We start from the raw sequence: 115,343 nt of genomic DNA on the forward strand, positions 1-115,343 counted from the left end.
CGAGCTGTGTTGGCATCGAAAAGTATGCCGGTCTGCTTGCCGGTCTTAAAAGAGAACTTCTGCAGCTGCTTGCCATCGGATGATATCTGAATGTAAGACTCGCCATCAGACAGTGGCTCTACAGAGGCCATAGACTCGCCACGGAACTTTCCGTTGACGACATCTTTTAAATTTAACAAACCGCCAGCCATAACACTTGATGCGGCCAGCAGCAGAAAACTACAACAAAATATTATCTTTTTCATTTGCATAATGCTTATGGTTCAAACAGAATGCAAATATAAGAAATAATTCCGAAAAAAGCGGAATTACGCATTTCTTTTCAGTAATTTTATGATTAACATATCAATTGACCTCGGCCAAAAGGTCATCGATAGTGGTTTGCGGATGTTGCTTCATGTAGGCTTCGGCACGCGCAACATATTCGCCATCAAAAAGGTGTTGGGCCATGATTTGGTTGACAACATACTGAACTCGGCCTAAATAGACACAACGCTGATCATGAGAGACATTGTCAATGTGATCTTTATGATAGAGACTCAACAGGTAGAAACACAGACAGTCGGGCACTATATAACTCTTGGTCATCATCTTGCGCTGCTTGTCGGTATAGCCGAAATGCTTGTAAAGGGGATAGTCTTCGCCAAGATACTTATCAAGAGATATACCCAGCATGCCCTGTCCGACAATAATACTTTCGTCGAGAGAGCTGATCTGTGTATAAACTTGAGGAATCTCTAAATGGGGAATCTGATGACGTAACCGAGAAAAAGACTCGCTTAACTGGCGATTAACATCTTCCATATCTGCATAATTACGCTGAACATCCTTGATTAAGACTTGCAAGATGCTATCCTGGAAGAAAAGAAGAAATTTTGTATTTATATCAAGCGTATCTACTGGACCAAGACTTAAGACGTCTTCTATCAAAGTGCGCGTTTGAATGGGATAACCGGTCTTCATCTGCTGAAGGGCGGCAAAGTCGCCCGTAATGAGATAGGTGGCTTCGAACTTATCGAAACGATCTATCTTTATCAACGGCTCTTCCGAGGGTGTATCCTCGGAACGAAAGTGCCATTGGCAACCTATACAGGTTATCATGACAAGGATTACTATGATATAAAACTTCTTCAAACGAATAACTTATATAAGTTAAAAACGACTGCAAATATATTAAAATATGTTGGATTAACAAAATTTTAACCTAAATAATTTAATAAAAGCAAAACTTTTATAAGCAAATCTGTACTTTTGCAGTTAAAACAAACTAATATGAAACAAATTTTCACCATGTTCTTTTTGTGCTTTTGCCTAACAGTAAATGCACAGTATTCATTCAACGTTGAAGTCTTGAACCCAGCAAATGTTGCTAAATCAGATCAACCTGTAGTTGTTTCGTTAAGCGATTTTGAAGGTGTCAACTCGGCCATTGTCACTTGCAACGGCGAAGAGATACCTTGTCAGCTTGACGATATCGACCTCAATGAAACGTTCGACGAACTATGCTTTTTGGTAGATCTGAAGGGAAAAGAAAAAAGAATCTATCAAGTTACTCTCTCGCAAGAAGGTGAACCCAAAAACTACCCAGCACGGGTATATGCCGAAATGCTGATAAGAAACGATAAGGTGAAGGAGAAAAACAAACACAACAACTTTATTTCAAGCATAACAGCACGCGGAGACTGCGATAACCCATACAACATTCTTCACCATCATGGAGTTGACTTCGAAAGTGAACTGAATGGCATAAGAATCTATTTCGACAAACGTCAGACTCTTGATCTTTACGGGAAATATCATAAACGACTGGAACTGAAAGAAACGCAATTCTATACTTCGCCAGAACAAAAGGCTAAGGAGTTCGGCGACGACATCCTGTGGGTGGGCAACACTTTCGGACTGGGTGCGTTCAGAGGATGGAACGGAGAGGCGTCCACAATGATTGATCCCGTAAAGAACAGGACTCAGCGCATTATCGCATACGGACCACTGAGAACAATAGTAGAAATCATTGACCAGGGATGGGAAGCGCCCATCCTTGAGGAATCTGATCTCGCTTCATCAGGCAATAAGAAACCTAATCTAAATATGACGATACGCTACACCCAATATGCGGGACACAGAGATACTGACGTTGACATCACGTTCAACCGCAATGTAAACAATTATCAATTCTCGACAGGTCTTATCGACATTAAAGGATCGGAAGAGTTTTCTGATAAAGAGGGATTAAGGGGATGTTGGGGCACCGACTTTCCTGCAGGCGACACCATCAACTGGAAACGAGAAACTGTTGGTTTGGGCATCTGTATCCCTAACGAATATATTGTTAAAGAGCTGCCTGCTAATCCAAACAGAGAGGAGCAAGGCAACAACTACACATTCGTGCTAAGAAGCAACAATAACACAATTCACTACAAAGTAGCGTATTGCTCTGATAACGAGACATTTGGTTTGCATAGTAAAACCGAATGGTTTAAGTGGTTGCGTGATTGGAAAAAAGAAATTCTTTCACCTATTACCATTAAGGTAAAGAGCATTCAAAAAAGAGCGTCCTGCAAATAGTTGACGACATTGTACATCGTATAATCACAACCGTCAAAAGAGGCTATTGACTATACTGATAAGGCGATAACAAGACTACGCATCAAAAGTAAAGGTCACATATACTAATTTTTCACGTAGATGGGACCTTCTGTGTTAACAACTTATCTATATGTAAGGTTTTATTATTTATCTAAAAGTAGCGATTACAATGGAAGGTGTCTCCATATAATATTAGGAACCAGACGCCATAATCTTGTAATCACTCTCCAACGCCAGTCAATAACACGTCTATGACGCTGCTTGATGACGGAACGAACAATATCTTCAGCAACAGAATGTTTATCCAAAACCAAGGGGTAACTTTGCCCGTCATCGATTAATGCTGTAGCAACAAAACCCGGACGAATATCAGTAAAATGAATATTTAAATGATTTCTATTCGACAGCTGCTCTAATGCCTGAATATATATTCCTTGAAATGACTTGGAGGCAGAATAAGAGGGTGCGGGACCAAGCCCCTTTGTACCTGCAATACTTGAGATCACAGCGATATGGCCACCTCCATGAGAGGAGAAATAGCGATATGCCGCTCCAACCATTCTGGTAAACCCCAGACAATTAGTCTTCACGGTCTGCACCTCAATTTCTTCTTCTAACTGTCTATTTTGATGACCTATTCCTGAACAATGGAAATACAAGTCCATACCGCCTACACTATCAATGAGATCAAGTAACTTTGATTCTGAATCGTCATCATTGACATCTATTTTCGCATTAAAATCAAATTCGGAAAGCATCTCAATTCTTCTGGCAGCAACTCCTACTGTCCAACCGTTCTCTCTCAATAGTCTGGCAACCTCCATACCTATCCCTGATGAAGCTCCTACTACAATTGCTCTTTTCATAATCTATAATCTTTAGATAAATGTACTATTCCTAAAATAAAAAGGTAATATGATAACTCTTCACTCAATTCCTAAGAATAAAACCGCTCATCCAGGAGTTTAACGATTTCATAAAATGAAATTTCGCAAATATCATGCAAATATAACAAATAGAATTGAAAACATCGTAAAGGAAACAAGAAAATTCCATCATATATAACAAATAGAATTGAGAGTATAGAATTGAGAGAATCATAGAGGAGACAAGAATAATCATCCATCAAATGATAATTAAGCGCATCTCTGATTAAACTAAAGATAAAACCGAAGAGAGAGAGCTATACAATATACATTCGTTTCAGATGATTCATTTCAAGGACAAAGATACAATAAAAATCGGAAAAACATCACATAAAGCCCGAATATCTTTCCAGAAGAGAAGAAAAAGGAACAAGGACTCTGCAACTTCTCCATAGCGCCACCGCATGCAGAATAACAAAAAAGAGCCCTGACTCATTGCTGAATCAGGGCTCTCTGTAAAGATGGCGGCCTCCTACTCTCCCGCATTGCATTGCAGTACCATCGGCGCAAGCGGGCTTAACTTCTCTGTTCGGAATGGGAAGAGGTGGGACCCCGCCGCAATAACCACCTGATATTTCTCTTTTATATAGCAACCATAGTTTCTATTGCTTCTACAGTGTCTATATAAGGTATAAGGTGACACATTTAACACAAGAACTGAAGTCTTTCTGACTCTAAAACCAAAACCATACAGTTGAAAGTAAAAGCGCAGTAAGCGAAAGCTTTCGGGCAATTAGTACAGCTCGGCTTTGACGTCACCGTCTTTACACCTGCTGCCTATCAACGTCGTAGTCTACAACGACCCTCAATGGAGCCCTCATCTTGTGGCCGGCTTCGCACTTAGATGCTTTCAGCGCTTATCCGATCCAGACGCGGATACCCGGCGGTGCACCTGGCGGTACAACCGGTAAACCGGAGGTCTGTCAATCACGGTCCTCTCGTACTAGTGACCGATCCACTCAAGACTCCTACGCCCACGATAGATAGAGACCGAACTGTCTCACGACGTTCTGAACCCAGCTCGCGTGCCACTTTAATGGGCGAACAGCCCAACCCTTGGGACCTTCTCCAGCCCCAGGATGTGACGAGCCGACATCGAGGTGCCAAACCACCCCGTCGATATGAGCTCTTGGGGGGGATCAGCCTGTTATCCCCGGAGTACCTTTTATCCTTTGAGCGATGCAGTTTCCATACACTTGCACCGGATCACTAAGCCCTAGTTTCCTACCTGCTCGGGATGTCTCCCTCCCAGTCAAGCACCCTTATGCCTTTGCACTCTATAAGGCCGGTTACCAATCGGCCCGAGGGTACCTTTGGAAGCCTCCGTTACGCTTTTGGAGGCGACCACCCCAGTCAAACTACCCACCAAACAGTGTCCTCGCAATCGCGAGTTAGACCTCAGGCAGCAGAAGGGCCGTATTTCAAGGATGGCTCCACGAACGCTGGCGCGCCCACTTCATAGCCTCCGGCCTATCCTACACATCCGATGACCAAGGTCAATGCTAAGCTGTAGTAAAGGTTCACGGGGTCTTTTCGTCCCATCGCGGGTAATCGGCATCTTCACCGATACTACAATTTCACTGAGCTCGTGGCCGAGACAGCGTCCGGATCATTACACCATTCGTGCAGGTCGGAACTTACCCGACAAGGAATTTCGCTACCTTAGGACCGTTATAGTTACGGCCGCCGTTTACTGGGGCTTCAATTCAATGCTTCATCTTGCGACTGACATCTCCTCTTAACCTTCCAGCACCGGGCAGGTGTCAGGCTGTATACTTCATCTTTCGAGTTCGCACAGCCCTGTGTTTTTGTTAAACAGTTGCCTGGACCTATTCTCTGCGCCTCTCCGAAGAGAGGACCCTTTATCCCGAAGTTACAGGGTCAGTTTGCCTAGTTCCTTAGCCACGAATCTCTCAACGCCTTAGTATATTCTACATGACTACGTGTGTCCGTTTGCGGTACGGGTACCTCCAGGATTAAGCTTAGCGGTTTTTCTCGGGAGTCTGATTACCTGCACTATCAGATGCCTCCGAAGAGGCTTCCGTACTATCGAGGTTCAGCTCGGAATGTGGATTTGCCTGCATTCCTCATAGCCTACACTCTTCAACGCGCTATTCCGTCAGCGCGCGGCAGTGTCACTGCTCCGTCACCACGTCGCTCCTGAAGGCAGTTACGGAATATTAACCGTATCAGCCATCGCTCTCGCCGTTCGGCTTAAACTTAGGACCCGACTCACCCCGGGCTGATTGACATCGCCCGGGAAACCTTAGTCTTTCGGCGGGGGTGGATCTCACACCCCTTATCGTTACTTATACCTACATTTGCTTTTCCATAAACTCCAGTAACGGTCATCCGTTACCTTCAGCGTCGATGGAATGCTCCCCTACCGATACTTTTATTGTTGCTATCCCGCGCCTTCGGTGGCTGCCTTATACCCGATTATTATCCACGCCCGGCCTCTCGACTAGTGAGCTGTTACGCACTCTTTGAATGAATGGCTGCTTCCAAGCCAACATCCTAGCTGTCATCGAGGCCAGACTTCGTTAGACTAACTCAGGCAGCACTCCGGGACCTTAGACGACGGTCTGGATTCTTCTCCTCTCGGGCACGGACCTTAGCACCCGCACCCTTACTGCACTGCTACAGACCTCATGCATTCGGAGTTCGTCAGGTCTCGATAGGCGGTGAAGCCCTCTTGACCTATCGGTCGCTCTACCTCATGAGGTGAACACAGCACGCGGCACCTAAATGCCTTTCGGGGAGTACGAGCTATCTCCAAGTTTGATTGGCCTTTCACTCCTACACACAACTCATCCAGAAGCTTTTCAACGCTTATTGGTGCGGGCCTCCATCCCGTGTTACCGGGACTTCACCCTGGCCATGTGTAGATCACTTGGTTTCGCGTCTACCCCCACCGACTAAACGCCCTATTCAGGCTCGCTTTCACTGCGGATGCGTATCTAAGATACTTAACCTCGCCGGTGATGGTAACTCGTAGGTTCATTATGCAAAAGGCACGCCGTCACTAGATAAACTAGCTCCGACCGCTTGTAGGCGACTGGTTTCAGGTACTATTTCACTCCCCTCATAGGGGTGCTTTTCACCTTTCCCTCACGGTACTCGTTCGCTATCGGTCTCTCGGGAGTATTTAGCCTTACCGGATGGTCCCGGCGGATTCGCGCAGAATTCCTCGTGCTCCGCGTTACTCAGGATACCACTAGGCCTCGTCTGACTTCGGATACAGGATTGTCACCTTCTGTGATGCAACTTTCCAGATGCTTCTCCTCGTCATTCAAGTACCACAGCGTGGTCCTACTACCCCGGCTATGCGTTGCCACACAACCGGTTTGGGCTCTTCCCCGTTCGCTCGCCACTACTAGGGGAATCATTGTTTATTTTCTCTTCCTGCAGGTACTAAGATGTTTCAGTTCCCTGCGTTTGCCTCTATACCTTTGTATAGATAACAGGCCTTCAGCCTGCTGGGTTGTCCCATTCGGAAATCCTCGGATCAAAGATTATTTGCATCTACCCGAGGCTTATCGCAGCTTATCACGTCCTTCATCGCCTCCGAGAGCCAAGGCATCCACCAGACGCCCTAACTTACTTTCGCCTAACTTCTCTCTCATTGCTGAGAGAGTCGCTCATACTTTTAGCTGTATTGAGATTTAAAATCTACTCAGTTCTGACTTAAAGTCTTTACTTACAGTCTTGTGTCACAATATGTCAAAGATCTCTTTTGAGGAACTTTTACCTCAAATAGTGGAGAATATCGGGGTCGAACCGATGACCTCTTGCATGCCATGCAAGCGCTCTAGCCAACTGAGCTAATCCCCCGTACAGAGAGTGTGTCGTCTCAAAGTAGTCCCAGGCAGACTTGAACTGCCGACCTCCACATTATCAGTGTGGCGCTCTAACCAACTGAGCTATAGGACTGGCTTCAAGCTGTGGGCGCTACATCTGCGCTCAGCTCATCTATTCTCTAGATATAAACAAAGTAAGTAGTAAGAAGCCTAGAGGTTAACACGAACCTAAGACTTTCTTTTGTTCAGACCCCCATCCCCCTAACTTAGGGGGCAAAGGGGAGATAGTCATCTCCAGAAAGGAGGTGTTCCAGCCGCACCTTCCGGTACGGCTACCTTGTTACGACTTAGCCCCAATTACCAGTTTCGCTCTAGGCCGATCCTTGCGGTCACGGACTTCAAGCGCCCCCGGCTTTCATGGCTTGACGGGCGGTGTGTACAAGGCCCGGGAACGTATTCACCGCGCCATGGCTGATGCGCGATTACTAGCGAATCCAGCTTCATGGGGTCGGGTTGCAGACCCCAATCCGAACTGAGGAAGGCTTTAAGGATTTGATGCACCTTGCGGGACACCGTCTCTCTGTACCTCCCATTGTAACACGTGTGTAGCCCCGGACGTAAGGGCCGTGCTGATTTGACGTCATCCCCACCTTCCTCACACCTTACGGTGGCAGTGTCTCCGGAGTGCCCAGCTCTACCTGATGGCAACTGAAGAGAGGGGTTGCGCTCGTTATGGCACTTAAGCCGACACCTCACGGCACGAGCTGACGACAACCATGCAGCACCTCCACAGGCGCCCCGAAGGGCCTCATCATCTCTGAATCGTTCGCCTGCAGTTCAAGCCCGGGTAAGGTTCCTCGCGTATCATCGAATTAAACCACATGTTCCTCCGCTTGTGCGGGCCCCCGTCAATTCCTTTGAGTTTCACCGTTGCCGGCGTACTCCCCAGGTGGGATGCTTAACGCTTTCGCTTGGCCGCTGACTGTATATCGCCAACAGCGGGCATCCATCGTTTACCGTGCGGACTACCAGGGTATCTAATCCTGTTCGATACCCGCACCTTCGAGCTTTAGCGTCAGTTGTAGCCTCGCCAGCTGCCTTCGCAATCGGAGTTCTTCGTGATATCTAAGCATTTCACCGCTACACCACGAATTCCGCTGACGTCGAATACACTCAAGGTAACCAGTTCGCGACGCACTTCCACAGTTGAGCTGCGGCATTTCACGTCACGCTTAATCACCAGCCTGCGCTCCCTTTAAACCCAATAAATCCGGATAACGCCCGGACCTTCCGTATTACCGCGGCTGCTGGCACGGAATTAGCCGGTCCTTATTCTTCAGGTACATGCAATAGGGAACACGTTCCCTCTTTTATCCCCTGACAAAAGCAGTTTACAACCCATAGGGCCGTCGTCCTGCACGCTACTTGGCTGGTTCAGGCTCTCGCCCATTGACCAATATTCCTCACTGCTGCCTCCCGTAGGAGTTTGGTCCGTGTCTCAGTACCAATGTGGGGGACCTTCCTCTCAGAACCCCTACTGATCGTAGGCTTGGTGGGCCGTTACCCCGCCAACAACCTAATCAGACGCATCCCCATCCCTTAGCGATAAATCTTTGCTTTACTTCAGATGCCATCCGTAAAGAACATAGGGTATTAATTCGACTTTCGCCGGGCTATGCCCTACTAAGGGGAAGGTTGGATACGCGTTACTCACCCGTGCGCCGGTCGCCATCTTCAAAAGCAAGCTTTCGAAATGCTGCCCCTCGACTTGCATGTGTTAAGCCTGTAGCTAGCGTTCATCCTGAGCCAGGATCAAACTCTTCATTGTATATGTTTGTATCTTTAGAATGAATCCCAACCAACCTAAGTTGGAAAAGACCCATCTGTTATCTGATTCAGAATGACTATCCAAAAAGTATCAAGTCTATCAACCTATATTTATATATAGCATTGACGGTTCGTTTACTGTTACCCAAGTACCTCTCCATAAGGATTAGTACTCGCTTCTTGTACTACTTCTCTGTCTATGTAAATCTTTCAAAGAACTCTTTCTTGTTTTGCTTGTGAGGAGGTGTTCCTCGTAAGCGGATGCAAAGGTACGGCTTTTTTCGGAACCACCAAAACTTTTCCACTAATTTTCTTAGTTTTTTGAAGAAAAAATTGATTCTGTTTTTAATTCTTTACAACACACCTTATTTATTATATATAGGGACTCAAAATATGCCCAGATTAAAATTATCCATCATTACTATTACATCTTAAAAAAATTGATTATCTTTGCAACCAGAACCAAATAAAAACAAAATGAAAAGAATACTTGCGACCATTATTGCTATTACTGCAATACTATCAAGTTCCCATGCTGTTCTCAAAGAGAAAGACCTGGAGCAGACTTTAAGTGTACTACGTGTAGAATTGACTAACTATCAACGAGAGTTAAGTAATCAAGCTAATAATCGCAAGCAACAGACACGCGATATCGTCACCGAGCTTCAAGAAACGATGAAGCGTAGCAATCAAAACGCACTCATGTTGTACTCTCAGCATCAAGGTTTTGTTTTTGATTTAACCTACGCTTGTCATGAAGCTACAGAACAGTATTTAGAGTTTCAGCGTCAACAATTACCCTTTGAATCATTTCTTAAGAACTCAGAAGCTGAAGTTGCCAAATATGACAGTTTGATTACAAGTCTTAAGACAATGCATGTTGGGTTCCTCAGCCAAAAAGCGAAAACAGATCGTACTGTTTGCTTAACACTGGCGACCAACATCAAAAATACCATGATAGAAAACAGAAACCAAGTTGCAGACTATATTACCTTCTATGAAATGACCGAAAAACGCCTTGGTTACCTGAACGATTATGCCAACAAACGTTATAACGATATTCAGACCAGCATATTCAAGAATGGAGGCGACAGCTACTTCATTGTACTGAAGAACATTGGCAGCAAAATCACTGAAACAAAAGAAGTTGTAACGAGCAAATACCAGAATGAGGATTCTAAATCCGACTGGGGAGGCGCTGTTATCTTGCGTTTATTTGTTGTCATAGCCTTTTACATCATCATTGCAGTTCTTCTTAATCTGGCAGTATTTAAATTCATCATGCCAAAACGTTTCCACACGCAAGAGTTTCTAAAGAAGAAGACCAGCATCATCATGGCAACAACGACTGTTACGTTTGCAGCAATCATGGGATTGCTTCACGCAACACTTGATCAATATTTCTATATCATGGCTAGTAGTTTGCTGATTGAATATGCTTGGCTATTAGGCGTTATTTTGATTTCACTGTTGTTGCGAGTTAATGGCGCTCAAATTAAAAGTGCCTTCTCAATATATGCCCCATTGATTGTTATAGGATTCCTTGTTATCACATTCAGAATCATCTTGATTCCCAACAATCTAGTTAACATTGTATTCCCCCCTATCTTATTACTTTGTACCATCTGGCAATGGTTGGTTATTAAGCGACACAACCAGAACGTACCACGTTCAGACATGTTCTACACCTATCTTTCTCTTAGCATTTTTATCTGCTCCTTGGGATGTGCATGGATGGGCTACACCCTACTTGCAGTACAAATACTAATATGGTGGATCATGCAGCTGACATGTATATTAACCATCACATGTGTCAGCCAATACTTGAAAATCTACGGTATCAAGCATGGACTGGAAGACAAACCTATCAGCAAGACATGGTTCTATAAATTTATATATAAGGTGGTACTACCCATCATGGGTGTCATCTCTGTGATGCTTTCTATTTATTGGGCTGCGGATATTTTTAACCTCAGCGATCTGTGTTGGCAGTTATTCAGAAGGAACTTTATTGATCTAAAAAACTTCAAAATCAGTATTCTCAAACTATGCATGGTGGTTAATCTTTGGTTTGTATTCTCATATGCAACCAGTACCATTCTCTCGTTTATGAGACTTCACTACCAGACCCAAGACCCATCAACAGCAGCTAGTCGCGAGGTAATGGGCCGAAACGTCATTCAAGTATTTGTATGGGGTATTTGGCTAATGATTTCGCTTTCGATATTAAACATCAGCGTAACGTGGCTACTTGCCATTTCTGGAGGTCTGTCTACCGGTATCGGTTTTGCATCTAAGGATATCATTGAGAATATCTACTATGGTGCCTCGCTGATGGCAGGAAGAATCAAAGTTGGTGACCTGATAGAAGTAGATGGAACGATGGGTAAAGTTACGTCTATCAGCTACACCTCTACCATTATAGAGGCCATCTCTGGCGAGGTTATCACATTCCAGAACAGCCAATTGTTTGCGAAAAACTACAAGAACATGACAAGAAATCATGGTTACGTGTTAGCTGTTATCCCATTTGGTGTTGCCTACGGTTCTGACATAAAGAAAGTATCAGAACTGATAGAAGATGCTGCCAACAACCTTAATCTGGAATTCACCGATCCTGCAAGAAAAGCAACGACAGCCATGGTCGGACTTGGAGACTCCAGTGTTGACATGAAACTGATAGTATGGGCAGAAGCTGTCAAGAAAGCCTTTGTGGTCAGTGAGATGACCAAGTGTATCTATAATACCCTTAACGAGAACGGTATTGAAATACCTTTCCCGCAAAGAGATATTACGATACGTAATGCTAAAGAACTAAAAGGTTAACGTTATTCCAATGCCCTGATGCGTCGCATGAGGGCATTGGCTTCTTTTTGTCTCTTAAGAATAAGAAGAACGTCAACCTTCGACATTAGATAATCCATATTCTCGGGCTGACGCAAAATAGCCTCATCCCAGTCAAAAAGAGCCAACTCGTATTGCTTCAGCTCTACTTCATAGCCGGCCCGAGCAGCGTATGCTATAGCTGAATCTGGAAACATTTGAACCAACTGGTTAAATTCATCCATAGCTTCGACCTTTTGTCCCATGTTACGCTTGACAATCGCCAACCCCAACTGCGCCTCAAAATGCCGAGGAACGACAGCCAGGCAAGCCTCATAATCCTGTCTGGCCAATTCATAGCGTCGTTCATGATTATGCACATAAGCACGATAGTATAGCGCAGAGAGATTTTTGGGATCAAGTTCGAGAATCCGGCTATACTCGTCGGTGGCATAGTTCCACTGCCCTAACTCGATGTTAACGGCTGCCTTACGCAATCTCAGATCGACAGACTTCGGTACTTGACGAATCTTCTCGTTAAGCACAGAAAGAGAATCTCGCCACTCTTGCTCAGTCTGAGCAAAGGTGACGAAAGGAACTAACGACAAGGTCAGCGCAAAAGAGCCCGTGACTATGCCTTTCTTATATAATTTACAATCCATTGTCCTACCTCTTTGGTTCCGTACTTTGGTGCTCCTTCCACCTGAATCTCAGGTGTGCGGATATGAGCATCGAGAGAAGCATTCACAGCCTCACGGATCAGTTTTCCTTCTTGCGACAAGCCAAAGTGCTCTAACAACATTGCTGCTGAAAGTATCTGTGCCACAGGATTGGCAAGATTCTGACCTGCAGCCTGTGGCCATGAGCCATGAACAGGTTCAAACAGTGGTGTGTGCTCACCCAATGAAGACGAAGGCTGCAAGCCCATAGATCCAGTAATACATGAGGTCTCATCGGTTAAAATATCGCCAAAAGTGTTTTCTGTTACAATCACATCAAAGAAGCGAGGCTCTGTCAAAACACGCATAGAAGCGTTGTCTATAAACATATAATCAGTTTCGACTTCTGGATACTGGGGGGCTATCTCTTTAGCAATTTGACGCCACAAGCGACTTGAAGCCAACACGTTTGCCTTATCAACAACAGTGAGATGCTTTCTGCGCTGAAGTGCCATCTCGAATGCAAGTTTCAGAATACGTTCTATCTCTGGACGAGTATAAATATCTGTATCATAAGCCTTATCGTTGTCCTGGTATTTCTCGCCGAAATACATTCCACCAGTCAGCTCACGAAGTACGACAAAGTCGGCCCCCTTCAGGAGTTCATCTTTCAGAGGTGACTTATGCAGTAAGCAGTCGAAAGTTGCCACAGGGCGAACATTGGCAAAGAGTCCTAATTTCTTGCGCATGGCAAGAAGACCTGTCTCAGGACGCACCTTTGCCGTTGGATTGTTATCATACTTTAAATCTCCGACGGCAGCAAATAGTACTGCATCAGCTTGCATACAAACCTCGTGTGTAGCTTCGGGGTACGGCTCGCCAACGGCATCAATGGCACAAGCCCCGACAAGAGCTTCTTGATATTCGAACTCATGACCATACTTTTCTGCGATTGCATCAAGCACAGCCACACCTTGCGTCATTATTTCTGGTCCTATGCCATCACCAGGAAGAACAGCTATCTTTAGTTTCATACTCTAATTCTATTGATAAAGTTATTGTTTACTCTCTGAATTATTGCTCTTTACGCATCGTAAAGCTATTGTTTACTCTCCACAATATTCAGCATTTTAATCGTAGCCTTGATAGCAGCCTCCGTCTGGTCTGCATCAAGTCCTCGCGTACGTATCAGCTTACCATCACCCATCTGCCATGTAATAACCGTTTGTACCAACGCATCAGTTCGTCCGCCAGGAGGGATGGTTACGGCATAATTCTCAAGAAGGGGGAATGTACGGTCCAAATACTCCTTGTAGATCTTACGTATTGCTTTCACAAAGGCGTCATATTGACCATCACCGGAAGAGTGTCCCTCGTACTGATTACCATTAATCTCTATCTTTACATTTGCCAAAGGTTTTAAGCCATAAGCCAAAGACACCTGATAGCTGACTAACTTCACGCGCTCTTCAGCCACATCATGTTTCAGCACATCGCTGACAATGAATGGCAGATCCTCTTGTGTGACGACCTCTTTCCTATCTCCCAGTTCAGTAATTCGCTTTGTCACTCGTTGGGTTTGCTCTGCCGTCAGCTCCAGTCCCAACTCTCGGAGATTACGTGTAATGTTTGCTTTGCCACTGGTTTTCCCCATAGCATATTCTCGTTTCCGACCAAATCGCTCGGGCACCAGCTCATTATGATAGAGTCCGCCTTTATTATCACCATCGGCATGAACACCCGCCACCTGAGTAAACACATTGTCTCCGATAATCGGTTGATTAGGTGCAATACTAATGCCACTATAGCTTTCAACCAAACGGCTGATGTCGTTCAGCTTACTTTCGTTGATGCTGGTCTTAGCATTAAACTGGTCTTTCAGAATGACTTGAACACTAGACAATGGAGCATTGCCACATCGTTCGCCAAGACCATTCACTGTGACGTGCAGACCTCGTGCACCACTCAATGCGGCTGCCAATGAGTTGCTGACAGCCAAGTCATAGTCATTATGTGCGTGGAAATCAAAATGCGTATCAGGATAGCGCTTCAGCATCTTTCTGAAATACTCTATCACTTGCAGAGGATTCATTATTCCAAGTGTATCCGGAAGCATAAATCGGCGTATCGGATAGTCCACCAACTCGTCCATCATCTGATAGACATAATCGGGTGAGTCTTTCATACCACTCGACCAATCCTCAAGATATAGATTCACCGCGATGCCATTACGGTCAGCATAATCCAACACAGCTTTAATATCGCTCAGATGTTCTTCTGGCGTCTTCTGCAGTTGTTCTCTACAGTGCTTTAGCGAACCTTTGGCTAAAAGATTAAGCACACATGCACCCGCATCTTTCACCCAGTCAACAGACACCTTGCCATCCACGAAACCAAGTACCTCTACACTGTCCAAGCGCTCTATCTGACGGGCGTAGCGACATATCATCTTGACAGCCTCTTTCTCGCCATCGGAGACTCGTGCCGATGCCACCTCAATACGATCAACATTTAAGTCACGAAGCAACATACGCGCAATCATCAGCTTTTCGTGAGGAAGAAAAGACACTCCACTCGTCTGTTCTCCATCACGAAGCGTGGAATCCATAATTTCTATATATGGACGGAAGTTGTGCATATCCTTCACATGTTCTGCTTTTCCCATATCTCTATTTTTTCTTTGTTCTGCAAGAGATAGTCAATATCATCCAATCCATTCATCAAGCAATGCTTCTTATAACCGTTGATTTCGAAATATTCACTTTTTCCAGTAGCCTTGTTTGTAACTAACTGGTTAGGCAAATCGACCTCAACTTCCATTTTAGGATTCTCATTGATGCTTTGGAAGAGTTCAGCAAGGAATGCTTCCGACACAACTACAGGAAGAACAAAATTGTTCAGTTCGTTGTTCTTATGTATGTCGGCAAAGAAACTACTGATAACCACCCGGAATCCATATCCCGCAATAGCCCATGCTGCATGTTCTCGACTAGAACCAGAACCGAAGTTCTTGCCTGCCACCAAAATGCAACCACTATACGTCGGATCATTTAACACGAAATCCTGAATGGGATTATTATCCTTATCGTAACGCCAGTCACGGAAAAGATTTTCGCCAAATCCAGCCTTGTCTGTAGCTTTCAAGAATCTGGCAGGGATAATCTGATCGGTATCCACATTCTCAAGAGGAAGTGGAACACAAGTAGATGTTATAACGCTGAATTTCTGCTTCATAATAATGTACGTGGATCGGTTATTACTCCAGTAACTGCGGCTGCTGCTGCAACCAATGGTGAACAAAGAATAGTCCTTGCACCTGGGCCTTGGCGACCTTCAAAGTTACGATTACTTGTTGAAAGGCTGTACTTTCCAGCAGGAATCTTATCATCATTCATGGCCAGACAAGCCGAACATCCCGGCTGACGAATATCAAAGCCCGCCTCCGACAGAACTCTATCAAGACCCTCTTCTCGAATCTGTTTGTCCACCGCCCATGAACCGGGAACCAGCCACGCAATAATATGATTACACTTCTTACGTCCTTTTACAATAGAAGCAAATGCTCTGAAATCTTCTATACGTCCGTTGGTGCAGGCTCCAAGAAAGACATAGTCAACCTTTTTACCTAATAATCTTTCACCGGGCCTGAAACCCATATAATCCAAGGCTTTATGAAAGTTCACCTCACCATCAGCAGGTATAGAGGAAGTAATACCTATTCCCATACCCGGATTTGTGCCATAAGTAATGCGTGGTTCTATATCGGCGGCATCAAAAACCAGCTCTTTGTCATAGACGGCATCATCGTCGCTTTTCAACGTCTTCCAATAGGCCACAGCCTCGTCCCAGGCTTTGCCCTTGGGCGCGAACTCCCTACCTTTTATATAATTAAACGTCGTCTCATCTGGAGCAATGAATCCACCTCGTGCACCCATCTCTATAGACAGGTTGCACAGGGTGAGACGTCCCTCCATAGTCATATCCTTGACCACAGGTCCGGCATATTCTACAAAGTAGCCCGTAGCACCACTTGTGCTGATCTCAGACATCAAATAAAGTGCGACGTCCTTCGGCGTTACGCCTTTGCCCAAACGACCATTGATGGTGATACGCATAGACTTCGGCTTCTGCTGCAGAATGCACTGTGAAGCCATCACCATCTCAACCTCAGAAGTGCCTATACCAAAGGCAACGGCTCCCATTGCTCCATGTGTTGAGGTGTGAGAATCTCCACATACGATAGTCATTCCTGGCAAAGAAAGGCCCTTCTCGGGTCCTACCACATGTATAATGCCGTTGTCTTTAGACATCATGCCATAGTGTGTGAGTCCAAACTCCTTGGCATTATGGGCCAGCGTATCTACCTGCTTCCGCGACACAGAATCCTCTATGGGCTTATCCTGATCGTGAGTGGGCGTGTTGTGGTCTGGCATACAATAGATACGCTCGGGCCGAAAGCACTTCAATCCCCTACTCCTCAATCCATCAAAAGCTTGAGGCGAGGTCACCTCATGACAATATAGTCGGTCGATATATAGCTGGGTGGGACCGTCTTCAACTTTCTGAACGACATGCCGATCCCATATTTTGTCAAATAACGTATTCATTCGCTCTTCTTAAATTTATTGATACAGTCAATATATGCCTCAACAGAAGCTGTGACAATATCGGTATTGGCACCAAATCCATAGTACAACTGCCCTTCATACTCCACTTGCATATGTACTTTTCCGACATCATCAGAGCCCTTGGATATGGCTTGAATAGTAAACTCTTTCAGCGTCATCTGCTTCATCACTATACGTTTCAGCGCCTTGATAGCAGCATCCACAGGACCATTACCTGACGAAGCTGCCTCAAACTTCTGACCACTGATGTCTAGGCCAATAGACGCCACACTCTTTACACCCTTGCCGGTAGTGACCTGCAAGAAGTCGAGCTTGACAGCATGCTGATCTGCCGTGTCTGCACCAGCAAGCATCAGCACGTCAGCATCAGTAACCTCCTTCTTTTGATCGGCCAGCTGCAGGAACTTCTCATAGACCTTATCGAGCTTCTCTTCCGAGAGTTCCACTCCGTTCACATGAAGTCTATGCTTCAAAGCAGCTCGTCCAGAACGTGCAGTAAGCACGATGCTGTTATCATCGATTCCTACGTCCTTCGGATCAATAATCTCGTAGGTCTGCACGTTCTTCAAAACGCCGTCCTGGTGGATACCGCTGCTGTGTGCAAAGGCATTGCGTCCTACGATGGCCTTGTTGGGTTGAACAGGCATATTCATAAGACTGGATACCAAACGTGATGTTGGGAATATTTTTTGTGTATTTATGTTGGTGTCAATGTTAATGCCCTTATGGCACTTAAGTATCATGGCGATTTCCTCCAAAGAGGTATTGCCAGCACGCTCGCCAATACCGTTGATAGTGACCTCTACCTGACGCGCACCATTGAGCACACCACTCAGGGTATTGGCCGTAGCCATCCCCAAATCGTTATGACAATGTGTAGAAATGATAGCCTTGTCAATGCCATCCACATGCTCCATCAGGTATTTGATCTTGGCGCCAAACTCTTCAGGCAGGCAATAGCCCGTAGTATCAGGGATATTAACCACTGTAGCCCCTGCCTTAATAACTGCTTCGACAACACGTGCCAAATACTCATTGTCCGTTCTACCAGCATCTTCGGCATAGAACTCTACGTCCTCCACATACCGCTTAGCATATGTAACAGCAGCCACTGCACGCTCTATAATCTCTTCACGCGTGGAGTTGAATTTATATTTAATATGACAGTCACTCGTACCGATGCCCGTATGTATTCGCTTATGTTTGGCAAACTTCAGAGCATCGGCAGCTACATCAATATCTTTTTTTACTGCTCTGGTCAGTGCACAAATAGTAGGCCAGGTGACTGCCTTTGAAATCTCAATGACTGAGTTGAAGTCACCTGGCGAACTAATAGGGAATCCTGCTTCAATTACATCTACTCCTAATTGTTCAAGAGCTTTAGCTACCTGGATTTTCTCAATTGTATTCAACTGACAACCAGGAACTTGCTCTCCATCACGGAGCGTTGTATCGAATATAAACAATCTGTCGCTCATACCTTTTTACCTTAAAATCTTACTCTCGTTATCTCTTTAGAGTTGCAAAATTATAGCTTTTTTACCAAACAAACAAATAATTCGTAAGATTTTTAGGCATTTTAGTAACGATTTAACAGTTTTATTTGTATTCGCTCCAAGCTTTGATACCAATTTTATCTACAGGTACTGTACAGAAAGCAGAGATAAATGCTGCAGCAAGACGAGCATTGGTAATCAGTGGCACATTCAGGTCGATAGCGGTACGACGAATCTTATAGCCATTAGTCAACTCGTGGCTGGTCAGATCTTTCGGAATATTGACCACCATATCTATCTTGTGCTCATGCAGCAGGTCGAGGGCCTGAGGCTGAGCTACATCCGATGGCCAATGTACCAAGGTGTTTGCGATGCCATTGTCCGAAAGGTACTTTGAGGTACCATCTGTGGCATATATTTCATAGCCATTGTTGACAAGCATTCTGGCAGCATCGAGCATCTCAGCCTTTTGCTTAGCACCACCTGTAGAAAGTAGTACGGTCTTCTTAGGTATGCGATGCCCGACAGAGAGCATTGCTTTCAGAAGCGCCGTGTTGGTATTGTCACCGATACATCCGACTTCACCCGTAGAAGCCATATCTACACCGAGTACGGGGTCGGCCTTCTGCAGACGGTTAAACGAGAACTGGCTCGCTTTGATACCAACGTAATCAAGATCAAACAGGTTCTTCGATGGTTTCTCAACAGGCAAGCCGAGCATGACCTTTGTGGCCAATTCGATGAAATTCATCTTTAGAACCTTAGACACAAATGGGAAACTGCGGCTGGCACGCAGGTTACACTCGATGACCAAGATGTCGTTCTCACGTGCCATATACTGAATGTTGAACGGACCATTGATGTGCAGTGCCTTAGCAATCTGACGCGAGATGCGCTTAATGCGACGCACCGTCTCCACATATAGTTTCTGCGGTGGGAACTGAATGGTGGCGTCACCACTATGCACACCGGCAAATTCAATATGTTCACTAATGGCGTAAGCCAGTATCTCACCATCCTTCGCTACTGCATCCATCTCGATTTCTTTGGCATGCTCGATGAACTTTGACACTACCACGGGGTGATCCTCAGACACGTTGGCAGCCAACTGCAAGAAGCGTTCAAGTTCGTCGCGATTTGAACATACGTTCATAGCTGCGCCACTCAACACATACGATGGTCGCACTAACACCGGGAACCCTACCCTGTCCACAAAGCGGTCAATGTCTTCCATAGAAGTCAAAGCGCTCCACTCTGGCTGGTTGACACCCAATTCGTTCAACATCTGCGAGAACTTAGCGCGGTCCTCGGCTCCATCGATGTCCTGTGCCTGCGTACCGAGAATACGTACCCCAGCCTCGTCCAGATATACAGCGAGATTGTTTGGAATCTGACCACCGGTTGATACGATGACGCCATAAGGTTGCTCCATATCTATGATATCAAGCACACGCTCGAACGTGAGCTCATCGAAGTAAAGACGATCGCACATGTCATAGTCAGTAGATACTGTTTCCGGGTTGTAATTGATCATCACCGAACGCCATCCCTCTTTGCGAATGGTGTTCAGTGCCTGAACGCCACACCAGTCGAACTCAACGGAAGAGCCGATGCGATAAGCACCCGAACCGAGCACAATGATGCTCTTTCTATCGTTCTCGTACTGAATATCGCTGGTAACACCTGAGTAGGTCACATAGAGATAGTTGGTCTGTGCAGGATATTCTGCTGCCAACGTGTCGATTTGCTTGACGACAGGCACAATACCCAGTTGCTTACGACGGTTACGAACCACCATCAACGCTTTGTGCATGTTGGGGAACTCCTGTTCCAGTCCCATGGCGCGTGCTATCTGGAAGTCGGTAAAGCCATAGACCTTAGCGCTCCGAAGCAGTTCTTCGTCTATGGTATTAATATTCTGATTCTTCAGTTGTTCGTCAATGTCAATGATATGCTTCAGCTTCTCAAGGAACCACTTATCAATCTTGGTCAGCTCATGAATACGATCGATGGTGTATTCTGGCTGATGCATGGCTTTAGAGATCACGAAGATGCGCTTGTCTGTTGGTTCGCGTAGCGCAGCATCAATATCGCTAATCTTCAGTTCTTTGTTCTCTACGAATCCATGCATGCCCTGACCTATCATGCGAAGTCCTTTCTGGATGGCCTCTTCAAAATTGCGACCGATGGCCATCACCTCGCCTACAGACTTCATGGAAGAGCCGAGTTCCTTGTCCACACCGTGGAACTTAGACAGGTCCCAACGAGGAATCTTGCAGACGACATAGTCGAGCGCAGGCTCGAAGAAAGCCGATGTGGTCTTTGTCACCGAGTTCTTCAACTCAAACAGGCCATAGCCCATACCCAACTTGGCAGCAACGAATGCTAAAGGATAGCCGGTGGCCTTAGATGCCAATGCTGAAGAACGGCTCAGGCGAGCATTAACCTCAATGACACGATAATCCTCTGACTGTGGGTCAAAAGCATACTGCACATTACACTCTCCAACGATACCTATATGGCGTATGATTTTGATGGCAAGCGCACGCAGCTTGTGATACTCAGAGTTGGTAAGCGTTTGAGAGGGAGCGATGACGATAGACTCACCTGTGTGAATGCCCAGAGGGTCAAAGTTCTCCATGTTGCATACCGTGATACAGTTGTCATAACGGTCGCGCACCACCTCATACTCAATCTCCTTCCATCCTTTCAGAGATTTCTCTACCAACACCTGTGGCGAGAAGGCGAAGGCTTTCTCTGCCAGTTTGTCCAATTCCTCCTCGTTATCGCAGAAACCAGAACCAAGTCCGCCAAGAGCATAGGCTGCACGGAGGATAACCGGATAGCCCAGGGCCTTAGCTGCCTGACGAGCGCTTTCAATATCCGAACATGCTTCACTCTTAATGGTCTTCACACCAATCTCATCAAGTTTCTTCACGAAGAGCTCACGGTCCTCGGTATCCATGATGGCCTGCACAGGGGTGCCCAGCACCTTGACATTATATTTCTCCAGGACACCACTTTGATATAGCTCCACACCACAGTTCAGAGCTGTCTGTCCGCCAAAGGCCAACAAAATGCCATCGGGACGTTCTTTCTCTATCACGCGCTCTACGAAATAAGGCTGAACAGGCAGGAAGTACACCTCATCAGCTACGCCTTCAGATGTTTGTACGGTAGCAATATTGGGATTTATCAGCACGGTCTTAATACCTTCTTCACGAAGTGCCTTCAAGGCCTGCGAACCACTGTAATCGAACTCTCCGGCTTCGCCGATTTTCAATGCGCCGCTACCGAGCAGCAGAACTTTCTTTATTTGGTTGTCTTTCATAATGTCTCAATAAAACGATCAAACATAAATTCGGTATCAACAGGACCTGAACAGGCCTCGGGGTGGAACTGTGACGAGAACCAAGGGTTAGTCATATGACGGATTCCCTCGTTGCTGCCATCGTTCATGTTCACAAATAGTTCACGCCAGTCGTTGCCCAGTGTACTGGCATCAACGGCATAGCCATGATTCTGCGATGTGACATAACAACGGTTAGTTCCTACCTCGCGCACGGGTTGATTATGGGAACGATGACCATACTTCAACTTATAGATGGTGGCGCCTCCTGCTTTGGCCAACAATTGATTACCCATGCATATACCACAGATTGGTTTGCGGCTTTCTGACATTTGCTTCTTCAGGACATTGACAGCATCCACACACATGTCTGGATCACCAGGACCATTAGCCAGAAACAAGCCGTCGAACTCCATATTGGTATAGTCGTAGTTCCATGGCACTCGGATGAACTCAACGCCACGATTTATCAAGCAACGGATAATGTTGTGTTTCACGCCGCAGTCCACCAAGACTACTTTCTTGCCAGCACCCTCGTTGTAGCGAATCATGTCTTTACACGACACGCGCTCAACCCAGTTGACTGTGGCATAGTCTTCAGTTTCTACTGCATCGGGCATTCCGTCAAAAACCAGACGTCCCATCATAACACCATGTTCTCGTAGCACCTTGGTAAGTGCACGTGTATCAATGCCGGTGACACCTGGCACCTTCTCACGTTTCAGCCAGTCGCCCAGCGACTCGCAGGCATTCCAATGTGAGTACTGCTCAGAATAGTCACTCACGATGAGTGCAGTGGCATAGATACGATCACTCTCCATAAAAGTGGCCAGACCACTCTTCTCTATGCTGAAACGGGGCACACCATAGTTGCCCACCAGCGGAAAAGTGAGCACCATCATCTGACCGGCATAACTGGGATCTGTCAATGATTCCGGATAACCCATCATTGCAGTGTTAAACACTACCTCACCTGCTACAGGCGATTCGTAACCGAACGACTTTCCTTTAAATTGCGTCCCGTCGTCAAGGACTAGTGTAACGTCTTTCATCCTGATATTCCAAAATAAAGGCGAGTCATTAAAAACGACACGCCTTATAATTATTATTCAACAGTAACTGATTTCGCCAAATTTCTCGGCTGATCAACATTTTTACCTTTACATACGGCAACATGATAGGCCAACAACTGAAGTGGCACCGTAGCTACCAACGGTTCTAAGCATTCCAGCACGTCGGGAAGTTCAATGACTTCATCGGCAATCTTTGAGATTGTATCATCTCCGCTCGACACAAGCGCAATCACACGCCCCTGACGGGCTTTTATCTCCTGAATGTTTGACAACACCTTTTCGTACATTGCATTGTGTGTGGCAATGACAACGACGGGCATATCGGAGTCTATCAGGGCGATTGGCCCATGTTTCATCTCAGCCGCAGGATAGCCTTCGGCATGGATATAAGATATCTCTTTCAGTTTCAAAGCGCCCTCAAGAGCTACAGGGTATGAATAGCCTCGACCTAAATACAGGAAATTATGGGCGTAGGTGAATGTGCGGGCCAAATCGGCTACCTTGTCGTTGGTTTTCAGAACCTCACGTATTTTTTCGGGTATCTCGCTCAGTCCTTTGACTATTTCCAGATATTCCTTACGGCAAATCGTTCCTTTGGCCTCACCCATGGCAAGTGCCATCATGGTGAGCACGGTGACCTGCCCTGTAAAGGCTTTTGTTGAAGCGACACCAATCTCTGGACCTACATGGATATAGGTACCTGTGTCGGTGGCGCGCGGTATCGACGAACCGATGGCATTGCAGACACCATAGATGAAGGCGCCCTTCTCCTTTGCCAACTGTACGGCAGCCAGTGTGTCGGCTGTCTCGCCACTCTGCGAGATGGCTATGACGACATCGTCCTTGCCAACCACAGGATTTCGGTATCTAAACTCAGAAGCATACTCTACTTCTACAGGAATACGGCAAAGGTTTTCGATGATTTGCTTGCCAATGAGGCCTGCATGCCAACTGGTGCCGCAGGCAACAATGACAACGCGTTTTGCACTGAGAAGCTGGCGTCGATAGTCAATCAGTGCAGAAAGTGTCACGTGCGTGCCTTCGACATTAATACGTCCACGCATGCAGTTTGTCAGACAATCGGGTTGCTCAAAGATTTCCTTCAGCATGAAGTGTGGAAAACCGCCCTTCTCAATCTGTCCGAGATCGAGATCGACCTTCTTCACATTCAGTTCTTGCTCTTCACCAAGAATACTGACCACATGCAAGTCTTCGCCACGACGTATAACCGCTATATTACCGTCTTCAAGATAGACAACCTTTTGAGTGTATTCGACAATAGGACTGGCATCTGAGCCCAAGAAGAACTCGTCTTCACCAATACCGACGACTAGCGGACTTTGTTTGCGTGCAGCAATTATCTGATTGGGGGTGTTCTTATCAAGCACAGCAATAGCATATGCACCGATGACCTGGTAGAGTGACACCTGGACAGCAGTGAGCAAATCTAACTTCTTGTGCTCTTTGACATACTCAATCAACTGTACCAGAACCTCGGTGTCAGTATCGGATACAAAGGTGACGCCCTTCGAAATGAGCTTTGCCTTCAGTTCTGCATAGTTCTCGATGATGCCATTGTGAATGATGGCCAGATTGTGGCTCTCGGAATAATGTGGATGGGCATTGACTGAAGAGGGCTCGCCATGCGTAGCCCAACGTGTGTGGGCAATGCCGACTGTGCCACTCACATTTTTATCAACACAATATTCGCAAAGATTATCGACCTTTCCTTTTGACTTATAAACATTAAGTTCGCCATTGTCGGTAATCATTGCCACGCCTGCAGAGTCATAACCACGATACTCTAAGCGACGCAACCCCTTAATAAGTATAGGGTATGCCTCGCGTTTTCCCAGATATCCTACGATTCCACACATAATGTTCCTTCTTTCGTTTTATGTTTGTGTTATGTAAAAAGAGATTGAGAAGTGAATCTCAATCTCTCATTTATTTATTTCTTAAGAATGTTATACAACAACGAAGTCAACGAGATGAGTATAGACGTTGCTGAGAACCAAAGGCTTGTCATGCTACCAACGCTTGAGTTCTGCGCCTTCACCTTGTTAGGAGTCACGTACACCACATCGTTCTGCTGAAGATAGAAGTACGGTGAGTTGATGATGTTGGCATCGGTCAGGTCGAAGGTATGGATAGACTTCTGACCTGTAGAGTCTTCACGTATCAGTTGCACGTTCTTACGCTGACCATAGATAGTCAGGTCGCCAGCCTGTGCAAGAGCTTCCAATATCGTGATTTTTTCGCGCGACACAATGAATGTTCCAGGACGTGCCACTTCACCGAGCACAGAGATTTGATAGCCCGTCATACGTACTGTCACGATTGGATTGACTGATGAATTGACATAGGGCTTAATCTTTTCTGCAATCATACGCTCAGTCTCCGACTTGGTCAGACCGCCTACATGCAATTGACCAACGATAGGAAAATTGATATTTCCTTCATTATCCACCAGATAGGTCTGCAGCATGGCCTGTGAATAGGAAGATCGCTGGCCTACTGTATATGGCGTAGGGATTGTCATATTGAATGCGACGACAGCCTCATCATCTATGGCACTGACAGTGATGCTCAGCTGATCCTTAGGCATGATGCGTGCGTCATACAGATATTGCGAAGAGGATAAATCCACATTCTGAGAATTCTGAAAATAGGGAACATCCTTCTGACTACCACAACCGACAACAAAGAGCGCTGTCATCACAAGGAGAAGAATTTTCTTAGATACTAGCATAACACCATTTTCTATATAATAATTTCAGTCTGCAAAGATAGCAAAAAGTTAGGAGTATAATACTATAAGATTAGGGAATTCTAAAAGTAGTTAACACTTTTTAAGCTTATTCGTATGTTTCCATCAATGAAAGAAAGGGGGATTACTTTTTCTAAAGCATAGGAATACAGACAGTAAAGCATAGGTTTGCTGGGAGTAAAGCACAGGTTTGCCGTAACCAAAGTGGCCGTTTAGTTACGGCAAACCATTAGAGAGGTGCTGGCTACTTAGTAGAACTTGAAGTAGCGACGAGCATTGTTATAGGAGATGTCCTCTACCATGCGTGCCAGTGTTTCGCGATCATCGGGTAGCAGACCGCGTTCTACATCGCTGCCCAACAGGTTGCACAAGATGCGACGGAAGTACTCGTGACGGGGATAGCTGAGGAACGAACGTGAGTCGGTGAGCATGCCCACAAAGCGACTCAACAGACCTAAAACGGAAAGAGCGTTCATCTGGCGCACCATGCCGTCCATTTGGTCGTTGAACCACCAGCCAGAACCGAATTGTATCTTTCCGGGTTCGCCGCCTTGGAAATTGCCAAGCATAGTGGCTATGACCTCATTGGCACAGGGGTTCAATGTATATAATATGGTACGCGTGAGCTTATCCTCCATATTCAACTTGTTCAGGAACTTAGACATCGCACGCGCAGTGTTGAACTCGCCGATAGAATCGAAGCCCGTGTCAGGACCAAGACTGTTATACATCTTCGTATTGTTATCGCGAATGGCGCCATAGTGGAACTGCTGGGTCCAGTCGGCGTCAGCATCCATCTCGGCCATGCGCGTCAGGAAACAATTCTTATACTGACGGACTTCGTACTCGGACAATTGCTGACCACGCAGAGCTTTCTCAAAAATGGTCTCAATCTGTGAGTCGGTGTACTCCTCGTCATAGAACTCCTCTATGCCATGATCGCTCAGTTTGCATCCCTGAGCAGCAAAGAAGTCGTGGCGTTTCTGAAGGGCATCGACCATATCTGCAAATGTTGAGATGTTGACATCGGCCACCTGTCCCAACTGTTCTACATACTTAGCGAACTCGGGCTTTTCGATATTCATAGCCTTATCAGGACGCCATGCCGGTATCATCAAGGGGTCTTTCTCTTTGCGCACCTTGGCATACTCGATGTGGTTATGAAGGTCATCAACAGGGTCGTCTGTCGTGCACACACACTCTACATTGTAGTGGCGCATCAATCCGCGTGCAGTGAAGTTGGGATCGTTTTGGAGTTTGTCGTTGCACTCTTCGAAGATTTCGCGTGCGGTCTTGGGCGACAGCAGTTTCTCGATACCGAAAGCGGTCTTCAGCTCGAGGTGTGTCCAGTGGTAGAGGGGATTGCGAAACGTATAGGGTACGGTCTCGGCCCACTTCTCAAACTTCTCCCAGTCGGTGGTGTCCTTGCCCGTGCAATAGCGTTCATCGACGCCGTTGGTACGCATGGCACGCCACTTATAGTGGTCGCCGCCGAGCCACAATTCGGTGATGCTTTTAAACTTATGGTCCTTAGCCACCATCTCGGGTATCAAATGACAGTGATAGTCAATGATAGGCATCTTGGCAGCGTGGTTGTGATAGAGATCCTGAGCCACCTCATTCTCCAGCACAAAGTCTTTGTCATTGAATTGTTTCATAACGTTAGATAGTTTTTTAGTTTTGCATATTATGTTTGTCTTAATAGGATTCCTTTTCGTTGGGGAAGTCGCCACTCTTCACATCAGTGACATACTGACCAATGGCATCGGTCATCACCTCATGAAGATTGGCATAGCGGCGCAAGAAACGGGGCGAGAAGCCTTGTGTCATTCCCAACATATCGGCTACCACGAGTATCTGGCCATCGCAGCCATTGCCTGCTCCAATACCGATAGTGGGCACGCAGATCTCGTCGGTTACTTGCTTTGCCAGAGCTGCTGGTACCTTTTCGAGTGTCACACCGAAACAGCCCACTTCTGCCAAAGCCTTAGCATCAGAGATGAGTTTTTCGGCCTCGCGTTCTTCCTTAGCACGAACAGCATAGGTGCCAAACTTATTGATACTTTGTGGCGTCAGTCCTAAATGGGCCATCACGGGGATACCAGCATCAAGAATAGCCTTGACGGTGTCGAGAATTTCTACACCACCTTCCATCTTCACAGCATCGCATCCGCTCTCCTTCATGATGCGAATAGCATTGGTAACACCATCGTGTACACCGGTCTGATAGCTACCGAAAGGCATGTCGCAAACCACAAGGGCACGCTTTACAGCATTCACCACCGAACGTGCGTGATAGATCATCTGATCGACCGTCATAGGCAGCGTGGTAGAGTTGCCCACCATCACATTAGAAGCCGAATCGCCAATCAGAATACCGTCAATACCTGCCCTATCTACAATGCCTGCTGTTGTAAAGTCATACGACGTAAGCATCGAAATCTTTTCACCTTTCTGTTTCATTTCGATGAAGCGGTGAGTCGTCACCTTGCGTTCATCTGATACTAAGTATCCTGCCATCTTTCTATAATAATTAAGCGTTAATTAGTTGAATAAGACTATCGTATGACAGTCCTTTATAATTGGCTATCTGTATGTCAGATAGCGATCTGATTGATTCTTTTGAATTGGTCGTTGTCAGACCTACCACATACATCTCTGCTGCACGACCTGACTTGAGCCCGTTGAAGCTATCTTCAAAGACGACACACTCAGAGGGCGTCAGACCGAAACGGGCAGCTCCCTTCAAGTAACAGTCGGGCGAAGGTTTGCTCTCATCGAAATCCTCGCTGGTGAGTATAGCGTCAAAGAGCGACTGAAACTCCGTTCTGGCTCGAAAAACACTTTGCATCTTGGGCTGATTAGAGCTGGTCACCACAGCTGTCTTTACACCATGGGCACGCAAGTCGGTCACGAAACGCTCGAAGTCCTCTACATACTCAAAAGCCATCTGTGCCTCGAAATCGTTGAGGCGCTGAGTGATCACAGCGCGTTCCTGCGCCAGTTCCCCACTCCACCAACGGTCATATATCTGTTCCAGCGTTTGACCTTTTATCTCATGTTCCAATCCAGGATGCTCGGGATGGTACAGACGACACTGAACACCCCAAAACACGGTGTACTGTTTCTCGGTGTCAAAAACGACACCGTCGAGGTCAAACAGAGCTGCTTTCAATGTTTTCATCTTGAATAATAACTTTTATCGCCTGCAAAATTACAAATAATTAGCGAGATAAAAGCCATATTTGGGAAGATTAACTCAACAACACCTTTACGCCGATAGCTATAAGGATGATACCACCTAACAGTTCGGGACGAATATAACGGTTGGCTAAGTTGCCAAAACGCAAGCCCAACAAATGGCCTACCACGCCAAAAAAGAAAGAGCCAAAGCCTATCCATACTAATGGCTCTGCCAATGACGATAGGCTCGTATAGCCCGTTACGGCCAACGAGATGCCTACAGCAAAAGCATCAATACTGGTGGCCACGGCCAGTAGTAACTGGGTGCGAAACTTGCGGGGATTGAACGTCTGATGCTCTTCGGGCAAAAACGATTCACGAACCATCTTTCCTCCAAGGAAGGCCAATAGGCCAAAGGAAAGCCAATGCCCGAAGCTTTCAACGTATTGGGTAAAATGGCCCATCGACAACCAACCGACAAGTGGCATCATGGCTTGGAAGATGCCAAAGAGGAAACTGAGCTGGAGAATCACACGCCACGATTTGACGCGAAGAATAAAGCCGCTTGCGATGGATACCGTAAAGCAGTCCATCGCAAGCGCTATTGAAAGTAATATAATATCTAATAAACTCATCATTACAAAGCTACAGCAGCCTTGTCAATCCACTCGTAGATGCACGAACATACACCAAACAGCAGAATGCCAACCGTGCAGATGGCTAAACTCCAATTGATGGCTGCACCATTCTTAAAGGCAGGCAGTGGCTCGTCGGTCTTTGTGATATACATAGCCTTCACAATCAGCAGGTAGTAGTAGAGCGACACGACCGTATTGATCAGGGCAATAAACACCACGAAGTATGGCCAGAAGGGGGCATTCTCGTGGCCACCGACAGCTGCCATGAAGACAAAGAACTTCGAGAACATACCGGCAAAAGGAGGAATGCCAGCCAATGAGAACAGGGCCAGTGTCATCAGCAGCGACAACTTGGGATTAGTAGCATACAGTCCGTTGTATGCAGCCATATCCGTACGGCCGCCATTGTTCTCCTCTACAGCACTGATAACGGTGAACACAGCCATGTTTGCTGCCACATATACCAACACGTAGAAAGTCAGGGCGGTCAGGCTCTGTGCAGAGTTTCCAATCACTGCCAACATGATATAACCTGCCTGAGAGATAGACGAGAACGCCATGAAGCGCTTCAGCTCGGTCTGACGGATAGCAAACAGGTTACCCACCGTGATGGTCAGCATGATAACGATCCATAGCAGGGGTTCCCAATACTCAACCAAACGTCCAAACACATGCATCAAAATGATAGCAAGCGTCAGCGTGGCAGCACCCTTCGACACGACACTCAGATAGCCCGTGACAGGGGTGGGAGCTCCTTCGTAGGTGTCTGCTGTCCAAAAGTGGAAAGGAACAAGTGAGATCTTGAAGCCCAAGCCACTGAAGAAGAACACCATGCCCATAATAGAAAGTGGTGTCAACTCGATGGCGTTGGCCATGTCGTCGAAATACAAAGTGCCCACCGCACCATAGAGGAACGAGATACCATAAAGCATCACACCGCTCGAGAAGGTAGCTGTGAGGATATACTTTGCTGCTGCCTCGGCTGATTTCTTCTTATAACGGTCGAAGGCAACCAAACATGCCATAGGCACTGAGGCCATCTCCAGACCAAGGAAGAACAGCAGGAAATGGCCTGCAGACATCATCATATACATGCCCAAGAGCGTTGAAAGCACCAACATATAGAACTCTCCTGAGAGTTTTGTGTTGGAAGCCATCCACTTCTGCGACATGACAACCACAATGAAGGTACCCAGCGTCAGGATGGTCTTCATGACATTGACAATAGGAGAAGACACATACATGCCACCGAAAGCCGTAGCAGGCTCTGACAGGAAGCAAGGTACCAGCTGGCATAACAACAACGCACCGGTCAGAACACCAAGTACAAACGTCTTGCGCTCGCTCTTATGCAGTGCAAAGTCGGCAAAGAATACCAGTACCAAGGCCAGCATCAGCGTGGCCTCTGGAATCATATTTAAGAATTGCGAATAGTTCATCTTTACTACAATTTTACATTACACCAATTGAACGAAGAATGTTACCTGCTGCTGGCGAAATCATATCGCTGAAGAAGAATGGGCATACACCTAAACCAGCGACACAGAATATCAGGCAAACAACAGCAAAGCGCTCATCCCATGTTGCATCGGTCAGTTCCAGATAATGTTTGTTCTCGACCTCACCATAAAGGATCTTACCGACTACTCGCAAGATATAAACTGCTGTAACTACAATAGACGTACATGCGATAATCGTTGCAACCATGCGGAACGAGGTATCGGGATCGCCAGCTAAAGGTTTTGCACCAAATGAGCCGACAAAGATGGTCATCTCTGCAATGAAGCCAGAGAAGCCTGGAAGGCCTAAGTTGGCAAGACCGGCAATCACGTAGCCCACTGCCAAGAATGGCATGATCTTCATCAGACCGGCCAGCTCACGAATGTCACGTGTGTGCGTACGACCATATATCATACCAATCAATGCAAAGAAGAGGGCTGTCATCAGACCGTGAGAAAGCATCTGAAGGATAGCACCTGTTACGGCTGTCTGCGACATCATCAGAAGGGCAAAGAGCACGAGTCCACAGTGCGAAACCGAAGAATAGGCATTGATATACTTCAAGTCGGTCTGGACACATGCTGAAAGGGCACCATAGACCACAGAGATGGTCGTCAGGATCAAGAAGATCCAAGACAGATCTTGCGCTGCGTCTGGCAACAGGTACATAGCGATACGGAAACAGCCATAGCCACCCAATTTCATCAAGACACCCGCGTGAAGCATCGACACTGCAGTAGGAGCCGAAGCATGACCGTCAGGCGACCATGTGTGGAATGGGAACAGTGCACCCAGCACACCGAAACCAATGAAGATAAAGGGGAAGAATACATTCTGAATATCGGGATCGATATTGTGCATCGCTGCAATCTCATTGACATTCATCGTTGTATGACCACTGAAATAGTAGATACCAAGAATGCCAAGAATGAGCAATGCAGAACCACCCATCAGCATCAGGGTCAGTTTCATAGCCGAATATTCCTTACGACCACTACCCCATACGCCAATCAACAGATACATTGGTATCAGAGCAACCTCGTAGAACATGAACATGGTGAACATGTCGGTACAGATGAAGAAGCCATAAACACCCGTTGAAAGAAGGGTGAACCAGAGGAAATACTCCTTGGTCATTGGCTTCAATTGCCATGAGGCAAAGGTTCCTGTAAAAACAATGATACTCGACAACAAAAGCATCACGACGGAGATGCCGTCCACGCCCACGCTATAAGCGATGTTTAGAGGCTTGAACCAAGGTGTCGAGGCTACGAGTAACATCTCGTCTGCATTGCCTGCGCTACGCTGGCTTACGAAATAGTAGCAGAGCCATATAGACAGGGCCAGCAGCAACGATGAGCCAGCCACCATCACACCGCGCACCTGATTGACATTGCGGGCTACCCACAATCCCAAAAGCATCAGTGCGGGAATCAGTACAAATAAACTAAGTATATTCATAACTCTTTAGATGCATAAAAGGATTAATGTTAATGCGATAGTGCCGGTAAGGAACCAAACGGCATACTTGCGTACATCGCCGCTCTGCCAAGCACGGAGGCTTTCGCCGCCCTCATTGGCACCCCATGCCAGAAAGTTGAACGTGCCATCTACAACATGACGATCGAACCAGGCAATAGGTGTTGATACACAACGGAAGATAATGCGATGCGTAACAAACTGCCAAATCTCATCCTGATAGAAGCGCTTGTAGGCTGCACGGTGCAACTTGGGGAACGTCTTGTACAGGCGATCGGCGATAGGCTGACTCTCACCTTTATAAATATATGTGGCGAGACAGATGCTCAGAATCGCAATAACAGTAGAGGTTGCTGCAATCTGCGTGTTGAAGTGGATAGTGTAGTCGGTACCAGCTGCCGAAACGAAGCTGCCGAACGAACCGCCCCAGCCAGCAAAACCAGCGATGGTGGTGTAAACACCCACACCTACAGTGATCACGCAGAGCACAATCAGAGGCAATGTCATGGTGAGAGGAGCTTCATGAGGTGTGTGGTGCTCATGAGCCTCCTTATTCTCTGTTCCCCAGAAGATGCCGTAGTACAGGCGGAACATGTAGAAGGCTGTCATAGCAGCGATACCCGTCATGATCCAACCTACCACAGGGCTATATGCCATGCAGGCGGTGATAATCTCATCCTTTGAACTGAATCCCGAGAAGAAGGGAATACCAGCAATCGCCAGACAAGAGATGAGGAAGGTGATGTGAGTGATTGGCATATACTTGCGCAGACCGCCCATCAGTGCCATCTCGTTGCTGTGTACGGCATGAATAATACAGCCGGCACCCAGGAACAGACAGGCCTTGAACATGGCATGAGTAAACAGATGGAACATACCTGCCATGTAACCCAGCTGGGCATGGTTATCAAGCACAGCACCATGATGACCTGGCAGCGAAACGCCAAGTGCCACCATCATAAAAGCTATCTGAGAAATCGTAGAGAAGGCCAGCACGCGCTTGATGTCGCTCTGGGCGCAAGCCACAGCAGCTGCATAGAAAGCGGTGATGACACCCACCCACACCACGATGCTCATGGCCTGAGGGGCATACTCAATCCAAAGTGGGAACATGCGTGCAATCTGGAACACACCGGCCACAACCATGGTAGCAGCGTGAATCAGGGCTGATACAGGCGTAGGACCCTCCATGGCATCGGGCAACCAGATGTGCAGTGGGAACATAGCACTCTTACCGGCTCCACCAATAAACATCAGCACCAGCGCCGTGGGAATGATGAAACCACCTGCGGCCACAGCCTTTGAGATATTAGCCTCGATAAAGGGTGTGGTGCCTTGCCCCATCACGATATCGCCAGCAAACGAGAAGCTGAATGAATCTGTGAAGTAACCAAAAGTCAGAATGCCCACCAGGAAGAACATATCAGCAAAACGAGTCACGATGAATGCCTTCTTACTGGCTGCGATAGCAGGCTTCAAAGGATAGTAGAAGCCAATAAGCAGATAAGAAGAAACACCCACCAGCTCCCAGAACATATACATCTGGAAAATGTTGGTGGCTAACACCAGACCCAGCATTGACATGGTGAACAGGCTCAGAAACGCATAGTAACGCTGGAAGCCTTTCTCGCCATGCATATAGCCAAACGAGTAAATGTGTACCATCAACGACACCGTAGAGATGACTACAAGCATCATCACCGAAATAGGATCCAGAAGGATACCCATATCGAAGTGCAGATTACCCAGTGGCAACCATGTGAAGTTGAATGGAACGATAGTCTGGTAGATACCGTTCACTCGATCGGCCGTAAAATAAGTAAAGGCCGTCCAGTAAGACAGAATCGTAACCAACGACAGCGAACAAGTGCCGATCAGTCCGGCAGTCTTGTGTTGCATCTTCATGCCTGCCAGTCCCAACACGAGGAAGGACAATAGCGGCAGAAGCAGAATCAAATAAGATAATTCGTAGATCATAGCGTTTATCCTTTCATGTTAGTGATACTTTCCACGCTATCGCTCTTGAAGTTGCGATAGACATTGATAATGATGGCAATTGCTACAGCACTTTCTGCCGCACTTACACCGATAGAGAACAGGGTCATAAAGAAGCCCTCAAACTCACCAGGGAAAAGCAGACGGTTGAATGCTGCAAAGTTGATATCAACGGCATTCAGCACCAACTCAATAGAGATGAGCATGGCAATCAGATTGCGACGGGTGACAAAGCCGAAAACACCAATAAAGAACAATAGTGCACTCAGCACGAAATAACATTCTACAGGTACCATAGCTTAATCCTCCTTTTTACGTGAAACAACCAAACCACCGATAATACATGCCAGCAGGAACACTGAGATGAACTCGAAAGGCAGTACATACTGATACTTGTCGCTACCCACCAATGCATGGCCTATCTCTTTCATGGGCACCTCTGCATCGGGCATCATACCGCCCCACAAGATGTACTCGTTCTTGAGGAACACCAAGATGACAGTTGCCAGACCAACCAGCGTGACCAGGCCAGCCCAAAGCATACGCGAACACTTAACGCGCTCAATCAGTCCCTGAAGCGTTCGCTTGCTAACAAGCTGAATAGCAAACACATATATCATGGTTACACCACCAGCGTAAACAGCTATCTGAGCTGCACCAAGATATGTATAATCGAGCAGGAAGTAAAGACCTGCTACGCCAAAGAGCACAAACAACATGAATGTTGCAGCTCGCATGATTCGCTTTGTCATCACACACAGCAGAGCTGAACCAAGGATGACAACAGCAAGAATGCAAAATACTACTAAATTTGCCATAGTCCTTCTTTACTTCTTTTTTGTGTTAAACTTACCTACTTGCCATTCGGCACCACCATCCTGGATGTTGGGTAGTGAACCACCCTGATAGACTTCTTTGTCAAGATGAAGCACCAGCGCATCTCTGTCAAACGTTGCATTCTCAAAGTCGTTCGTAAACCCGATAGCGTCAAAGTTACAAGCGTTGGTACACAACTGGCAGAACATACAGTCGCCAAGATCATACTGATAGTCGTCTAGCACCTTTTTCTTTTTGCCCGTTTCTGGGTCTTCGGCCATGTGAGCCGTTATCTTGATCGTACCATTAGGACACGCTTTCTCACAGAGTGTGCATGCCGTACATCTATAGGCACCATCTTCATTGCGCTTGAAGACCAGACGCCCGCGGTGGCGCTTTGCCACGTGGAGCGTAGTCTTACGGTTCTCGGGATACTGCTCTGTTGACTTATTGGTCCAGTAGTCCTTGAAGTATTCACCGATGGTGACCTTCATACCGGTAGCCAACGTCTTGATGCCGCGTCCCAGTTCTCCGAAATATGATTTATTATTTTCCATTTTGCTACACCTTATTTAATATAAAGACCCAAAGCTACAATGACGGTCATCAACACCAAGTTGACGAGAGCCATTGGCATCAGATACTTCCATTCCAGCTTCAGTATCTGGTCGATACGCAGACGGGGGAATGTCCACTTAATCCACATCAGCAACCATACCAGCAAGAAAGCCTTACCCATGAACCACACAATGCCGGGAATGTACTGCATGACCTCATCGAATGCTTCAACACCAATCTGAATGGGTGCCCATCCGCCAAGGAATACGGTAGCAGCGATACCAGCGATAATAAAGAGGTTTAGGAACTCTGCCAAATAGAAGAAGCCGAAGCCCATACCGCTATACTCTGTATGATGACCAGCGGTCAGCTCACTCTCTGCCTCTGCCATATCGAAGGGACCACGGTTAGCCTCTGCATTGCCGGCAATGAGGAACACGACGAAAGCAATCAGCGCAGGCACATGTCCCTGAACGATGAGCCAGCCCCAAGGTCCGCTCTGGGCTTCTACGATACCGCTCACCTGCATCGTTCCTGTCAGGATGACAGCAGTGATCAGACACAGGCAGAGAGACATCTCGTAGGAGATCATCTGAACAGCCGAACGCATGGCAGAAACCACCGAGTATTTGTTGTTAGAGCTCCAACCTGCCAAGAAGATACCTACCACGCCAATAGACGAGATAGCCGTCAGCAGAAAGACGCCCACGTTGAAGTCCAAGATTTGGGCACCACGGTTCCAAGGCAAGAAGCAGAAGGCACCTACCGAACCGAAGATGACCAGGAAAGGAGCTACGATGTAGAGCAGTTTGTCGGCCTTATCTACAAAGAATATCTCCTTGATGAGCATCTTTAAGACGTCGGCCACGACCTGCAGCAGTCCCCAGGGGCCTACGCGAACCGGGCCTATACGGCACTGGAAGTAAGCGCAGACCTTACGCTCCATGAAAATCAGAATCATTGCAATGACCGAGTAAGCGCCCAAAACGGCTGCGCCCACGAGGACACACTCAATGAGTATGGCCCAAAAGTCGCCCAGTCCGCACGTCAGTGTCAGTAAGTCGTGAAACCAGGTGGTCACTTGTGAAAAATCGAAAATATGTTCCATACTATCTATCAATATCAGGTATAACAATATCGATGGCTGCGCCAGTGGTTACCAGGTCGGCAATCTTCTGTCCGCGCAACATCGGATCGAGTGCGCCCACCAGCGAGAGGCCCATTGGACGCATCTTCATGCGATAAGGGCTCTTGTCGCCTTTTGAGTCGAGATATACGCCAAACTCGCCTGCGGCACCCTCAACCGAGAAGTACCACTGTCCTTCAGGCACCTTGATGATGGGTTTCTGCTTCACGTAGAAGTCGCCCTCTGGAATGTTGTCGATAAGCTGCTCGATGATGTTCAAGCTCTGATACATCTCATTGATATGTACCATATAACGGCCCATAGAGTCGTTGGTGGTCTCAAGACATTGTTCGAAGTCCACCTTGCCATACATATCGTATGGATGGTTCTTACGCACGTCGTTCTTCCAACCCGAAGCTCGTCCTGCAGGACCAGTCACACCATAGTTGATACAATCCTCGAGAGACATCGGACCTACGTTCTCCAATCGGTTGTGTGTGATGACATTATTGCCAAACACATCCATGTATTCCTGAATCATCGGACGCAGATATTTGATCAGGTCCTTCACGTTCTTCACGAAGTTGGGATCGATGTCGTCCTGCAACCCGCCAATGCGATAGTAGTTCTGAATCAGGCGACCGCCAGTGGTCTCCTCCATCACGTTGAGCACGTGCTCGCGGTCACGCATGCCATAGAGGAAAGCGGTGAGTGCGCCCAGGTCTTGTGCACAGCAAGAGGTGAACAGCAGGTGACTGTCCAGTCGCTGCAGCTCGTCCATGATGGTACGGATGTAGTGAATACGGTCTGTCAGTTCCACCTCCATGGCTTCTTCGATCACACCTACCAAGGCATGGCGCTGCATCATGGCACAGAGATAGTTCAGACGGTCTGTCAATGCCAAGGTCTGAGGATAGGTCATTGACTCCCACATCTTCTCTATACCACGGTGGATATAGCCCAGATGAGGATATACGCGCTTGACGGTCTCACCCTCCAGCACGGTCTGCAAGCGGAGCACACCGTGGGTTGAGGGGTGCTGCGGACCAATGTTCACCACGTAGTCGTCGTTGGCAAACAGGCGGTTCTCTTTCACACACAGCTTGCCGTCCCTGTCCAGACTGTACTCCAGTCCGTAGTCGGGTTCCTGGTCGTCATCAAGGGTATATTCGTTGGTTGCCACGAAGTCCTTGCGCAGGGGGAAGCCCTGGAAATCATTGCGCAAGAACAGACGGCGCATGTCGGGATGCCCCAGGAACTTGATTCCCAAGAAGTCGAACACCTCTCGCTCCAGCAGCTCGGCGCCCTTCCACAGGTTCACAACCGTAGGAATGACGCTTTCGCCGTCAACGTTTTTGGCCAGCATCTTGACACTCACGCGCTCGTGCGTGTTCGTATTCTCTAATATATAGACACAGCCCAACCCCTCTTCGCCAAAGTCTTCGCCGACGATGGTCACCAAGAAGTCAAGCCCCTTCTTCTCCTTCAAGTTCTGCATCTCTGCAGCAAACTTCTCAAAGTCGAATGATAAGAACTCTAATTTCATGCTTGTTCCTCCTCTTTCTTTGATTGAACATTCATGGAGAAATCCTCGGGTACATCAGTCACCACGATAGTCTCACGACGGTGGTCACCCAAACGACGTGCCACGAGCTCTTCGTTAGACACGCCCAACGTGCGCTCGTCTTTGTCCTGCTTGTGGTTGGCACCACCGAAGAACTTCTCGACCTTCACCTTACGCTGCAACTGCATCATGCCATATAGAATGGCCTCTGGACGCGGGGGACATCCAGGGATGAACACATCCACCGGGATTATCTCCTCAATGCCTTTCACCACGTGATAACTGCTCTTGAAGGGACCACCGCTGATGGCACAGCCACCGACAGCCACCACATACTTGGGTTCTGCCATCTCGTCGTACAAACGCTTCAGTGCAGGAGCCATCTTGTGGGTTATCGTACCAGCACACATGATCAGGTCGGCCTGACGTGGAGAGTTGCGCGTCACCTCGAAGCCAAAGCGCGAGAAGTCGTAGCGCGAACAACCACATGCCATAAACTCAATACCACAGCAAGACGTAGCAAAGGTCAGCGACCACAGGGAGTTAGAGCGCCCCCAGTTGATCATTTGATCCAGCGTACCTGTCACTACGTTGACGCCACCCTCATGGAGCTCGTCAACCAGCTTCTCCAGCGATGAGTTATCCTTGAACTCGTCATAGGGAAGAGCCTTGATTTTGGGTTTTCTTATTTCCATTCCAGTGCTCCTTTCCGCCATGCGTATGCCAGGCCTAATACCAATACCAACAGGAAAAAGCCGATAGACAGCAGCGCCATCGCACCAAACTCTTTCACTACAACTGCCCATGGATAGAGGAAAATAGTTTCCACATCGAACATGAGAAACAAGATGGCAAACAGATAGTAGCCTACGGTGATGGGAATCCAGCTACTGCCACGCGTAGGAATACCGCATTCAAACGGTTCTCCCTTCACTTTATTGTAAGAGCGTGGACCCAATAGCTTTGCCACTACATAGGCACCTGCCACCAAAGTAATAGCTGTCAAGACGACAGTGATTAACAAAGTGAAATTCATAAAGATATTTTGTTATAACAATATTGTTCTCATTCGTTAGCGGCTGCAAAAGTAACAAATAAAACTCAAACGAGCAACACAATTCCATAAAAAAGTAATAATAAAAGTTATCGCGCACGTATAAGGGAGATAGTCTAAATCATAAAATGAAACTTTTTCAAAAAAATATCCATGGAAAATTTGCATGTTCAGAAAATAATGCTTACCTTTGCACCCGCATTTGAGCGAGAATGCTTTTCGGAGGCCCGCAAGGGAACAAACCGAGGAAGTTTGGGTGAGTGGCTGAAACCAGCAGTTTGCTAAACTGCCGTACGGGTTCCCGTACCGGGGGTTCGAATCCCCCAGCTTCCGCTCCGATTCTGGTCGATTCATCTAATGGTTAGGATACAAGATTCTCAATCTTGGCATAGGGGTTCGATTCCCCTATCGACTACCACTTTTTATTATCATCCTGGTCGATTCATCTAATGGTTAGGATACAAGATTCTCAATCTTGGCATAGGGGTTCGATTCCCCTATCGACTACAAAGAGTCCTCTTTTTCACACGAAAAGGAGGATTTTTTGTTTTATTCCCCTCCCACCCTGCAGCCCGACAACGGCTCAAGCGAAAATTTATAGGAGTAATCCTTTATCTGCGCTTTTTGTTATTTCAATAGAGGCTCAGCGGATTCTTTAGATTGAAATCAATTAAAGTAGAAATCAGATAGAAAAAGAACAGGATTGCCACTTCTCTCGGGAGAGTCGTGGTGGGGTTGTTCTTGGTCGGGATAGGAATGGTTTCGCACTGTCATAGTGCTGCTTTCGTCTTGTTATAGTTTTGCTTTTGCATTGTTATAGCTTTACTTTTGATGTCCGTCCAGCCCCTAGAAGTGGTGTGTCCAGCCCCTGGAACGGGTCGTTTTAGCCCCTGGATGCGGTCCTTCTAAGGGCTGGATGTAGAGCATCCAGGGGCTAGACCAGAAATGATAGCTTCGGTTTTAGACTTTAGAAATGCCTCTTCTATACTTTAGAATACGTGCTTTTAGACTTTAAAATGACCCTCTCTGGATTCTAATCCCTTACTCCACAGTCTATTTTTACTTGGCCGTAGGCGGTTTTCTTGGTTTTTCGATGATGTTGTTGAGGTTTTTGTTATTCAACAAGGTGTTCTGTTCCCTATCCCTATGAATAATCTACAGAGACAACAAAGCCCCAGAAACCGCGTGGGCTTCCAGGGCTATGTCTGACAGGCGCAGGCGCTCAAAGGCGCCGATGCCTCGTTATTTTACAGGTTCAGATCCTTCTTGATGCGCTCTGCCTTCTCGTTGGCAGCCTTAGTGCAACGCTCATAGCAGCCTGCGCACTTGAAGCTGGGATCCTTGATCTCCAGATAGAACTTGATCTTGGGCTCTGTGCCTGAAGGACGCACGCTGACCTTGGTACCGTCCTCGCAGAACCACTGCAGCACGTTAGAGGTGGCTGGCATGTCGAGTTTCTCCACACTGCCGTCAGCCTTCTTAGCCTCCAGCGACTGGTAGTCCTTCCACAGGCACACCTTGCTACCACCCAGTTCCTTGGGAGGATTAGCACGGAAGTCGCTCATCATCTGCTTAATCTCGTCGGCACCAGTCTTACCGGGGCGCACCACGTTGACAGTCACCTCGCGAGAGAATCCATACTCTGCATAGATGTCCATCAGCAGGTCATAGAGCGTCTTGCCATTGTCGCGGGCCCATGCAGCGATCTCACAGATCAGACAGATAGACGCTGGAGAGTCTTTATCGCGAACCTTGTCGAATGGCAGGAAGCCGAACGACTCCTCACCGCCACCGATATACTTCTTCTTACCCTCGTTGATGCGAATCTCGTTGGCAATCCACTTGAAGCCTGTGTAGCAGTCCTTATACTCCACACCGTTCTTCTTGGCAATCTCGGCAATCACCTCGGTGGTCACGATGGTCTTCACCAGGAACTCATTGCCCTTCAGCTGACCCAACTTCTTCTTGTTGGCAATGATATACCAGCAGAACATCATACAGGTCTGGTTACCGTTCAGGATTTCCCACTCGCCCTTGGCATTGCGGCAAACAATGGCCAGACGGTCGGCATCAGGGTCAGAGGCAATCACCAGGTCGGCATTCAGCTTCGTGCCCAGTTTCATGCCCAGAGTCATAGCCTCGGCATTCTCGGGGTTAGGCGACACCACTGTGGGGAAGTTGCCGTCGATGACCATCTGTTCAGGCACCACGTGAATGTTCTGGAAGCCCCATGAACGCAGTGCCATAGGTATAATCACACGACCTGTGCCATGCATAGGCGAATAGACTATGTTCAGGTCTTTCTGACGCAGGATCACGTCTTGATCGACCATAGCCTCCTTGACAGCCTGGATATAGTCCCAATCCATCTCACCGCCAATAGGAATAATCAGGTCCTTGTTACCTTCAAACTTCACGTCTTGTATTTTAACCTTGTTCACCTCGTCGATAATACCCTTGTCGTGGGGAGCCAGCACCTGTGCGCCGTCGTCCCAATAGGCTTTGTATCCGTTGTATTCGCGGGGGTTATGAGAGGCTGTCACGTTAACACCAGCCTGACAGCCCAGCTGACGGATGGCGAACGATATTTCGGGTGTGGGACGCAGGCTCTCAAACAGATACACCTTGATGCCATTGGCCGAGAAGATATCAGCAACGGTCTCGGCAAAGAGGCGACCGTTGTTACGACAATCGTGACCTACCACCACCGCGCTCTGTTTGCCAGGGAAGGCCTTGTTGATATAATTAGCAAAACCCTGTGTGGCCATGCCCACGATATATTTGTTCATACGATTGGTACCAGCACCCATGATGCCACGTAGACCGCCCGTACCGAACTCCAAGTTCTGGTAGAAAGCATCTATCAAGGCAGACTTATCCTCGGCATCGAGCATAGCCTGAACTTCCTTTCGCGTGTCCTCGTCGAAAGCGGGCGACAACCATTCCTTAGCAACTGCCTCACACTGGGCAATAAGCTGAGCATTATTTTCCATATTTACAATTTTTAGTTGTTGTTGTTAGAATTTATTTATCTGACGGCAAAGATACGAAGAATTCTCCTAACAACCAAGTCCTGCCGTCACTTTTTTTGCCCGAAAGGCTCTACGAACTTCATATTACGCCTGATGGCACGCTGGCGTTTCTTCGTGTATCTGCTGGGATTCTGCGAACTATACTTGCGCGGGTTGGGCAGCGTGGCTGCTATCAGCGCACACTGGTTGGCCGTCAGTTCCTTGGCACTGCATCCAAAGTGCTCTCTGGCCACAGCCTCCACACCATAGATACCGTCACCGGTCTCGATGGAGTTCAGATACACCTCCATGATGCGTTCTTTCGACCAACATAGTTCTATGAGCACCGTGAAGTAGGTCTCTAGTCCTTTTCTCACCCACGAGCGCCCAGGCCACAAAAACACATTCTTGGCCGTTTGCTGCGAAATGGTCGATGCGCCCAGTTTGTTCTTTTCGGGATGCTCAAGATTGCGCTTGGCTGCATACTCAATGGCTTTGAAGTCGAAGCCGTGGTGCTTCAAAAAGTTGGCATCTTCACTGCCCATCACAGCCACGGGCATGTGGGGTGACATCTCTTCAAGCGGCACCCAGTGATGACTCAGTTTCAGATGTTCTTGCTGACTGAGTCTCAGAAACATCAATGGCGTATAGTACACCGGCACAAACCTGAATACTATTACAGCAAGAATCGTGGAGGCAAAAAATGCCACCACGATCCTTTTCAATGTGTTTAACAAGAATTTCAAGTCTTCCTATTATTTCAATGTTCCAGCCTCGGCAGCCTTAATCATAGCCTCAGAAGCATACATGTAGATCTCTACACGACGGTTCTGCTGACGACCAGCAGCTGTAGAATTGTCGGCAACGGGGTTGGTAGAACCCTGACCGTCTGTCACGCGGATCTGTGAGTTAGCCACGCCCTGTGAGAGCAAGTAGCTCTTAACAGCATTGGCACGGTTTACAGACAGAGGATTGTTCACAGCGTCAGAACCAGTGCTGTCGGTATGACCATAGATAGCGATATCGCAGTCTGCGTTGTTCTTCAGCAATGTAGCACACTGGTTCAGAGCAGCCTTTGAGCTTGCGTTCAGGGCATACTTGCCAGTAGCGAACAGGATGCCAGAGTCGAAGGTCAGCTTGACAGCCTGCAGACCGTTAGCATCGGTCACCGACTCAACCTGCGCATTCTTCACGGCCTCAGCCTCGGCCTTCACCTTATCCATGTGCTTACCAATGAGGGCGCCAGTGCCTGCACCTACAGCGGTACCTACAGCAGCACCTACAGCGGTGTTACCTGCAATCTTACCTACAACAGCACCCAGCACTGCACCACCGGCAGCACCAATAGCCGTACCCTTAGCCAGATTGTTACAACCTGCCATCACCATTCCTGCGCAAAGAGTCAGGATCACAACTTTCATTTTCTTCATAACTTTAGATTATTTATTATTAATAAAAATGTTAAACGCTTACGATTTCGGTGCAAAGATAGAAAAAATTCCTAATTCACAATAACTTATTCTCAATTATTTTGTACCTTTGCACCAAATTTTTTAATATTTCGATAAAAAAATGGCAAAAGAATTAAAAGAACTAACAAAACGTGCCGACAATTATAGCCAATGGTACAACGACCTTGTGGTCAAGGCAGACCTGGCCGAGCAGTCGGCCGTGCGTGGATGTATGGTCATCAAGCCCTATGGCTATGCCATTTGGGAGAAGATGCAGCATGAGCTGGACCGCATGTTCAAGGAGACGGGCGCCCAAAACGCCTACTTCCCTCTGCTCATCCCGAAGTCATTTCTCAGCCGCGAAGCTGAGCACGTAGAGGGTTTTGCCAAGGAATGTGCCGTGGTGACACACTACCGTCTGAAAGCCACCGAAGACAAGAGTGGCGTGGTTGTTGATCCTGCTGCAAAACTGGAAGAGGAGCTCATCATCCGCCCCACCAGTGAGACCATCATCTGGAATACCTATAAGAATTGGATTCAGTCTTGGCGTGACCTGCCACTGATGTGCAACCAGTGGTGCAACGTGATGCGCTGGGAGATGCGCACACGTCCTTTCCTGCGCACCTCTGAGTTCCTGTGGCAAGAGGGTCACACGGCTCACGCCACCCGCGAGGAGGCCGAAGAGGAAGCCAAGAAGATGCTGCACGTCTATGCCAAGTTTGCCGAGGAATGGATGGCTGTGCCCGTGGTACAGGGTGTCAAGAGCGAGACCGAGCGCTTTGCCGGTGCGCTAGACACCTACACCATCGAGGCTATGATGCAGGATGGTAAGGCTCTGCAGAGCGGTACCTCGCACTTCCTGGGTCAGAACTTCGCCAAGGCTTTCGACGTGACCTATTTAAATAAGGAGAACAAGCCCGAGTACGTATGGGCCACTTCGTGGGGTGTCAGCACCCGTCTGATTGGTGCACTCATCATGACCCACAGTGACGACAACGGATTGGTCCTGCCTCCACGCCTGGCGCCTATTCAGGTGGTCATCATCCCCATTGCCAACAAGCCTGAGCAGATGGAGATTGTCAACAAGGAGGTGCAGCCCATCATCGAAGAGCTGCGCCAGAAGGGTATCAGCGTGAAGTTCGACGATGCCGACAACAAGCGTCCTGGCTTCAAGTTTGCCGACTACGAGCTGAAGGGTGTGCCCGTGCGCCTGGTGCTGGGTGCGCGCGACTTGGAGAATGGCACCATCGAGGTGATGCGCCGCGACACGCTCGAGAAGGAGACCCGCTCTATCGAGGGCATCGCACAGTACGTGGAACAGCTGTTGGAAGACATTCAGAAGAACATCTTTGAGAAGGCCAAGGCCTATCGCGACAGCCGCATCTACGAGTGCGACAACTACGAGGAGTTCAAGGAGAAGGTGAAGGAGGGCGGCTTCTTCCTCTGCCACTGGGATGGCACTGCCGAGACCGAGGCCAAGATCAAGGAGGAGACACAGGCCACCATTCGTTGTGTGCCTTTCGGCATAGAGCAGACACCGGGTGTGGATATGGTCAGCGGCAAGCCTTCAAAGGCGCGTGTGATCATTGCTCGCAGCTATTAATCCACTACACCATAAAAAAAAGAAGACGGGGACTCATCACGAGCCCCGTCTTCTTTTTAGTCTTTAGAGGTCAGCTGCTAAGACACCCTACCCCAACAAAATGCCCAGGCTGACCAGCAAACCGTAGATAAAGATGTTGCGAGCCGTGAGCCCCAACACGGCATTGAGCTCACGCCCCTGCCATATCTCCTTCATCTTCAGATAGGCCAGATAGTGCAGGAACAGATAGACGAACGAGAGGTCGTAGGCTAAGCGGTGGTCGGTGTAGGTATAGACCATACCCAACAAGCAGGCCACCACGCCAACACCCATATAAGTTCTAAGGGCAGCCTTAGCCCCGATGCGCACCACCAACGTGTTCTTGCCTGCCTGACGGTCAGTGTCGCGGTCGCGGAAGTTGTTGACCAGCAACAGGGCATCGATGACCAAGCCACAAGCCACCGAAGCCACGATGACCTCGAGGGTAAAAGTGTGGAGCTGGATGTAATAAGTGATACTGACAGGCACCAAACCGAAGAACACCAGCACAAGCACATCGCCAAAGCCAAGATAGGACAAGTGGGTGGTATAAAGGAAACAGAACACCACGCAGAGCAATCCTACGAGAATCATCTCAAGGCCACCAAACCACACCAACGGCAGCCCCACGAGACAGCCAATAATAGTAGTGGTGGCGATGGCATGACGCATGCGACTGATGCTCACCCACCCCTGAGCGCAGGCTCGCTCAGGTCCCAAGCGGGTTTCACGATCGTCGGTCCCCTTGGCATAGTCAACATAGTCGTTGATGAAGTTAGCGTCTATCTGCATAATGAAAGCAAACAACAGACAGAGCACAGCTGCCGTCCAGCTGAACACGCTGCCGTCATACTGCTGGGCATCACTCCATGCTAGCGAGAGACCAATCATCACAGGCACGGCTGCACCTGTCAACGTCTTCGGACGGGCAGCCAGCAACCACGCTTTTATTGAATCTTTCTGCACTTCCATATTTTTCACTTTTTTCTCAAAACGCTTGCAAAAGTAGATAATTATTCGTACATTTGCAAACATAAACCCTAAAATATTATGCTCAAGAACACAGCAAGCCTCGACTTGGTGGATTTTATAGAGACCCAGATTCTGCCGCAATATGCCCAATTCGACAAGGCGCACAACATGGAGCACGTGACCCGCGTGATACGTCGTTCACTGGAATTGGCACGTGCAACTGGTGCTGACATCAATATGGTTTACACCATTGCTGCCTATCACGACCTGGGACTGAGCGGTCCACGCGCCATACATCACATCACCAGCGGAAAGATACTGGCCAGCGATGCCCGCCTGAAGCGATGGTTCTCTGCCGAGCAGATTAACATCATGCGCGAGGCCGTGGAAGACCACCGTGCCTCGGCATCACGGGCACCACGTAGCATGTATGGCAAAATTGTGGCCGAGGCCGACCGCGACCTGTCGCCCGAGGTGGTGTTCCGTCGCACGGTTCAGTTTGGACTGTCCAACTACCCCGAGCTGGACAAGGAGCACCAATGGCTGCGCTTCTCAGAGCACATGGACAGCAAATATTCGGTAAAGGGCTACATCAAACTCTGGATTCCAGGCTCGCAGAACGAACGAAACCTGAACCAGCTTCGCAACATCATTGCCAACCCCAAACAACTGAGAGAGGAATTTGAGAAATATTTTCGCGAGGAGACTAACGCGTAAGGAAATAGAAAAAGCACAAAGCGACCAGCAGCACGATGAAGACAGAGAGCTTCAACATGCAGCTGGTCACTTTTTTTACAACGAGAACGGCTACCATGATAAAAATCAGAATGGCAGCATAATACACCCAACTATCCATAAACTGAATGCTTAATGATGTTTAAACAAAAGACGGAAGGCTGTGGGCACTGGGGTCTCAAACTCCATTCGCTCGCCGGTGATGGGGTGCGTGAAACAGAGCAGCCATGCGTGCAGACAAAGACGGTGCAGAGGGTCGTCGCCATTGCCATACTTAGGATCGCCACATACGGGATGCCCCATGTCGGCAGCATGCACACGAATCTGATTCTTACGGCCGGTCTCGAGTTTAAACTCAACCAACGAGTGGTCTGTGGTGCGGTCCATCACAAAGAAATGGGTGATGGCCAACTTTCCGCCATTGTCAACCGGCGAAGAATAGGTAACATAAGCCTTGTTGTCCTTCAGCCAGTTCTGAATGGTGCCTTCATCCTGCTCCATCTCGCCACTGAGCACAGCCACATAACGGCGGTCATAGACAATCTGATGCCAGTTGTGCTCTAAGATCTGTTCGGTCTGTATATCCTTGGCATAGACCATCAGTCCGCTGGTGTCGCGGTCCAGACGGTGGACCACATGAGCCGTACAACGCTGATGGGTCTTCTTGAAATAGTCGTCGAGCACGCTCTTCACATTGAGCGACGAATGGCCGGCAGCCATTGAGAGAATGCCAATATTTTTCTCTACCACCACCAACCAGCGGTCTTCATAGACAATCTTGACATAGCGACTCTTGAAACCTCGCTGATTGCGCTTGGTCTTGCTCACAGCCACCTTCATGCCAGGAAGCAACTGATAGTCGAACTGAGTCACCGTTTTTCCATTGACCTTTACCCCCTGCCCCTGAAGCGTTGCCTTCACCTTGCTGCGACTCTGCGACATGCTGGCCAACAAAAACTCGAGCAACGGCTGAGCCTCGCTGACAGTGAAATGGTCGTATAGTCCTTCAGAGTTATTTCCCGTGTTCATTCTCATACGGGGTGCAAAGTTAGTGGAAACCAAGCGAAAAGCAAAACAAAATGCCATTTATTTTCACTTTACCAAGGCAGAACAGGAAATAATTTGGTAGAGTGGAAAATAATTAGTAACTTTGCAGGCAAAATTAAAATAAATAAGGTAAAGAGAAGATGATTACAGTCACCAATCTGGCAATTCAATTTGGAAAGAAGGTTCTCTACAAGGACGTGAACCTGAAGTTTACTAACAACAATATCTACGGCGTGATCGGTGCCAATGGCGCTGGTAAGTCAACACTACTGAGAGCCATCAGCGGCGAACTGGAGCCCAACAAAGGAAGCATCGAGCTGGGCCCCGGAGAGCGCCTCTCCGTATTGGAACAGGACCACTTCAAATATGACAATTTCACGGTCATGGACACCGTCTTAATGGGCCACCAGCCCCTCTGGCAGAACATGAAGGAGCGCGAAGCTCTCTATGCCAAAGAAGAGATGACCGAGGAAGACGGCGTAAAGGCTGCCGAGCTGGAAATGGCCTTTGCCGAGATGAATGGATGGGAAGCCGAGAGTGAGGCTGCACAACTGTTGCAGAATCTGGGCATCAAAGAAGATATCCACTACTCGCAGATGGCAGACATCTCAAACAATGAAAAGGTGCGCGTGATGCTGGCAAAAGCACTGTTTGGCCACCCCGACAACCTGTTGCTCGACGAGCCTACCAACGACCTTGACCTCGACACCGTACAGTGGCTGGAGGAATATCTGTCAGGACTGGAGCAGTGCGTCATGGTGGTCAGTCACGACCGTCACTTCCTGGATGCCGTATCCACGCAAACCGTGGACATCGACTTTGGTAAGGTGACACTGTTCTCTGGTAACTACTCTTTCTGGTACGAGTCGTCACAGTTGGCACTTCGCCAAGCTCAGAACCAGAAGATGAAGGCCGAAGAGAAGAAAAAGCAGTTGGAAGAGTTTATTCGTCGATTCTCGGCTAACGTGGCCAAGAGTAAGCAGACCACCTCGCGTAAGAAGATGCTGGAAAAACTGAACGTAGAACAAATCACGCCTTCAACACGTAAGTATCCAGGCATTATCTTCCAGATGGAGCGTGAGCCGGGAACACAGATACTGGAGGTTGAAGGACTGAAGGCTCTTGACAGCGATGGCTCTGTGCTGTTTGACAATGTCAGCTTCACCATTGAGAAAGGACAGAAGACCGTATTTCTGAGCCACAACCCTAAGGCCATGACTGCCCTTTTTGAAATTATCAACGGCAACCGTGAGGCTGATGCCGGCACATACAAATGGGGCGTCACCATCACAACGGCCTACCTGCCCCTGGACAACACCGAGTTTTTCCAGTCAGAGCTGAACCTGGTGGACTGGCTGAGTCAGTTTGGCAAGGGCAACGAGGTGATGATGAAATCGTTCTTGGGGCGTATGCTCTTCAAGGAAGAGGACGTCTTGAAGCACGTCAACGTGCTCTCGGGTGGTGAGAAGATGCGCTGTATGATAGCACGTATGCAACTCAAGAACGCCAACTGTCTGATTCTTGACACGCCTACCAACCACCTCGATCTGGAATCTATCCAGGCTTTCAACAACAACCTGGTGAGCTTCAAGGGCAACATCCTCTTTGCCTCTCACGACCACGAGTTCATCCAGACCGTTGCCGACCGCATCATCGAACTTACTCCTAAGGGCACCATCGACAAGCTGATGCAATATGATGACTATATTTATGACGAAACCATCAAGGAGCAGAAAGCTAAGATGTATATCTAAGACTCATCATGGCATGCTTTTTGCAGAGACTTGATAGAAACGTTAAACATAAGCAATTATGACAGAAAAAGACATAAACATCGAAGAACAAGAGCAGACGACTGACCAAGTGGCAGTCGAAAAGGACAATAGCGAGAACACAACAGATGCCGAGAGCTCGGAACCTACAGACAACTCGGAAAACGCTGAAAGTGCAGAGACGGACGAGAAGCCCAATGAAGCAGAACAAATCATTGCCGACCTCAAAGACAAGTATCTGCGCACGATGGCAGAGTTTGACAACTTCCGCAAACGCACCATCAAAGAACGTCAGGAACTGATCTTCAATGGTGGCAAGAAAACCATCACTGCACTACTCCCCGTCATTGACGACATGGAGCGCGCCATCGAGAACGGCAAGAAGACCGACGACATTGAAGTGTTGCGCGAAGGCATTCAGCTCATCTACCAGAAACTGATGAAGACCTTGGAAGCACAGGGCGTGACGAAGATAGACACAGAGAATGCAGACTTCGACACCAACCTGCATGAGGCTGTGGCACTGGTGCCCGGCATGGGCGACGACAAGAAAGGCAAGGTCATCGACTGTATGGCCACCGGGTATAAGTTGAACGATGAAGTAATCCGCTACGCAAAGGTAGCTGTAGGACAATAGACCAATGGCACAGAAGCGAGACTACTATGAGGTACTGGGCGTCGAAAAGACGGCCTCAGAGGCAGAGATAAAGAAGGCATACAGAAAAATCGCCATCAAGTATCACCCAGACCGTAACCCCGGTGACAAGGAAGCCGAGGAGAAATTCAAGGAAGCTGCAGAGGCTTACAACGTGTTGCACGACGCTCAAAAGCGCCAACAATACGACCAGTTTGGCTTTGCCGGACTGAACGGTGGTGCCGGCGATGGTTTCGGAGGCTTCGGTGCGGGTGCCTCAATGAACATGGACGACATCTTCTCGATGTTCGGCGACATCTTTGGCGGACACGGTTTCGGCGGCTTCGGTGGCGGTTTTGGTGGCGGAAAAGCCCGTCCTCAGAAACATCGCGGTGGCGATCTGCGCCTGAAGGTCAGACTGACACTGGAGGAAATCAATCAGGGTGTCACTAAAAAATTTAAGGTACGCAAGGATGTTCCCTGTGAGCATTGCCATGGTACAGGAGCCGAGGGCGGAAGCGGCATGGATACATGTCCCACATGTCACGGCTCTGGTATTGTCACACACACCACACAGAGCATCTTCGGCATGATGCAGAGTCAGGGTGTCTGCCCCACCTGCCATGGTCAGGGCCAAGTCATCAAGAACAAGTGTAAACACTGTGGTGGCACTGGCATCACCAAAGGTGAAGAAGTCGTAGAAGTCAACATACCAGCAGGCGTGGCCGAAGGAATGGTTGTCAACATCTCGGGCAAAGGTAACGCTGGCATGAACAACGGTATTCCCGGTGATATTCAAGTGTTTATCGCAGAAGAGCCACACGACACCTTTATCCGCGACGAGAACGATTTGATCTACAATCTGCTGCTTGACTTCCCCACAGCCACACTGGGTGGCGAGGTAGAGATACCCACGATTGAAGGAAAGGTGCTGAAAGTCAAGATTGAACCAGGAACACAACCCGGAAAGACCATGCGCCTGAGGGGCAAAGGACTGCCCGCTGTGAAAGGTTATGGAACAGGCAGAGGCGACCTCGTGGTGAACATCAGCATCTATGTGCCCAAGACACTGTCGCGCGACGAGAAAAAGGCCATCGAGGCCTTCAAGGACAGCGACAACTTCAAAGGCGACAAGGAAACTCGCGAAAGCATCTTCCAGAAATTCAAGAACTATTTCAACTAAAGGGGATTTATGACCTACGAAGACGTAACTGAATACCTGTTCAGCCAGACAGCCAACTATGAGAACCAGGGGGCTATTGGTTATAAAGAAGGGTTAGAGACAACCAAGGCTCTGGACGAACATTTCGGCCATCCGCACCAACATTTCCGCAGCATACACATTGCCGGCACCAACGGCAAGGGATCGGTGTCGCACACCATCGCAGCACTATTGCAGATATGCGGCTACCGTGTAGGACTGTACACCTCCCCCCACTTAGTGGACTTCAGTGAACGTATCCGTGTGAATGGCACCCCCATTCCCCAAGAATATGTTGTCAGCTTTGTAGAGAACGAGAAAGCGTTCTTCGAACCACTTCACCCTTCATTCTTTGAGATCTCGACAGCCATGGCGTTCAAATACTTTAGCGACATGAACGTTGACATCGCCGTCATAGAAGTAGGATTAGGTGGCAGATTGGACTGTACGAACATCATCACCCCCATCATGAGTGTCATCACCAACATCTCGATGGACCACACCAAACTGTTGGGCTCAACACTGGAGCAGATAGCCATGGAGAAAGGCGGTATCATCAAGCCTGGTGTACCCGTCGTCATCGGTGAGGCAACACCTGAGACACGCCATGTCTTCGATGCGTTGGCACAAGAGGTAGGCGCTCCCATCACTTATGCAGAAGACAAACCTGCCATCGTTGACTATAAAGTGCTGCCAGAAGGATTCATACACTACAAGACGAATCGCGGCGTGGAATTCGATGGCGAACTAATGGGATTGTACCAAGTCAAGAACACGAACACAATCATCAAGGTGATTGACGGCCTTATCAAGATGGGCTACCTGTCGTCGTCCGACAACGAAGACAACATGAACAAAGGGCTAAAGGAGATGAACTATGCCTTCACGAACGTCACCAACATTACAGGACTGAAAGGCAGATGGCAGATCGTGAGAGATAAGCCCAAAGTCGTGTGTGACACAGGACACAACGTTGGGGCTTGGCAATATCTGTCAAAGCAACTGGAAGCGTTATCCTGCCACCAACTTCGCATCGTATTTGGCATGGTGGATGACAAAGACATCTATAGCGTGATGAATTTGCTGCCCAAAAACGCCACCTATTATTATACGAAAGGAAGCACGAAGAGAGCTTTCCCGGAAACCTCTCTAAAAGTATTTGGAGATCAATTTGGCCTAAAGGGCGAATGCTACCCTACAGTAGCCAAAGCTTATGAGGCTGCGCTACAAAATGCTACAAGTGAAGACGTTATCTTCATAGGTGGTAGCACCTATGTTGTAGCTGATTTCCTAAAATCTCGAATTTAGGTGTTTTTAACAACATTTTTTTGCCGATATGTTTGCTCATATCGGCTTTTTTTTGTTCCTTTGCAACAAAGTTACAGTAACTAAAAACTTTTGATTATGGCGAACACAACAGAAAACGTGAATCTGTGTGGTCTGAAACGCGAGGACTTTCAGACCACAGTCAACGGTAAGAAAACCGATCTTTACATCCTCCGTAACCGCAAGGGATACGAAGTAGCCATTACCAATTACGGCGGCGCCATTTGTGCCATCATGGTACCAGACAAAGACGGAAACGTTGCTAACGTGATTCAGGGTCACGACAATATCCAATCAGTTATTAATTCTCCAGAACCCTTCCTTTCTACTCTTATCGGCCGATTCGGAAACAGAATCTGCAAGGGACTGTTTACGCTGAATGGCAAGGAATATCAGTTAGCCATCAACAATGGGCCTAACGCACTCCATGGCGGTCCGCGTGGTTTCCACGCTCGCGTATGGGATGCCAAGCAGATGGGTCCCCGTGCGTTGGCTTTGCACCGTGTATCAAGCTACGGTGAAGAGGGATATACTGGCGAAGTTGACATCACTGTAGAAATCACCTTCACCGACCAGAATGAACTGGTGCTGGAGTATTTGGCTACGACCAACAAGAAAACCATCATCAACCTGACACACCACGGCTTCTTCTCGTTGGCAGGTACGGCAGATCCCACTCCCACTATCGACGAACAGATACTGGAACTGAATGCCGACTTCTACGTGCCTATCGACGACACCTCCATTCCTACAGGCGAGATCTTGAAGGTGGCAGGTACACCATTCGACTTCCGCACACCAAAGGCTGTGGGCAAAGACATCGATGCCGACGACATACAGATAAAACATGGTGCAGGCTACGACCACTGCTTCGTATTGAACAAGAAGGAAGAGGGCGAGTTGAGCTTTGCAGCACGTCTGACAGAGCCTAAGAGCGGACGCACAATGGAGGTTTACACCACCGAGCCCGGTGTGCAAGTCTATAGCGACAACTGGGCAGACGGTTATAAAGGCATTCACGGAGCCACCTTCGGCCGTCGATCGGCCATCTGCTTCGAGTGCCAGCACTTCCCCGACAGTCCTAACCGTCCCTACTTCCCATCTGTCGTATTGAATCCCGGTCAGCGCTATAAGCAGAAGACCATCTATAAATTCGGAGTAACTGAATAGTAATCATAAACGAAAACAAAAAAAATGACTTCAACAAACAACACTAAAGTAATTGCCATCATCACGATGTGCTTCATCTTCGCGATGATCTCTTTTGTAACTAACATGGGTGCGCCCTTTGGCAACATTTGGGGCTTCACATATCCATTCGCTAAGGCATGGGGTAACCTGATGAACTTCGCTGCATACTTGTTCATGGGTATTCCTGCTGGTAAGATGCTTATCAAATATGGATATAAGAAGACCGCACTGATTGCATTGGCAGTGGGTCTGATCGGTTTGGCCCTTCAGTATCTGTCGAGTATCGCTGGCGATGCCACCTATGTATTTGCATACCAAGAGATTCCTGTTGCACTGAACCTGATTATCTATCTGCTGGGTGCTTTCGTCTGCGGTTTCTGCGTATGTATGCTGAACACCGTGGTAAACCCCATGCTGAACCTGCTCGGTGGCGGTGGCAACAAGGGTAATCAGCTCATCCAAGTTGGTGGCACACTGAACTCGCTGACCGCTACGCTGACTCCCAGTCTCACGGGTATCTTGGTTGGTACGGTGACCGCAGAAACCAGCATGAGCAACGTGGCTCCACTGCTGTTCATCGGCATGGCAGTCTTCGCTATTTCATTTGTCATCATCAGCCGAGTAACCATTCCCGAGCCAACCCTCGGCAAGGAGCAGCCTCAATATGAGCACAGCCCTCTGGCATTCCGCCACACACTGCTGGGCGTCATTGCCATCTTCTTCTATGTTGGTATCGAGATCGGTATTCCCATGCACTTGCAGTTCTACGTAACCGACCTGGGCTTCGAAGGTTCAGCAGCCATTGGTGGTGTGATAGCAGGTATCTATTGGATTCTGATGATGGTAGGACGTGCCACGTCAAGTGTCATCTCAGGCAAGGTATCTACTTCACTCCAGATGATTGTCGTGTCAAGTGTGGCTATCGCACTGTTGCTGATTGCCATCTTCATGCCTGAAAGCAACACAGTTGTTTACGACGGACACGACATTCCCGTGAAGGCCTTCTTCATTGCAGCCTGCGGTCTCTGCACTTCTATCATGTGGGGTGGCATCTTCAACCTCTCTGTAGAGGGTCTGGGCAAGTACACAGAGGCAGCTTCTGGTATCTTCATGACGATGGTAGTAGGTGGTGGCATCATGCCCCTCATCCAGCAGAGCATTGCAAGTAGCACAGGCAACATCACCAGCTACTGGCTCGTCATCGCCATGCTGGCCTACATTCTGTTCTACGCTACTGTTGGTTGCAAGAACGTGAACAAGGACATCAATGTAGATTAATTACGAATACAAACCTTATAAAACTTAAAACATTATGATTGATATCGAATTTGTAAGACAGCGATTCATCAAGCACTTTGACGGAAAGACTGGTAATGTTTACACATCTCCCGGCCGCATCAACCTGATTGGTGAACACACAGACTATAACGGTGGATTTGTATTCCCCGGAGCAGTGGACAAAGGTGTGACAGCAGAGATGCGTGCCAACGGTACAGAAGATACCGTTATGGCATACGCTATCGACCTGAAAGACCGTGTAGATTTCAAGCTCTCTGACCCCGCAGGTCCCAAGGCATCATGGGCACGCTATATCTATGGCATAGCTCTGGAGATGAAGAAGCTGGGCGTTCCCGTAAAGGGCTTCAACATTGCCTTTGCCGGCGACGTGCCCCTCGGTGCAGGTATGTCATCGTCTGCCGCCATGGAGAGCTGCTTCGCTTGCGGACTGAACGACATCTTCGGCGAGAACAAGGTTAGCCAGTGGGATATGGTACTGGCTGGTCAGGCCACTGAGCACAACTACTGCGGTGTGAACTGTGGTATCATGGACCAGTTTGCTTCTGTATTCGGTAAGGCAGGTTGCCTGATGCGTCTGGACTGCCGTAGCCGTGAGTTCGAATACTTCCCATTCAAGCCCGATGGCTACCGTCTGGTGCTGCTTGACTCTGTGGTTAAACACCAGTTGGCAGGTTCACCCTACAACGACCGTCGCAACAGCTGCGAGAATGTGGTAAAGCATATTCAGGCTAAGCACCCAGAGGGTAAGTTCGAGACCTTGCGCGACTGCACATGGGAGCAGTTGGAAGAGGTCAAGGCCGAAGTAGGCGAAGAAGACTACAAGCGTGCCAAGTTCGTGCTGGGCGAGAAAGACCGTGTATTGGCTGTCTGCGACGCTCTGAACGAAGGCGACTACGAGAAGGTTGGTGAGATGATGTACAAGACCCACGAGGGTCTGTCAAAGGACTACGAGGTGTCTTGCGAGGAGCTCGACTTCCTAAACGACATTGCCAAGGAGAACGGCGTTACTGGTAGCCGTATCATGGGTGGTGGCTTCGGTGGTTGCACCATCAATCTGGTTCGCAACGACCTCTACAAGCAGTTTGTTGAGGATGCCAAGAAGAAGTTCAATGCCAAGTATGGTCATGAGCCAAAGGTTTACGATGTAGTCATCGGCGATGGCTCACGCAAGCTCTGCTAAGCATTTAGTGACCTAAACATATCCTTACGCAGATTACGCAGGTTTCGACCGGTGTAATCTGCGTAATTCAATTAATTAGTTTGAAATCATGAATCGTCTCATTCTACTTATCACTCCCCTACTCATCCTTTGTGGATGCAGCAATCGACAAAAAACGAAACCAACCTATTTTGAGGATATAGACACGACATGTTTTACTGTCAGTGATACCACCATATCAAAACAGCGAAACGAAATGATAGCCAAGGAGCTGGATTACTACTTGGATCGTCATAATGTGCGTGACGAGGGGTTCGACATGGTGATACGCTATGCAGAGGACGGCGATTCAACACAAGCGTTCTATCTGCCTAAAGGGAAAGCAGCGGCACGCAACCTGATGAACTGGCACCACGGTCGGAGACAAGGCAAGGGCGTCACCACCGACCATTTGGGCCGACTCATCGTTGGCATGTTCAATGCCGACACGCTGGTCAGCGGAATACGCATGGACGAGAAAGGCATCTATGCTGGAATGATGAACAGCGCCATGGAGGCTTGCGGACATGGTTCCTACCGCTCGGTAGATGGCTCTTTCTACGAAGGACACTGGCAACATGACCAGCGCGAAGGCTTTGGCTTTAGCATCAGTGCCAACCACCTGAAAGCAGGACAATGGCTCAGAGACACCTTTCGTGGAGAACGAATGCATTACACCAGCGAACGTATTTATGGCATAGACATCTCTCGCTATCAGCACGAAATCGGTCGCAGACGCTATCCCATTGACTGGGCTAACCTGCGTATCACCAACATGGGCAAGCGCATCAGCAGTCAACGTGTAGATGGCGATGCCAACTATCCAGTCAGTTTCGTGTATATTAAGTCAACGCAGGGATCCACCATCACCAATCAATACTACGGCAGCGACTATCAGAATGCACGCAAGCAGAACATCCGCACAGGCGCATACCATTTCTTTACCGTGGGGAAAGATGCTAAAGAGCAGGCACACTTCTTCCTGAAGAACACCCAATTCAAGAAAGGCGACTTGCCTCCAATGTTAGACATTGAACCCACAGATGCCATGATACAAAAAGGAGGCGGAGCAAAGAAGATGTTCAGCGACATACGCACCTGGCTTAACATGGTAGAACGAGCCACACACACACGACCATTATTGTATGTCAATCAGCGATTCATCAACACATACATAGATATGGCTCCCGACCTAAAAGAGAAATATCTGTTCTGGATTGCACGATATGGAGAATACAAACCCGACGTCAGACTGGCCCTGTGGCAACTGAGCGACTGCGGTCGTGTGAGTGGTATCAAGGGCGACGTCGATTTGAATGTATTCAATGGATATCAGATACACTGGGACGATTTCCTAAGCGAGGAGACCATTAAATAGAAAAAAATGCGTATCTTTGCAGCCAAAACATTCTATAAGACATGTATTTCACAGGAATTATCATTGCCTTCTGCACATTTCTCGCCATCGGAATATGGCATCCCATCGTCATTAAGACAGAATATCACTGGGGCACTTGGCCTTGGAAGATATACCTGCTCATCGGCATCGTTTGTCTGATAGCAGCACTGTTCATCGAGAATGCCATCATCTCTGCCAGCATTGGCGTGTTTGGGGCATCGGCACTGTGGGGCATCGGCGAACTTTTTGCTCAGAAAAAGCGCGTACAGAAAGGTTGGTTCCCCATGAACCCCAAACGTAAACACGAATATGAAGACTGAGCTTATTCTGGTAGGAAAGACCGTGAACAAGCACTTTGTGGCTGGCATCAACGACTATGCAGAGCGTATAGCCCACTATATGCCCTTCAACATCACCGTCATACCCGAGCTAAAGAACACCAAGAACCTCTCTGAGGAACAGCAGAAAACGGCCGAAGGTGAACTGATACTGAAACAGATACAACCATCAGACACAGTTGTGTTGCTTGACGAACACGGTAAGGAGTTGCGCAGCATAGAGCTGGCCTCATGGTTAGAACAGAAAAGGAACACCGCACGACGACTGGTTTTCGTCATCGGAGGTCCCTACGGTTTCTCGCCTGCTGTCTATGCTCGCGCCAACGAGAAACTATCACTCTCCAAACTCACTTTCTCACACCAAATGGTAAGACTGGTCTTTACAGAACAGATCTATCGGGCTTGTACCATCATCAAGGGCGAGCCATACCATCACGAGTAAGGGGAAATCCTCAAACCATATCACATTACTGATAAAATGGGGCAGTCCGAAAGGCTGGGAACCGATGCTTTCTACATCGTCATTGACACATTCCATAACCATTACGAAACGATTCTCAATTTCTTCGTCAACAGAGCTACCAATGCAGGAGCTGAGTCCTTCAATGCTAAGGTCAAGGCTTTCAGGGCTCAGTTCAGAGGAGTTTCAGACATTCCTTTCTTCCTTTTCAGACTTATAAAACTATGTGCATGAACACAACTAGCTTTTCGGACTGACCCGTAAAAGCCACTAAATTTCTACTGAGCCGACTTTGAGTGGATGAAAAAGAAAACACCCAACTTTACATTTTTTGTAAAATTGGGTGTTAAGCTTGAAATCACTGATAATCAAGTGACATTGCGGAGAGTGAGGGATTCAAACCCCCGATACCCATAAGGGTATACCGGATTTCGAGTCCAGCGCGATCGATCACTCTGCCAACTCTCCAATTAAGTGAGTGCCATGCAAGTTGACTTGCTAATGGCCGAGCGCAAGAAGAGACAAATCTATTTGAACACTCCTTTGCCTTAAGTGCATGCAAAGGTAATACAATTTTCTGAACCAACCAAATGTTTCAAAAGAAAACTTAATAAGAAAGGCCAGAAACATCGTTCTGGCCTTTCGCTAACTATTTCTGCGGTTGTTCAAGTCTTGCCCCTGTCTGACGAGCTATGCCACGGGCATATTTCTCAGAATAGCCAGGACGAGCCGGTGCAGAACCAAGACCATATTTTGTGCGAGTGAAACGACCGTCTTTCTCGGGCTTGACGGTCATATCATTATACTTGACAATCAGATAGGTAGCCAACTGACACCAGCGCGCCAACATTTGGTCGGCCTTCGCAGCCGTGTAGCCTGTGAGATACTTCACACGAGCCGCCTCGTCGAGCGTCAGAGCCTTGTCCTCGACCTCCTTCTGGGCGCGGAAGTAAGAGTTATCGAGCGAGTCGCGCACCTCTTTCAAACTGGGGAACATCATAGAATAGCGGGGGTACACCATGTTAGACACCCAGTTCTGTACCCAGAAGGCATTGTCCATAGAGAAGTTCAGCTCGTCGGCACCCGGTGTGTTGTAAGGACGGGGAGACTCTGTCGCACAGCAATAGACGGGAGTAAACGGTGCCATGTTGCCATCATCATTGGCAAACCAGAAGCAACCACCAACCTGGCGGGGCAACCATGAGCGCATCTGACTGACAAAAACGAAACCCGCCTGCTGAGTGGAAACAGGACGCTCGTTGAAATACTTCTTGCCATCGACCTCAAAGAAAAGAGGTGTAGGACGATAAGGCATATCCCAGATACCACCACCCATGTCCTGATCAAGAGAGAAAGGTGTGCTCTCATAGTGGTCGCGCATTGCCTCTTCCACATCGTGAACAGTCAGTTTTCTGTTGGGTTTTACCCAAAGCGGCATCACCTCGGCATTGGCATCTTTACCTTCAGCCCAAGGGATATAGCGGTCCATGCCGTCGGCATAACGGTTGAAGAAGGTCCACACGCGGGCATCACAGATACGGCGACCAGAGAAGTCGGGAGCAGCATAAGCTGCGTTGTAACTGAACTCAGCATCCTTACCCGTGAACCATCCCATCTTGCGGGCATAAGAAACCACATTCTTAGAGTAGCGTACATTCTCCTTGTCCTTCATGTTGAAGGTGGTGATACGACTCTGATTAGCGTGTCCGCAAATCATATCGTCGGGAATGCGTACAGCCACCCAAACGGTGCGAGCCTTCTCTACCTTACGGTCGCTTCCAGTACCCATCATCTCCATAATCCAGGCTTCGTCAGGATCACAGATAGTAAACGTCTCACCACTGGAGTAGTAACCATACTTTTCAACAAGAGAGGTCATCACATCAATGGCCTGACGGGCATTCTTAGAACGCTGCAAAGCGATATAAATCAGCGAACCGTAGTCGATAATGCCTGTCGTGTCTATCATCTCTTCACGACCGCCGAAAGTCGTTTCACCAATCGTCACCTGCCATTCATTGATGTTACCTATGACATTATAAGTCTCTTCAGCCTCGGCAATCTCTCCAAGATACTTGTTGGTATCCCACTCATAGACTTTGCGCAGTTCACCCTTGGCATGTTTGCCGGCAGGATAATGAACCAACCCTTGAAACATGCCATAACTATCGGCACTATACGAGCAGATGACCGAACCATCTACAGAAGCCTTCTTGCCAACGATGAAGTTGGTGCAGGCAAAAGAAGCAGTTGCTACAAAAGCAAATAAAGGTAATAATAATCTTTTCATTATACGTTGTGTTGTGTCTTACTTGATAATCAATTTATCACTTCCTGCAGCCTTGAAACTCATGTCCAGCCCCTTCACACTGTGGGTAAGAGCGCCAAAAGAGATGAAGTCAACGCCAGCTTTTGCATAGGGAATCATCGTGTCGTAAGTAATACCTCCAGATGACTCCGTCTCTGCACGTCCGTTGACGATCTTGACAGCCTTTGCTGTATCTTCCGGTGTGAAGTTGTCAAACATGATGCGGTCACAACCTTCTGCCAAAGCCTCATCGAGTTCTTTGAAATTGCGCACTTCGCACTCAATCTTCAAGTCCTTACCGTTATCCTTACAATACTGTTTGGCGCGACTGATAGCATTGTGAACACCACCACAGAAGTCGATATGATTATCTTTCAACAGAATCATATCAAACAAGCCGATACGATGGTTCATGCCGCCACCAATCTTTACTGCCTCTTTCTCCAGCATGCGCATGCCAGGTGTCGTCTTACGGGTATCGAGCACACGTGTCTTTGTGCCAGCATCGATAAGAGCCTGCTGGTAGCGATGTGTCATGGTGGCAATACCGCTCATGCGCTGCAGGATGTTCAGCATCAGACGCTCTGTCTGCAACAGGCTTTGCTCACGTCCTTTCACGCTCATGACGATGTCGCCAGGCTTCACATGAGCTCCATCCTTGATAAACACCTCAACCTGGAGTTCTGGGTCAAAACGACGGAACACCTCCTTTGCAATCTCTACGCCTGCAAAGATACCCTCCTCTTTAATCAACAGTTTAGACTCACCCATGGCGTCTGCCGGAATACAGCATAACGTCGTGTGGTCGCCATCACCTATATCCTCGGCAAAAGCCAAATCTATCAGTTTGTCGTTCAGTTCTTCTACACTTAACATAACGATTGATTTTGAACAAATAGACTATTCAAAGTAAATACCGATTCCGATGCGCACACCAAAGCCACTGTATTCCGTATGGTCTTTCAGACTCAGGTTGTAGTACAACTCAGGCTCCAGTGTCACCGTACGGTTCAAGAAATAAGCATAGCCCAACTGAACAGTAGGCAGGAAGTCGTCGTATTTATGACGATGCATATAGTTGGCGCCTGCACCCAGATAAAGACCGTTCTGCTCAATATAGTAACGAATGCCCGCACCTGCCGACAATGCCTTATCTCCCACTTTGTGCCAGTCATAACCCAGATTAGCCGTAACCATCCAGTTGTCTTCAAACAGATAACCCCCTTTAGCATTAAGCCCCATCTTTAAGCTCTCAGCCTTGGTATAGTCAAGATTGAAATTAGAAAGACTTGCCGACACATAGTACTTGTCCATGCCAAACGGTGGACGGTCTTGTACTTGTGCATGACCAGCCAATGAGAAGACGAGACCACAGAGGGTCATTAAAAAGAATCTTTTCATAAGTAATTTATTTTAGGGTTTTACGATAATTCACTAACCACAGAACAAACCAACAGCTCGACACGACCACAGTGACTGCCGCAATGACCGAAGCATAGACGGAATCCAAATGGAAGGCCTGTTCTGACAGCAGGTATGTCACGCACACCGTGGTCATGAACACAGCAGGTATGAGCGTGATAAAGAAATTCTTTCGTTCGCGCACCAAATAGACTGTGATGGCCCACAATGTGAATACCGACAAAGTCTGATTGCTCCATCCAAACCAGCTCCAGATAACGTCAAAACCTTCTGGATTTTCCATCTGCCATACCAACAAGGCAATAACCGTCAGGAACATGGGAATACAAATATAAAAACGCTTGAGGATAGATTTCTGGTCCATGTGAATAAAGTCGGCAAGAATCAAACGCGCAGAGCGCAAAGCCGTGTCACCACTGGTGATTGGAGCAGCCACGACACCCAAAATGGCCAATACACTTCCAAACACGCCCAACCAATTTTCGCTTACCATGTTGACAATGGCTGGTGCCTTACTGATGATGGCCTCGCCACCCTTCATCTCCTGATAGCCAGCAACTGGTTCGTTATAGAAGAAATACATGGCAACAGTGGCCCATATCAACGCCACGAATCCCTCTGTAATCATGGCACCATAGAAGATAGGGCGAGCCATCTTCTCGTGCTTCAGGCAACGAGCCATCAAAGGACTTTGCGTGGCATGGAAACCACTAATGGCTCCGCAGGCAATCGTAATAAACAAGCATGGGAATATATTCTTGGTGGTCAACGAAGCCTCGCCTACCCCCTCCCACAATTCGGGAATATCAGGCTGCTTCACGAACAGCATCACCAGGAATGCTACTGCCATAAACAACAGTGAGAAGGCAAACAGTGGATATATCTTACCAATAATTTTATCGATTGGCATCATCGTAGCTATCAGATAATAGATAAAAATCACTATGATCCAAAAGACACTATCATTCAAGAATTCCAGATTTGTTCCTTCTGTATGAAACAAGTTTTGAAGCAGCGATGCAGGACTATAGACAAACACCGCCCCAACCATCATGAGAAGGAATACCGAAAATACAAGCATCATCTGCTTGGGAACATTTCCAAGGTAGCGGCCTATGATGTCGGGCAAATTAGCACCGCCATTGCGAATAGAGAGCATGCCGCTCAAATAATCGTGCGTAGCACCTGCAAAGATACATCCCAGCACAATCCATAAATACGCTGAAGGTCCGAACTTCGCTCCCATAATGGCGCCAAAGATAGGCCCTGTCCCTGCAATGTTCAGAAACTGAATCATGAAGATTTTCCAACCTGGCAAAACCACAAAATCAACGCCATCTGCCTTTGCCACTGCAGGCGTTGGACGATCATCCGGACCGAACACGCGTTCTACAAAACGTCCGTAAAAAAAATAGCCAAAAAATAGAGCCAACAGGCTCACAACAAAAGTAATCATTTTGCTTATTTATGTGAATTCACTATGCAAAAGTAATATTTAAATTTGAAATATGAAAAAAAAAGCATAACTTTGCACGAAAATTTAAGAATAATAATGAGATATCGTTTCTTTCTATTCATACTACTTGTTGGTTTGTATGTTATCCAACCAGCGAAGGCTCAGTTTTCTTCATCTCCCAAGCACGAAGTCCGTGCCATGTGGCTGACCACCATTGGTGGCATTGACTGGCCCAGAACATCTGGCCAAAAGGCGCAGAAGCTTGAGTTGATTAACACCCTTGACAAACTGAAAGCAGCAGGCATCAACACCGTTTTGTTTCAGACACGCGTCAGAGGAACCACCATGTATCCATCCAAGATAGAGCCCTGGGAGACATGTCTGACAGGCACACCCGGCAAGAATCCAGGCTACGATCCCTTGAAACTCTGCATCGACCTTTGTCACGAGCGAGGCATGGAGTGCCATGCTTGGGTGGTCACCATCCCTATGGGCAACTGGAACAAGATTGGTTGCAAGACCTTGCGCCAGAAGCATCCCAACTTAGTAAAGCGCATTGGAGACGACGGTTTTATGGACCCCGAAAATCCACAGACAGGCGACTACCTGTTGCAGATATGCCGCGAAATTGTGGACAACTACGACATTGACGGCATACACCTTGACTACATACGCTATCCGGAGACATGGCCCGCCAAGCTGAAGGCCAAGAAAACCATTCAGCAGCGACGCAACCACATCACAGACATCGTCAGAAAGATTAGCCACCAGATTAAGCCCCGCAAGCCATGGATTAAGTTTTCATGCTCGCCGATAGGCAAATACGACAACCTGCGCCGTTATTCTGCAGGTGGATGGAATGCACACACAGCAGTATCGCAAGATGCACAGCTATGGTTGAAGGAAGGCTTGATGGACGAGCTTTTCCCCATGATGTATTTCCGCGATAACAATTTCTTTCCTTTTGCCATCGACTGGAAAGAGAACAGCAATGGACGTCTGGTGGTGCCGGGGCTTGGCATCTATTTCCTGGATCCCAAAGAAGGCAAATGGGAGCTTGACCAAGTAGCACGCCAAATGAATGTCTGCCGACAGATTGGTGTGGGACATTGCTACTTCCGTTCTAAGTTTTTCACTGACAACATCAAGGGCATTTACGATTATGCACGTGCTTTCGATGCAACACCAGCTTTAGTACCACCGATGACATGGGCCACCAACTCAGTGCCAAGCTCTCCCAAGACACTATCGCTCGATGGCACACGTCTGCATTGGGAAGGTGCCCACGATGACAGTGGGGCTCCTTATTTATTATATAATGTCTATGCTTCAGACACCTACCCCGTAGATATCAGCAAGGCAGAAAACCTGGTGGCAGTGAGACAAACCAAAACGTCAATCCACGTGCCTGCCCACAAGTATTACGCCGTCACAGCCATGAACCGCTTTGGCATTGAGAGTAAATCCATACAATTGCGACACAGGATTGACCATCCTGCCCCTCATCGCCCCGCAGGGCCAGACCAATTCTTTTCCGAGGGAAACATATTTGTTCTTCCATCAAAAGAGAACACATTAGACGCTAAGTATATAATTATAGAAACTCTTCAAGGCCAGACGATTACAGTGATTCCTTACACCAAAACTATAGACGTAAGAGAGATACCTAACGGCATCTATCAACTGCGTTCTTTAGGTCGTAACGGACGCAATCATCGCATCGGCTTTCTAACCATAAAAAGACCGTAAGAAAAGGGAACGAAAATTAAATTTCTAATTTTTCGTTCCCTTTTTCTTATAATTCAGAAGAATTAAGTAACTTTGCACACGGAATCGTAAACCCAAAGGATAATATAAAGTAATTATGGCAATTAAAAAACTCAAAAAGGTATTAGTGCTCGGTTCAGGTGCACTAAAGATCGGACAAGCAGGCGAATTCGACTATTCAGGTTCGCAAGCTTTGAAAGCATTGCGTGAGGAAGGAATCAAAAGCGTGCTGGTAAACCCCAACATCGCCACCATCCAAACATCAGAAGGCATTGCTGACAAGGTTTATTTCCAACCAGTCAACACCCATTTCGTCACAGAGATTATCAAGAAGGAGCGCCCAGACGGCATCCTCCTGGCATTTGGTGGACAGACGGCTCTCAACTGCGGTACCGAGCTTTACCAGAATGGCACGCTGAAGGAATACGGTGTTGAAGTGCTTGGCACCAGTGTAGAAGCCATCATGAACACCGAGGACCGTGACCTTTTTGTGAAGAAGCTCGACGAGATTGAATTGAAGACCCCCGTCAGCCATGCTGTAGAGAACATGGACGATGCGCTGAAGGCAGCCCACGAGATTGGCTTCCCCATTATGATCCGTTCAGCCTATGCACTGGGTGGCTTGGGTTCGGGTATTTGTCCTGACGAAGCAGCATTCAAGGAACTGGCAGAGAGTGCATTTACCTTTGCGCCACAGATTTTGGTTGAAGAGTCGTTGAAAGGTTGGAAAGAGATTGAGTTCGAGTGCATCCGCGATGCCAACGATCGCTGTTTCACCGTGGCTTCAATGGAGAACTTCGACCCACTGGGCATCCATACCGGAGAGTCTATTGTGGTGGCTCCCACCTGCTCGCTGACCGAAGATCAGGTCAAGATGCTGCAAGACATCACTATCCGTTGCGTACGCCACCTGAACATCATTGGTGAGTGCAACATTCAGTTTGCCTTCAATGCCCAAACCAACGACTATCGTATCATTGAAATCAATGCACGTCTGTCACGTTCTTCTGCCTTGGCATCAAAGGCTACAGGTTATCCTCTGGCTTTCGTAGCAGCAAAGATTGCATTGGGCTACACCCTCGACCAGATTGGCGAGATGGGCACCACCAGCAGTGCTTATGTAGCTCCATCACTCGACTATATGATATGTAAGATTCCACGCTGGGACCTTACCAAATTTGCCGGTGTCAGCCGTCAGATTGGTTCATCCATGAAGTCTGTAGGCGAAATCATGTCTATCGGACGCAGCTTTGAGGAAATGATTCAGAAGGGTCTGCGCATGATTGGTCAAGGCATGCACGGATTTGTAGGCAACGACCACACCAAGTTCGAAGACCTTGACGATGCGCTTCAGAACCCCACCGACCTGCGTATCTTTGCCATTGCACAGGCACTGGAGGAAGGCTATACCATTGAGCGCATCGAAGAACTGACCAAGATTGACCCATGGTTCCTGGAGCGCTTGAAGCATATTGTAGATCTGAAGCACCAGTTGCAGACTTACAACAAGATGGAAGACCTGCCCGATGCCCTGCTGCTTGAAGTTAAGCAGGCAGGTTTCAGCGACTTCCAGATTGCCCGTTTCGTGCTGAAACCCGAGACTGGCAACATGGAGAAAGAGAACCTGGAGGTGCGAAGCTATCGCCAAAGCCGTGGCATCAAGCCCTCTGTGAAGCGCATTCCGACAGTTGCCTCTGAGCATCCTGAGCTGACCAACTATCTGTATTTCACCTATCTGCCTAACGTACAGCACGACATTCCCTACTATCACAACGAGAAGTCGGTGATTGTATTAGGTTCTGGTGCCTACCGCATCGGTTCGTCTGTAGAGTTTGACTGGTGTTCTGTGAACGCCATCAACACAGCCCGCAAGTTGGGCTACAAGTCAATCATGGTGAACTATAACCCCGAGACCGTATCTACCGACTATGACATGTGCGACCGCCTCTACTTCGACGAGTTGTCACTGGAGCGCGTGCTCGACGTCATTGAACTGGAATCGCCTCGCGGTGTCATCGTCAGCGTGGGCGGACAGATTCCCAACAACCTCGCCATGAAGTTGCATCGTCGCGGCGTTCCCGTGCTGGGAACCTCGCCTGTAGATATCGACCGTGCAGAAAACCGCGACAAGTTCTCGGCCATGCTCGACAAGTTGGGCATCGATCAGCCTGCATGGCGCGCACTGACCTCGTTCGACGACATCAAGGATTTCGTTGAGGAAGTGGGCTATCCCGTACTGGTTCGTCCTTCTTACGTCCTCTCGGGTGCCGCAATGAATGTTTGTTACGACGAGGAGGAGTTGCACCGCTTCCTTAACATGGCTACTGAGGTGTCTAAGGAATTCCCCGTTGTCGTGTCTAAATTCATGACTGAGACCAAGGAGATCGAGTTTGACGCCGTTGCCGACAAGGGCGAGGTCATCGAGTATGCCATCTCCGAACACATAGAATATGCAGGCGTTCACTCGGGCGATGCCACCATGGTATTCCCTGCTCAGCACATCTACTTCTCCACCATTCGTCAGATCAAGAAGATAGCCCGCCGCATTGCCGCCGAGCTGAACATCAGTGGTCCGTTCAACATTCAGTTCCTGGCCAAGAACCGCGAGGTGAAGGTGATTGAGTGTAACCTCCGTGCTTCACGTTCGTTCCCCTTCGTTTCAAAGATTCTGAAGCGCAACTTCATCGAGACCGCCACCAAGATTATGCTGGATGCCCCCTACTCTCGTCCCGACAAATCAGAGTTCGACATCGACCGCATCGGTGTGAAGGCCTCTCAGTTCTCGTTTGCTCGTCTGCAGAATGCCGACCCCGTACTGGGTGTTGACATGTCGTCAACAGGTGAGGTTGGCTGCTTGGGCGACGACCTCCACGAGGCATTGCTCAACGCACTGATTGCCACTGGCTATCGTGTGCCTAAGAAGGGTGGCGCCATCCTCATCTCAAGCGGTGCCGCCAAGGGCAAGGTCAGCCTGTTAGAGCCAGCCAAGCAACTGGTGAAGCAGGGATACGAAGTATATGCCACACCAGGCACAGCCCGTTTCTTCAACGACAACGGCATTGCAGCCAAGGCTGTTGCATGGCCTGACGAAGAAGGCGACAACAACGTGATGAAGATGATTGCCGATCATAAGTTCGATCTGATTGTCAACGTGCCCAAAAACCACTCTAAGCGAGAGCTGACCAATGGTTACCGCATTCGTCGTGGTGCCATCGACCACAACACGCCCTTGATGACCAATGTCCGTTTAGCCAAGGCCTTCATTGAAGCCTTTACAGCCATCGACGAAAACGACATCAAGATTAAGAGTTGGCAAGAATATAACAACTAAACTCTAGACCATCTAAAAGCAAAGCGGATATGTTCAGCGATGAGCATATCCGCTTTTTGTATTTTCCCGCTTTATCTTTTATATTGAAACCACCTGTCTGATATACACTCCCCCCGACAGAACAGTTGGAATATTGGGCCTATTCCGCATCAACACCAACACTTTTGCACATCAATACTGGCGCTTTCAGGTATCAATACCAATGCCTTTAAACACTAAGAGTGGCAGTATGCTGTCGGTTCTAGCCCCTGGAATTCGCAATTCTAGACCCTAGAATCACTCGTTCTAGACCCTAGAATGGAGTATTCTAGACCCTAGAACGTGATCAAAAGTGCCACTATTGCAAGACAATAGCGTAACTATTGGAATAGAACAGTTACGCTTTTCATCAGGAATAGTGCCACTACCCTTAAGGAAAAGTGCTACTATTCTCTTAGAGAAGTGCTGCTATTCTCATAGAAAAGTGCCACTATTCTCGGAGAAAAGTGGCACTAAAATGGGGGTCTTATATGAGGGAATTTAATTCTTACTGAGCACGGGCTTGCCTGCTTCTATCCAGGCATCGGTGCCGCCTTCCATGTTTACGACCTTGTAGCCTTCCTTAGACAGGAACTCTGCAGCAGAGGCACTTCTGATACCGCTGCGACAATAAACAGCGATGGTCTTGTTTTTGGGCAACCGACTGAGGGCTGCAGACTTAAAGGAATCGGCTTTGTAGTCGATGAGCAACGAGCCTTTCAGATAGGCATCCTCATATTCAGAGGCAGTACAGACATCGAGCAGCACCACACTGTCGGAACCCGAAATGAGGCGATGAAAGGCTTCCACATCAACGGTTTTGTAGTCCTTGCAGGGAGTGTTATGACCACGGAGCACCCATGCCACCCCAAGGACAATGGTCAGCAGTAGAACAAGTGTCAACTTATTAGATCGATTCATAGGTTTTAAACATCAAAAGATTACGGTGCAAAAGTAAGCATTTTCGGGCAAAAGCCAAAACATTCTGCGAAAAAAGCGCATTATTAGACCAAAATACGCTATCTTTGCATGTAAAAAACGAAGAAACACGCAATATTAGATATGAAACAAACCAAGATACTCTTTGTCTGCCACGGTAATATCTGCCGCAGTCCTATGGCCGAATTTGTGATGAAGAAAATCGTTGCCGATGCCGGTCTTGAGGAGTCGTTCTACATCGAGTCGGCAGCTACCTCGACCGAGGAGATTGGCAACGAGGTCTATCCACCGGCCAAGCGGAAGCTGGCCGAGCACGGCATCTCGTGCAAGGGAAAGACGGCACGACAGATGACCCGACAGGACTATCTGCGCTTTGACCTGCTGGTGGGCATGGACGACTGGAACATACGCAACATGAAGCGCATCTGTGGCGACGACCCCGACGAGAAGATTCACCGCCTGATGGATTTCACGGTGCGTCCCGGCGAGGTGGCCGACCCATGGTACACCGGCAACTTTGAGGCCACGTGGAATGATGTGCTGGAGGGATGCACCGATCTACTGAGGAGTATCGTTAAAAATTAGCTAAAAGCTAACGCATTATACTATTTTTTTCCTACCTTTGTGGCGGATATGACAGAACTATTAGAATTTACAGCACCCGAACGCGAGCTTGCCCTGCAGCTCTATGCTGAGCTGAAGGACAAAATCATATCGACACTGGAACCTGCCGATGAGGAGAAGTTACGCAGTCACCTGATGGAGCTCATCAGTCAGAACATCGTGCATCGCAACGTATTCGGGCTGAACCCCATCATCACTGCTGTCCAGACAGCCCTGCTTGTGGTCGACGAGATAGGACTGCGCAGGGATGCGGTCATCGCCGTCCTGCTCTATCCCAGCATCGAGGCCGAGTACACCACCATCGACGAGGTGAGCAAGAACTACGGTGAGTCCGTGGGACGCATCCTGCACGGCTTGCTGCGCATACAGGAGCTCTACAAGAAGAACCCCGTCATTGAAAGCGAGAATTTCCGCAATCTGCTGCTCTCGTTTGCCGAGGACATGCGTGTGATTCTGATCATGATTGCCGACCGCGTGAACCTGATGCGACAGATACGCGACTCAGACAACGAAGCCGGCAAGCGCGAGGTCTCGGAAGAGGCAGCCTACCTCTATGCCCCACTGGCCCACAAGCTGGGTCTATACAAGTTGAAGAGCGAACTGGAGGACCTGTCACTGAAGTACCTGGAGCACGACGCCTACTACATGATTCGCGAGAAGCTGAACGCCACCAAGAGTGCGCGCGATGCCTATATCAAGAGTTTCATTGCGCCTATCGAGAAGAAGCTCAACGAGGCAGGACTGAAGTTCCACATGAAAGGACGCACCAAGTCTATTCACTCCATCTGGCAGAAAATGAAAAAGCAGAAGTGTGGCTTCGAAGGCGTCTATGACCTCTTTGCCATACGCATCATCATTGACTGTCCGATAGAAAAAGAGAAACAACAGTGCTGGCAGACGTTCGCACTGATCACCGACATGTACACCTCCAATCCGAAACGCATGCGCGACTGGCTCACCGTGCCAAAGACCAACGGCTACGAGAGTCTGCACATCACCGTGCTGGGGCCCGAGCAGAAATGGGTTGAGGTGCAGATTCGTACCGAGCGCATGGACGACATTGCCGAACGTGGCGTGGCCGCCCACTGGCGCTACAAGGGAGTAAAAGCTGAAGGGGGCATGGACGAATGGCTCAACGGCATCCGACAGATGCTGGAGGAATCGAGCGGCATCGAGGCCATGGACCAGTTTAAGATGGATCTCTACGACGACGAGATCTATGTGTTCACGCCTAAAGGCGACCTTCTGAAATTTCCAAAAGGAGCCACCGTGCTCGACATGGCCTATCACATCCACTCGAAGGTGGGATCGGCCTGCACGGGCGCACGTATAAATAATAAGGTGGTGACATTCCGACAGGAGTTACATTCTGGCGACCAGGTCGAGATTATCACATCTTCTACACAGCATCCTAAACAGGAATGGCTCAACATCGTCAAGACATCAAGAGCCAAAGCCAAGATACGGCTGGCCCTGAAAGAGACGCAACAGAAAGAGGCTCTGCTGGTGAAAGAGATGCTGGAACGCAAGTTCCGTAATCGCAAAATAGAACAGGACGAGAGCCTGATGATGCGCACCATGAAGAAACTCGGCTACAAAGAGGCCAGCGACTTCTATCGCGACATCGCACGAGAGACGCTCGACGTGCAGACGGTGTTCGACAAATACCTTGAACTGCAGCAAGGCGAGAAAGTCGTCACAGGCGACAACATTGCCCGCTCTGCCGAGGAGTTCACCCTCGAAGACTCGAAGTTCTCGGCTCTCAACACGCAAATATCTGACGATGTGCTTGTCATCGGACAAGACCTGAAAGGTGTTGACTACCAACTTGCCCATTGCTGCAACCCCATCTATGGCGACGAAGTGTTTGGTTTCGTCACCGTAAGTGGTGGCATCAAGATTCACCGTTGCGACTGTCCCAACGCACCAGAGATGCGACGCCGCTTCGGCTACCGCATTGTCAGAGCCAAATGGAGCGGTAAAGGCTCGAGCCAATATGCCATCACCCTGCGCATCATCGGCAACGATGACCTGGGCATCGTCAACAATCTCACGTCGATTATATCGAAAGACGAGAGACTGGTGCTGCGCAGCATCAACATAGACTCAAATGATGGGCTTTTCCGAGGCAATCTGGTCATCATGATTAACGACAACACACGTCTGGAAACCCTTATCAAAAAACTGCGCACCGTAAAGGGTGTGAAACAGGTTGAAAGAATATAACCCACACAAATCATGAAAACTAAATTTGTGACTTTCGGAGAATTGCTCCTGCGGTTCTCTAAACAAGATCACCAACGACTGTCGCAAGGCGACTACTTCACCAGCAAATATGGTGGTAGCGAGGCCAACGTGGCGGTTTCGCTGGCTATGCTCGGCAACGATGTGCAATACGTCACGCGACTGCCAGACACACCTGTCGGGCATGCTGGTGTGCAGAACCTGATGCAACTGGGCGTTGACTGCAAGCACGTTCTCTTTGGTGGTCAGCGCATCGGCACATATTATATGGAACCTGCAGCTGGCATGCGCCCGGCCAAGGTTATCTACGACCGCGCCGGCTCGGCCTGCTCAGAACTGAAGCCTGGCATGATTCCATGGCGAGAGGCACTCAAAGATGCTGCCGTGCTCCACATCTCGGGCATCACCGCAGCCATCTCACAAAGTTCTGCCGACGCCACTTTTGAAGCACTAGACATGGCCGATGAGCTTGGAGTGAAAGTTGCCTTCGACATCAACTATCGCAAAAACCTGTGGCAGTATGGCGCAGACCCACGCGAAACGCTGAAGCGCATTCTCAGCCGTTGCGACCTGATGTTTGGCGATGCCATTGAATTCGAATTCATCTGTCAGCGCAAGCAGCCACCTTTTACTGCTACGGACTCCAGTTTCCAAATGCAAATGGATGAGTATCGCGCCTGGTTCGATGACCTCCACAAAGCATTTCCACGCTGTAAGAAATGGTTGATGGGCATGCGCAACATCGTAGCCTCAAACCATCACTTGCTCACAGCCCTTCTATGGACCGATGGCGAACTGCTAAAGGCGCCCATCAACGACATCAATGGCGTCGTTGATGCTTCTGGTGTAGGCGATGCCTTCATGGCTGGCATGCTTCATGCACTCAAGGCCTACCCCAACGACAACCAGATGCAGCTCAACTATTCACTGGCTGCCTCAACACTCAAAAACACGATTCCAGGCGACTTCAACCTGGTCAGCGACGAGGAAATCACTGCGCTGCTATAATTGATAATTATTAACCCTCCTTTATATAAGAAACTATGCTATCAGAAAAAGACTTGAAACAAATTGCTCAACGTGGCATCAGCCAAGAGCAGATTGAAACCCAACTAAAAGAATTTGAAACAGGCTTCCCATTCTTACGCCTGGAAGCTGCCGCTGCCGTTGGGAACGGCATTCTATCACCCACTGCTGACGAGCGCCAGTCGTATGTCAAAGCCTGGGAAGACTATAAGGCAGAAGGACACCGCGTGGTTAAGTTTGTACCCGCCAGCGGTGCTGCAAGCCGCATGTTCAAAAACATGTTTGCCTTTGTGGATGCCGACTACGACGTACCTACCACCGACTTTGAGAAGAAATTTTTCAATGATATCGAGAAGTTCGCTTTCTATGAAGCGCTCAATCAGGTGTGCATACAAAACGAAGGAAAAGACATCAAGACATTGATAGCGGAAGGCAACTACAAAGCCGTGGCTGCCAACATGCTGAAGAAAGAAGGATTGAACTACGGCCAACTGCCAAAAGGCATGTTGCTGTTCCATAAATATTCAGAAGGTGCACGCACACCCATGGAGGAACATCTTGTAGAAGGTGCCCTATATGCAGCTTCTAACGGTGAGGCTCATGTGCACTTCACAGTCAGCCATGACCACCTCGATTTCTTCAAGCAGAAGGTAGCCCAGAAAGCAGATGGCTTTGCAAAGAAATACGGCATTAAGTACGACATCACATTCTCAGAGCAGAAACCTTCTACCGATACCGTTGCAGCTAATCCCGACAACACACCTTTCCGCGAAGCCGACGGCTCTCTGTTGTTCCGCCCAGGCGGCCATGGTGCACTGATTGAGAATCTCAATGAGATTGAGGCTGACGTCATCTTTGTGAAGAACATCGACAATGTCGTTCCCGATCGCCTGAAGCCCGAGACTGTTGAATGGAAGCAAGTCATTGCGGGAGTGTTGGTAACGCTGCAGAAACAAGCTTTCGAGTATCTTCGCCAGTTGGACAACAACCCAACAGAGGCCCAAATTGCAGAGATAGCTCAATTCGTCGAAAAGAACCTTTGCATCAATCCCAAGAACAACAAAGTTGACGCAGCCTACCTGAAAAGCAAGCTCAATCGCCCAATGCGCGTCTGTGGTGTAGTGAAGAACGTAGGTGAACCTGGCGGAGGTCCATTCCTCACATACAACCAGGACGGTACCGTGTCATTGCAAATCCTGGAGAGTTCGCAGATTGACACCAACAATGCAGAATACATGAAAATGTTCACGCAAGGCACCCACTTCAACCCCGTGGACCTAGTTTGCGCAGTCAAAGACTATCAGGGAAAGCCTTTCAACCTGCCCGACTTCGTTGACAAGACGACTGGCTTCATCTCAAGCAAGTCGAAGGGAGGCAAAGAACTGAAAGCGCTCGAACTGCCCGGCCTCTGGAATGGCGCCATGAGCAACTGGTCAACGGTATTCGTTGAGGTTCCCTTGGGCACATTCAATCCCGTAAAAACCGTCAATGATCTGCTGCGCGAACAGCATCAATAACTATTGGCTTTACAGAGTCAGTATATCTTGCGGAGCAGCTACAAACGTAGTTGCTCCATTTTCTTTCAGAAAGTCCTGATCTCTGAACCCCCATAACACACTGATACAGGGCAGTCCTGCATTTCGAGCAGTCTGGATATCAACATCGCTGTCGCCGACATACACGGCATTCTCTTTTCCAACGCCCAGCTGCCGGAGAGCTTCTATCACGGTGTCGGGAGCTGGTTTCTTACGAATACCCTCAGACTCATGCTCGCCGATAGCCACTTCGATGGTGTCTGGAAAGAAATGACGGCATAAAGACTGCGTAGCTGCATAAAACTTATTGCTGACCACGGCCGTACGTTTACCGCTACGTTTCAGTTCTGCCAATAATTCCGGTATGCCTGCATAAGGGCGTGTCGTATCAAGAGAATGTTCCATATAATAAGCACGAAACGTGGCAAAGGCTGCTTCAAACAGAGGGTTCTTCTCTCCAAAAGGGACGGCCCTCACCATCAACATCCTGACACCGTTACCCACAAACCGACGCACTTCCGACAGTGTATGTTCGGGCATACCATGCTTTCTCATCGCATAGTTCACAGCACCTGCCAAATCTTCTAATGTTTCCAGCAAAGTACCATCAAGATCAAAAATGTATGTATCGTAGCTTTTCGACATCAAACAAAATTATTATATTTGAAGTGCAAAGATACAAATAATTGGCATAATATCAAATCAGCCCTGGAATTAATTCGAGAAACCATAAAAAAAGACCCACCATCCATCACGGATGGTGGAAACTAACACAAAAACTAAGATTTCCCATAGTCATCTTCACAGATGAACTTTGGGTGGGAATAATGGTTATATACATCTTTTGATTGGTTAAACTGATAACTCTCTCAAAAGCGATGCGAAGGTACTAAAAAAAAATGAGGTAACAAACATTTCTTACCATAATTCTTCTAAATATGCCCATAATTGTATAATAAGTGAAATAATATAAGATAAGTAACGATCAAAGGGTTTGTATCCTATGATTTACTTGGGGAATTTTTCTGGTACATGTCCTTTTGCCAACGGGATTCTTACTTCAATGCCTTTCTCCTTGCTGTCCCAATACCAGATTACCATATAGTCCAACTCCTTATCGTAATCCAGTTTCTGTGCCTCAGACACATTCTCAATCCTATAAGTCTTTTTGTCGTTATTCAGTCTCATCATATAGCTGAATGGCATGCCTAACCAATATTTATAATAATTCACCCAAATGGCATCTGGCAGTCTGCCTCCTCTGTCTGGAAACATGCCCGTGACATGCTTGACGATATCATCTGGGGTGTCAAGAATCAGTTTCTCTACATCGCAGGTATCGACAGTGGTATCAGCCTCCTCTTCACTTTTAACCTTATATTCCTGTTTGGCGGTAGCCCGGGTAGGGACAGGCGGGTTGCCGTTATTGTAAAATTCGTCTATTATTTTAGCGGCTTCCTCTAATGACACTCCGCTCCCCAGCAGCTTGCTGGCCAATTCAACCTTATCCTGATTTTTCTTTTTGTTCTCAGCCTGCAGCCTTTTGTCTATTTCCATCATTCCTTTATAAACAAGGTCGCTCCAGGCATCACGCCACTCTTGATAGTTTTCTAAGATGTAGTCGACGGCTTGACCCTTTATCTCATCGCCAGCGCTCTCGTGCGACTTGGTGGCTTCAGCCAATGCCTCCAGGCAGTCAATGGGGATGATGGGATTTTTAGTGTTCTTAGCTGCTTTAAGTGCTTCCTCGAAACACATATTGATGGAATAGTTATGCTTTCCAACGAATTGCCATAACCATAACGCAAGACCGTTATCGTATTAGTTTTCGGTGTATAACCTACGACGGTGTGTGGTTGCTGTGCCCATGCCGTCATGTACGACAGCAAAAGCGTGAATAGGACAATACTTTTTTCATAGTTCGTTATTGATAGTTGTTTACTTCCTTTATGGCTTATCGAATCTGAATACCCTGCAGATTGTAGCGTGAGCCACTGGGGGTGATGATGATGAGGTGCCCCTGCTCCATAACCTTGCGGGTAGTAGAGGGTTGTCTGTAGGCTGGGCTCTGTGTAATTCCCGTGACTGTGATGCTGGGGTCGTACTCCCAGAGGGTTGGCCAGTACTGTTCGTTGTTCAGGCTGGTCCAGTTGCGCCAAGAACAATCGTTGTGATTCGTCGCGTAAAGGATGTTGTAGTTGGCTACGTTGTTATGAACATGAAATGTGCCGTTGCTTTGTTTAACGACGCTGTGGCTCTGGGCATTCGCTTTATTACCAACGTTGGTCGTGTAGTTGTAGGAGGAGCCATTGTGATACAGATAGAGGTAGCGTCCATAGGCATCCTTGATGTAGTAATAGCCGTTGCCGTCGTCCTCGAACTTAAAGCCGTTCTTGTCGCTCGTCAGGGTGATGACATTATCGATGGGCGATACATTTGTGACAGAAAGGTATTCGAAAGTTTTCGAGGTACTAACGGGGTTGGAAATCTTCTCGTTGTTGAAGACCATGAGGTACGACTTTCCTGCACTAACGGCTTCGACTTTTCTGTATCCGAATTTAGCCACAGGTTGTGCCTGTAGATTGAGAGTCACCATGTATGGATCGTGATCGCTGTAGGCTGTATTGTAGTTGCCTGTGGAGTGTGGGTTAGCGACGTAGAGCATGTGCGCATCGGTAATTTGGGCGGACATCGTGCTGTTGGCAAAGACGTGGTCAATCAGTGAGCCGGTAGCGTTGTACCAATGAGAGGCGGCACTGCTGCCCTCGTATTTCAGTATCTGCTCTGTAAAGCCTGCATCCATCAGGTTGTTGAGACACTGCTCGCCCATCTCGCTGTTGAGGTCGCCCATGATGAGAATGTCGGGGTCTAGCGCAGCCTGGTCGAGACCTTTCAGAAGTGAGATGCTGTTGCTCTCGCGCTGGTTGATGTCATATGTAACGTCAGAACTGGTGCTGGCCTTGAAGTGGTTCATGCTGATATAGAAGACCTCGTCGTCAGGTTTGGACTTGAAGCCCTGCATGCGCATGGTGGCGGGGTAGATGTGGTTATAGCCGACGGCTGTGGAGAGGTTTTCACCAACGGGCTCGATGGTTGCAGCATTATAGATGAATCCGGACTTAATGACACCGTCGGGCTCGGATGTGAGGTCATAGCTCAGTCCGTCGGTAACGGGCATATAGTTCTTTCCGGTCTTTTCGCTCATGCTCTGTGCCAGCAGTTGCAGGACCTCCGCGCAGCACTCCACCTCGTTGAAGGCATAGATGTCGGCTTCGTATTGGGACAAGGTGCCGACAATGGCGTTGAGCTTAGCAGTGCGACCGGTCTCTGTGTTGTAGTTGCTCAGGGTGATGCTGCCATTGCCTTGTGTCCTGCCGCGGTCAAGCGAGTAGAAAAAGTTCTGCAGGTTCTGGCCTACAACCTTGATGTTGTCTGCCTGGGCTGCTTGAACTGTCAAGGCCATCAGCAGTGTAATGAAAAGTCGATGTTGTTTCATGTTACCTTATATTATTATAGTGTCAGACGTTTTTAATTTGATGGCAAATATAGGAAATATTTTCTTGATTTGGGCATTGAGGTGGCGTGATTCTCGTTCATTCAAACAATTATGTGTTTCATATCGTAAATTTATACGCATTGAAACGCAAAAACGTAATGCTTTTCGTAAAAAAGTCGGAACTTTGTGCGGTAATGGAAAACTGAGTCCGACGCCTGCGGACTCAGAGCAAGATCCCACCCTAAAAACGAGACAAACAGAATATGCAAGCAGGCGTGGGGGCTATCAAGGTGACGCATATCACTTTTAGTAACGATTAAAAAAGGCCCTTATTGGCTCTTCTGACCACAAAATAGCAACTTTATAACCAAAAGATTTGCTCATATTAAAAAAAATATATACCTTTGCACTCGCTTAGAAAAAGGGTGTTTTCCAGAGTGGCCAAATGGGGCAGACTGTAAATCTGCTGTCTTTCGACTTCGGTGGTTCGAATCCATCAGCACCCACATCGCTTTCCCCACTTTTTTTTTAAACTCTTCGTTGAAAGCAAACAATTCTATAATTAATTAGAAAATTTCCCCCAAAAAATTCATAATTACAGAAAAAGCAGTACCTTTGCATTGCAAAACTTTAAAAGGGACACACACGCATGCAAGACAATAAGAAAAAAGCCAAATATTACCTTTGGCCAGTCGTCATTTCAGTACTTTTCATAGGAAGTATTATCTTTTACTATTTCTTTTACACTTTTTCGAAAAGCAACGAAGATGTCATCGTCTATATCGATGCCGATGACACGCCAGACTCCGTATATACTAAGCTTGGAGATATCGCCAACGACTGTCAGCTAACAGGCTTCCGCACGCTGGCCCGACACTACGGATACGAAAAAAGCATACACACAGGACGATACGTCATCACTCCAAACATGAATACCTTTACGGTTTTCCGTCGCATGAAAAACGGACAACAGCAACCCATGATGCTAACCATACCAGAAGCAAGAACCGCTGAACTCCTGGCAGGAAAACTATCACAAAAACTCATGTTGGACAGCACTGAACTCGCACAAGCATTCGCGTCTGAAGAAATCTGTCAAAAATACGGCTACGACACTGCCACGATCACAGCATTGTTCATACCAAACACCTACGAGGTTTATTGGGACATGTCACTGGACAAACTGATGAAGCGCATGCAAAAAGAGCATGATGCATTTTGGAATGACGAACGCCTCAAGAAAGCTCAAAAGCTTGGTTTAAATCCCAACGAGGTTACAACCTTGGCAAGCATTATTGACGAGGAGACAGCAAACACGGCAGAAAAACCAATGATTGCTGGCATGTACTTGAATCGCTTGAAAGCAGGCATGCCTCTACAAGCCGACCCCACCGTAAAGTTTGCGTTAAAGAACTTTAACCTAAAACGCATTTATCACAACCATCTCAGTGTTGAGAGTGCCTATAACACTTACACACACATCGGGCTACCTCCGGGCCCTATCAAAGTGGCAAGCATCAAGGGAATTGATGCAGTGCTTAACCGCAAATGGCATGATTATCTGTACATGTGCGCAAATAGCAACTTTTCCGGCACACATGTTTTTGCCCGCAACTATCAGGAGCATCTGCACAACGCTGCGCTCTACGCAAAAGCTCTCAACGAGAGGGGCATCAAATAAAAACATATAAAAAGCGATATGCCCATCGTTTCGCAACGAAGGGCATATCTCAACTAGGTATTAGTCTTTTTAAGGTAAAAAGATTGTATTCAGGATAACGAGTGCAAAAATAATTGATTTAAGTCAACCGTGCAAACTTTTTGATATGTTTTCCAACATATAGCGTTTTTTTATCGTGTTTTCTTTAAATAAATAAGGTGAAGAAATCTATAATTCTGAATTATTTTGTACCTTTGCATTCTAAATCAAAAAACAATTCACAGAAATGGAAGAAAAGACACTGAACGAGAACGAAGAGAAGAAAAGTCTTAGCTTCGTGGAACAAATGGTTAAAGACGATCTGTCAGCCGGAAAGAATGGTGGACGACTGCAAACCCGCTTTCCACCAGAGCCTAATGGCTACCTACACATCGGCCACGCTAAAGCTATAGCCATCGACTTCGGACTTGCCAAAAAATATGGTGGCACATGCAACCTACGCTTTGACGACACAAACCCGGTTAAGGAAGACACCGAATACATTGAAAGCATTGAGCACGACATCAAATGGATGGGCTTCCAGTGGGCTAATGTTTATTACGCATCAGACTATTTCCAACAGCTATGGGACTTTGCCGTATGGCTTATCAAACAGGGAAGGGCGTATGTTGACGAACAGAGTTCTGAAGCAATAGCACAACAGAAAGGCACCACGACAAGCCCTGGTACTAACTCACCATTCCGCGATCGTCCTGTAGAAGAGAACCTTCGTCTGTTTGACTTCATGAACAGTGGAAAATGTGAACCAGGAAGCATGGTGCTTCGTGCAAAAATTGATATGGCTCATCCCAACATGCTGTTCCGTGATCCTTTGATTTACCGTGTGTTGAACATCCCACACGTAAAGACTGGCAATAAATGGAATGCATATCCCATGTATGACTTCACCCACGGTCAGTGTGACTATTTGGAGGGAGTGACACATTCATGGTGTACGCTGGAGTTTGTAGAGCATCGCCCCCTGTACGATCTGTTTGTGACATGGATGAAAGAATGGAAAGGCGAGACCGACAATATTGAAGACAACCGCCCACGACAGACCGAGTTCAACAAGTTGAACCTGAGCTATACGCTTATGTCTAAGCGCAACTTGCTGGCTTTGGTCAACGAGCATTTGGTCAACGGCTGGGACGATCCACGCATGCCGACTATCTGCGGCTTACGCCGTCGTGGCTACTCGCCCGAAAGTCTTAGAAAGTTCATTGACAAGATTGGATATACCAAATTAGACGGATTGAATGACATTGCCTTATTAGAGAGTGTTGTCCGTGACGACTTGAACAGCAGAGCTCAGCGTGTAAGTGCTGTACTTGATCCCGTAAAGGTTGTTATCACCAACTATCCAGAAGGAAAGACCGAACAACTGACTGCAATCAACAACCCCGAGAACGAGGCCGATGGCACCCATACGGTTGAGTTCAGCCGCGAGCTGTGGATTGAACGCGACGACTTTATGGAAGTTGCAGAAAAGAAATTCATGCGTCTGGCTCCAGGCAAAGAGGTTCGTCTGAAGAATGCTTACATCATTAAGTGCGATGAGGAACACCCCTGCGACAAAGATGCCGAAGGACGAGTAACCACCATCTACTGCACCTATGATGCAGAAACACGTAGTGGTTTGCCTGGTGCCGATCGTAAGATTAAAGGAAAGACACTTCACTGGGTTAGTTGCCATAACGCCATGAAAGCAGAAGTTCGCCTGTATGATCGTCTGTGGAAGGTTGAGAACCCACGTGATGAAATGGCTGCAATTCGCGATGCACAGCAATGCGATGCAGTAACAGCCATGAAGCAGATTATCAACCCCAATTCACTGAGCGTAAACAAAGAATGCTACATTGAACCATTTGCTGCAAACATGCAACCATTAAGCTACTTGCAGTTCCAACGTATAGGATACTTCAATGTAGATCCAGACTCAACGCCAACCCACCCAGTATTTAATAAGACCGTAGGTCTAAGATCTTAAAAAGATGCCAACAAGCAATCATCAACAACATGAAGAGGATAGAAAAAAGTTCGTTCGATTACTAAAAAAATACGAGGCGGCCATTTCATCTGGAGAACCTGTTCTGTTGGATGGCAATGAACTTTCTGAGATTGCCGACTATTACCATATAAGCGGACAGGAGGAGAAGGCTGAGGATGCAATACAATTAGCACTCAGCATTTCTCCTGGTGCTATTGGTCCATTAACCTACAAGATTCATGAATACCTGGAGGTAAATGACATTGAAACTGCCAAGGAATACTATTCCCGAATAACAGAAACAGACGCACCAGAATATATCTATGACTGGACGGAAATTCTATTGGCACAAAAAAAAGACCAAGAAGCAGAATGGTTTCTCAGAAAAGAGCTGGAAAAAGTCCCAGAAGAAGAACTTCAGGACTTTATCATTGACGTAGCACACATCTACGAAGATTGGGGCTTCTACGACCTTGCCATGAAATGGATTTTTGGTGCTCAAGAAGAAGATTCGCAAGACTACAAGGAAATTAAGGCACACACTTTATTAGGACTTGGAAAATTCGATGACAGCGAAAAGTTATTTAACGAATTACTGGACGTTGCCCCCTATTCTACGCAATACTGGAAATCATTGTCGAATGCCCAGCTAATGAAAGGAGACGTCTCCAAGTCTATTGAGAGCAGTGAATATGCATTGGCCATTGATCCCCAAGACACAGAAGCCATGATAGCCAAGGCTAATGGACTGAGCAATCTCGGGAATTACGAAGAGGCTCTGAAATACTACAGACGAGCACTTGATGCCGTTCCCAACGACAGTGCCGCTCTATTGTTCACAGGTATATGCCTGTATAACTTGAATAAGCTACAAGAAGCCACAGAAATGCTGTTGCGAGCTAAGCAACAGGCCCTGAAGTCTGACCAAGCTTTATTACCTGACATTAACCATGAGCTGGCACTGACCTACTGTTCAAATAAAGAGACGGACAAAGCATTGGAATGCATTGATGAATTGGAAAAGCAAGATGAAGACAAGGCGCAAATCCAACTGATAAAAGGACATATACTTTTAAATGCACAAAGAGTAGAGGAAGCTGAGAAAGCCTTCAAACAGGCTGTTGGGCTTGCGACCGACCTTCCTGACATACTACTGCATATTGCCATATCATACTTGGAGAACCAAATGGTTAAGACTTCGCACAAATATCTCGAAAAATATTTTGCAGTAGCTCCTGCCGACACAAAAGACGGTTATGCCTATATGGCAATGTGTTGCTATGATCTTAAAGACACAAAGGGCTTTCTTAAAAACCTTGAAAAGGCATGTAGGCTCAATCCGCAGGAATGCCAGAGTGTGTTCTCAAATCTCATCCCTGAAGAAATTGCCCCAGAAGATTATTATAACTATTTGACAGAAAGAATTGACCTATGAGTTGGATTGCAAGCTTATTAAACAATCTGAATTACAGCACCATATTATTCTTGATGCTATTAGAGAGTACCGTTATTCCCGTACCCTCCGAGCTTGTTGTTGCACCTGCTGCTTATCGAGCAGCCACTGGCGATTTGGACGTGTTATTAGTGATTCTATCTGCGACCATTGGCGCTGATATCGGTGCTTCTATCAATTACTTTGTCGCACTATACGTCGGACGACCAGTTATTTATAAATTTGCCAATAGTAAATGGGGAAAGATGTGTTTGCTCAATCAAAAGAAAGTGGAAAAGAGTGAATCATACTTCGACAATCATGGCATCATAGCTACACTGACAGGTAGGCTTGTGCCAGGCATACGTCATCTCATATCTATTCCAGCGGGATTAGCACGTATGAACTATTGGAAGTTTCTGCTCTACACCTCTATTGGAGCTGGGGCGTGGCACAGCATTCTTGCTGCCATGGGCTGGTATCTGCACACTGTCGTAGGGGACGTCAGCGATGAAGAACTAAAAGGCATCATTGGTCAGTACAATCATTACATCGTTGGATTTATACTTGGTATTGTAGCATTAACAATCTGTTATTTGTTGACAAAAAGCTATCTAAAGAGAAAGAAGAAAAAATCACTGTAATTTGCTTGCGAATATCGTATTAAATACATATCTTTGCAAAATAATTACAAAATCAATAACATTATGCCTCAAGTAAACAATCACCTCGTTATTATGGCAGGCGGTATTGGGAGTCGCTTTTGGCCAATGAGCACGGCTGAACGTCCGAAACAGTTTATCGATGTTCTCGGCGTTGGCAAAACACTCTTGCAACTGACCGTAGAACGATTTGGCAAGTTGGTCAATCCTCAAAACATTTGGGTTGTTACTAACCAAAAATATGTGGATATAGTTCGTGAGCAGTTGCCTGACATACCGCAAGGGAACATTCTATGCGAACCTTGCCGGAGGAATACGGCACCATGCATAGCATATGTATCATGGCGCATCAAGGCACAAGACCCGAAAGCTAATATTGTCGTGACTCCTAGTGATCATATCGTCATGAACGTTCAAGAGTTCCAGCGTGTTATCAAAGAATGTATGGAGTTTACAGACGAAAGCGATGCAATCGTTACACTGGGTATGAAGCCCAACCGTCCTGAAACGGGCTATGGCTATATACAGGCGGACTTGTCAACGAGTTCGCTGCGTAATAAAGGTATTTTTCGCGTGGACTCATTCCGCGAGAAGCCCGATTTGGAAACTGCTCAGCAATATATTAAGAAAAACTATTATTATTGGAACGCAGGAATATTCATCTGGAACGTATCAACAATCGTAAACGCATTCCGCGTTTATCAACCCAAGATGAACAAGATATTCGAAACACTTCTGCCAATATATGGTACGCCACAGGAACAAGAAGTAATCAACGAGAAATTCCCTGCATGCGAGAATATCTCCGTGGACTATGCCATCATGGAAAAAGCAGAGGAGATTTTCGTATGTCCAGCAGACTTCGGTTGGAGCGATCTTGGCACATGGGGTTCGTTGCAGTCACAAGTACATCGCGATCTTTATGGAAATGCCTGCATAGGAAATGATATCAATCTATTTGAGACACACAACTGCATGATACACACCACACAAGAGAAGAAAGTAGTAGTACAAGGATTGGACGGCTACATTGTAGCAGAAAACGACAACACCTTACTTATCTGCAAGCTCTCTGAAGAACAACGCATCAAGCAGTTTAGTGGAGAAAACTAAATAATTATTATGAAGAATATAGCTCTAATCACAGGAGTCACCGGTCAGGATGGTTCATATCTGGCAGAATTTCTATTAGATAAAGGTTATGAAGTACATGGTACTATTCGCCGTTCGTCGGTTGACTTTCGTGAACGTATAGCGCATCTGGAAGGAAAAGAACACTTTCATTTACACTATGCCGATCTGGGCGACTCGATGAGTATCCTTGGCGTCATCGGCAAGGTACGCCCTACGGAAATTTACAACCTCGCAGCTCAGAGTCATGTTCAAGTATCATTTGACTCGCCCGAATTTACAGCAGACGTTGATGCTGTTGGCGTACTTCGCATTCTGGAGGCAGTACGGCAATTAGGGATGACAGACACTTGTCGTATTTACCAAGCATCGACCTCCGAACTATATGGAAAAGTGGAAGAAGTGCCACAGAATGAGAACACCCCCTTCCACCCCTACTCTCCCTATGCCGTAGCAAAACAGTATGGTTTCTGGATTGTAAAGGAGTACCGCGAGGCATACAACATGTATTGTTGTTCGGGCATCCTTTTCAACCATGAGAGTGAACGTCGTGGTGAAACATTTGTCACGCGCAAGATTACACTTGCCGCAGCCCGCATCAAGCAAGGAAAGCAGGATAAACTCTATTTGGGCAACCTAAGCAGTCTTCGCGACTGGGGTTACGCCAAGGACTACGTGGAATGCATGTGGCTGATTCTGCAACAAAAGCAGCCAGATGATTTCGTGATTGCAACTGGTGTGCAGCACTCTGTCCGTGAATTCTGTTATACCGCATTCAAACATGTGGGTATTGAATTAGAATTTGTAGGCGAAGGGGCAAACGAGAAAGGCATCGACAAAGCAACCGGAAAGGTTCTCATAGAAGTCAGTCCAGACTTTTATAGACCTACAGATGTTGTCAATCTGTGGGGCGACCCGACTAAGGCAAAAGCCCAATTGGGCTGGAACCCCAACAAGACCTCATTTGAGGAACTGGTAAAGATCATGGTAGATAGTGACATGGCAAAAGTTGCAGCAGAGGGTGCTGCTGCTAAAGTACGTACGAACCTAGCAGAATATTTAGAGAAAGGAATTGTAAAATAATGGCATTAGAAAAGAATTCTAAAATCTATGTTGCGGGGCATCATGGACTTGTTGGCTCCGCCATTTGGAACAACCTTCTTCAAAGAGGCTATACCAATCTCGTTGGACGCAGTCACAAAGAGCTCGATTTGACCAACCAAGTTGCCGTAAAACAATTCTTTGATGAAGAGAGGCCCGAAGCTGTCGTCTTAGCAGCAGCTTTTGTTGGCGGCATCATGGCAAACTCGCTGTACCGTGCTGATTTCATCATGATGAATATGAAGATACAGTGCAACGTTATCAGCGAAGCCTATGCACATGGGGTCAAAAAGTTGCTATTCCTGGGCTCAACTTGTATTTACCCTAAAAATGCGCCTCAGCCCATGAAAGAAGACTGCTTGCTGACAAGCCCTCTTGAATATACTAATGAGGAGTATGCCATAGCAAAGATTGCAGGCTTGAAGATGTGCGAGTCATACAATCTGCAATATGGTACTAACTACATAGCAGTAATGCCAACCAACCTTTACGGTCCTAATGACAACTTCCACTTAGAGAATAGTCATGTGATGCCAGCTATGATGCGTAAAATATATCTGGCTAAGCTCATTCATGAGGGTGAATGGGAAAAGATTTCCATTGATTTGAACAAGCGTCCTGTAGAAGGGGTTGATGGAGGAGCATCAAGAGAAGAAATACTTCGCGTTCTGGCAAAGTACGGCATTGAAGACAACAAAGTCACTCTTTGGGGAACAGGTAGCCCTTTAAGAGAATTCCTTTGGAGTGAGGATATGGCAGATGCCAGTGTACACATACTGTTGAACGTCGATTTCAAAGATATTATTGGCATAGAGAAATACTCAAGCGTGCACTACGGGGCTTCAACAGATGGTGCTGTTGATCGCAATCACTCTGCGGGTCGTGGTGGAGCCATTCCTGCCCTCGGAGAAATTCGCAATTGTCATATTAACGTAGGTACAGGTAAAGAATTAACAATCCGCGAATTGTCTGAACTGATTGTTAAGAGTGTTGGCTTTAAAGGCACCGTAGAGTTTGACGCGACAAAGCCCGATGGAACTATGCGCAAGCTTATCGATGTAGAAAAGCTTCATTCTTTAGGCTGGACACACAAAGTTGAAATAGAAGATGGCGTTGGTAAATTATTTCATTGGTATCAAGACAGTCTTCGATAACTACAGAAAAAGGTTGGCAGTTTGCCAACCTTTTTCTGTAGTGCCTTCTCCGTTATTTCTTCATAACCTTCTTCTTATCTATGATATTGATTCCTCGCCTCATCTGCGGACGTCTGGTACCATCAATACCGTAAATGTTTAAAGGTTGCTTTACATCCTTGACATCATTAATACTGTTACTTTTATCGTTCATCATGCTCTTTACTTCTTCAACATCAACAGCATAATTGTAAATACGCATGTCACGGATAAACATAGGCATATATGGATCTGTATAGAACTGACTGCGTCCGACGTAGTTCAGAACAGCATGAATGTCACTTGGCTTAATGGTGATACTGTTACTTGAGCCAACCTCAACGCCATCTATATAGATACATGTCTTACCTTTACCTATGGTCACAGTGAGATACTTCCATTTCAAAATCGACAGATTCTGGTTGGCGTCAAGTGTCTGTTCTTCTTCCCCATTTTTAATGGCAAAGCGCATACCACCTTTGCCATTGTTAGTAGTCAGAAACATATAATGATTGTTATCCCATCCAAAATCAAATACACGCTGCCAGTTACTATTACTACGCATATTAATCCACATGGCGATGGTCATCTCCTCACTATTTGCAATATTATAAGGCAACTGCAAGTATGCATTATTGCTCAGCGAGAGATACTTTTCGTATGTTGAATTATCCACCATGAAGGCTGGTGTACCACCATGAACAGCATCCATCATATTGGAAGTCTCATCATAAAGATTCGTTTCAAAGTGCCAACGGGCAATCATTGCCTTCTCACCAGATGCAGCCGCCTCAATCTCATCCGAAGCATCAGAAAGGTTCTCAGACAGATCAATGGCCTTTACCTTATATATATAAGTAACAGAAGGCAAACATGTATTATCTACAAAATAAGCATCTTTGATCTTACGCGCAATGGTGTTCCATTCGTTACTACCCTTTTCCGTGCGAAGAACCATATAGCCTCCAAGGTCACGCTCACTGTTAGCATCCCACGACAATCGAACAGAAGCAGAGTTTGCATCGGCTACAAGGCCAGATGGTTTTTCTGGCGCTTTACGGTCAAAAGTTGCTGTAACTGGAATAAATCGCCACAACTGTCTTTTGCTGTTATCTCCACTCATTAATACATTGGTCTGCACATTCACATTATTAAGGGCTGAAGAGGGTTGAGCCGTGAGATAGAGTGAAGTTTCGCGATTACGGATATAATATGTACCATTACCTGCATATTGCAGATACCATTGTTCATTAGAATGTGCTACTTTATTTACACTATATGCAATAACATTAGCGCCGTCAAACGTTGAGAAGTCCTGAACATTCAAATGGGTCATCACATTATTAGAAACCGTAATATCATAAAAACTAAAATCGCCAGAGGTTGTTGGAGAAACAGCAGGAGTCACATTCCACTTCTGCAATGCAAGTTTCTCGTATTTCTGAACTACGATATTACTTCCCATCGCAGCCAAAGCAAGTCCTGTGCCTTCGTTTACTATTTGATACTGACCATCTATAGCAGCGGGTTGAACATCTTCACCCCATGTGATATCTATCACGCGCTCGGCATTGACTTGTCCCTGCTGATAGCCTGTACCGCCAGGTATTTCCATTCGGAAAGTACGAAGCGGACCTTGACCATCGAAATAAAGATCACGCTGCGGCGAAACGAACTGATAGGAAGTAGTAGCCGCCTGACGCTCTGAAGAACCGATAAAGGCCTTCACACGCCCATCATCATGTCTATAGACAGAAGCAGCCGTCCAGTTGTTCTGATGTTCTGCATAAGCCAGACGTTGTCCATGACGAGAGATGTCGCAGAACTCACCACGAGCACGACTATCGAAACCCCACCAAATGCCATAGGTCATACCATGTTCCAGACCAACCATCGCCTCAACCACATTATGCATTTCGTCATTGTAACCCACTTTACCGTCATTCATCAAGCGGTCGTAGAACTTAATATAGTTATTCATAGACCCCGCTAACTGGTGGGTGTTACCCCAGTCATAAACATTAGAACCGGCATTATACCAATTGATGGCATTGTCATTATTCAACGTGTTGCCACCACATATTTTAATGCCTTGCAGACTCTCGTAGCTTTTCAACTTTTGTGCCACATTGGCCTCGTCTGACTGATTGCCCTGAATCTCTCCGGTAAGGTTCTTTTCCCAAGCATTGTCAGGTTCGTTGAAAGGTGATATTCCTATGACGGGATGGGTTGAATTTTCCTTCATCCAAGCCACATGAGCCTCTATACATTTAGCCCAATGATCAATGTTTACTATCTTGTTTTTGCTCGTATAGTAGGTATTAACAAATGGCTCTGTACTATCCTTTGGCCGATAGCCATTGTCACAGTTCATCACCAAAGGCAGGTCTTTGCGTACTATATCAAACAGGATAGAACGTTCTCGCAAGCCATCAATCTGATCATTGGCCAATGACTCATCATTGATCAGCGGTGAGAAGACACGGAAAGAAGTACGACCGATTCCAACATTTTCAGCTCCCATATGTCGGAGTCCTTTACGCAGATTTTGTTCGTTGATCCATGCCAAATCAAGTCCCCATATTGGAGAGAAGCGTTTTCCTTCTGCCTTGACATCTATGGGCATGCTAATATCCGATTTCTTGAATGTCTTCAAGTTAATACTTGACGACGAACGCTCCTGCGCCATCGCCAAAGAAGACGTCAGAAGACAGGCTGTAAGTAAGTAGGTCTTGGTTTTCATTAGTCTATTTATTTTTTGATGATCTTAAATACACTTCCTTTCTCAACCTTCAGATAAATACCGCGAGTGATATTTGACGAGTTCACCTTACGTCCGTCGATGGTATATAATCCATCTTCCATCTGAGGAGAAGAAAGTGTCACATTGCTGATTGCAAGTGCATATTCTGCTTCCGTCAATCCTTCAATAGGCATGGTCTCTCCATCCCACGTATCTTTCTTGGGGATATAACTTGCCAAGTAATCGTCAAAAGGAAGAAGAACTGCTGTATAACTACTCATTCGGGGACGGTTATTCGCATCAACTTTCTTCCAGATGCCATTATCCAAATAATAATGCTGCTTAGGAACGCGTGCAGTAGTCCTAAAGTATCCCCACAGGTTTCCTTGCCCGAGTTGTGGTTCTTTTATCTTGGGCCCATACTCATACAAAGTCACATCAGCCGTTTCTGATTTGAAAATAAAAGGAAGACCTGCTGGTACTTCTGTAACCTCATACAGGCATAGATTTTTCAAATCGGACGTTACACCTCCAATCATATAAAACTTCACGTCACCATATGCTTTCACAGCATAAGGCAGACAAGTGACAGCCCACTGGTTTGGTTCTACTGTTGTGCGGTAGAGAGGATGGAACTTTAAGACGAAATCGGTGGCACACCACCAGCCCTCACGGTTATCCCCCACAGCCTTTGTATCTCCCAAAGCACGCCATGCTCCGTTGACGGCACCCTCTTTTGTTCCGACAAACCCAACGGTCAATGCAGAATCATCTGGAACATACAACGGTGCTGTCAACAAAGATTGCCAGCGGTCTTCATCACTGACGGTTGGCAGGTCAAAATAATCAGCAGTCAGGGCTGGTGTCGATACGGTCACTTTACCATCTGTTAGATAGCCATGCTGGTCACTCAGGCAGAAATGCTCTGTAGAGGCCTTACATTCCAAGGAATACAAACCGTGGTCAAGTTGTTCCACTGTCTGTTTGATAGCCATACTTTTAGCGGAGCCTTCTGACGCATCTATCCCAGACCACCATGCATTCCAGAATGTGATATCGTTCTTTTTATTGAGACGCTGGTCGCCAGCTGTGTACGTACCGCATTTCGTAGTCCATCCCGAAGACGTAGAAAAGTCTGAAGAAACAATTGCGTCAGCTATAGTAGTCTGTGGATAATAGTCGTCAACGGCCTCCACAAGTTGAGGGTAAGTATTCGCAATGGATTCGATAGATGTTGCACTATCAAACTGCAAAAGCAACTGCTTCAGGTCTTCACTACCAGGCAATTCCAATTCGGCATAACTGCGCCACAACTGCTTCTTCCTTGCATACTCATCCAAATATGAATACGCCTTAAAGGTCTGGTCCAACAACGTCTGAAGAGCAGCAAGTGCTTCAGCATCATTCCCCGTAACAGCTGTCGCCTTCTGTGCTAATTCGCCATTCAGGAACGGGTATTTTGTGTTATAAGTCTGGAAAAGCTGAATGGACTGGCGAACACAGGATATGCCATCTACTACTGCCTCTTCATAAGAATCAAACAAATTGCCCAGGTAAAGATTGCCAAACTGTGATTTTGCCCCCAACTGTCGGCATGAGAATATAGCTTTAGAATATGTACCAGAATTAAATGTTTTAGACTGCATAAGCCAAGTACCTGTCGTGTTATAGAGGTTACTAAGGTTTTTATCTCTGCTAATGCCATCATTAGAGCCATACACATAGTTCAACAGATTAACATTATTGCATACAGCTCCAGTAAAAAAATAGTCCGTATTTGGTTTAATATCCACAACCTGTCGAATAGACATTTCGCTTACATCATCACCATCGCCATAACACTGCAAATAAGGATATCCGTTAAAACCACCTTTTTCAATGACTTGAAAATAAGGAGCTGCGAGAGGTTCGCCTGCGCCGTTAGTCCATCCAGTAAGTCCCATCATGAAGTTGCCGTTTTTGAAAACGTTACCGCCCAGATACTTGGTGGCACCATTAATCTCAATAGCATCACCAGCCTGGACCTCTTTTGCAGCAGCTGTGATCTGATTGGTTCTGCGCTCGTCGCCATTTCCATCAACCACAAGCACACGATACTGATAGCCAATGCCTGAGTTTTTATCCTCATAAGTATAGTCGGCAGCACTTTCCTCCATGGGAATTTCTGCAAACGTCTCCCACTTGGCCGATGAATTCACACGACGCTCTACATAGATGCCGCCATTCATCTCACCATTATAATCGTGCCACTTCAGTGTAGCAACCTTTGTCTTGTTATCAAACTCAAGGGTGAAACCAGACGGAGTACGCTGCTTAACAACTTTTGGAGCATAGTCGTACTTACCGTTATAGCCTACGCCAGAGTTGATGGTGGCATAATACTGACCCGCAGCAGTCAAGGAGAAATTGTCTCTCATGATTTTGGATGGGTCACGCTCACTGTTCCAATAATAGTAACGTTCAATGTAATCCCAATTGTTCAGGTTGCCACAAATACGCTTGATAGCCTCTGCATTCTGAGCCTCCGTCACTCCACTGGCAAAGGCGCCATTATTATTCCACGATGCGCCCCAAACCCATTCTGAAATCCAGATTGGTCGATGATAGCGATCAACCCATTGTGTCTTAAAGCTCCATTCATTGAAACTAGACTCTGGCCAGTAGCAATGCAAGTCAATAATGTCGCAGCGCCAGCCACGGGCATCTATACTATCCATGAACTCGCGCAAATGATTTAGACTGCCATCATGAGACGATGGAGAACATAGGCGCATACCAGTACGCATCAGGTTTTCCCAGTTATTCAAAATTTGCTGAACCGTCTGAGGAGTATCGTCGGCACTATTACCAGGCTCGTTATTGGTTTTCATATGCGGTGAATACGATACCGATCCGCACGCTGCCGCAGAAGGCCAGTCTTCATAGATGTGGTGAGGCACACACTCGCAGTCAATGCCTCGATTCTCACCAAGACCAAACGAGTAGCAACTGGTGACATTCAACGCTTCAACAGAATTAGCACGTGTATCATTGGCCAGCCCTTGTTTACCCGTGTCATACCATTTAAAAATACGATATGAAGAAATACTGCGATCCAAGACTGCAGGCATATTAGCTATTTCTAAGTCTTTATCGGCAGCAATGAAACAACGACTATAACCCCGTCCGCCTTTTCCGTTGGCAAAGGTCACCATATATCCACGTTTCAACTTGAAAGAACGGATTCTGTTGTTCAGCTTTGCCTCGGTCAGAGTGTTCATGAAACCGCCAGCACTCTCCAAGCCAAAATCGCTGCATGACTCACCCAAGAAATCTGGTTCGGAATATACTGTCAGTGGTTTAAAGTTGCTAGCATAAGGTAAAATGATACAACCTCGATTATAGATCTTCACCTGACAGTTAGAATTATAAACAGCACGCTGTCCATTTATCTGCACATGATTACTCAGCAGTGTAAGAGCTGCAGAAGGCTTCACTGCATCTAATATGAGAACGGCATGCTCTGTATTGACTATATTCACTACACCATTATTTCCAAATGGGGTTGCCGATGACACGATATAATCAACATCATCCGTTAAAGATATCGAAGTTGTCACTTGCGAAACGCTAGTTTTTTTGTTTGCCGACCATACGGTCAAACTGGTAGTAAGGACGAAGGCAAATGCCAACAACACCCCACGAAACAGAACTTTCTTCATTGTATAAGAGAATTGATAGTTTTAGTTTTATTATTTCTAGTTGCAAAGATATAGGAATTATCGTAATTATCCAAATTAATTATTATTTTTTGGCAGAACTGCCACTAAATGCCATGATACCACCCCAAAAGCGGTCCCCCATGACTAAGACCTTCTATGATTTAGCATCTTCTGAGGCAAGGATTGGCAGCGAGATATGGTAGCGAACTGCCAGGAATCTAACCACGCAAGTCAGTACGAAACTTACGATAGCCGTTACGCCAACAGACAGGCCTGTCTCCAATCCAATCCAATAAACGATACCACCCAGCACACTAGCCATGGCATATATCTCCTTATGGAATATCACAGGCTCATTGTTCAGGAGTACATCGCGGATGACGCCACCAGCAGCACCCGTGATACATCCCATAATGACAGCCACCCAAAAAGGTTGTCCGAAAGCAAGACTCTTTTGAATTCCGGCAACCGTGAATAGCGCCAGTCCAAACGTATCAAAAACGAACCATGCATTTTTCAGCGGTTCCATCCATTTTCCCATAAAAACAACTGTCAACAAAGCGACGGCCGTGCAGATCATATAAATTGGGGTAGTCATCCAAAACGGTGTAGCACCAAGCAATACATCACGAATTGTTCCGCCACCTATAGCAACAGCAATACCACAAACGTATCCACCAAACCAATCAAAATGTTTTGCTGCCGCATGACGAATGCCTGAAATTGCAAAAGCAAAAGTACCAAGCATTTCAATGATGCTTATCAAGAATTCCTGATTCATCTAAACTAATCTTCAAAACGTTTTCCCCAATAATTTACCATTCTCTGATAGAGTTTCTCCTCTGCAGGATTATGTTGCCCATGCCAAAACCGCTGATTGACTAATTCGTCAGGCATATATTGCTGCTCTGTGAAGTGACCAGGATAATCATGAGGATATTTGTAGCCATCATGATAACCAAGCTCTTTCATTAATTTTGTTGGAGCATTCCTTAGAGGCAACGGGACTGACAGATTACCTGTCTCACGCACTAAAGACAAAGCCCTATCAATACCCAGATAGGCCGAGTTACTTTTTGGCGAAGTCGCCAAATAGACCGCACATTCAGCAAGAGCAATACGAGCTTCAGGCCAACCAATTTTCATCACTGCATCAAAAGCAGCATTGGCCAAAAGCAGAGCGTTTGGATTAGCCAGTCCAATATCCTCGGCAGCAGATATCACCAGTCTTCGAGCAATAAACTGAGGGTCTTCTCCACCCTCTATCATACGCGCCATCCAGTATAAGGCAGCATCAGGATCACTTCCCCTTATACTTTTAATAAAGGCTGAAATGATATCATAATGCATCTCACCGTCTTTATCATAAGCCAAAGGATTTTGTTGGAGACATGAAACCACGAAATCATCTGTGATAATAATCTCCGATGATGCTGAATGTGCAGTTGCCTTAGCACTCTCTACAACCAGTTCCAAAATGTTCAGCAGCTTACGAGCATCGCCTCCACTAAACCTCAAAAGTGCATCAGTCTCTTTCAGTTCTATTTTGAGTTCCTTGAGAATCACATCGGTCGTGATAGCGCGATTCAGCAGTTTCAGAAGGTCTTCCTTACCAAGCGACTTCAAAATGTATAGCTGACAACGCGACAACAAGGGCCTGATGACCTCAAAAGACGGGTTCTCTGTCGTGGCGCCTATCAGCGTGACAATGCCCCGTTCGACAGCACCCAACAGAGAATCTTGCTGAGATTTTGAAAAACGGTGTATCTCGTCAATAAATAAAATAGGTGAAGCCTCATTGAAGAAGCGACCTTTCTGAGCCTTTTCAATGACATCCCTAACGTCCTTTACGCCACTTGTCACTGCTGATAGGGTATAAAAAGGAGTATCCAACTTATTGGCAATGATATGAGCCAACGTTGTTTTGCCTACTCCCGGAGGCCCCCACACAATAAAAGAAGAGATGTGCCCCGAGTCAATCATTCTTCGAAGAACAGCCCCTTCGCCCACCAAGTGTTGCTGACCGATATAGTCATCCAACGTTCGCGGCCTTAGTCTTTCTGCTAATGGTTCTGCCATATTTTCGATGCAAAGATAGAAAATAATTGCGAATTATGAATTATGAATTAAGAATAATTTCGTATCTTTGCACCATAAACAAGCAAATGCACTAATTTTCTATGGAGCAACAGACTAATAAAAAAGCACTTACGCTCAAGACACTGACCAAAAGCAGTGTGTGGGACATACAGGAGAATGACATCTTCCGTTTGTGGGAAGGAGCTGAAAAAGACGCTGAAGTGAAAGACAACGCACGCCATTATGTTGACATTATCCGTTCTGCATTTATGATTGAAGAGATCAACAGCGATTCAGATCTTGTCAAGACTAAATTCGAAAAGCTGGGATATAAAGTCGGTCAAGTAAAACTGGACGATAATGCAAAGGTCACATGGGCTATCAAGAAGCGTCCTATCATGCGTGTAACTGATCTTACTTACGAGAATATCCGCCACATCTCAGCTACCAAACTTATCGAAGTGTTGGACCGCAACTTTGGTGGCGGTTGGGATTCTCTTTCACAAAGTATCAAAGACATCATTGAAAGCGGCTTTGACATCTCTACGACCACACTTCCTAAAGATCGTCTGCACAAAAAGGGTGGCATGTACGAAAAGAAGGTTGAAGACGGTTTTGAAGTCCTGGAAGTAGCCAAAGGCACATGGATAGAAGCCATTTTTGCCAAGGCTAAGCCAGAAAGCGAGAAGCCCCGCATGAAGTTTGCATCATCAAGTATGGATGATGAAGACGATGATGCTGATGTGGAAATCGAAGACAACTACAACAAGCCCGACGAAGACGACATTGAAATCTCTGATCCCGATGATGACGACATCACCGAAGAGAACTACTCTACCATGATGGATTTGGGTAGTGGCGATGCCGACGAGGAAGCAGAGAACATCTCCGAATACGGTGATGAGTAGTTTACACAGCAGGAAATATACTTTATTTCAACAAAAAAAGGAACCTATTCTCACGAACGGGTTCCTTCTTTTTAAAAACTTTGGAAAATGATAAATATAGATTAAAATTACTAGTTATCGATTGCAAAGTTACAAATATATTCTACAAAACCAAAACTTTTCACAACTTTTTTTGTTAATAACGGAAAATAGTTCTAAAAAGATTCCAATTCTGTATATATGCGCTGAACAGGCAAGCCCATAACGTTGAAATAGCTTCCACTCAAACCTGTGACTCCAATATAGCCAATCCACTCCTGTATTCCATAAGCACCAGCTTTGTCAAAGGGGCGATATTTCTCTACATAGTAATTGATTTCGTCATCTGACAGTTGCTTGAAAGTGACATCCGTCGTCACTGAAAAGCTGCGTTTCTTCTCATTTGTCATCAGGCAAACACCAGTTGTCACTTGATGAGAGCAGTTGCTCAGCTTATGCAGCATGCGACGAGCATCACAGGCGTCATGAGGTTTTCCCATAACCTCATCACCAGCTATAACCACCGTATCGGCCGTTATAATCAGATCATCAGGTGCCATGACCGCCTGATAAGCCTCTGCTTTCTTATTGGAGATATATTGAGCAATCTCGCCAACGGGCAGCGTTGGTGGGTAGGACTCATCAATATCTTTCAGCACTTTCACTTCGAAAGGAAGCCCTAAGCCCCCTAAAAGTTCTCGTCGGCGAGGCGAGTTGCTCGCCAACACGATATGATATTTCTGCAGATTCTCAAACATATTCTTTCTTTTTACCATCCAAAGGCTTTTTCATCCATCAGCCATTTGCCCTGGGCACGCAGGGTTTGTTCAACGACATCGCGACCACACCCGTAGCCACCTTTTCGGTCACTGACATAGATACAAGCCTCGCGCACCTCCTGACAAGCATCGTGCGGACATACGGGGCACCCCACTCTGCGCAACACTTCTAAATCGGGGATATCATCTCCCATAAACATCACTTCCTCATCTGTCAGTTGATACTTCTTCAGAAATGCATCATAGGTAGTGATCTTCACGGCACAGCCCATCATCACATCTTTCACTCCAAGTCCTTCATACCTCACTCGGATAGCGTCAACGTTGGCGCCTGTCATGATTGCGATGTGAAGTCCTAGTTTGACGGCCAACTGTATGGCATAGCCATCCTTGATGTTGACGGTTCGTTGTGGCAGACCATCGGGAGCTAACGTGATGGTTTCTGCCGAAAGTACGCCATCAATGTCGAAGATGATGGCTTTTATCTTTGTTAAATCGTAGTTGATCATTTCGCCAAGAGATGAATACTTTTACTCATTAATTCATATATTTCCTGCATATCGGGATTGTCTGCAAGCAATTCCTTTTGTGCCTCAATCACATTGACGTCATAACGCACAGCAGGCCCCGTCTGTGCCTCCACTGGGTCCATTGTGTTAGCCTTTTGTGCCGTTTCGTTGATAAGAGGCAACATCACTGAAAACGGCAACCCATGCTTTTTCAGTATCTCGGCCGACAACGCATAGCAATGATTGGCAAAATTGCAGGCGAAGACGGCGGCTAAATGTAGGTATCGGCGCTCCTCAGAAGACAGTTGATAGATGTGCTGACTGATGGACGAAGCCAGGGCTTCGGCAAGCAGAAGACTTCTATCATTGTTAGTTTCTATAAATATAGGAACACGCGAGAAATCCACCAGTCTTTCTTTTGAGAACGTCTGCATCGGATAGATAATACCATGACACGGGTGTTGCCCGAAGACTTCCATGGTTACGGAGCCAGCCGTGTGAAAGAAAGCCACTTCTTCACGTCCCTTTTGCAAGTCAGCAATCAACCGTCCAAGAACGGCATCCTTCACCGAAAAGATGAACGCATCGGCCCTTTGGGGCAATGATTGCAAATCGCAAGTGGCCACAGCTTCCACCTTCTCTGCCAACTGCTGGGCAGAGGTCATCGTCCGACTGTAAACCGTCAGTATGCGATGGCCCTTTTGAAACAAAGCTTGTGCCATGTTGGTGGCCAGCCTTCCTGCACCTATAAAGACGATGTCCATGACTTAATACTTATTCAGATGAACGCGTTCCCACTTCAACTTATCCTCGTTCTGCGGCTGACGCTCATCGGCTTTATGTCCCACAGCCAACACACAGAGCACAGAGAGGTTCTCAGGAATATCAAGAATGCCTCGGATAACGGTGTCGGCACTGGTTCCATCACTTAGTCCACGACCGCGCATCTGCACCCAGCACGATCCCAGTCCCAACTCCTCAGCCTGATACTGCATAGAGATGGCAGCTATAGAACCGTCCTCTATCCAGCAATCATTAGCCATGGGGTCGCCCAAAACAACGATAGCCAGAGGGGCATCCTTCAAGAACTGACCTCCCATTGCTTTGGCATCTGAAAGTTTCTCCAGGTCCAACTTGTCATCAACAACCACAAATTCCCAGGCACGCTGGCCTTTAGATGTGGGCGACATGAGTGCTGCTCTGAGGATGAGCTTTACATCTTCGGCATCAATTTCCTCACTTGTAAACTTGCGATGCGAACGACGCATCTGCGCCAAGGTCTTAAATTCTGTCATTTTAAATAGATTTACATTTTTCGGCAAAGTTACTAAATTATTACGAAACGAGAATGACGAATTAAGAATTATTTCGTATCTTTGCCCGCGATGAACGAATTAAACATCAGAATATATACCAGCGGTGACATGTTGCCCGATAGTTTGGAAGAGAAAAACATCTTCCACAGCAAGACATTTTTCACGCTTGCCGAATCAAGTCGTCGTCAACGTCCGTATATGGTCACCGTCGAAAGACAAGACGGCACCGTGGTGGCTCAGATGCTTGGTATCGTGCGCTTTCGCTGTTCTTGGTTTCCGCCCTATCTCTATCGGCACTGCCGCATACTGGGCGAAGGCGTTTATCACCCCGACTTTGCCGACCAAAGTACCACTTTGTTTGGGATGATGCTGAAGAAACTGACGAGCATGCTTGGCCGACGTATTCTGTATGTAGAGGTAAGCAATCTGCGCGAGAAAATGTTTGGTTACCGACAATTTCGCGAGGCAGGCTACTTTCCCGTCAGATGGATGAGCATTCACAACTCGCTACACTCACGCACACCAGAAGAGCGACTCAGCGAACGCATGAAGAAACGCATAGAGCAAATCTATAAACGCGGTGTGGAGACTGACGTCGTGAGGACCGAAGCCGACTTCAAGGCCTTTTCAAAGCTCTTACGGCGCCACCACTGGCTGAAGCCCAAGCGCTATATCCCCGAAGACTCGTTTTTTTGCAACCTCATCAACCACGAGGCTTGTCGTCTCTATATCACACGCTATCACCAGCACATCATCGGCTGTTCTGTCGTGTTTTTCAGTCAGCAGCAAGCCTACTTGTGGTTCTCGGCATTCCGTCGAAAGTCGTTTGCCTTTGTCCATCCCGACATCATCACTATCTGGCACGCTCTGAAAGATGCCCACCGAATGGGCTACGAGCACATGTTCTTTTTGGACGTAGGTCTGCCATTCAAGAAGAATCGCTACCGTGACTTCATCCTGCGTTTTGGTGGAAAGCCCACCTCAACCTATCGCTGGTTCCATGTTTCGACGGGTTGGATAAACCGCTTGTTATCAATCTTATACAAGGAATGACAACCATAGGGCTCAAGCGAAAAATCATAGGGTAATCCTTTATTTGCGCTTTTTGTTATTTCAGTAAAGGCTCAGCAGATTCTTTAGATTGAAATCAATAAAGTAGAGATCAGATAGAAAAAGAACAGGATGTCTCCCTCCCTCTGGAGGACCGGGGTGGAGTTCCCCCATTGGTTTTCAGGACCGAAGGTCCGTGGTTTTTCCTTTGTGAGACAGAAACCCCGAAGGGGGCATGGTGTCTGTGGGAAGCCTGATGTGAACTTGTTCACAAGAAGGATTACCACTGACAACATGAAAATCTCGACAGAGATTTCTGGCTCACAAAGGGGTCTTCTCGGTTTTTGTTCAATAAACACAAACTGAAAACACGAAAGGTCTCAGAAAGTTGCGTTATTGTGCTGCTTTCGTCTTGTTATAGTTTCGCTTTTGCGTTGCAATAGCTTTACTTTTGATGTCCGTCCAGCCCCTAGATGTGGCGCATCCAGCCCCTGGAACGAGTCGTTTTAGCCCCTGGATGCGGTCGTTCTAAGGGCTGGATGTAGAGTATCCAGGGGCTAGACCAGAAATGAAAGCTTTGGTTTTAGACTTTAGAAACGCCTCTTCAAGACTTTAGAACACGTGCTTTTAGACTTTAAAAGCGCCCCTCTCTGGATTCTAATCCCTTACTATGCTTTGGCGATAGTAAAGTGGCACATTGCTTAGACTAAAGCACTGGTTTGACGGAGGCAAAGTGCCACTTTTCATCTAAAATCCCTACGTTCTATAATAAAACAAGATTTTCTACGTTATAAGAAAGATGAATTCAACATGCACATCTATCATCTCTATGCTCGTCATGCTTATGATGAGTAGTGTCGTCGTGGCACAATCTTTCACCCTGAAAGGTCGTGTGACCGACGAAGATGGCAATGCCCTTGAATTTGCTACCGTGGCTTGTCCCAGACAGGCTAAGGTGACGATGACCGACCTCAAAGGCGAATTCAATATGAAGCTGCAGACGGCCGACTCTGTCGAGATACGTTTCTCGATGATTGGCTACAAGACCCGCACCAGGACCCTGAGAAACCCACGCACCACACAGACGCTGCAAATACAGATGTCGCCCATGCAGGAACTCAGCGAGGTGGTGATCACCGAGCGACGCCGACAGACCACACAGATGCAGGAAATCGATGCTAAAGAACTGAAAGCCACACCGTCAGCTACGGGCAATGCCGTCGAAGAACTGATACAGCAGCAGGCCGGCGTCTCAACACACAACGAGCTCTCGAGCCAATACAACGTCAGAGGAGGCTCATTCGACGAGAACTCTGTGTATATCAACAACATTGAAATCTACCGTCCCTTGCTCATCAGAAGCGGCCAACAGGAAGGACTTTCTGTTATCAATCCCGACATGGTCGAGAAGATTGGTTTCTCGTCAGGCGGCTTCTCTGCCAAGTATGGCGACAAAATGTCCAGTGCGCTGGACATCACCTACAAACGTCCCAAGGCATTTGAAGCAACGGCAATGGCTTCGCTTCTCGGCGCAAGTGCCTATGTGGGTATGTCGAACAAGAAGTTTTCCATGAGCCACGGCCTGCGATATAAGACGAACAGGTACTTACTAGGAACGTTGGAAACGACCGGAGAATACAGACCGAACCAGCTTGACTATCAGTCATACATGACCTACAACCCAAACAAACGATGGTCGTTCGACTTGCTGGGCAACATCTCAGAAAACCATTATAACTTCAAGCCCCACGATCGAGAAACGAGTTTTGGCACGATGCAGTCGGCCAAATCATTCAAGGTGTACTTTGATGGTCAAGAGAAAGACATCTTCCGCACACTCTTTGGTGCTGCGTCTGTCACCCGCCACATCAGCGACTCTCTGAGCATAAAATTGCTTTGGTCGGCCTTTCACACTAAAGAACAGGAAGCCTACGACATACAAGGACAATACTGGCTGAACGATGCTCAGAGTGCAGAGCAACTGGGCGTAGGAACTTATGCCGAGCATGCACGCAACTATCTTACGGCCAACGTTCAAAGTGTGAAGCTGATGGTCAACCGAAAATTAAAGCAACATGAGATTGAAGGTGGACTGGTGATAAAGTGGGAGCACCTGAAAGAGCAAAGTCGCGAATACGAGATGCGCGACTCAAGCGGCTATTCAATCCCCCACACCAGCAACCGACTGGACCTCATCTACACACTTTCGTCAAAGAACGACATGCACTCCACACGCATCGAAGGCTACGTGCAAGACGTCTTCCGCTGGCATAACGGCAACAATTTCTTCACATTAAACTACGGCATCCGCTTTGCCAACTGGTCGTTCAATAAGGAAACACTTGTTTCTCCCAGAGCATCACTAGCATTGGTGCCTGCGTCAAACCCAGACATCACCTACCGATTGGCCACTGGCATCTACTATCAAGCACCATTCTACAAGGAGTTTCGCGACACAACAGCAGTTGGCGGTATAACGAAAGTGACGCTCAACAAGCATATTAAGAGTCAGCGGTCGTTCCAGATGATTGGCGCAATGGACTACCGATTTAAGATGAAAGACCTGCCATATAAGTTCAGTGCAGAAATCTATTACAAGGCACTTGCCAACCTGATTCCTTACAACGTGCAAAACGTGAAGACTACATATTACGGCCAAAACATGTGTTCGGGATATGCCGCAGGTTTGGACCTAAAACTCTATGGCGAGTTTGTCCCTGGCACCGACTCATGGGTTAGCCTCTCGCTGATGCGTACGCAACAAAAAATGAATGGGCAATGGATTCCAATGCCTACCGATCAACGCTACGCACTAAACCTACACTTCACTGACTATTTCCCGGGTACTACACGTTGGAAAATGACACTTAAGCTGGCTTATGCCGACGGACTGCCTTTTGGTGCACCCCATCGCGGCATCACTACCCAGAGTTTCAGGGCGCCTGCGTACAAAAGAGCAGACATCGGTATGAGCTATTTGGCCTATCAGCCTTCAGAATCCGAAACAAAAAAATTCGGAATCAAGCGTATCTGGCTGGGTGTTGACTGCCTGAATTTATTTGGCATTTCCAACGTAAACAGCTATTATTGGGTCACCGATGTCACCAACAGGCAATGGGCTGTACCCAACTATCTGACCGGGCGCCAGATTAACGGCAAGATCATTGTAGAGTTGTAATTCGTACAACTCACAATATCAACAAATTAACCCACAAATAAAAAAAAACAAAAAAATGCGCTTGGGTTTCAGTATTTTTTTGTAATTTTGCACCATTATTATAAAATAACAAGGACTTTCTAAATAGTCATTAACGGTGCAAAGACATTATAAACGATAACCAAAATATGAAAAAGTTATTATCTTTACTTGCAGTTACTTGTTTAACTTTAACTAGCTGTATTGACCACGAAAAAAATCTCTACAATGGTGATGACAGCAAGGCTATCAAACAAAATGCAGAAGACGTTTTAGGACAAATTGTTAGACAAGATTGGAGTTCTATTAACCAAGGCTCAGTGAGAATTATCGCTAATGCCCCTCTCAACAACATCGTAAAGGTTCAGATTTTGACAGAATCACCTTTCGGCAATCCTAATGCAAAAGTACTGAACGAAGCAGAAATCGTCAACGGACGTTACGTGACATTGAAATATGATGCCCCTAACGTTTACGAAAGACTGATTGCCGCTTGTATCAACGATAAAGGAGTATACTACGTACAGTCATTCGGACTGGAAGATAGCGAAGTTGACTTCGGCGAAGTTGCCGAATCACGCAGAGCTCGTGCTGCTGAGAGTGCATACCCCGCAGCTAGCTCTATCGTACTTGGCGATCCCATCAAATCTTTCAATGCGCTTCGTGCCGAGGCTACCCTCGCTAGCGAGACACATCAGATTATGGTGAACGATGGTACCAACGATTTCTATTACATGAATCTGTACGACGCTTCATGGGTCAACGACCGTCTCTGGTCTCCACAGGCTCAGACCGATGGAAGCTGGAATATCACAGAGAATGGCATCTATAAAGATATTAAAGAGACCGTCGATATGTCAACAGTCCAGGCCATCTGCGATGCATACCTCCAGAAGACGGGCGGTCTGCACCCCACCAACGGACGAAGCAACAACTGGGAACTCATTGCTGAGGGCAATGATCACTTTATCATCAACAACAACTACCTCATCAGCGATGGAACGCCCCTAATTGTAACACCCGTTCAGATGGGAACCACTGAAGGCAACAACAATAATATTTACTATTACTATTTCAACCCTGCCAAGACTGCAGGCATGACCTCTGAGCAGGAAGCCAACTATATTAAGGCTCTGCCAAAGTTCAAGGCCATGAAAGGTCAGGCCAATAAAACAAAATTCTTCAGAGATAAAGCCTATCTGCTCCCCTACTATGGTGACGGAGCACCGACAAACGGTACAACAGCATCTGCCGAGTTGGCCATCCCCAAGGGCTATAAGATTGGTTTCCTGAACAGAAAGGGCTACGCCGGCAAGACAGAACAGGACTGCACCAGCGGTTGCACCTATGGCGACGGTCGTTTGAACGTAGAGGTGAACCACTTACATGGTCACTACCTGAGTGCCATCGACACCAAATTGGCAGCAACCATCAGAAAGAACGACCCCAATGCCAAAGACGATCTGCGCTATGGTAAGACGACCAACGGCATGCAGTTCGACAGCCCACGTATCGCAGTCTTCAGCGCCAACGACCGTACATACCTCTGCTTTGAGGACGGATCTGACTGCAACTTCTGCGACATGATTCTGGAAGTATCTCAGGGTGCCTCGACCATCGACGAGCCTCAGAATCCGGAAGCATCACTCTACACCATGTGTTTCGAAGACCGTCTGGCTTCTGCCGATTACGACATGAACGACATTGTGTTGCAGGCTTCACGCGTCAACGAGACCACCATCAGACTGAGCCTCGTGGCAAGTGGTGCCGACGACCTGCTGCAACTACAGATTCCTGGCTACGACGATGCCAAGTTGACAAGTAAAGAGGTTCACGAGCTCTTTAATGTTGCACCTGGTTCTACATTTATCAACACCAAATTGAGTCAGGATACATTTGAGCCAATCACCGAAGACTTCACGGTTGCCTCAGACATGAGCATCGAAGACTTCTTGAAGACCATCACAGTGAATAACCTTTCAACAGGCAAAACGATCTCTGTTCCAACAACACCTGGTGAACCTCCCTATGCAATCATCGTTCCCATGAACTTTGAATACCCCTTAGAAACAATTTGCATCAAGGATGCATACAGCATGTTTACCGAGTGGGTTCAGACCGACGACCAGACCATCTTCTGGTATTTAGACAACGATAGCGAAAAGGTTTATCGCAACAAAGAGTAAAAATAAGGAAATGTCCTAATATGCTATACCAAGAGAGATTATTGCTCGTAACATGCAATAATCTCTCTTTTTTTTATAAAAAAGACCAAAAAAAAGCAGAAATTCATTTATCTTTTGTACCTTTGTGCCACGAATTATTAATCTAATTGATACGATTATGAGAATTTCACACATTGAGCATCTGGGCATTGCTGTACAAAGCATTGAAGAAAGCCTGCCATTCTTTGAGAACGTGCTGGGTTTGAAGTGCTACAACATTGAGACCGTTGAGGACCAAAAAGTGAAAACTGCATTCTTAAAATGTGGCGAGGTAAAGCTGGAACTGCTTGAGCCCACATCACCCGAGAGCACCATTCAGAAATGGCTCGACAAGGGGAACAAGGGTGTTCATCATGTAGCATTCTGCGTAGAAGATGGCGTTGCCAACGCACTGGCAGAAGTAAGCGAGAAAGGTGTACGACTCATTGATCAGACACCACGAAAAGGTGCTGAGAACCTAAACATCGCCTTTCTCCACCCCAAATCAACCTGTGGTATATTGACAGAACTTTGTGAACATTAATAAATTATGAGCAAGCAATTAGAAAAGATCAAACAACTCATCGAGAAACGCGAGCAAGCTCGTCTCGGTGGTGGTGAGAAAGCCATTCAAAAGCAACACGACCGTGGTAAATATACAGCACGCGAGCGCATCGAAATGCTTCTCGACGAAGGCTCTTTTGAAGAGTACGACATGTTCAAAGAACATCGTTGTCATAACTTCGGTATGGAGAAAAAGCAGTTCTTGGGCGATGGTGTCGTAGCTGGATCAGGTACTATTGACGGACGTCTGGTATATGTATTTGCACAAGACTTTACCGTTCATGCAGGTTCTCTTTCTGAAACAATGAGTCAGAAGATCTGCAAAGTCATGGATATGGCCATGAAGATGGGTGCGCCTGTTATCGGAATCAACGACTCGGGTGGTGCACGTATTCAGGAAGGCATCAACTCTTTGGCAGGTTTTGCCGAAATTTTCGAGCGCAACATTCTGGCATCAGGTGTTATTCCACAGATTAGCGGCATCTTCGGTCCTTGCGCTGGTGGTTCTGTTTACAGCCCCGCACTGACCGACTTCACCCTGATGATGGAAGGTACTTCATACATGTTCCTTACCGGTCCTAAGGTGGTTAAGACCGTTACGGGCGAAGACATCGACCAAGAGCACCTGGGAGGTGCCAGTGTTCACGCCACCAAGTCGGGTGTAACACACTTCACCGCAAAGACAGAGGAGGAAGGTCTGCAGATGATCAAGACTCTTCTTTCATATATTCCTTCAAACAATATGGAGGTTGCTCCTCGCAAGAAGTGCGATGATCCAATCAACCGCATGGAGGACATGCTCAACGAGATTATCCCCGAGAATCCCAACGAGGCATACGATATGTACAAGGTAATCGGTGCTGTTGTTGATAACGGAGAGTTCTTTGAGGTTCAGCCTAAGTTCGCCAAGAACATCATTGTTGGTTTTGCACGCTTCAACGGCCAGAGCGTAGGTATAGTTGCCAACCAGCCTTCTTGCTATGCTGGCGTACTCGACGTGAACGCTTCTCGTAAGGGTGCACGCTTTGTACGCTTCTGCGATGCCTTTAATATTCCTATTGTATCGTTCGTTGACGTGCCTGGATTCTTGCCTGGTACTGGTCAGGAGTACAATGCAGTCATCCTTCATGGCGCTCAGCTGCTCTACGCCTACGGTGAAGCTACTGTTCCCAAGATTACTGTAACACTGCGTAAGTCATATGGTGGTTCACACATCGTGATGGGTTCTAAGCAGCTGCACACCGACTTGAACTACGCATGGCCTTCTGCCGAGATTGCTGTTATGGGTGCCTCTGGTGCCGCAGCTGTGCTATATGCTAAGGAAGCTAAGGCTAAAAAGGAAGCTGGCGAAGACGTTAAGGCCTTCATCGCCGAGAAGGAGGATGAGTACAACGAGCTCTTCGCTAATCCTTATCAGGCTGCGAAGTATGGATACATCGATGATGTTATCGAGCCTCGCAACACCCGTTTCCGCATCTGCCGCGCACTGGCACAGCTCGCAACCAAACGCGATGCTCTGCCCGCAAAGAAGCATGGCAACATTCCTATGTAATTGATAATTGATAATTGACAATTGATAATTATGAATAAAGAAGTATATGCTGCTATTGCACTTGCTCTGCACGAGCACCTTGGCAACAATGTCCACGACATTGAGCCAGGCATCATTACGATTGCTGAGCATCCCACACAGTGGAATGGCTATGCACAGACAATGACAGCACATCCATAAATCAAGAATCAAACAAAGATGAAAGAATACAAGTACACCATCAACGGAACAAAGTATGAAGTTGCTGTTGGCGACATTGAGGACAACCTCGTATGTGTTACAGTAAACGGTGAAGAATACAAAGTTGAACTTGAGAAACAGGCCGAACCTGAGAAGAAAAAGCCTGTACTCGGCAAACCGGCAGTGGCACCTTCTGCACCCACAGAAGGCAGCGAAGCTACCAGCAAGGCCGTGAACAAGAACAACGCTGTAAAAGCTCCCCTGCCCGGTGTGATCACTGACATCAAGGTTGCTGTTGGCGACCAGGTTGCTGTTGGCGATACCGTCGTTGTACTCGAGGCTATGAAAATGGCCAACAACTTGACAGCGGAGAAAGCTGGTACTGTAACTGCTATATGCGTAAAGGTTGGCGAAAGCGTTATGGAAGACGATGCACTGATTGTTATCGAATAAGATTCGTCCTATCATAAAAAGAAAGGCTGGTTCACTTCAAACAACGAACCAGCCTTTTTCTTTTTTGTCCAACATCATCTCGTGTTTCTCAGACATCAGCAGCCCTACAATATGTATGACTTAACGCTGTAAAGCCTCACTATGCACGTGGCATCACAGCAGCTGTCATCATCTATTGGTAAAGATAATAATAGAAATAAGACCCACGATGCCGTTCCAGAGCACGAAGGCGGCGTGCAGACTGGCTGGGAATCTGTTTCTTCAAATCACGTATTGACGTCCAGCGTTCGTAAACCACTGAATCCAGATGGGCAACTGCCGTATCTCCTTGGATAGAGCAATACAGGACCAAAGCCTCTTGATAATGGCGTGGCAAACTGACAGAATCTGAAATTTCGTAATAGCGAGGCAGCGCATGTACAAAACTCTTCAGATTTTTGTCCATCAGATAACCGCAAAGCACATAATCAGCGACAGCACGCGTAGCAAATGAATCGCGCTCAAGTGCGTTTAGATACTGCCACACATCTATGGGTCTCTTCGGTCTGCCACCAAGATGTTTGTAGATAGTATCTGCAGACATCATCAACAAGCGGCTATGACTGTCCTTCAAGGGTAACAGATCCTTACTCTTGCCTTCTAAAGCATACTCGAACAAGTGCTCTCCCATCTCGCCTTTTCGTGAAAGGGCAAAGGCCCGAAGCATCGTCAGACTAGTATTGGTCTCGAGCGATTGACTGCCCACACGCAGCGCTTCATCGTCGTCACCATGCAACAACGAAGTTTCTGCATGAGCCTGATAATGGAGTACAGCATTGGTGTTGGTACTGAGTGTCACAAACAGCATCATCACAAGCATGATAAGGATATTCTGTGAAACATCGCGCGAGAAGTAAGCATTGTTCACGTTGTTATGGTTCTCAAAAGAAAGCATCTGTTTGGATACCCACACACATCCTCCCCAGAAAATAAGCACTAAAGGAATCAGCCACTTCCAACTTCCCAAAGAGTAACTTAGGTCACTGGTAAAGTTAAAATCTGAAATCACTGCCAAGAGTAGCATGGATGGCAGATAGGTCAAGGCATGCGACCGCTTGGAAAGACGGAAAAGCAAGAACATTACCAGCTGTAGCAGATATAGCGCCAAAGTAACAAAGAAAGCACCAAGCGAACGGTTGTAATGTGTTGCGCCTGCGCTAAGAATATGTTGCGAAACAGCCAGAACATCTGCTTGGAATGCATAGAGCCACACAAACGAAAACAACCAAAAACAGACGGCACACACTACCTTGATGGTAGTTGTGCCGCTCTTACAATCTGAATAATATCTTCCCATTAGTTTTTCTTCAAGACTACTGCTGAACGTGCAGGAATATAAAGTTTCAGCCACTCTTTATGATCCTTGACATAGAGAGGATCGTAGTTTGTGAAGTGCGTCAAAGTATCGTCTGCGAAACCATGACCGCCGAAGGCTGTGGCATCTGTATTCAACACCACTTCGTAGGAACCCGTAGGTACCAAGAAGCCATAGTCGGCAAACGACTGCGTCGGTGAGAAGTTAAACACAAATATCAGATCACCGCGCATGAATGCTAACACCTGATCGGCATCATTGTGCCATATCTCAACAACAGGTTTATCCTGGAAATTGCGAATGCTCTTTATCACACGTAGCATCTCACGATCAAAGTCACCAAGCCAATGATAACAGAGGTCTTTATTATCAACCAGATTCCACTGGCGGCGTGCATATTTATAACTCCAGCCATTACCCTCACGAGGGAAGTCGATCCACTCTGGATGACCAAACTCATTACCCATGAAGTTCAGGTAACCGCCATTGATGGCTGCGGCCGTCACAAGACGAATCATCTTATGAAGAGCTATACCGCGTTCTGCCACCCCGTTGACATCCTTCTTTGCAAAATGCCAATACATATCAGCATCTATCAGACGAAAGATAATGGTCTTGTCACCAACAAGCGCTTGGTCGTGACTCTCACAATATGAAATAGTTTTCTCGTCGGGGCGGCGATTCTTCACCTCCCAGAAGATAGAGCTGGGTTTCCAATTCTCGTCAGGCTGCTCCTTGATGGTCTTGATCCAGTAATCAGGAATATTCATTGCCATACGATAGTCGAAACCATAACCACCATCCTCGAACTTTGCTGCCAATCCGGGCATGCCACTAACCTCTTCTGCAATCGTAATGGCATCGGGGTTCACCTCGTGTATCAGCTTATTGGCCAGTGTGAGATAGCAAATAGCATTATCATCTTCGTGTCCATTGAAGTAATCTCCATAGCCGCAGAAGGCCTCCCCAAGCCCATGACTATAGTAGAGCATGGACGTCACGCCATCAAACCGGAAGCCATCAAAATGGAATTCCTCTTGCCAATAGCGGCAGTTTGATAGCAAGAAATGAAGTACCTCATCCTTGCCATAATCAAAGCAGAGCGAATCCCAGGCTGGATGTTCATGACGATCACCAGGATAGAAATACTGATTAGGATCGCCAGCCAGATTGCCCAGACCTTCGATTTCGTTCTTCACCGCATGAGAGTGTACGATATCCATAATCACGGCTATGCCCTTCTTATGAGCCTCGTCGATAAGTTGTTTCAACTCCTCAGGCGTACCGAAACGTGAAGATGGCGCAAAGAACGACGACACATGATAGCCAAAGGAGCCATAGTAGGGATGCTCCTGTATAGCCATCACCTGAATACAATTATAGCCATCATTGACCACACGAGGCAGCACGTTCTCGCGGAATTCATTATAGGAGCCAACCTTTTCTGCATCCTGTCCCATGCCCACATGACATTCATAGATGAGCAACGGTGATTTCTTGGGTTTAAAGTTCTTTTTCTTAAATTCATAGGGGACAGCCGGATTCCATACCTGAGCAGAGAATATCTTGGTATTTTCATCTTGAACAACTCTACGACACCAGGCGGGAATACGTTCGCCTTCTCCCCCATTCCATTTCACTTTCATTTTATAGAGCTGACCATGTTTCAAGTCGCGCTCCTTGAGTTTCAGTTCCCAGTTTCCTGTTCCTTCAATACGCTTCAACTTGTACTTATCAGTCTCTTTCCAATCGTTGAAGTCACCTATCAGATATATCTCAGTGGCATTAGGAGCCCACTCACGAAACACCCATCCTCTTAATTGCTTGTGTAGTCCAAAGTAAAGATGTCCAGACGCAAAGTCCTTCAAGGTTTTCTTGCCATTTCGAGTCAGTTGGTTCAACTTCCATACGGCATGATCATGACGCCCACGTATTGCGTCTTCAAAAGGTTCCAGCCAACTGTCATTTTGCACAAGACCAATATGCTGGGGTCCGGTTGTTTTTTTAGTAGTTGCCATAGTTTTATGCTTTTACTTTAAAAATAGCTTTCTTTATCGTTGGTGCCATCGTAATACAAGGAGCGTGACCATCCTGAGGGAAGAAGACTGCAAACATTCCGGGTTGACAATCAATAAAGCTATCTGCCATCTGTCCTGGATACTTCGTAATGTCCTTTTCTGCTTGATAAGGCACGTCTGGAAGGTTACACAAGGGGGTGTAACCATAAGTTTCCATACCATCAAGTGGGATTTGTATGTCAACCATCTTACGATGCGTCTCTATTACGGCCTCATCGGGAGTTTTACCTTTGGCCACCTGAATGTTTACAAACAGGTTGTCGCCATCGATAACATGTTTGCCTTCTGCAAGTTTCATTAGGTCGTTCTCACGAAGGAAAGCTACAACCTCCTTAAACAAGGGATTGACAGCAACGTACTTCTCAAGATTCTCAAGCGTATCAATAATCATATTAGTCTAAGTATTTAAGTTTGTTCTCATTCTTTACTCACTCAACTGGCGACGACCGTTGACATACGTGCCTTTGGCCGTTATCTTGCCATTCTTATCTTTCTCTACGAAACTTCCTTCCCTATGTCCATCCACATAGTTGCCTTCAAAGCGGGTCCCGTCATTTTTCTCTTCGATAGAGAAGCCATTGCGCTTTCCATTCTTGAATATGGCCTTAAACTTGGAACCGTCTGCCAGATGACCGATACATTCTCCGTTAGGCACACCATTACTGAACTGACCCTCGACGGTATCTCCTTGCTTGGTGACTAGTTTGCCACGCCCCATTGGTTTGTCGGCATGCCACTCTCCTGTATAGCTGTCACCATTTTTCCAAGTCACCGTACCTTGTCCATCTTTGTCGCCATCTCTAAACTGTCCTTGATATCTATCACCATTGGCATAGTTGATAACACCCAGACCAGTACGCTGACCGCGAACATAATCACCCTGATAGATATCGCCATTTTGGAATCGGTATATGCCTTTGCCATGCTGTACGTCATTTCTCCACTGTCCTACATAGACATCGCCATCGGAATATTTATAGGTCCCTTCGCCATTGCGTTTATTGTCGAGCCACTGACCATCATACGATGAGCCATCTGACCAGTAGAAATAACCCTTTCCATTTTTCTTATCAGCCTTCCACTCGCCATCATAATAGGCACCGCTGGCAAATGTGTACTTGCCTTTACCTTCGCGCTTATCTTCTTTCCATCCGCCATTATAGATATCACCATTGAAATAGTACATAACACCATGTCCTTGCTGATAATCGCAATACCATAGGCCCACATACTTATTATTATTCTGGAAGTAATAGGTTCCTTGACCATGCTGATGGTCCTGCAACCATTGTCCCTCGTATTTCTCGCCATCGGGGAAAGTGTATATTCCAAAACCCTCGCGTTTACCTTTTACATACTCTCCTTCGTAAACATCACCATTTTTCCATACAGTCTTTCCTTTTCCATTTGGCTTGCCTGCCGACATTTCGCCATTATATTCACCCTTATCCTTAGTGATACAAGAACCGAGAGTAATTTTTTGGGCGTGCACCGGGCACAACAAACAAGAAAAACCTATTGTAAACAGTATATCTCGTACATTCATAATCTTTGTCTTTATTTAGCCCCAAAATTACTAAAAAAATATATTGTTCACAAATTAATCACTAATAATGAATTATGAATTATGAATTTTTAGTATCTTTGCGTCGTAAAAACATATAAAGATGAAGTTTATTGGTATTATTCCCGCCCGCTATGCCTCGACTCGTTTTCCTGGCAAGCCCCTTGCCATCTTGGGCGGAAAAACAGTTATTCAGAGAGTTTACGAACAAGTTGTCAACGTCTTAGGCGAAGCGTA

The 115,343-nt window shown here is 47.0% G+C and carries 88 protein-coding genes, 7 tRNA genes, 3 rRNA genes and 1 pseudogene (2 of these 99 running past the window's edge); 41 read left to right on the forward strand and 58 right to left on the reverse strand.

What is annotated here, in order from left to right:
- A protein-coding gene (locus L6472_RS08570; protein ID WP_237804175.1) for a S9 family peptidase crosses the window boundary here: on the reverse strand, positions 1-245 show its 5' end (the start). Its footprint begins 1,957 nt before the window's first position; only the first 245 of its 2,202 coding nucleotides appear in the window; its start codon is at positions 243-245; its stop codon lies beyond the left edge, outside the window.
- A 100-nt stretch (positions 246-345) separates the two neighbouring features.
- Complete coding sequence (locus L6472_RS08575) at positions 346-1,101, reverse strand: gliding motility protein GldB (protein WP_237804177.1); 756 nt, start codon at positions 1,099-1,101, stop codon at positions 346-348.
- 171 nt (positions 1,102-1,272) lie between these two features.
- Between L6472_RS08575 and L6472_RS08580 the strand changes: the two genes are divergently transcribed.
- Positions 1,273-2,565, forward strand: a complete 1,293-nt coding sequence (locus L6472_RS08580) for a DUF4861 domain-containing protein (RefSeq protein WP_237804179.1) — start codon at positions 1,273-1,275, stop codon at positions 2,563-2,565.
- A gap of 185 nt (positions 2,566-2,750) precedes the next feature.
- Here L6472_RS08580 and L6472_RS08585 read toward each other — a convergent pair whose 3' ends face one another.
- From L6472_RS08585 to L6472_RS08610, 6 genes are all read right to left on the reverse strand, one after another.
- Positions 2,751-3,452: an SDR family NAD(P)-dependent oxidoreductase gene (locus L6472_RS08585; RefSeq protein ID WP_237804181.1), complete on the reverse strand. Its 702-nt coding sequence runs from the start codon at positions 3,450-3,452 to the stop codon at positions 2,751-2,753.
- A gap of 519 nt (positions 3,453-3,971) precedes the next feature.
- Positions 3,972-4,084, reverse strand: a 5S ribosomal RNA gene (rrf, locus tag L6472_RS08590).
- Positions 4,085-4,225: 141 nt separating this feature from the next.
- Positions 4,226-7,122 (reverse strand): 23S ribosomal RNA (locus tag L6472_RS08595).
- A 150-nt stretch (positions 7,123-7,272) separates the two neighbouring features.
- Positions 7,273-7,346 (reverse strand) — tRNA-Ala (locus tag L6472_RS08600).
- A gap of 25 nt (positions 7,347-7,371) precedes the next feature.
- Positions 7,372-7,445 (reverse strand) — tRNA-Ile (locus tag L6472_RS08605).
- Between the two features lie 165 nt (positions 7,446-7,610).
- A 16S ribosomal RNA gene (locus tag L6472_RS08610) occupies positions 7,611-9,140 on the reverse strand.
- The 16S, 23S and 5S rRNA genes sit together here with 2 tRNA genes alongside, the layout of an rRNA operon.
- Positions 9,141-10,093: 953 nt before the next feature.
- Between L6472_RS08610 and L6472_RS08615 the strand changes: the two genes are divergently transcribed.
- Entirely contained in the window at positions 10,094-11,965 is a 1,872-nt protein-coding gene (locus L6472_RS08615; protein ID WP_370640838.1) for a mechanosensitive ion channel family protein, read from the forward strand.
- A 2-nt stretch (positions 11,966-11,967) separates the two neighbouring features.
- Here L6472_RS08615 and L6472_RS08620 read toward each other — a convergent pair whose 3' ends face one another.
- The 24 genes from L6472_RS08620 to L6472_RS08735 all read right to left on the reverse strand — a co-directional run bounded on the left by L6472_RS08620 (position 11,968) and on the right by L6472_RS08735 (position 39,832).
- Complete coding sequence (locus L6472_RS08620; RefSeq protein ID WP_237804185.1) at positions 11,968-12,624, reverse strand: tetratricopeptide repeat protein; 657 nt, start codon at positions 12,622-12,624, stop codon at positions 11,968-11,970.
- Positions 12,594-13,655 carry a 3-isopropylmalate dehydrogenase gene (gene leuB / locus L6472_RS08625; protein ID WP_237804186.1) on the reverse strand — a complete coding sequence of 354 codons (1,062 nt, stop codon included), beginning with the start codon at positions 13,653-13,655 and terminating at the stop codon, positions 12,594-12,596. The genes L6472_RS08620 and leuB overlap by 31 nt, the downstream gene beginning before the upstream one ends.
- A gap of 65 nt (positions 13,656-13,720) precedes the next feature.
- Positions 13,721-15,286 (reverse strand): alpha-isopropylmalate synthase regulatory domain-containing protein, encoded by a 1,566-nt coding sequence (locus L6472_RS08630; protein WP_237804188.1) that lies wholly within the window; start codon positions 15,284-15,286, stop codon positions 13,721-13,723.
- Complete coding sequence (gene leuD / locus L6472_RS08635; protein WP_237804190.1) at positions 15,265-15,855, reverse strand: 3-isopropylmalate dehydratase small subunit; 591 nt, start codon at positions 15,853-15,855, stop codon at positions 15,265-15,267. The genes L6472_RS08630 and leuD overlap by 22 nt, the downstream gene beginning before the upstream one ends.
- Positions 15,852-17,228, reverse strand: a complete 1,377-nt coding sequence (gene leuC / locus L6472_RS08640; protein WP_237804192.1) for a 3-isopropylmalate dehydratase large subunit — start codon at positions 17,226-17,228, stop codon at positions 15,852-15,854. Before leuC ends, leuD begins: the two co-directional genes overlap by 4 nt.
- Positions 17,225-18,727, reverse strand: a complete 1,503-nt coding sequence (locus L6472_RS08645) for a 2-isopropylmalate synthase (protein WP_237804194.1) — start codon at positions 18,725-18,727, stop codon at positions 17,225-17,227. The genes leuC and L6472_RS08645 overlap by 4 nt, the downstream gene beginning before the upstream one ends.
- A gap of 121 nt (positions 18,728-18,848) precedes the next feature.
- The gene (gene carB, locus L6472_RS08650) at positions 18,849-22,076 is read right to left on the reverse strand and encodes a carbamoyl-phosphate synthase (glutamine-hydrolyzing) large subunit (RefSeq protein ID WP_237804196.1); all 3,228 of its coding nucleotides are present in this window, start codon (positions 22,074-22,076) and stop codon (positions 18,849-18,851) included.
- On the reverse strand, positions 22,073-23,146 hold the full coding sequence (gene carA / locus L6472_RS08655) for a glutamine-hydrolyzing carbamoyl-phosphate synthase small subunit (protein ID WP_237804198.1): 1,074 nt from the start codon (positions 23,144-23,146) through the stop codon (positions 22,073-22,075). The genes carB (L6472_RS08650) and carA overlap by 4 nt, the downstream gene beginning before the upstream one ends.
- A 53-nt stretch (positions 23,147-23,199) precedes the next feature.
- Entirely contained in the window at positions 23,200-25,044 is a 1,845-nt protein-coding gene (glmS, locus tag L6472_RS08660) for a glutamine--fructose-6-phosphate transaminase (isomerizing) (protein ID WP_237804200.1), read from the reverse strand.
- Positions 25,045-25,118: 74 nt separating this feature from the next.
- Complete coding sequence (locus L6472_RS08665; RefSeq protein WP_237804203.1) at positions 25,119-25,919, reverse strand: polysaccharide biosynthesis/export family protein; 801 nt, start codon at positions 25,917-25,919, stop codon at positions 25,119-25,121.
- A gap of 266 nt (positions 25,920-26,185) precedes the next feature.
- Positions 26,186-27,595 carry a glucuronate isomerase gene (gene uxaC, locus L6472_RS08670; RefSeq protein WP_237804205.1) on the reverse strand — a complete coding sequence of 470 codons (1,410 nt, stop codon included), beginning with the start codon at positions 27,593-27,595 and terminating at the stop codon, positions 26,186-26,188.
- A gap of 40 nt (positions 27,596-27,635) precedes the next feature.
- Entirely contained in the window at positions 27,636-28,457 is an 822-nt protein-coding gene (panB, locus tag L6472_RS08675; protein ID WP_237804207.1) for a 3-methyl-2-oxobutanoate hydroxymethyltransferase, read from the reverse strand.
- A 13-nt stretch (positions 28,458-28,470) separates the two neighbouring features.
- Positions 28,471-29,121, reverse strand: coding sequence for an HAD family phosphatase (locus tag L6472_RS08680; protein ID WP_237804209.1), 651 nt, complete (start codon positions 29,119-29,121; stop codon positions 28,471-28,473).
- Positions 29,122-29,191: 70 nt separating this feature from the next.
- A complete protein-coding gene (locus L6472_RS08685) occupies positions 29,192-29,755 on the reverse strand; it encodes a manganese efflux pump MntP family protein (RefSeq protein ID WP_237808005.1) in 564 nt (187 codons plus the stop codon).
- A gap of 2 nt (positions 29,756-29,757) precedes the next feature.
- Positions 29,758-31,197 carry an NADH-quinone oxidoreductase subunit N gene (locus tag L6472_RS08690; protein WP_237804211.1) on the reverse strand — a complete coding sequence of 480 codons (1,440 nt, stop codon included), beginning with the start codon at positions 31,195-31,197 and terminating at the stop codon, positions 29,758-29,760.
- A 13-nt stretch (positions 31,198-31,210) separates the two neighbouring features.
- Positions 31,211-32,719, reverse strand: a complete 1,509-nt coding sequence (locus L6472_RS08695; protein ID WP_237804213.1) for a NuoM family protein — start codon at positions 32,717-32,719, stop codon at positions 31,211-31,213.
- 6 nt (positions 32,720-32,725) lie between these two features.
- Positions 32,726-34,714 (reverse strand): NADH-quinone oxidoreductase subunit L, encoded by a 1,989-nt coding sequence (nuoL, locus tag L6472_RS08700; RefSeq protein WP_237804215.1) that lies wholly within the window; start codon positions 34,712-34,714, stop codon positions 32,726-32,728.
- Between the two features lie 5 nt (positions 34,715-34,719).
- Positions 34,720-35,028, reverse strand: coding sequence for an NADH-quinone oxidoreductase subunit NuoK (gene nuoK, locus L6472_RS08705; RefSeq protein ID WP_027450014.1), 309 nt, complete (start codon positions 35,026-35,028; stop codon positions 34,720-34,722).
- Positions 35,029-35,031: 3 nt separating this feature from the next.
- Positions 35,032-35,550, reverse strand: coding sequence for an NADH-quinone oxidoreductase subunit J (locus L6472_RS08710; RefSeq protein WP_237804217.1), 519 nt, complete (start codon positions 35,548-35,550; stop codon positions 35,032-35,034).
- A 9-nt stretch (positions 35,551-35,559) separates the two neighbouring features.
- Positions 35,560-36,105 carry an NADH-quinone oxidoreductase subunit I gene (locus L6472_RS08715; RefSeq protein WP_237804219.1) on the reverse strand — a complete coding sequence of 182 codons (546 nt, stop codon included), beginning with the start codon at positions 36,103-36,105 and terminating at the stop codon, positions 35,560-35,562.
- Between the two features lie 11 nt (positions 36,106-36,116).
- The gene (nuoH, locus tag L6472_RS08720) at positions 36,117-37,205 is read right to left on the reverse strand and encodes an NADH-quinone oxidoreductase subunit NuoH (protein WP_237808006.1); all 1,089 of its coding nucleotides are present in this window, start codon (positions 37,203-37,205) and stop codon (positions 36,117-36,119) included.
- A 10-nt stretch (positions 37,206-37,215) separates the two neighbouring features.
- Positions 37,216-38,778: an NADH-quinone oxidoreductase subunit C gene (locus tag L6472_RS08725; RefSeq protein ID WP_237804221.1), complete on the reverse strand. Its 1,563-nt coding sequence runs from the start codon at positions 38,776-38,778 to the stop codon at positions 37,216-37,218.
- Positions 38,775-39,491, reverse strand: coding sequence for an NADH-quinone oxidoreductase subunit B (locus L6472_RS08730; protein WP_237804223.1), 717 nt, complete (start codon positions 39,489-39,491; stop codon positions 38,775-38,777). The genes L6472_RS08725 and L6472_RS08730 overlap by 4 nt, the downstream gene beginning before the upstream one ends.
- The gene (locus L6472_RS08735; RefSeq protein WP_237804225.1) at positions 39,482-39,832 is read right to left on the reverse strand and encodes an NADH-quinone oxidoreductase subunit A; all 351 of its coding nucleotides are present in this window, start codon (positions 39,830-39,832) and stop codon (positions 39,482-39,484) included. Before L6472_RS08735 ends, L6472_RS08730 begins: the two co-directional genes overlap by 10 nt.
- 264 nt (positions 39,833-40,096) lie before the next feature.
- Between L6472_RS08735 and L6472_RS08740 the strand changes: the two genes are divergently transcribed.
- The 3 genes from L6472_RS08740 to L6472_RS08750 all read left to right on the forward strand — a co-directional run bounded on the left by L6472_RS08740 (position 40,097) and on the right by L6472_RS08750 (position 40,357).
- A tRNA-Ser gene (locus L6472_RS08740) sits at positions 40,097-40,183 on the forward strand.
- A gap of 10 nt (positions 40,184-40,193) precedes the next feature.
- Positions 40,194-40,268: transfer RNA gene (locus L6472_RS08745), tRNA-Glu, on the forward strand.
- 17 nt (positions 40,269-40,285) lie between these two features.
- Positions 40,286-40,357, forward strand: a tRNA-Glu gene (locus L6472_RS08750).
- Positions 40,358-41,097: 740 nt separating this feature from the next.
- Here L6472_RS08750 and L6472_RS08755 read toward each other — a convergent pair.
- From L6472_RS08755 to L6472_RS08765, 3 genes are all read right to left on the reverse strand, one after another.
- Positions 41,098-42,843, reverse strand: coding sequence for a phospho-sugar mutase (locus L6472_RS08755; protein WP_237804227.1), 1,746 nt, complete (start codon positions 42,841-42,843; stop codon positions 41,098-41,100).
- A gap of 86 nt (positions 42,844-42,929) precedes the next feature.
- Entirely contained in the window at positions 42,930-43,586 is a 657-nt protein-coding gene (mtgA, locus tag L6472_RS08760) for a monofunctional biosynthetic peptidoglycan transglycosylase (protein ID WP_237804229.1), read from the reverse strand.
- Between the two features lie 30 nt (positions 43,587-43,616).
- Complete coding sequence (locus tag L6472_RS08765; protein WP_237804232.1) at positions 43,617-44,291, reverse strand: OmpA family protein; 675 nt, start codon at positions 44,289-44,291, stop codon at positions 43,617-43,619.
- Between the two features lie 142 nt (positions 44,292-44,433).
- Between L6472_RS08765 and proS the strand changes: the two genes are divergently transcribed.
- Positions 44,434-45,915 (forward strand): proline--tRNA ligase, encoded by a 1,482-nt coding sequence (gene proS / locus L6472_RS08770; RefSeq protein ID WP_237804234.1) that lies wholly within the window; start codon positions 44,434-44,436, stop codon positions 45,913-45,915.
- 87 nt (positions 45,916-46,002) lie between these two features.
- On the opposite strand, the gene menA is transcribed toward proS, so the two are convergent.
- Positions 46,003-46,905: a 1,4-dihydroxy-2-naphthoate octaprenyltransferase gene (gene menA, locus L6472_RS08775; RefSeq protein WP_237804236.1), complete on the reverse strand. Its 903-nt coding sequence runs from the start codon at positions 46,903-46,905 to the stop codon at positions 46,003-46,005.
- Positions 46,906-46,983: 78 nt separating this feature from the next.
- Here menA and L6472_RS08780 point away from each other — a divergent pair, with 78 nt between their 5' ends.
- On the forward strand, positions 46,984-47,622 hold the full coding sequence (locus tag L6472_RS08780; protein ID WP_237804238.1) for an HD domain-containing protein: 639 nt from the start codon (positions 46,984-46,986) through the stop codon (positions 47,620-47,622).
- Positions 47,623-47,772: 150 nt separating this feature from the next.
- On the opposite strand, the gene L6472_RS08785 is transcribed toward L6472_RS08780, so the two are convergent.
- A complete protein-coding gene (locus tag L6472_RS08785; protein ID WP_237804240.1) occupies positions 47,773-48,669 on the reverse strand; it encodes an RluA family pseudouridine synthase in 897 nt (298 codons plus the stop codon).
- Between the two features lie 158 nt (positions 48,670-48,827).
- On the opposite strand from L6472_RS08785, the gene L6472_RS08790 reads away from it, so the two are divergent.
- The 11 genes and pseudogenes from L6472_RS08790 to L6472_RS08840 all read left to right on the forward strand — a co-directional run.
- Positions 48,828-50,441, forward strand: coding sequence for an ABC-F family ATP-binding cassette domain-containing protein (locus L6472_RS08790; protein ID WP_237804242.1), 1,614 nt, complete (start codon positions 48,828-48,830; stop codon positions 50,439-50,441).
- Positions 50,442-50,499: 58 nt separating this feature from the next.
- The gene (locus L6472_RS08795; RefSeq protein WP_237804244.1) at positions 50,500-51,096 is read left to right on the forward strand and encodes a nucleotide exchange factor GrpE; all 597 of its coding nucleotides are present in this window, start codon (positions 50,500-50,502) and stop codon (positions 51,094-51,096) included.
- 4 nt (positions 51,097-51,100) lie between these two features.
- Complete coding sequence (dnaJ, locus tag L6472_RS08800; RefSeq protein ID WP_237804246.1) at positions 51,101-52,276, forward strand: molecular chaperone DnaJ; 1,176 nt, start codon at positions 51,101-51,103, stop codon at positions 52,274-52,276.
- A gap of 9 nt (positions 52,277-52,285) precedes the next feature.
- Positions 52,286-53,602 (forward strand): folylpolyglutamate synthase/dihydrofolate synthase family protein, encoded by a 1,317-nt coding sequence (locus L6472_RS08805; protein WP_237804248.1) that lies wholly within the window; start codon positions 52,286-52,288, stop codon positions 53,600-53,602.
- Between the two features lie 96 nt (positions 53,603-53,698).
- A complete protein-coding gene (locus tag L6472_RS08810; protein ID WP_237804250.1) occupies positions 53,699-54,790 on the forward strand; it encodes an aldose epimerase family protein in 1,092 nt (363 codons plus the stop codon).
- Between the two features lie 24 nt (positions 54,791-54,814).
- Positions 54,815-56,089 carry an MFS transporter gene (locus L6472_RS08815; protein ID WP_237804252.1) on the forward strand — a complete coding sequence of 425 codons (1,275 nt, stop codon included), beginning with the start codon at positions 54,815-54,817 and terminating at the stop codon, positions 56,087-56,089.
- Between the two features lie 37 nt (positions 56,090-56,126).
- A complete protein-coding gene (gene galK / locus L6472_RS08820; protein ID WP_027450037.1) occupies positions 56,127-57,290 on the forward strand; it encodes a galactokinase in 1,164 nt (387 codons plus the stop codon).
- Positions 57,291-57,378: 88 nt separating this feature from the next.
- Positions 57,379-58,686 (forward strand): GH25 family lysozyme, encoded by a 1,308-nt coding sequence (locus L6472_RS08825; protein ID WP_237804254.1) that lies wholly within the window; start codon positions 57,379-57,381, stop codon positions 58,684-58,686.
- A gap of 41 nt (positions 58,687-58,727) precedes the next feature.
- On the forward strand, positions 58,728-59,027 hold the full coding sequence (locus L6472_RS08830) for a DUF4491 family protein (RefSeq protein WP_027450038.1): 300 nt from the start codon (positions 58,728-58,730) through the stop codon (positions 59,025-59,027).
- Entirely contained in the window at positions 59,017-59,487 is a 471-nt protein-coding gene (gene rlmH / locus L6472_RS08835; RefSeq protein ID WP_237804256.1) for a 23S rRNA (pseudouridine(1915)-N(3))-methyltransferase RlmH, read from the forward strand. The genes L6472_RS08830 and rlmH overlap by 11 nt, the downstream gene beginning before the upstream one ends.
- 48 nt (positions 59,488-59,535) lie before the next feature.
- Positions 59,536-59,739, forward strand: a pseudogene (locus tag L6472_RS08840) (transposase); the annotation flags it as partial.
- Between the two features lie 147 nt (positions 59,740-59,886).
- Here the strand turns inward: L6472_RS08840 and L6472_RS08845 are convergent.
- The 5 genes from L6472_RS08845 to L6472_RS08865 form a co-directional block, all read right to left on the reverse strand.
- Positions 59,887-59,973: transfer RNA gene (locus L6472_RS08845), tRNA-Ser, on the reverse strand.
- Positions 59,974-60,154: 181 nt separating this feature from the next.
- On the reverse strand, positions 60,155-61,795 hold the full coding sequence (locus tag L6472_RS08850; RefSeq protein WP_237804260.1) for a dipeptidase: 1,641 nt from the start codon (positions 61,793-61,795) through the stop codon (positions 60,155-60,157).
- 18 nt (positions 61,796-61,813) lie between these two features.
- On the reverse strand, positions 61,814-62,689 hold the full coding sequence (gene nadC / locus L6472_RS08855; protein WP_237804261.1) for a carboxylating nicotinate-nucleotide diphosphorylase: 876 nt from the start codon (positions 62,687-62,689) through the stop codon (positions 61,814-61,816).
- A gap of 24 nt (positions 62,690-62,713) precedes the next feature.
- Complete coding sequence (locus tag L6472_RS08860) at positions 62,714-63,214, reverse strand: outer membrane beta-barrel protein (RefSeq protein ID WP_237804263.1); 501 nt, start codon at positions 63,212-63,214, stop codon at positions 62,714-62,716.
- A 7-nt stretch (positions 63,215-63,221) separates the two neighbouring features.
- Positions 63,222-64,691 (reverse strand): carbon starvation protein A, encoded by a 1,470-nt coding sequence (locus L6472_RS08865; protein WP_237804265.1) that lies wholly within the window; start codon positions 64,689-64,691, stop codon positions 63,222-63,224.
- 96 nt (positions 64,692-64,787) lie between these two features.
- Between L6472_RS08865 and L6472_RS08870 the strand changes: the two genes are divergently transcribed.
- The gene (locus L6472_RS08870; RefSeq protein WP_237804267.1) at positions 64,788-66,440 is read left to right on the forward strand and encodes a glycoside hydrolase family 10 protein; all 1,653 of its coding nucleotides are present in this window, start codon (positions 64,788-64,790) and stop codon (positions 66,438-66,440) included.
- A gap of 115 nt (positions 66,441-66,555) precedes the next feature.
- Positions 66,556-69,789 (forward strand): carbamoyl-phosphate synthase (glutamine-hydrolyzing) large subunit, encoded by a 3,234-nt coding sequence (carB, locus tag L6472_RS08875; protein WP_237804269.1) that lies wholly within the window; start codon positions 66,556-66,558, stop codon positions 69,787-69,789.
- A gap of 519 nt (positions 69,790-70,308) precedes the next feature.
- Here carB (L6472_RS08875) and L6472_RS08880 read toward each other — a convergent pair.
- The gene (locus L6472_RS08880) at positions 70,309-70,728 is read right to left on the reverse strand and encodes a rhodanese-like domain-containing protein (RefSeq protein WP_027455522.1); all 420 of its coding nucleotides are present in this window, start codon (positions 70,726-70,728) and stop codon (positions 70,309-70,311) included.
- Between the two features lie 141 nt (positions 70,729-70,869).
- Between L6472_RS08880 and L6472_RS08885 the strand changes: the two genes are divergently transcribed.
- Genes L6472_RS08885 through L6472_RS08900 form a run of 4 tightly spaced genes read left to right on the forward strand, consistent with a single transcriptional unit; the run spans position 70,870 to position 76,157 of the window.
- On the forward strand, positions 70,870-71,331 hold the full coding sequence (locus L6472_RS08885) for a low molecular weight protein-tyrosine-phosphatase (RefSeq protein WP_237804271.1): 462 nt from the start codon (positions 70,870-70,872) through the stop codon (positions 71,329-71,331).
- A gap of 48 nt (positions 71,332-71,379) precedes the next feature.
- Positions 71,380-73,596, forward strand: a complete 2,217-nt coding sequence (locus tag L6472_RS08890) for a bifunctional (p)ppGpp synthetase/guanosine-3',5'-bis(diphosphate) 3'-pyrophosphohydrolase (protein ID WP_237804273.1) — start codon at positions 71,380-71,382, stop codon at positions 73,594-73,596.
- A 12-nt stretch (positions 73,597-73,608) separates the two neighbouring features.
- The gene (locus tag L6472_RS08895) at positions 73,609-74,622 is read left to right on the forward strand and encodes a sugar kinase (RefSeq protein WP_237804275.1); all 1,014 of its coding nucleotides are present in this window, start codon (positions 73,609-73,611) and stop codon (positions 74,620-74,622) included.
- A gap of 35 nt (positions 74,623-74,657) precedes the next feature.
- Complete coding sequence (locus L6472_RS08900) at positions 74,658-76,157, forward strand: DUF4301 family protein (protein ID WP_237804277.1); 1,500 nt, start codon at positions 74,658-74,660, stop codon at positions 76,155-76,157.
- Between the two features lie 9 nt (positions 76,158-76,166).
- On the opposite strand, the gene L6472_RS08905 is transcribed toward L6472_RS08900, so the two are convergent.
- The 3 genes from L6472_RS08905 to L6472_RS08915 form a co-directional block, all read right to left on the reverse strand.
- Positions 76,167-76,820 carry an HAD family hydrolase gene (locus L6472_RS08905; protein WP_237804279.1) on the reverse strand — a complete coding sequence of 218 codons (654 nt, stop codon included), beginning with the start codon at positions 76,818-76,820 and terminating at the stop codon, positions 76,167-76,169.
- A 363-nt stretch (positions 76,821-77,183) separates the two neighbouring features.
- On the reverse strand, positions 77,184-77,933 hold the full coding sequence (locus tag L6472_RS08910; protein ID WP_237804281.1) for a hypothetical protein: 750 nt from the start codon (positions 77,931-77,933) through the stop codon (positions 77,184-77,186).
- Positions 77,934-78,129: 196 nt separating this feature from the next.
- Complete coding sequence (locus tag L6472_RS08915; protein ID WP_237804283.1) at positions 78,130-79,671, reverse strand: endonuclease/exonuclease/phosphatase family protein; 1,542 nt, start codon at positions 79,669-79,671, stop codon at positions 78,130-78,132.
- Positions 79,672-80,094: 423 nt separating this feature from the next.
- Here L6472_RS08915 and L6472_RS08920 point away from each other — a divergent pair.
- From L6472_RS08920 to L6472_RS08955, 8 genes are all read left to right on the forward strand, one after another.
- Positions 80,095-80,177: transfer RNA gene (locus L6472_RS08920), tRNA-Tyr, on the forward strand.
- Between the two features lie 143 nt (positions 80,178-80,320).
- The gene (gene mltG / locus L6472_RS08925; protein WP_237804285.1) at positions 80,321-81,352 is read left to right on the forward strand and encodes an endolytic transglycosylase MltG; all 1,032 of its coding nucleotides are present in this window, start codon (positions 80,321-80,323) and stop codon (positions 81,350-81,352) included.
- A 265-nt stretch (positions 81,353-81,617) separates the two neighbouring features.
- Positions 81,618-83,360 carry a glutamine--tRNA ligase/YqeY domain fusion protein gene (locus L6472_RS08930; RefSeq protein WP_237804287.1) on the forward strand — a complete coding sequence of 581 codons (1,743 nt, stop codon included), beginning with the start codon at positions 81,618-81,620 and terminating at the stop codon, positions 83,358-83,360.
- A gap of 4 nt (positions 83,361-83,364) precedes the next feature.
- Positions 83,365-84,795 carry a lipopolysaccharide assembly protein LapB gene (locus tag L6472_RS08935; protein WP_237804289.1) on the forward strand — a complete coding sequence of 477 codons (1,431 nt, stop codon included), beginning with the start codon at positions 83,365-83,367 and terminating at the stop codon, positions 84,793-84,795.
- On the forward strand, positions 84,792-85,436 hold the full coding sequence (locus L6472_RS08940; protein ID WP_237804291.1) for a DedA family protein: 645 nt from the start codon (positions 84,792-84,794) through the stop codon (positions 85,434-85,436). The genes L6472_RS08935 and L6472_RS08940 overlap by 4 nt, the downstream gene beginning before the upstream one ends.
- 63 nt (positions 85,437-85,499) lie before the next feature.
- Positions 85,500-86,567: a mannose-1-phosphate guanylyltransferase gene (locus tag L6472_RS08945; protein WP_237804293.1), complete on the forward strand. Its 1,068-nt coding sequence runs from the start codon at positions 85,500-85,502 to the stop codon at positions 86,565-86,567.
- Between the two features lie 9 nt (positions 86,568-86,576).
- Positions 86,577-87,668, forward strand: a complete 1,092-nt coding sequence (gene gmd, locus L6472_RS08950; RefSeq protein WP_237804295.1) for a GDP-mannose 4,6-dehydratase — start codon at positions 86,577-86,579, stop codon at positions 87,666-87,668.
- Entirely contained in the window at positions 87,668-88,840 is a 1,173-nt protein-coding gene (locus L6472_RS08955; protein WP_237804297.1) for a GDP-L-fucose synthase, read from the forward strand. Before gmd ends, L6472_RS08955 begins: the two co-directional genes overlap by 1 nt.
- A gap of 52 nt (positions 88,841-88,892) precedes the next feature.
- On the opposite strand, the gene L6472_RS08960 is transcribed toward L6472_RS08955, so the two are convergent.
- The 4 genes from L6472_RS08960 to L6472_RS08975 form a co-directional block, all read right to left on the reverse strand.
- Positions 88,893-91,601 (reverse strand): LamG-like jellyroll fold domain-containing protein, encoded by a 2,709-nt coding sequence (locus L6472_RS08960; RefSeq protein ID WP_237804299.1) that lies wholly within the window; start codon positions 91,599-91,601, stop codon positions 88,893-88,895.
- Positions 91,602-91,609: 8 nt separating this feature from the next.
- Positions 91,610-95,302: a hypothetical protein gene (locus L6472_RS08965; RefSeq protein WP_237804301.1), complete on the reverse strand. Its 3,693-nt coding sequence runs from the start codon at positions 95,300-95,302 to the stop codon at positions 91,610-91,612.
- 154 nt (positions 95,303-95,456) lie between these two features.
- Positions 95,457-96,083 (reverse strand): trimeric intracellular cation channel family protein, encoded by a 627-nt coding sequence (locus L6472_RS08970; protein WP_237804304.1) that lies wholly within the window; start codon positions 96,081-96,083, stop codon positions 95,457-95,459.
- Positions 96,084-96,088: 5 nt separating this feature from the next.
- Positions 96,089-97,381 (reverse strand): replication-associated recombination protein A, encoded by a 1,293-nt coding sequence (locus tag L6472_RS08975; protein ID WP_237804305.1) that lies wholly within the window; start codon positions 97,379-97,381, stop codon positions 96,089-96,091.
- 101 nt (positions 97,382-97,482) lie between these two features.
- On the opposite strand from L6472_RS08975, the gene L6472_RS08980 reads away from it, so the two are divergent.
- Positions 97,483-98,289 (forward strand): hypothetical protein, encoded by an 807-nt coding sequence (locus tag L6472_RS08980; RefSeq protein WP_237804307.1) that lies wholly within the window; start codon positions 97,483-97,485, stop codon positions 98,287-98,289.
- 194 nt (positions 98,290-98,483) lie between these two features.
- Here the strand turns inward: L6472_RS08980 and L6472_RS08985 are convergent, their stop codons facing one another.
- The 4 genes from L6472_RS08985 to L6472_RS09000 are packed head-to-tail and all read right to left on the reverse strand — an operon-like array spanning position 98,484 to position 100,890.
- Positions 98,484-99,065 (reverse strand): Maf-like protein, encoded by a 582-nt coding sequence (locus tag L6472_RS08985; RefSeq protein WP_237804309.1) that lies wholly within the window; start codon positions 99,063-99,065, stop codon positions 98,484-98,486.
- An 11-nt stretch (positions 99,066-99,076) separates the two neighbouring features.
- Positions 99,077-99,595: an HAD family hydrolase gene (locus L6472_RS08990; protein WP_237804311.1), complete on the reverse strand. Its 519-nt coding sequence runs from the start codon at positions 99,593-99,595 to the stop codon at positions 99,077-99,079.
- A complete protein-coding gene (locus L6472_RS08995) occupies positions 99,592-100,359 on the reverse strand; it encodes a Rossmann-like and DUF2520 domain-containing protein (RefSeq protein WP_237804313.1) in 768 nt (255 codons plus the stop codon). The genes L6472_RS08990 and L6472_RS08995 overlap by 4 nt, the downstream gene beginning before the upstream one ends.
- Positions 100,360-100,362: 3 nt before the next feature.
- Positions 100,363-100,890: a nitroreductase family protein gene (locus L6472_RS09000; protein WP_237804315.1), complete on the reverse strand. Its 528-nt coding sequence runs from the start codon at positions 100,888-100,890 to the stop codon at positions 100,363-100,365.
- Between the two features lie 90 nt (positions 100,891-100,980).
- Between L6472_RS09000 and L6472_RS09005 the strand changes: the two genes are divergently transcribed.
- From L6472_RS09005 to L6472_RS09035, 7 genes are all read left to right on the forward strand, one after another.
- A complete protein-coding gene (locus L6472_RS09005) occupies positions 100,981-101,964 on the forward strand; it encodes a GNAT family N-acetyltransferase (RefSeq protein ID WP_237804316.1) in 984 nt (327 codons plus the stop codon).
- A 796-nt stretch (positions 101,965-102,760) separates the two neighbouring features.
- Positions 102,761-105,139 carry a TonB-dependent receptor gene (locus L6472_RS09010; RefSeq protein ID WP_237804318.1) on the forward strand — a complete coding sequence of 793 codons (2,379 nt, stop codon included), beginning with the start codon at positions 102,761-102,763 and terminating at the stop codon, positions 105,137-105,139.
- 167 nt (positions 105,140-105,306) lie between these two features.
- Positions 105,307-107,343 (forward strand): DUF4842 domain-containing protein, encoded by a 2,037-nt coding sequence (locus L6472_RS09015; protein WP_237804320.1) that lies wholly within the window; start codon positions 105,307-105,309, stop codon positions 107,341-107,343.
- Positions 107,344-107,500: 157 nt separating this feature from the next.
- Entirely contained in the window at positions 107,501-107,905 is a 405-nt protein-coding gene (gene mce / locus L6472_RS09020) for a methylmalonyl-CoA epimerase (RefSeq protein ID WP_237804322.1), read from the forward strand.
- Between the two features lie 6 nt (positions 107,906-107,911).
- A complete protein-coding gene (locus L6472_RS09025) occupies positions 107,912-109,477 on the forward strand; it encodes an acyl-CoA carboxylase subunit beta (RefSeq protein ID WP_237804324.1) in 1,566 nt (521 codons plus the stop codon).
- A 30-nt stretch (positions 109,478-109,507) separates the two neighbouring features.
- The gene (locus L6472_RS09030; RefSeq protein ID WP_237804326.1) at positions 109,508-109,657 is read left to right on the forward strand and encodes a hypothetical protein; all 150 of its coding nucleotides are present in this window, start codon (positions 109,508-109,510) and stop codon (positions 109,655-109,657) included.
- Positions 109,658-109,675: 18 nt separating this feature from the next.
- The gene (locus L6472_RS09035; protein ID WP_237804328.1) at positions 109,676-110,110 is read left to right on the forward strand and encodes a biotin/lipoyl-containing protein; all 435 of its coding nucleotides are present in this window, start codon (positions 109,676-109,678) and stop codon (positions 110,108-110,110) included.
- A gap of 172 nt (positions 110,111-110,282) precedes the next feature.
- Here L6472_RS09035 and L6472_RS09040 read toward each other — a convergent pair whose 3' ends face one another.
- From L6472_RS09040 to L6472_RS09055, 4 genes are read right to left on the reverse strand one after another with little or no spacing between them, the layout of a single operon-like run.
- Entirely contained in the window at positions 110,283-111,446 is a 1,164-nt protein-coding gene (locus L6472_RS09040; protein ID WP_237804330.1) for a DUF6057 family protein, read from the reverse strand.
- Positions 111,446-113,482, reverse strand: a complete 2,037-nt coding sequence (locus L6472_RS09045; RefSeq protein ID WP_237804332.1) for an alpha amylase C-terminal domain-containing protein — start codon at positions 113,480-113,482, stop codon at positions 111,446-111,448. Before L6472_RS09045 ends, L6472_RS09040 begins: the two co-directional genes overlap by 1 nt.
- A gap of 4 nt (positions 113,483-113,486) precedes the next feature.
- Positions 113,487-113,933 carry a YhcH/YjgK/YiaL family protein gene (locus L6472_RS09050; RefSeq protein ID WP_237804334.1) on the reverse strand — a complete coding sequence of 149 codons (447 nt, stop codon included), beginning with the start codon at positions 113,931-113,933 and terminating at the stop codon, positions 113,487-113,489.
- A 33-nt stretch (positions 113,934-113,966) separates the two neighbouring features.
- Complete coding sequence (locus L6472_RS09055) at positions 113,967-115,088, reverse strand: phosphatidylinositol-4-phosphate 5-kinase (RefSeq protein ID WP_237804335.1); 1,122 nt, start codon at positions 115,086-115,088, stop codon at positions 113,967-113,969.
- 121 nt (positions 115,089-115,209) lie between these two features.
- On the opposite strand from L6472_RS09055, the gene kdsB reads away from it, so the two are divergent.
- Positions 115,210-115,343: the 5' portion of a 3-deoxy-manno-octulosonate cytidylyltransferase gene (kdsB, locus tag L6472_RS09060; protein ID WP_237804337.1), read on the forward strand. Its footprint extends 613 nt past the window's final position; only the first 134 of its 747 coding nucleotides appear in the window; its start codon is at positions 115,210-115,212; its stop codon lies off the right edge, out of view.

The sequence above is a fragment of the Prevotella sp. E13-17 genome, assembly GCF_022024035.1.
Taxonomy (GTDB): Bacteria; Bacteroidota; Bacteroidia; order Bacteroidales; family Bacteroidaceae; genus Prevotella.

Coding starts and splice junctions, on each gene's coding strand:
- L6472_RS08985 (WP_237804309.1), bottom strand. CDS start 99,065: ATGTTTGAGAATCTGCAGAAATATCATATCGTGTTGGCGAGCAACTCG.
- L6472_RS08725 (WP_237804221.1), bottom strand. CDS start 38,778: ATGAAATTAGAGTTCTTATCATTCGACTTTGAGAAGTTTGCTGCAGAG.
- L6472_RS09045 (WP_237804332.1), bottom strand. CDS start 113,482: ATGGCAACTACTAAAAAAACAACCGGACCCCAGCATATTGGTCTTGTG.
- L6472_RS09050 (WP_237804334.1), bottom strand. CDS start 113,933: ATGATTATTGATACGCTTGAGAATCTTGAGAAGTACGTTGCTGTCAAT.
- L6472_RS08825 (WP_237804254.1), top strand. CDS start 57,379: ATGAATCGTCTCATTCTACTTATCACTCCCCTACTCATCCTTTGTGGA.
- L6472_RS08630 (WP_237804188.1), bottom strand. CDS start 15,286: ATGGGAAAAGCAGAACATGTGAAGGATATGCACAACTTCCGTCCATAT.
- L6472_RS08960 (WP_237804299.1), bottom strand. CDS start 91,601: ATGAAAACCAAGACCTACTTACTTACAGCCTGTCTTCTGACGTCTTCT.
- L6472_RS08585 (WP_237804181.1), bottom strand. CDS start 3,452: ATGAAAAGAGCAATTGTAGTAGGAGCTTCATCAGGGATAGGTATGGAG.
- L6472_RS09035 (WP_237804328.1), top strand. CDS start 109,676: ATGAAAGAATACAAGTACACCATCAACGGAACAAAGTATGAAGTTGCT.
- uxaC (WP_237804205.1), bottom strand. CDS start 27,595: ATGAAACAATTCAATGACAAAGACTTTGTGCTGGAGAATGAGGTGGCT.
- L6472_RS09055 (WP_237804335.1), bottom strand. CDS start 115,088: ATGAATGTACGAGATATACTGTTTACAATAGGTTTTTCTTGTTTGTTG.
- L6472_RS08735 (WP_237804225.1), bottom strand. CDS start 39,832: ATGAATTTCACTTTGTTAATCACTGTCGTCTTGACAGCTATTACTTTG.
- L6472_RS09025 (WP_237804324.1), top strand. CDS start 107,912: ATGAGCAAGCAATTAGAAAAGATCAAACAACTCATCGAGAAACGCGAG.
- L6472_RS08900 (WP_237804277.1), top strand. CDS start 74,658: ATGCTATCAGAAAAAGACTTGAAACAAATTGCTCAACGTGGCATCAGC.
- L6472_RS08870 (WP_237804267.1), top strand. CDS start 64,788: ATGAGATATCGTTTCTTTCTATTCATACTACTTGTTGGTTTGTATGTT.
- L6472_RS08940 (WP_237804291.1), top strand. CDS start 84,792: ATGAGTTGGATTGCAAGCTTATTAAACAATCTGAATTACAGCACCATA.
- L6472_RS08945 (WP_237804293.1), top strand. CDS start 85,500: ATGCCTCAAGTAAACAATCACCTCGTTATTATGGCAGGCGGTATTGGG.
- L6472_RS08680 (WP_237804209.1), bottom strand. CDS start 29,121: ATGAAAACATTGAAAGCAGCTCTGTTTGACCTCGACGGTGTCGTTTTT.
- L6472_RS09040 (WP_237804330.1), bottom strand. CDS start 111,446: ATGGGAAGATATTATTCAGATTGTAAGAGCGGCACAACTACCATCAAG.
- rlmH (WP_237804256.1), top strand. CDS start 59,017: ATGAAGACTGAGCTTATTCTGGTAGGAAAGACCGTGAACAAGCACTTT.
- L6472_RS08850 (WP_237804260.1), bottom strand. CDS start 61,795: ATGAAAAGATTATTATTACCTTTATTTGCTTTTGTAGCAACTGCTTCT.
- L6472_RS08995 (WP_237804313.1), bottom strand. CDS start 100,359: ATGGACATCGTCTTTATAGGTGCAGGAAGGCTGGCCACCAACATGGCA.
- L6472_RS08880 (WP_027455522.1), bottom strand. CDS start 70,728: ATGAATCGATCTAATAAGTTGACACTTGTTCTACTGCTGACCATTGTC.
- mltG (WP_237804285.1), top strand. CDS start 80,321: ATGCAAGACAATAAGAAAAAAGCCAAATATTACCTTTGGCCAGTCGTC.
- nuoK (WP_027450014.1), bottom strand. CDS start 35,028: ATGGTACCTGTAGAATGTTATTTCGTGCTGAGTGCACTATTGTTCTTT.
- carB (WP_237804269.1), top strand. CDS start 66,556: ATGGCAATTAAAAAACTCAAAAAGGTATTAGTGCTCGGTTCAGGTGCA.
- menA (WP_237804236.1), bottom strand. CDS start 46,905: ATGGAAGTGCAGAAAGATTCAATAAAAGCGTGGTTGCTGGCTGCCCGT.
- L6472_RS08910 (WP_237804281.1), bottom strand. CDS start 77,933: ATGTGTTTCGAGGAAGCACTTAAAGCAGCTAAGAACACTAAAAATCCC.
- glmS (WP_237804200.1), bottom strand. CDS start 25,044: ATGTGTGGAATCGTAGGATATCTGGGAAAACGCGAGGCATACCCTATA.
- L6472_RS08980 (WP_237804307.1), top strand. CDS start 97,483: ATGGAGCAACAGACTAATAAAAAAGCACTTACGCTCAAGACACTGACC.
- L6472_RS09010 (WP_237804318.1), top strand. CDS start 102,761: ATGAATTCAACATGCACATCTATCATCTCTATGCTCGTCATGCTTATG.
- L6472_RS08930 (WP_237804287.1), top strand. CDS start 81,618: ATGGAAGAAAAGACACTGAACGAGAACGAAGAGAAGAAAAGTCTTAGC.
- panB (WP_237804207.1), bottom strand. CDS start 28,457: ATGGCAGGATACTTAGTATCAGATGAACGCAAGGTGACGACTCACCGC.
- L6472_RS08685 (WP_237808005.1), bottom strand. CDS start 29,755: ATGAGTTTATTAGATATTATATTACTTTCAATAGCGCTTGCGATGGAC.
- L6472_RS08785 (WP_237804240.1), bottom strand. CDS start 48,669: ATGAACACGGGAAATAACTCTGAAGGACTATACGACCATTTCACTGTC.
- L6472_RS08890 (WP_237804273.1), top strand. CDS start 71,380: ATGACAGAACTATTAGAATTTACAGCACCCGAACGCGAGCTTGCCCTG.
- L6472_RS08815 (WP_237804252.1), top strand. CDS start 54,815: ATGACTTCAACAAACAACACTAAAGTAATTGCCATCATCACGATGTGC.
- L6472_RS08805 (WP_237804248.1), top strand. CDS start 52,286: ATGACCTACGAAGACGTAACTGAATACCTGTTCAGCCAGACAGCCAAC.
- leuD (WP_237804190.1), bottom strand. CDS start 15,855: ATGAAGCAGAAATTCAGCGTTATAACATCTACTTGTGTTCCACTTCCT.
- L6472_RS08665 (WP_237804203.1), bottom strand. CDS start 25,919: ATGCTAGTATCTAAGAAAATTCTTCTCCTTGTGATGACAGCGCTCTTT.
- L6472_RS08895 (WP_237804275.1), top strand. CDS start 73,609: ATGAAAACTAAATTTGTGACTTTCGGAGAATTGCTCCTGCGGTTCTCT.
- L6472_RS08865 (WP_237804265.1), bottom strand. CDS start 64,691: ATGATTACTTTTGTTGTGAGCCTGTTGGCTCTATTTTTTGGCTATTTT.
- L6472_RS08580 (WP_237804179.1), top strand. CDS start 1,273: ATGAAACAAATTTTCACCATGTTCTTTTTGTGCTTTTGCCTAACAGTA.
- leuC (WP_237804192.1), bottom strand. CDS start 17,228: ATGAATACGTTATTTGACAAAATATGGGATCGGCATGTCGTTCAGAAA.
- proS (WP_237804234.1), top strand. CDS start 44,434: ATGGCAAAAGAATTAAAAGAACTAACAAAACGTGCCGACAATTATAGC.
- L6472_RS08955 (WP_237804297.1), top strand. CDS start 87,668: ATGGCATTAGAAAAGAATTCTAAAATCTATGTTGCGGGGCATCATGGA.
- L6472_RS09015 (WP_237804320.1), top strand. CDS start 105,307: ATGAAAAAGTTATTATCTTTACTTGCAGTTACTTGTTTAACTTTAACT.
- L6472_RS08795 (WP_237804244.1), top strand. CDS start 50,500: ATGACAGAAAAAGACATAAACATCGAAGAACAAGAGCAGACGACTGAC.
- L6472_RS08970 (WP_237804304.1), bottom strand. CDS start 96,083: ATGAATCAGGAATTCTTGATAAGCATCATTGAAATGCTTGGTACTTTT.
- carA (WP_237804198.1), bottom strand. CDS start 23,146: ATGAAAGACGTTACACTAGTCCTTGACGACGGGACGCAATTTAAAGGA.
- dnaJ (WP_237804246.1), top strand. CDS start 51,101: ATGGCACAGAAGCGAGACTACTATGAGGTACTGGGCGTCGAAAAGACG.
- L6472_RS08780 (WP_237804238.1), top strand. CDS start 46,984: ATGCTCAAGAACACAGCAAGCCTCGACTTGGTGGATTTTATAGAGACC.
- L6472_RS09000 (WP_237804315.1), bottom strand. CDS start 100,890: ATGACAGAATTTAAGACCTTGGCGCAGATGCGTCGTTCGCATCGCAAG.
- L6472_RS08830 (WP_027450038.1), top strand. CDS start 58,728: ATGTATTTCACAGGAATTATCATTGCCTTCTGCACATTTCTCGCCATC.
- L6472_RS08690 (WP_237804211.1), bottom strand. CDS start 31,197: ATGAACTATTCGCAATTCTTAAATATGATTCCAGAGGCCACGCTGATG.
- L6472_RS08885 (WP_237804271.1), top strand. CDS start 70,870: ATGAAACAAACCAAGATACTCTTTGTCTGCCACGGTAATATCTGCCGC.
- L6472_RS08575 (WP_237804177.1), bottom strand. CDS start 1,101: ATGATAACCTGTATAGGTTGCCAATGGCACTTTCGTTCCGAGGATACA.
- nuoL (WP_237804215.1), bottom strand. CDS start 34,714: ATGATCTACGAATTATCTTATTTGATTCTGCTTCTGCCGCTATTGTCC.
- nadC (WP_237804261.1), bottom strand. CDS start 62,689: ATGTTAAGTGTAGAAGAACTGAACGACAAACTGATAGATTTGGCTTTT.
- L6472_RS08695 (WP_237804213.1), bottom strand. CDS start 32,719: ATGAATATACTTAGTTTATTTGTACTGATTCCCGCACTGATGCTTTTG.
- L6472_RS08730 (WP_237804223.1), bottom strand. CDS start 39,491: ATGGAAATAAGAAAACCCAAAATCAAGGCTCTTCCCTATGACGAGTTC.
- L6472_RS08765 (WP_237804232.1), bottom strand. CDS start 44,291: ATGAAGAAAATGAAAGTTGTGATCCTGACTCTTTGCGCAGGAATGGTG.
- L6472_RS08715 (WP_237804219.1), bottom strand. CDS start 36,105: ATGGAAAATAATAAATCATATTTCGGAGAACTGGGACGCGGCATCAAG.
- L6472_RS08915 (WP_237804283.1), bottom strand. CDS start 79,671: ATGAAACAACATCGACTTTTCATTACACTGCTGATGGCCTTGACAGTT.
- mce (WP_237804322.1), top strand. CDS start 107,501: ATGAGAATTTCACACATTGAGCATCTGGGCATTGCTGTACAAAGCATT.
- L6472_RS08615 (WP_370640838.1), top strand. CDS start 10,094: ATGATAGAAAACAGAAACCAAGTTGCAGACTATATTACCTTCTATGAA.
- L6472_RS08860 (WP_237804263.1), bottom strand. CDS start 63,214: ATGAAAAGATTCTTTTTAATGACCCTCTGTGGTCTCGTCTTCTCATTG.
- L6472_RS09030 (WP_237804326.1), top strand. CDS start 109,508: ATGAATAAAGAAGTATATGCTGCTATTGCACTTGCTCTGCACGAGCAC.
- L6472_RS08755 (WP_237804227.1), bottom strand. CDS start 42,843: ATGGAAAATAATGCTCAGCTTATTGCCCAGTGTGAGGCAGTTGCTAAG.
- L6472_RS08620 (WP_237804185.1), bottom strand. CDS start 12,624: ATGGATTGTAAATTATATAAGAAAGGCATAGTCACGGGCTCTTTTGCG.
- L6472_RS09005 (WP_237804316.1), top strand. CDS start 100,981: ATGAACGAATTAAACATCAGAATATATACCAGCGGTGACATGTTGCCC.
- L6472_RS08710 (WP_237804217.1), bottom strand. CDS start 35,550: ATGGCAAATTTAGTAGTATTTTGCATTCTTGCTGTTGTCATCCTTGGT.
- gmd (WP_237804295.1), top strand. CDS start 86,577: ATGAAGAATATAGCTCTAATCACAGGAGTCACCGGTCAGGATGGTTCA.
- L6472_RS08975 (WP_237804305.1), bottom strand. CDS start 97,381: ATGGCAGAACCATTAGCAGAAAGACTAAGGCCGCGAACGTTGGATGAC.
- L6472_RS08965 (WP_237804301.1), bottom strand. CDS start 95,302: ATGAAGAAAGTTCTGTTTCGTGGGGTGTTGTTGGCATTTGCCTTCGTC.
- L6472_RS08810 (WP_237804250.1), top strand. CDS start 53,699: ATGGCGAACACAACAGAAAACGTGAATCTGTGTGGTCTGAAACGCGAG.
- L6472_RS08935 (WP_237804289.1), top strand. CDS start 83,365: ATGCCAACAAGCAATCATCAACAACATGAAGAGGATAGAAAAAAGTTC.
- L6472_RS08645 (WP_237804194.1), bottom strand. CDS start 18,727: ATGAGCGACAGATTGTTTATATTCGATACAACGCTCCGTGATGGAGAG.
- leuB (WP_237804186.1), bottom strand. CDS start 13,655: ATGAAACTAAAGATAGCTGTTCTTCCTGGTGATGGCATAGGACCAGAA.
- L6472_RS08990 (WP_237804311.1), bottom strand. CDS start 99,595: ATGATCAACTACGATTTAACAAAGATAAAAGCCATCATCTTCGACATT.
- L6472_RS08905 (WP_237804279.1), bottom strand. CDS start 76,820: ATGTCGAAAAGCTACGATACATACATTTTTGATCTTGATGGTACTTTG.
- L6472_RS08790 (WP_237804242.1), top strand. CDS start 48,828: ATGATTACAGTCACCAATCTGGCAATTCAATTTGGAAAGAAGGTTCTC.
- carB (WP_237804196.1), bottom strand. CDS start 22,076: ATGAAAGACAACCAAATAAAGAAAGTTCTGCTGCTCGGTAGCGGCGCA.